General features: G+C 53.2%; 94 protein-coding genes, 2 tRNA genes, 4 pseudogenes and 1 riboswitch (2 of these 101 cut by a window edge). Of the genes and pseudogenes, 51 read left to right on the top strand and 49 right to left on the bottom strand.

The features are described 5' to 3' along the window. The 8 genes and pseudogenes from HP572_RS10435 to HP572_RS10400 all read right to left on the bottom strand — a co-directional run. A protein-coding gene (locus HP572_RS10435; RefSeq protein ID WP_240585563.1) for a DUF2857 domain-containing protein crosses the window boundary here: on the bottom strand, positions 1–208 show its start. The gene continues 353 nt to the left of window position 1, outside the view; the window shows 208 of its 561 coding nt (coding positions 1–208); the start codon lies at positions 206–208; the stop codon falls past the left edge of the window. Positions 209–219: 11 nt separating this feature from the next. Next, a pseudogene (locus HP572_RS10430) lies at positions 220–1934 on the bottom strand (ParB family protein). Further along, a complete protein-coding gene (locus HP572_RS10425) occupies positions 1927–2187 on the bottom strand; it encodes a type II toxin-antitoxin system HicA family toxin (RefSeq protein WP_137739913.1) in 261 nt (86 codons plus the stop codon). Before HP572_RS10425 ends, HP572_RS10430 begins: the two are co-directional and overlap by 8 nt. Then, positions 2171–2347, bottom strand: coding sequence for a hypothetical protein (locus tag HP572_RS10420; protein ID WP_240585562.1), 177 nt, complete (start codon positions 2345–2347; stop codon positions 2171–2173). Before HP572_RS10420 ends, HP572_RS10425 begins: the two co-directional genes overlap by 17 nt. Before the next feature lie 30 nt (positions 2348–2377). Further along, a complete protein-coding gene (locus tag HP572_RS10415; protein WP_039498861.1) occupies positions 2378–2590 on the bottom strand; it encodes an AlpA family transcriptional regulator in 213 nt (70 codons plus the stop codon). A gap of 442 nt (positions 2591–3032) precedes the next feature. After that, positions 3033–3971: a LysR family transcriptional regulator gene (locus HP572_RS10410; RefSeq protein WP_240585561.1), complete on the bottom strand. Its 939-nt coding sequence runs from the start codon at positions 3969–3971 to the stop codon at positions 3033–3035. Between the two features lie 375 nt (positions 3972–4346). After that, entirely contained in the window at positions 4347–6191 is a 1845-nt protein-coding gene (locus HP572_RS10405; protein WP_240585560.1) for an integrase arm-type DNA-binding domain-containing protein, read from the bottom strand. Positions 6192–6418: 227 nt separating this feature from the next. Next, positions 6419–6495, bottom strand: a tRNA-Val gene (locus HP572_RS10400). 365 nt (positions 6496–6860) lie between these two features. Between HP572_RS10400 and HP572_RS10395 the strand changes: the two genes are divergently transcribed. Both HP572_RS10395 and HP572_RS10390 read left to right on the top strand, forming a co-directional pair. Further along, a complete protein-coding gene (locus HP572_RS10395) occupies positions 6861–7175 on the top strand; it encodes a multidrug efflux SMR transporter (RefSeq protein WP_205555151.1) in 315 nt (104 codons plus the stop codon). 397 nt (positions 7176–7572) lie between these two features. After that, positions 7573–8364, top strand: coding sequence for an HAD-IIB family hydrolase (locus HP572_RS10390; RefSeq protein WP_240585559.1), 792 nt, complete (start codon positions 7573–7575; stop codon positions 8362–8364). A 47-nt stretch (positions 8365–8411) separates the two neighbouring features. Here the strand turns inward: HP572_RS10390 and HP572_RS10385 are convergent, their stop codons facing one another. After that, positions 8412–9185 (bottom strand): DeoR/GlpR family DNA-binding transcription regulator, encoded by a 774-nt coding sequence (locus tag HP572_RS10385; RefSeq protein WP_205555149.1) that lies wholly within the window; start codon positions 9183–9185, stop codon positions 8412–8414. Between the two features lie 79 nt (positions 9186–9264). Here HP572_RS10385 and HP572_RS10380 point away from each other — a divergent pair, with 79 nt between their 5' ends. Then, on the top strand, positions 9265–10530 hold the full coding sequence (locus tag HP572_RS10380) for a metallophosphoesterase (RefSeq protein WP_240585558.1): 1266 nt from the start codon (positions 9265–9267) through the stop codon (positions 10528–10530). Between the two features lie 313 nt (positions 10531–10843). Beyond that, positions 10844–13018, top strand: a complete 2175-nt coding sequence (katG, locus tag HP572_RS10375) for a catalase/peroxidase HPI (RefSeq protein ID WP_240585557.1) — start codon at positions 10844–10846, stop codon at positions 13016–13018. An 85-nt stretch (positions 13019–13103) separates the two neighbouring features. Here katG and HP572_RS10370 read toward each other — a convergent pair whose 3' ends face one another. Further along, the gene (locus HP572_RS10370; RefSeq protein WP_240585556.1) at positions 13104–13367 is read right to left on the bottom strand and encodes a DUF3861 domain-containing protein; all 264 of its coding nucleotides are present in this window, start codon (positions 13365–13367) and stop codon (positions 13104–13106) included. A gap of 81 nt (positions 13368–13448) precedes the next feature. On the opposite strand from HP572_RS10370, the gene HP572_RS10365 reads away from it, so the two are divergent. The 3 genes from HP572_RS10365 to uca all read left to right on the top strand — a co-directional run bounded on the left by HP572_RS10365 (position 13449) and on the right by uca (position 18764). Next, on the top strand, positions 13449–13862 hold the full coding sequence (locus HP572_RS10365; protein WP_205555597.1) for a MarR family winged helix-turn-helix transcriptional regulator: 414 nt from the start codon (positions 13449–13451) through the stop codon (positions 13860–13862). 194 nt (positions 13863–14056) lie between these two features. After that, positions 14057–14158: riboswitch (guanidine-I (ykkC/yxkD leader) on the top strand. An 84-nt stretch (positions 14159–14242) separates the two neighbouring features. Continuing rightward, on the top strand, positions 14243–14896 hold the full coding sequence (locus HP572_RS10360; RefSeq protein ID WP_371745312.1) for an urea amidolyase associated protein UAAP2: 654 nt from the start codon (positions 14243–14245) through the stop codon (positions 14894–14896). Between the two features lie 265 nt (positions 14897–15161). Then, complete coding sequence (gene uca / locus HP572_RS10355) at positions 15162–18764, top strand: urea carboxylase (protein ID WP_240585555.1); 3603 nt, start codon at positions 15162–15164, stop codon at positions 18762–18764. A gap of 613 nt (positions 18765–19377) precedes the next feature. On the opposite strand, the gene HP572_RS10350 is transcribed toward uca, so the two are convergent. After that, positions 19378–19454: transfer RNA gene (locus tag HP572_RS10350), tRNA-Val, on the bottom strand. 285 nt (positions 19455–19739) lie between these two features. After that, positions 19740–21113 (bottom strand): MATE family efflux transporter, encoded by a 1374-nt coding sequence (locus tag HP572_RS10345; RefSeq protein ID WP_240585554.1) that lies wholly within the window; start codon positions 21111–21113, stop codon positions 19740–19742. A 243-nt stretch (positions 21114–21356) separates the two neighbouring features. Here HP572_RS10345 and HP572_RS10340 point away from each other — a divergent pair, with 243 nt between their 5' ends. Beyond that, the gene (locus tag HP572_RS10340) at positions 21357–21992 is read left to right on the top strand and encodes a riboflavin synthase (protein ID WP_010276583.1); all 636 of its coding nucleotides are present in this window, start codon (positions 21357–21359) and stop codon (positions 21990–21992) included. A 96-nt stretch (positions 21993–22088) separates the two neighbouring features. Here the strand turns inward: HP572_RS10340 and cfa are convergent, their stop codons facing one another. Then, positions 22089–23240: a cyclopropane fatty acyl phospholipid synthase gene (cfa, locus tag HP572_RS10335; protein ID WP_240585738.1), complete on the bottom strand. Its 1152-nt coding sequence runs from the start codon at positions 23238–23240 to the stop codon at positions 22089–22091. Positions 23241–23441: 201 nt separating this feature from the next. Beyond that, positions 23442–24467 carry an HTH-type transcriptional repressor PurR gene (purR, locus tag HP572_RS10330; protein WP_010276588.1) on the bottom strand — a complete coding sequence of 342 codons (1026 nt, stop codon included), beginning with the start codon at positions 24465–24467 and terminating at the stop codon, positions 23442–23444. A 387-nt stretch (positions 24468–24854) separates the two neighbouring features. Here purR and HP572_RS10325 point away from each other — a divergent pair, with 387 nt between their 5' ends. After that, positions 24855–24944 (top strand): YnhF family membrane protein, encoded by a 90-nt coding sequence (locus tag HP572_RS10325; RefSeq protein WP_014915740.1) that lies wholly within the window; start codon positions 24855–24857, stop codon positions 24942–24944. A 110-nt stretch (positions 24945–25054) separates the two neighbouring features. On the opposite strand, the gene HP572_RS10320 is transcribed toward HP572_RS10325, so the two are convergent. Then, a complete protein-coding gene (locus tag HP572_RS10320; RefSeq protein ID WP_240585553.1) occupies positions 25055–25906 on the bottom strand; it encodes a C40 family peptidase in 852 nt (283 codons plus the stop codon). 341 nt (positions 25907–26247) lie between these two features. On the opposite strand from HP572_RS10320, the gene HP572_RS10315 reads away from it, so the two are divergent. Next, positions 26248–26598: a Grx4 family monothiol glutaredoxin gene (locus tag HP572_RS10315; RefSeq protein WP_010276591.1), complete on the top strand. Its 351-nt coding sequence runs from the start codon at positions 26248–26250 to the stop codon at positions 26596–26598. A 100-nt stretch (positions 26599–26698) separates the two neighbouring features. Here the strand turns inward: HP572_RS10315 and rnt are convergent, their stop codons facing one another. Both rnt and gloA read right to left on the bottom strand, forming a co-directional pair. Continuing rightward, entirely contained in the window at positions 26699–27370 is a 672-nt protein-coding gene (gene rnt / locus HP572_RS10310) for a ribonuclease T (RefSeq protein WP_039279581.1), read from the bottom strand. Positions 27371–27518: 148 nt separating this feature from the next. Beyond that, positions 27519–27926, bottom strand: coding sequence for a lactoylglutathione lyase (gloA, locus tag HP572_RS10305; protein WP_010276601.1), 408 nt, complete (start codon positions 27924–27926; stop codon positions 27519–27521). Between the two features lie 289 nt (positions 27927–28215). On the opposite strand from gloA, the gene HP572_RS10300 reads away from it, so the two are divergent. Next, positions 28216–28455, top strand: a complete 240-nt coding sequence (locus tag HP572_RS10300) for a DUF1289 domain-containing protein (protein WP_010302285.1) — start codon at positions 28216–28218, stop codon at positions 28453–28455. Between the two features lie 228 nt (positions 28456–28683). Further along, complete coding sequence (gene slyA, locus HP572_RS10295; RefSeq protein WP_010276609.1) at positions 28684–29121, top strand: transcriptional regulator SlyA; 438 nt, start codon at positions 28684–28686, stop codon at positions 29119–29121. 131 nt (positions 29122–29252) lie between these two features. Here the strand turns inward: slyA and HP572_RS10290 are convergent, their stop codons facing one another. Next, on the bottom strand, positions 29253–29720 hold the full coding sequence (locus HP572_RS10290; protein ID WP_205555138.1) for a glycine zipper 2TM domain-containing protein: 468 nt from the start codon (positions 29718–29720) through the stop codon (positions 29253–29255). A 349-nt stretch (positions 29721–30069) separates the two neighbouring features. Here HP572_RS10290 and anmK point away from each other — a divergent pair, with 349 nt between their 5' ends. From anmK to pdxY, 5 genes are all read left to right on the top strand, one after another. After that, positions 30070–31182, top strand: coding sequence for an anhydro-N-acetylmuramic acid kinase (gene anmK, locus HP572_RS10285; protein ID WP_014915735.1), 1113 nt, complete (start codon positions 30070–30072; stop codon positions 31180–31182). Between the two features lie 97 nt (positions 31183–31279). Then, on the top strand, positions 31280–31597 hold the full coding sequence (locus tag HP572_RS10280; RefSeq protein ID WP_205555136.1) for an MliC family protein: 318 nt from the start codon (positions 31280–31282) through the stop codon (positions 31595–31597). Positions 31598–31704: 107 nt separating this feature from the next. Next, positions 31705–32388 carry a pyridoxamine 5'-phosphate oxidase gene (gene pdxH, locus HP572_RS10275; protein WP_240585737.1) on the top strand — a complete coding sequence of 228 codons (684 nt, stop codon included), beginning with the start codon at positions 31705–31707 and terminating at the stop codon, positions 32386–32388. Positions 32389–32623: 235 nt separating this feature from the next. Next, on the top strand, positions 32624–33901 hold the full coding sequence (gene tyrS, locus HP572_RS10270; RefSeq protein ID WP_205555135.1) for a tyrosine--tRNA ligase: 1278 nt from the start codon (positions 32624–32626) through the stop codon (positions 33899–33901). An 84-nt stretch (positions 33902–33985) separates the two neighbouring features. Beyond that, positions 33986–34846, top strand: a complete 861-nt coding sequence (pdxY, locus tag HP572_RS10265) for a pyridoxal kinase PdxY (RefSeq protein WP_109411202.1) — start codon at positions 33986–33988, stop codon at positions 34844–34846. Between the two features lie 86 nt (positions 34847–34932). On the opposite strand, the gene gstA is transcribed toward pdxY, so the two are convergent. Then, complete coding sequence (gene gstA, locus HP572_RS10260; RefSeq protein WP_039525649.1) at positions 34933–35541, bottom strand: glutathione transferase GstA; 609 nt, start codon at positions 35539–35541, stop codon at positions 34933–34935. A gap of 866 nt (positions 35542–36407) precedes the next feature. Here gstA and HP572_RS10255 point away from each other — a divergent pair. Together HP572_RS10255 and acnA are read left to right on the top strand one after the other, a co-directional pair. Then, a complete protein-coding gene (locus tag HP572_RS10255) occupies positions 36408–37712 on the top strand; it encodes a dicarboxylate/amino acid:cation symporter (protein ID WP_240585552.1) in 1305 nt (434 codons plus the stop codon). Positions 37713–38125: 413 nt separating this feature from the next. Next, positions 38126–40798: an aconitate hydratase AcnA gene (gene acnA, locus HP572_RS10250; protein WP_240585551.1), complete on the top strand. Its 2673-nt coding sequence runs from the start codon at positions 38126–38128 to the stop codon at positions 40796–40798. A 70-nt stretch (positions 40799–40868) separates the two neighbouring features. On the opposite strand, the gene HP572_RS10245 is transcribed toward acnA, so the two are convergent. Together HP572_RS10245 and HP572_RS10240 are read right to left on the bottom strand one after the other, a co-directional pair. Further along, entirely contained in the window at positions 40869–41300 is a 432-nt protein-coding gene (locus HP572_RS10245) for a putative T6SS immunity periplasmic lipoprotein (protein ID WP_240585550.1), read from the bottom strand. A gap of 2 nt (positions 41301–41302) precedes the next feature. Then, a complete protein-coding gene (locus tag HP572_RS10240; protein ID WP_240585549.1) occupies positions 41303–41557 on the bottom strand; it encodes a hypothetical protein in 255 nt (84 codons plus the stop codon). A 246-nt stretch (positions 41558–41803) separates the two neighbouring features. Here HP572_RS10240 and HP572_RS10235 point away from each other — a divergent pair, with 246 nt between their 5' ends. Continuing rightward, a complete protein-coding gene (locus HP572_RS10235; protein ID WP_240585548.1) occupies positions 41804–43438 on the top strand; it encodes an ABC transporter substrate-binding protein in 1635 nt (544 codons plus the stop codon). A 72-nt stretch (positions 43439–43510) separates the two neighbouring features. Here the strand turns inward: HP572_RS10235 and ribA are convergent, their stop codons facing one another. After that, positions 43511–44104, bottom strand: coding sequence for a GTP cyclohydrolase II (gene ribA, locus HP572_RS10230; RefSeq protein WP_010276651.1), 594 nt, complete (start codon positions 44102–44104; stop codon positions 43511–43513). Between the two features lie 313 nt (positions 44105–44417). Between ribA and pgpB the strand changes: the two genes are divergently transcribed. The 9 genes from pgpB (at position 44418) to HP572_RS10185 (ending at position 54342) form a co-directional block, all read left to right on the top strand. Further along, complete coding sequence (gene pgpB / locus HP572_RS10225) at positions 44418–45152, top strand: phosphatidylglycerophosphatase B (protein WP_240585547.1); 735 nt, start codon at positions 44418–44420, stop codon at positions 45150–45152. Between the two features lie 367 nt (positions 45153–45519). Then, positions 45520–46461, top strand: a complete 942-nt coding sequence (locus HP572_RS10220; protein ID WP_010276654.1) for a D-ribose ABC transporter substrate-binding protein — start codon at positions 45520–45522, stop codon at positions 46459–46461. A gap of 44 nt (positions 46462–46505) precedes the next feature. After that, positions 46506–47138 carry a DUF2291 family protein gene (locus tag HP572_RS10215; protein WP_240585546.1) on the top strand — a complete coding sequence of 211 codons (633 nt, stop codon included), beginning with the start codon at positions 46506–46508 and terminating at the stop codon, positions 47136–47138. Further along, on the top strand, positions 47138–48691 hold the full coding sequence (locus HP572_RS10210; protein ID WP_240585545.1) for a sugar ABC transporter ATP-binding protein: 1554 nt from the start codon (positions 47138–47140) through the stop codon (positions 48689–48691). The genes HP572_RS10215 and HP572_RS10210 overlap by 1 nt, the downstream gene beginning before the upstream one ends. 1 nt (position 48692) lies before the next feature. After that, positions 48693–49790: an ABC transporter permease gene (locus HP572_RS10205; RefSeq protein ID WP_240585544.1), complete on the top strand. Its 1098-nt coding sequence runs from the start codon at positions 48693–48695 to the stop codon at positions 49788–49790. A 176-nt stretch (positions 49791–49966) separates the two neighbouring features. Next, positions 49967–50797 (top strand): transketolase, encoded by an 831-nt coding sequence (locus tag HP572_RS10200; protein WP_240585543.1) that lies wholly within the window; start codon positions 49967–49969, stop codon positions 50795–50797. Beyond that, positions 50790–51734: a transketolase family protein gene (locus tag HP572_RS10195; protein WP_240585542.1), complete on the top strand. Its 945-nt coding sequence runs from the start codon at positions 50790–50792 to the stop codon at positions 51732–51734. The genes HP572_RS10200 and HP572_RS10195 overlap by 8 nt, the downstream gene beginning before the upstream one ends. A gap of 2 nt (positions 51735–51736) precedes the next feature. After that, positions 51737–53227, top strand: a complete 1491-nt coding sequence (locus HP572_RS10190) for an FGGY family carbohydrate kinase (protein ID WP_240585736.1) — start codon at positions 51737–51739, stop codon at positions 53225–53227. A gap of 116 nt (positions 53228–53343) precedes the next feature. After that, the gene (locus HP572_RS10185) at positions 53344–54342 is read left to right on the top strand and encodes a sugar phosphate isomerase/epimerase (RefSeq protein WP_095699692.1); all 999 of its coding nucleotides are present in this window, start codon (positions 53344–53346) and stop codon (positions 54340–54342) included. 88 nt (positions 54343–54430) lie between these two features. On the opposite strand, the gene HP572_RS10180 is transcribed toward HP572_RS10185, so the two are convergent. Next, on the bottom strand, positions 54431–55375 hold the full coding sequence (locus HP572_RS10180) for a sugar-binding transcriptional regulator (RefSeq protein ID WP_240585541.1): 945 nt from the start codon (positions 55373–55375) through the stop codon (positions 54431–54433). 184 nt (positions 55376–55559) lie between these two features. Between HP572_RS10180 and HP572_RS10175 the strand changes: the two genes are divergently transcribed. The 4 genes from HP572_RS10175 to yciH all read left to right on the top strand — a co-directional run bounded on the left by HP572_RS10175 (position 55560) and on the right by yciH (position 58305). Further along, positions 55560–55865 (top strand): LapA family protein, encoded by a 306-nt coding sequence (locus tag HP572_RS10175; RefSeq protein WP_240585540.1) that lies wholly within the window; start codon positions 55560–55562, stop codon positions 55863–55865. A 12-nt stretch (positions 55866–55877) separates the two neighbouring features. Next, entirely contained in the window at positions 55878–57047 is a 1170-nt protein-coding gene (gene lapB, locus HP572_RS10170) for a lipopolysaccharide assembly protein LapB (RefSeq protein WP_240585539.1), read from the top strand. Between the two features lie 182 nt (positions 57048–57229). Then, on the top strand, positions 57230–57973 hold the full coding sequence (gene pyrF / locus HP572_RS10165) for an orotidine-5'-phosphate decarboxylase (protein ID WP_240585538.1): 744 nt from the start codon (positions 57230–57232) through the stop codon (positions 57971–57973). Further along, positions 57970–58305: a stress response translation initiation inhibitor YciH gene (gene yciH, locus HP572_RS10160; RefSeq protein ID WP_010306267.1), complete on the top strand. Its 336-nt coding sequence runs from the start codon at positions 57970–57972 to the stop codon at positions 58303–58305. The genes pyrF and yciH overlap by 4 nt, the downstream gene beginning before the upstream one ends. Before the next feature lie 57 nt (positions 58306–58362). Here the strand turns inward: yciH and osmB are convergent, their stop codons facing one another. Continuing rightward, positions 58363–58578, bottom strand: coding sequence for an osmotically-inducible lipoprotein OsmB (osmB, locus tag HP572_RS10155; RefSeq protein ID WP_010276685.1), 216 nt, complete (start codon positions 58576–58578; stop codon positions 58363–58365). A 335-nt stretch (positions 58579–58913) separates the two neighbouring features. Between osmB and araD the strand changes: the two genes are divergently transcribed. After that, entirely contained in the window at positions 58914–59609 is a 696-nt protein-coding gene (araD, locus tag HP572_RS10150; protein WP_205555122.1) for an L-ribulose-5-phosphate 4-epimerase, read from the top strand. Positions 59610–59762: 153 nt separating this feature from the next. On the opposite strand, the gene HP572_RS10145 is transcribed toward araD, so the two are convergent. Beyond that, positions 59763–61826 (bottom strand): carbon starvation CstA family protein, encoded by a 2064-nt coding sequence (locus HP572_RS10145; protein ID WP_039496649.1) that lies wholly within the window; start codon positions 61824–61826, stop codon positions 59763–59765. Positions 61827–62032: 206 nt separating this feature from the next. After that, positions 62033–63214 (bottom strand): MFS transporter, encoded by a 1182-nt coding sequence (locus HP572_RS10140; protein WP_240585537.1) that lies wholly within the window; start codon positions 63212–63214, stop codon positions 62033–62035. A gap of 71 nt (positions 63215–63285) precedes the next feature. Here HP572_RS10140 and HP572_RS10135 point away from each other — a divergent pair, with 71 nt between their 5' ends. Further along, positions 63286–63789, top strand: coding sequence for an Lrp/AsnC family transcriptional regulator (locus tag HP572_RS10135; RefSeq protein WP_240585536.1), 504 nt, complete (start codon positions 63286–63288; stop codon positions 63787–63789). A gap of 48 nt (positions 63790–63837) precedes the next feature. Here the strand turns inward: HP572_RS10135 and HP572_RS10130 are convergent, their stop codons facing one another. From HP572_RS10130 to HP572_RS10120, 3 genes are all read right to left on the bottom strand, one after another. Continuing rightward, complete coding sequence (locus HP572_RS10130) at positions 63838–64755, bottom strand: aldo/keto reductase family oxidoreductase (RefSeq protein WP_240585535.1); 918 nt, start codon at positions 64753–64755, stop codon at positions 63838–63840. Between the two features lie 59 nt (positions 64756–64814). Continuing rightward, positions 64815–66749 (bottom strand): exoribonuclease II, encoded by a 1935-nt coding sequence (locus HP572_RS10125; RefSeq protein ID WP_240585534.1) that lies wholly within the window; start codon positions 66747–66749, stop codon positions 64815–64817. A 347-nt stretch (positions 66750–67096) separates the two neighbouring features. Beyond that, positions 67097–69409: an FdhF/YdeP family oxidoreductase gene (locus HP572_RS10120; protein WP_240585533.1), complete on the bottom strand. Its 2313-nt coding sequence runs from the start codon at positions 69407–69409 to the stop codon at positions 67097–67099. Between the two features lie 184 nt (positions 69410–69593). Here HP572_RS10120 and HP572_RS10115 point away from each other — a divergent pair, with 184 nt between their 5' ends. After that, positions 69594–70496: a LysR family transcriptional regulator gene (locus HP572_RS10115; RefSeq protein WP_240585532.1), complete on the top strand. Its 903-nt coding sequence runs from the start codon at positions 69594–69596 to the stop codon at positions 70494–70496. Here the strand turns inward: HP572_RS10115 and HP572_RS10110 are convergent. Beyond that, positions 70487–71557, bottom strand: coding sequence for a LacI family DNA-binding transcriptional regulator (locus HP572_RS10110; protein ID WP_240585531.1), 1071 nt, complete (start codon positions 71555–71557; stop codon positions 70487–70489). The genes HP572_RS10115 and HP572_RS10110 overlap by 10 nt on opposite strands. Before the next feature lie 320 nt (positions 71558–71877). Here HP572_RS10110 and HP572_RS10105 point away from each other — a divergent pair, with 320 nt between their 5' ends. The 4 genes from HP572_RS10105 to HP572_RS10090 all read left to right on the top strand — a co-directional run bounded on the left by HP572_RS10105 (position 71878) and on the right by HP572_RS10090 (position 80011). Next, positions 71878–73188, top strand: a complete 1311-nt coding sequence (locus HP572_RS10105; RefSeq protein WP_240585530.1) for an MFS transporter — start codon at positions 71878–71880, stop codon at positions 73186–73188. A gap of 34 nt (positions 73189–73222) precedes the next feature. Further along, on the top strand, positions 73223–75589 hold the full coding sequence (locus HP572_RS10100; RefSeq protein ID WP_240585529.1) for a glycoside hydrolase family 31 protein: 2367 nt from the start codon (positions 73223–73225) through the stop codon (positions 75587–75589). Positions 75590–76050: 461 nt separating this feature from the next. Continuing rightward, the gene (locus tag HP572_RS10095) at positions 76051–78939 is read left to right on the top strand and encodes a flavocytochrome c (protein ID WP_240585528.1); all 2889 of its coding nucleotides are present in this window, start codon (positions 76051–76053) and stop codon (positions 78937–78939) included. Between the two features lie 100 nt (positions 78940–79039). Then, positions 79040–80011, top strand: a complete 972-nt coding sequence (locus HP572_RS10090) for an FAD:protein FMN transferase (RefSeq protein WP_240585527.1) — start codon at positions 79040–79042, stop codon at positions 80009–80011. A gap of 85 nt (positions 80012–80096) precedes the next feature. Here the strand turns inward: HP572_RS10090 and HP572_RS10085 are convergent, their stop codons facing one another. From HP572_RS10085 to sapA, 7 genes are all read right to left on the bottom strand, one after another. Beyond that, positions 80097–80654 carry an inclusion body family protein gene (locus HP572_RS10085; RefSeq protein WP_240585526.1) on the bottom strand — a complete coding sequence of 186 codons (558 nt, stop codon included), beginning with the start codon at positions 80652–80654 and terminating at the stop codon, positions 80097–80099. 382 nt (positions 80655–81036) lie between these two features. Then, the gene (gene fabI, locus HP572_RS10080; RefSeq protein WP_039509647.1) at positions 81037–81825 is read right to left on the bottom strand and encodes an enoyl-ACP reductase FabI; all 789 of its coding nucleotides are present in this window, start codon (positions 81823–81825) and stop codon (positions 81037–81039) included. Positions 81826–82018: 193 nt separating this feature from the next. Further along, positions 82019–82834: a putrescine export ABC transporter ATP-binding protein SapF gene (gene sapF, locus HP572_RS10075; RefSeq protein WP_010276730.1), complete on the bottom strand. Its 816-nt coding sequence runs from the start codon at positions 82832–82834 to the stop codon at positions 82019–82021. After that, positions 82834–83826 (bottom strand): putrescine export ABC transporter ATP-binding protein SapD, encoded by a 993-nt coding sequence (sapD, locus tag HP572_RS10070; RefSeq protein WP_095994748.1) that lies wholly within the window; start codon positions 83824–83826, stop codon positions 82834–82836. Before sapD ends, sapF begins: the two co-directional genes overlap by 1 nt. A 16-nt stretch (positions 83827–83842) precedes the next feature. Then, positions 83843–84733, bottom strand: coding sequence for a putrescine export ABC transporter permease SapC (gene sapC, locus HP572_RS10065; RefSeq protein WP_240585525.1), 891 nt, complete (start codon positions 84731–84733; stop codon positions 83843–83845). Further along, complete coding sequence (gene sapB / locus HP572_RS10060; protein ID WP_014915699.1) at positions 84720–85685, bottom strand: putrescine export ABC transporter permease SapB; 966 nt, start codon at positions 85683–85685, stop codon at positions 84720–84722. Before sapB ends, sapC begins: the two co-directional genes overlap by 14 nt. Continuing rightward, entirely contained in the window at positions 85682–87370 is a 1689-nt protein-coding gene (gene sapA / locus HP572_RS10055; RefSeq protein ID WP_240585524.1) for an ABC transporter substrate-binding protein SapA, read from the bottom strand. The genes sapB and sapA overlap by 4 nt, the downstream gene beginning before the upstream one ends. Before the next feature lie 171 nt (positions 87371–87541). Between sapA and HP572_RS10050 the strand changes: the two genes are divergently transcribed. Both HP572_RS10050 and HP572_RS10045 read left to right on the top strand, forming a co-directional pair. Beyond that, positions 87542–87982: an antitoxin Xre/MbcA/ParS toxin-binding domain-containing protein gene (locus HP572_RS10050; RefSeq protein WP_010276743.1), complete on the top strand. Its 441-nt coding sequence runs from the start codon at positions 87542–87544 to the stop codon at positions 87980–87982. Continuing rightward, positions 87979–88467, top strand: coding sequence for an RES family NAD+ phosphorylase (locus tag HP572_RS10045; RefSeq protein ID WP_240585523.1), 489 nt, complete (start codon positions 87979–87981; stop codon positions 88465–88467). Before HP572_RS10050 ends, HP572_RS10045 begins: the two co-directional genes overlap by 4 nt. A gap of 240 nt (positions 88468–88707) precedes the next feature. Here the strand turns inward: HP572_RS10045 and HP572_RS10040 are convergent, their stop codons facing one another. Then, complete coding sequence (locus tag HP572_RS10040; protein WP_240585522.1) at positions 88708–89517, bottom strand: helix-turn-helix transcriptional regulator; 810 nt, start codon at positions 89515–89517, stop codon at positions 88708–88710. Between the two features lie 276 nt (positions 89518–89793). Between HP572_RS10040 and HP572_RS10035 the strand changes: the two are divergent. Together HP572_RS10035 and HP572_RS10030 are read left to right on the top strand one after the other, a co-directional pair. Then, positions 89794–91474 (top strand): annotated as a pseudogene (locus HP572_RS10035) (2-isopropylmalate synthase). A 294-nt stretch (positions 91475–91768) separates the two neighbouring features. Then, complete coding sequence (locus HP572_RS10030) at positions 91769–93298, top strand: cellulase family glycosylhydrolase (protein ID WP_240585521.1); 1530 nt, start codon at positions 91769–91771, stop codon at positions 93296–93298. Positions 93299–93369: 71 nt separating this feature from the next. Here the strand turns inward: HP572_RS10030 and pspF are convergent, their stop codons facing one another. After that, complete coding sequence (gene pspF, locus HP572_RS10025) at positions 93370–94359, bottom strand: phage shock protein operon transcriptional activator (RefSeq protein WP_240585520.1); 990 nt, start codon at positions 94357–94359, stop codon at positions 93370–93372. A gap of 225 nt (positions 94360–94584) precedes the next feature. Between pspF and pspA the strand changes: the two genes are divergently transcribed. The 3 genes from pspA to pspC all read left to right on the top strand — a co-directional run bounded on the left by pspA (position 94585) and on the right by pspC (position 95920). Then, a complete protein-coding gene (gene pspA / locus HP572_RS10020; RefSeq protein ID WP_010295838.1) occupies positions 94585–95250 on the top strand; it encodes a phage shock protein PspA in 666 nt (221 codons plus the stop codon). Between the two features lie 80 nt (positions 95251–95330). After that, positions 95331–95555 (top strand): envelope stress response membrane protein PspB, encoded by a 225-nt coding sequence (gene pspB / locus HP572_RS10015; protein WP_010276759.1) that lies wholly within the window; start codon positions 95331–95333, stop codon positions 95553–95555. Next, on the top strand, positions 95555–95920 hold the full coding sequence (gene pspC / locus HP572_RS10010; protein WP_015840550.1) for an envelope stress response membrane protein PspC: 366 nt from the start codon (positions 95555–95557) through the stop codon (positions 95918–95920). Before pspB ends, pspC begins: the two co-directional genes overlap by 1 nt. A gap of 92 nt (positions 95921–96012) precedes the next feature. Here pspC and HP572_RS10005 read toward each other — a convergent pair whose 3' ends face one another. From HP572_RS10005 to HP572_RS09970, 8 genes and pseudogenes are all read right to left on the bottom strand, one after another. After that, complete coding sequence (locus HP572_RS10005; RefSeq protein WP_240585519.1) at positions 96013–96567, bottom strand: hypothetical protein; 555 nt, start codon at positions 96565–96567, stop codon at positions 96013–96015. 243 nt (positions 96568–96810) lie between these two features. Then, complete coding sequence (locus HP572_RS10000) at positions 96811–97416, bottom strand: hypothetical protein (protein WP_240585518.1); 606 nt, start codon at positions 97414–97416, stop codon at positions 96811–96813. Positions 97417–97444: 28 nt separating this feature from the next. Beyond that, a complete protein-coding gene (locus tag HP572_RS09995) occupies positions 97445–97993 on the bottom strand; it encodes a hypothetical protein (protein ID WP_240585517.1) in 549 nt (182 codons plus the stop codon). Beyond that, positions 97990–98247 (bottom strand): hypothetical protein, encoded by a 258-nt coding sequence (locus HP572_RS09990; RefSeq protein ID WP_240585516.1) that lies wholly within the window; start codon positions 98245–98247, stop codon positions 97990–97992. The genes HP572_RS09995 and HP572_RS09990 overlap by 4 nt, the downstream gene beginning before the upstream one ends. A gap of 3 nt (positions 98248–98250) precedes the next feature. Beyond that, positions 98251–100602 (bottom strand): hemagglutinin repeat-containing protein, encoded by a 2352-nt coding sequence (locus HP572_RS09985; RefSeq protein WP_240585735.1) that lies wholly within the window; start codon positions 100600–100602, stop codon positions 98251–98253. A gap of 181 nt (positions 100603–100783) precedes the next feature. Then, a pseudogene (locus tag HP572_RS09980) lies at positions 100784–105604 on the bottom strand (filamentous hemagglutinin N-terminal domain-containing protein); the annotation flags it as partial. 78 nt (positions 105605–105682) lie between these two features. Further along, positions 105683–106198, bottom strand: a complete 516-nt coding sequence (locus HP572_RS09975; RefSeq protein ID WP_039480927.1) for a toxin-activating lysine-acyltransferase — start codon at positions 106196–106198, stop codon at positions 105683–105685. An 11-nt stretch (positions 106199–106209) separates the two neighbouring features. Beyond that, entirely contained in the window at positions 106210–107952 is a 1743-nt protein-coding gene (locus HP572_RS09970; RefSeq protein ID WP_240585515.1) for a ShlB/FhaC/HecB family hemolysin secretion/activation protein, read from the bottom strand. 297 nt (positions 107953–108249) lie between these two features. On the opposite strand from HP572_RS09970, the gene HP572_RS09965 reads away from it, so the two are divergent. The 4 genes from HP572_RS09965 to tyrR all read left to right on the top strand — a co-directional run bounded on the left by HP572_RS09965 (position 108250) and on the right by tyrR (position 114096). Further along, positions 108250–109647 carry a YcjX family protein gene (locus HP572_RS09965; RefSeq protein WP_095994740.1) on the top strand — a complete coding sequence of 466 codons (1398 nt, stop codon included), beginning with the start codon at positions 108250–108252 and terminating at the stop codon, positions 109645–109647. Continuing rightward, positions 109644–110687 carry a YcjF family protein gene (locus tag HP572_RS09960; RefSeq protein WP_240585514.1) on the top strand — a complete coding sequence of 348 codons (1044 nt, stop codon included), beginning with the start codon at positions 109644–109646 and terminating at the stop codon, positions 110685–110687. The genes HP572_RS09965 and HP572_RS09960 overlap by 4 nt, the downstream gene beginning before the upstream one ends. A 159-nt stretch (positions 110688–110846) precedes the next feature. Continuing rightward, positions 110847–112391 carry a M20/M25/M40 family metallo-hydrolase gene (locus HP572_RS09955; protein ID WP_240585513.1) on the top strand — a complete coding sequence of 515 codons (1545 nt, stop codon included), beginning with the start codon at positions 110847–110849 and terminating at the stop codon, positions 112389–112391. A 136-nt stretch (positions 112392–112527) separates the two neighbouring features. Next, a complete protein-coding gene (gene tyrR / locus HP572_RS09950) occupies positions 112528–114096 on the top strand; it encodes a transcriptional regulator TyrR (protein ID WP_240585512.1) in 1569 nt (522 codons plus the stop codon). Between the two features lie 55 nt (positions 114097–114151). Here the strand turns inward: tyrR and tpx are convergent, their stop codons facing one another. Both tpx and mpaA read right to left on the bottom strand, forming a co-directional pair. Beyond that, positions 114152–114655 carry a thiol peroxidase gene (gene tpx, locus HP572_RS09945; protein ID WP_039288920.1) on the bottom strand — a complete coding sequence of 168 codons (504 nt, stop codon included), beginning with the start codon at positions 114653–114655 and terminating at the stop codon, positions 114152–114154. Positions 114656–114734: 79 nt separating this feature from the next. Then, positions 114735–115343: pseudogene (mpaA, locus tag HP572_RS09940) on the bottom strand (murein tripeptide amidase MpaA) (it continues 112 nt past the right edge of the window).

The raw sequence follows: 115343 nt of genomic DNA, 5'->3' as shown, positions 1-115343 counted from the left end.
GTAGCCGACGCAGCACATCGCGGTTGACCACGACGGAGCACCAGGACACGTTGGCGTTGGCCAGCACACTTGCCATGGCAGGATGTTTCAGTGCATCGAGGTCAGTGTCATCAAATCCCATGGACTTGGCTCTGCGCAATTGACCATTGCGCAGATCATGCAGTGCTTGTGCGATGACAGCCTGATTGAGAGGGTGTGGACCGGTCATGGTTGTGCTCCTCATGATCCGGGAATGACGTCGCCGTCATCCTGTGTGCCGTTCTCAATGTCGATCAGCCTGCGGGTCAGCCGTAGCAATCGGAACAGCTTCACCAGTGCGCTGTCATTGAGCCGCTGTGGTGCATCGTTTGCGTTATTGCTTGCGTCCAGTATCCCCTGCAATAAATGCCCGAGTAGCCCAAACCGGATCGAAGATGCGGTATCTGAAAGCGGATGTGTGGCGGGCAGATAGGGGGCGCTCAGGGCGTGCAGCAGCGCCAGCACCATGGAGGCTGACGTCTCTGTGTTGACACGGTCATCGGCGCATTTGCAACTGAATCCGATGCCATTTTCGTAGGGCTCAATAGCATCGTGCGCACCGACTTCATGGGCGATTTCTACGGCAAACTGCGCAATATGGGTGCGTAGTCGAGAAGGTTCATCCAGCGATGCCTCAATGTGCCAGATATCGGTGATCGGATACAGGCTATCGGCCTGGATTGCAAGACATTGCGTTCGAAGTCCGGCAGGGTCTCGCCAGTATGGCCGGCGACCAGCCGCTGAATCGACTGCAGCCGTTCGGTTGTGCCGGCAGGAGAAACAACATGCTGTTGCAGTAGCGCGGCATGCTCATCGTTTCCTGCCGCAGATTTGTCTTGCGAGGTGCGGCCAACAGGTTCAGACGGGGGCGATGTCGGTTGTACAGACGCCTTGCTGGTCGCTGATGGCTCGATGTTCCTGGGCGGCGTGGATTCCGATGTAACTCCGGGCGGCGTTACGGGTAATGGCGTCTTCTCTTGCAGCGTCGATGCCTCAGGTCCAGCCGCTGGTGCTTCATTGCTGAGTAACTGCCAACGCCGATCGGTGTCGGTGATCTCGAATGCCAGCGTGTCGTATTCCATCTCCAGCAGATCGGCCATTTGTCCAATCAACTCATCCTGTACGCGCTGGACACTGAAATTGCCCGGTGTGCTGTCGAACATCACCAACACATCCTGGAACAAGGTGGTGAAGTCGATGTGGCGATGCATGTTGGTGCTGCGAGCGGACCAGGCCCGTTCAGCGGCACGCCGCAGGCTGGTCAACTGCTCGACCTGATGTCTTCCCAGCCCCGCATAAAGAACCGCAGGAATGGCCGGAAGCAAGTATTGAATGGCCTCTTGCATGCGACTGATATGGGGCTGGGGTACAGGGTAGCCATCGGCCTTGAGGCGGCGGGCCAGCTCTGACTGTGACAGTGATTTCCCGGTCTCTTCTTCATAAAGCTCCCGTGCTTTATTGACGCCCAGGGCACGTTCAATAAATGACAGGCCACCGTGCAGCTCGTTCTCAGCCAGATGCCCTGTCAATGCGATGATTTCACCGCGTTCCGGCCATGGGCGGAACAAGCATGGAATGCGGAAAAAGCGTTCGTCCCTGGTCTCAGTCCAGAGCTCGCGCAGAATCGACAGTCTGGTATTGCCCCCGTTGCGAATGATATAGCCCTTTGCCCCTGGTCGCTGAGTGATGGAAGGCGGGGAGTCGAGTCCGCGCTCGCGTATTGAGGCTTTGATATCGTCGTAGAGCGGGTTGCGGGTCAGTCGTGGATCGAGTTCATAGGGTGACAATTCGTCGAGTGTGATAACCATCGCGGTTTCCGCAATAGGTGCGCTTAACACTCCGGTAATCGGTGCTTTGCTCGCGAAGCCTTCGCTCAGTAGCTTGTTGGTCAGGTCTTGTACGGAAATATCAGGCATGGCGGCCTCCCTTGTCAGGAGAGGATTGGTCAGTGGCAAACTGGTTCTGCGTACGTCGGAGCAAGGCGCGTGCATTGCGTCCGGCGCGGTAGTCGCTGGCCGTAGAGCTGGTGAAAATAGGAGGCATGCCCGGTTTGGTGAACTTCAGATGCCCACCAGAGGTACGCACAACCTCCCAGCCTTCTTGCAGTGCGTATTCGATCAGCGGTAGTAGTTGCTTGTGGCCCCGAGCTAATTCATGGAGGTGAGACATGATAGGCCCCTCCATGGTTTTTTCCGGTAATGTAGTAGAATTCGGGATGCCATAAATTACTGGTCATCATCCAGATGAGTCTAAATGCAGGTAGTGCGACCGCTAAACCGGTACAGTGGGCGGTGGCTTTACTGATACCACCTTTTGTTGATGTTTGCATGAGTTGCTCCTTATCGTATGACTAGAGCAGTCAGATGCGTTCTTTGAGACGGTCAGTGATCCACCGATCAATTTCGACCGAATCCCAGCCTACTGCTCGTACACCGAGGCGTATTGGCTTAGGAAAGCGACCTTCTTTCATTAGGTTATAGATATGGGCGCGTTTGAACCCGGTTTTAGCCTCAACTTCGGGGCGACGCAAAATACGGCGCTCTGGTAGTGGTGTCGTGTTCTCAGCGTTCATTACTGTCACTCCTTGGTGTTTGGTAGCGTTCATGAGGTGTGATGACTATTAAAAAGACCTCATCATTCCGTTTCATCAAACAATAGGGATGTGCTGGTTACGGTTTTTTAGCTGACTGAAAGACAGAGACTACTGGGTATATTCGTCAGCGCTTATCCGGCTCTTCGTCCGGCAATGTTTATGAAGAATAAATGGCGGTACAGTGTTTCTGTTGTCGGTGTTTTTACGCATGAAATAGAACCCAGTTCAATGGGCTCTATTATGTCGTTCACCAGACTGAAAATGTCAGGCTCAATGTAAATTATATGATTGCTTATTATTCGCTTGATTGGTTGATAGTGAATGGAGAGCATCAGAAAATTGAGGGGGTAATGGAGGTAACAGACACTAACTGTGCCTGTCATGCGGCAGACAAATAAAGTAAGACATTAACTGGTGCAACTTACCCATCTGAATGTAGTTCTGTAGGGACTGTCGACATGTGAGCAGACTGCAATTCGCCAATTTCAAGCGCACGGTTGATAAAGCGTTCTAACTCTGGTGAATAATATTTTTCCGTCGTGATGATGTTGGTCGATGAGTCTGGGATATCGTAAGACGTTGCCCGTATAATTACATTCGGATGGTTATATAATGAGAGTTGTGACTCAAGACCTATGCCGATACCGTATCCTGCAGCTACCAGCATGAGCATCGATTCGTGGCCGGAAATGTACTCGGCAATATTAGGTTGTGATAATGATGCGTCATTAAACCAGCGTCGGATGATGTTATATCCCCCTGCGCATCGTTCTGGATGGCAGAGGACTAGAGGATAGCGAAATGCTTCGGCGACAGAAATAAACTCTAGAGAAAGGAGAGGATGATTACGTGGAATGGCGACAGCAGGACGTTCACTCCAGACTGGTTGTTTAGTGTAGCCAGAGAGGCTGATATCGTCAATAGTGAACCCGGCATCTATTTGGTCGTGAGCCAGAGCCTGAAGCATTTCGTTGACGGACATCTCGGTGATACGTATTTCTGTACGTGGTTCTTCTTCTCGGCATCGGGCAAGTAATTGTGTCAGTCGGGGTTGAGCCAGGCTGTCGCATAGGCCTATACGGAGCCTGCCTCTGTAACCTTTCGCTGCAGCATGTACACGTGTTTTGGCGTTTTCGATAAAATTAACAATACGCTGAGCTTCCTCGCGGAATACCTCCCCAGGCCATGTCAGCCGAATACGGCCTTTGTTACGGTGCAGCAATTGAACGCCAAGCTGTTGTTCCAGTTCCTTAATCGCACGGGATAGTGGTGATGGTTCTATATGGACTCTGGCGGCGGCTCTTGCGAAGCTTTGTTCTTCTGCAACAACCAAAAAATAATGTAAGTGACGGATCCTCATGTTTTATTGCTCCTTTTTACAAGTAACTTTGGGTTTCTGAAACAACAGAAGGACTAACTTGTTTTGGTTATCTGATGTTAATGATCCATTCCCTGTTCTGTGATGGTTTCACTGATGCAACTCAATGAGATTTCAGGTGAATATTACGCGAAGGAAAAAGTAAAGATACCGTCAATTATAGGGGGTGTGATGTTGATCTTTTTTCTAATAAATTTCCTGCGGAACTGCTGATGTTAATTTCAATAGTGCGAGTGCCGTGCAATATAGATTTATGATAAATCACGCTGATGAATTTCTTCAGAAATATTAAAACCCGCATGCCATTGCGGGTTTTAATGAAATGTTTAACTCAGTTAATTCTATGATACATCACCTCTAAAAGAGGTGAGTGCTTGTAACTTTATTAATTATTGTAACTATCATGTCTAGATTTTTGGAATTAACTACATCAATAGGAGATTGGTTATCTAATATTTTATTTCTATTAGATAAAGCTTGATAAACTGTCCATGAGTCTGCTTTATCTGATGATTTAAGTACCGCCTGAATCAATTTTTTCTTTATAGGATCGAGTTGCCAATCTGGAATTCGTTGCCCACGATTGCCGATGTTTATTGTTAGTAATTTATTCGCTTTTATCTCCCGGTTAATTTGGTCTCGAGATTTACCAGCCAGTTTAGCAAATTGGGATACTGATAGATTATGCGGTTCTTCATATATGTTAAGCATGTCTATGCGTTTTTTTTGTATTTCTGTGATGATTTTTTCGGATGCGTCTTTCCCACTATATTTTGGTGGTAGAGGTGAAAGTCGTTGGAATGTTTGGTCGTTGTTATTTTCATCATTTGTTGCAACTATAGAAGTCGAAGTGGCTGCTGGAGGAGTTGTTGTTACTGGTGGTATAGGTAAATTACTATCTGTATCCAACATTGTGGGAATTCCAGCGATATAGATAGTCAAATGCTTCATTGCTGATTCAACAAATCCTTGCTCTAATAAATCGAGCCTGTCAGCCCAATCTTGCATCATACGTCTACGTGGCTCTACATAGCTAGCATGGTTATATGCAGAGCTAACTTTATTTGGATCAGCGTGAGAAAGTTGGGCATCTACCCAAACTTTAGGGTAACCAATTTCGTTCAGTGCTGTTGAAATTGTGCCACGTATACCATGGCCTGTGAGTTTATCTTTATATCCCATACGTTTCAGGGCATTATTGAGAGTGTTTTCACTTATACGCTCTTGTAAGTTATAGTAATGTGGCAATAAATAGTGCTGGGCTGGTTTAACTTTATCTATCAAGTACCTGATTATTTCAATTGCCTGTGCAGATAAAGGAACAATATAAGGAGGGATATCCTGTGGCCGTTTTCTATTTTTTCGCATGCTTTTTTGTAGTTGCTTCACCTCTTCGGGAGGAATAAGCCAAAGACCACGCTCTAAATCGAACTGTTCTGGTGTAGCGAGACGTAATTCGCCAGTGCGAACCCCGGTAAGAAAAAGTAAGCGAATACCAAGTTGTGTAGTTTCATTACCTGAGTATTTACGCAATTTACTTAAAAATGACGGTAACTCTGACATGTGTAAGAATGGATTGTGAATTTCTGGCGGTTTTGGTAGCGCAACTTCTTTCAGATCCATAGCAGGGTTAACATCAAGACCATCTATTTTTACCACAGCATAGCGAAATAATTGCCCAAGCCAACTGCGCGCTTTTTCTGCTGTTGTAAATGCTCTTCGCTGTTCAATCTTGGATAAGATTTTTAATAAATCTATACGACGGATGTCATAAATAGGCATCTTGCCAATTTGGGGTAAGATGTCATTATTAAATGTGCGCTGAATTTGGGAAAGGGTTCCTTTTTTATCCTCTTTGAGTTCTAAAGATCTATATTCAGCCCATTTTTTGAACACGGATTCAAAATCATTTTCGACAGCTAGCTGGATAGCATAGCGTTTTTGCTTACGAGCTGCCTGAGGGTTTATTCCCGCATCTAACAAAGCTTTCGTTTCATCTCGCAGATTTCTAGCTTCTTGCAGTGACACTTTGGGGTAGGTGCCAAGAGATAGGCGTTTTTGTTTACCTAGCCAGTAATAGCGGAAATGCCACGATTTCCCACCGTTTGGTGAGACGGAAAGAGAAAGGCCATTATCATCTGGGATTGTATAGGCTTTGCCAATTGCTTTTGCATGGCGAACAGCTATAGCAGAAAGTACCATGATCGTCGCTCCTGATTAGCATCAGAGCTGGATTTTGGTTCTCGGCAGTGTTGTTTAACAGTAACAATCTGGAAGTGAGATTACCCGTATTCAAATGGACTTAAAAATGTACTTAAAACCATTGGATATGAGTAGATTTCGATAGATTTTACTGGAACAAGAGAAGATAAAAATTTTCTTCTTTTCAAGATGTTATAGACATTAGCATACGTCTATAGAACATGAATTGGTACGACCGAGTGGACTCGAACCACCGACCCCCACCATGTCAAGGTGGTGCTCTAACCAACTGAGCTACGGTCGTACAGTAGATAACATCTTAATCAGTAACGTTTTGATTAGAATGCTTTTCTTCATTCCAGCGTTTGGAATGGGCGCTATTATGGACGGCTCCGACGTCGGTGGCAAGCGCTTTGTTTATCATCCTCTTTCAAGTGTTGAATGTTTAGCCGAATTCGTCGGGTAAAGCCGTTGCTGACGCAACGTTAAAGATTACTCCCGGAAGTTTTTTATGCGATTTCGCCGCTTGGTAGATCGTTTGCGCAAAGACTTTACTCCCTGATAGCGCAACGTTATCGTATCGCAGCATAGCATCCTGACAGGGGACGACCCCTGACGCGAAAAGGATTCACGGGACGACCCCTATTCGATGTTTAAGGAGAACAGGGTATGGCCTGGTTTCTGTTAGCGCTCGCCGGTTTGTTTGAAATTGTCTGGTCTTACAGCATGAAACTGTCTGATGGCTTCACGAAAATAGGCGCATCGGCTGTCACGATTGTCGCCATGATTATCAGCTTTGCGCTGTTATCCATGGCGATGAAATCTCTTCCTCTGGGCACGGCTTACACCATCTGGACGGGAATTGGCGCGGTAGGGGCGTTCGTGGTGGGATTGGTCTTCCTCAATGAACCTGCCAGTGCGATGAGGATTATCGCTGCACTGTTGATCGTCAGCGGCTTGGTCCTGATGAAGCTGTCCTCATAACGTCTACTTTCTGAGTAACGCATTGCCTCTAAACGTCAGGTTTATCTTTATATGAACATCTGGCGTGTGGCAGGGCCATTTTCATGCGGTTCTGCCACTTTTTTCACTCCTTCTTATGCTCACTATTGATTGGTTTTGCTTCTTGTTGCTTGTTATCAATAAGTGCTATGCTGATTCCTGCGTAATATCTCAATGAATTTGGCGTAAAGTGATTGTAGTTGCGCGTTGTATGCTCTTTTTAGTGTGTTTATTGCTTTTTCGAGCTAAATCGAGCATTGGCGATTAATCATCACATCAGTCATCTAACACACCGCACAAAAGCGATATCTCTTGGTTCAGGCAGATTGCGGCCTGACTCGCGGCTATCTGTGTACGTACAATCTGCAAGGGGAGTGGAATGATCAAGTTGGTAATTACCGATCTGGACGGCACGTTTCTTCACAGCGATGGCGATTACAACAGAGCCTTGTTTGCCGACGTTTATGCATTAATGAAAGAGAAGGACGTGCGCTTTGCTGTCTGCACAGGTAAGCAGTGCGAGCGGGTCGAAGCGCTTTTTGGTGATGATGCGAAAGACATCTGGATTCTGGGAGACAGCGCGACGCGTATCAAGTATCAGGGAGAATACGTTTACCAGTCACTCATCAAAAACCGCCTTGCCTTGAGCCTGATTGGTGTGCTGGAAAGCGTAGACGATCGGCACGTCGTCATTGGTTGTACCCCGCACGGTGCGATGGTGAAGGAAACGATCGATCCTGCTTTACTGGAAAAGGTGAAAAAGTCGTACACCAATGTGACGTTGATCTCCAGCTTTGCTGCCGTGACCGATGACTTTGTGAAAATCACGGTTTATGACCCAGAAGGACACTGCCACGAGACGGCGAAGTACCTTGATGCGTTTCACGATCATGTCTATATCGTGGTCTCTGAAGCATCCTGGATCGACATTGCGGATGTCGGCGTACACAAAGGGCACACCGTAGACATCCTCCAAGAGAAATTGGCGATTACGCCAGAGGAAACGATGGTGTTTGGCGACGGCTACAATGATATTGAGCTAATGAGCCGCGGGGCTTACAGCTTTGCGATGCGCAATGCGTTTGAAGAAACCAAAGCTGCGGCGAATTTTATTGCCCGTAGCAATGATGACGATGGGGTACTGAAAACGATAAGGCTGCTGCTTTCATGAAGTGAACCGTATGAAGCAAACCGGCAGCCGTTGGGGCTACCGTCGCATTATCGGGCAATAATCAGCTCCAGATTTTTTTCGCTTAATGCGCTCTGGCAGGAAGGTGAGATTTCATCATCAGTCACCAGCGTGGTGATTTCATCACATGTCGCCACGCGATAGCGCGTGAGGGCGGTGATCTTATTGGCGGTCAGGGCCACGATCACTTCGCTGCTGCGGGTCACCAGACACTTTTTGAATTCGGCATCGTCATATTCAAAAACGGTCAGGCCTTCATTGGCATCAAAAGCACAGCCTCCTAGCAGACATTGATCGAAATACATCTTCTCTAGCTGCCTGAGCGTATCGATACCAATCGCGCCGCCGACCTCTTTCTGGATCCTTCCGCCAAGAAAAATCACTTCCACATCCGGATATTGCATCAGTTCTGCCGCGATGATGGGCGAATTACACACGGCTGTAAATTTCAGGCCTGCCGGGATCTGTTTCGCCACGGCCAGATTGGTGGTACCGGTGTCAAAGAATACGCAGCTGTTGGGCTTTATCAGCGGGATGACGGCCTGAGCGATGCGATCTTTCTGGGCGGCATCGATGGTGGCTCGGCTGGCAAAATCAATCACCTCTGGCGGCATACTGACCGCACCGCCGTAGACGCGTTTGCAGGCACCGGATTGCGCCAGTTCTTTCAAGTCGCGCCGTATGGTGTGCTCGGATACGTTCAATTCACGTGAGAGCTGGGCGCAGACAACTTTGCCTTCCTCGCTGAGGATCTGCCTGATTTTGGATTGCCGTTGCTCGGGAAAGTCGGTGTAATCGAACATACATGTCCTTGGTTAATCAAAATGATGCACAACCTGCCGCCAACGAGCAGGCTTCATTCGGGTCAATGATGTGTACAGCATGGAATTGCGCCATGTTAATCTGCACCTTCTGGCAACACAACACCTCTACCGCGTTGATCTGCAATGCGTGAGTCATAGTGTAAAATTTACGCGTCAATATACCGACATCACCGATAAAGAGAGAAAAACAGCCGTGTTTCATGTCATTACCGGGCTTATCGCCCTCTATGTTATCTGGCGTCTGGTCTGGCGCTTGCGTGTCGGTGTGCCTGTAAAGCGCATGCTGGCGGTGTTAGTGCTGCTGGCTTCGCAGCATCATCTGATTACGCGCACCTTTTTTGGCACGATGGCGTCGCCGGAAGTGCCCGCGTTTGTCCTGATGTTTCTGGGATGGGCGTTTGGCGCGCTGCTGATATCCGCATTCCTGCTATTGGCCGTCGATCTGTTCGGCGTTGTGGGGCGTTTGTTATCCCGCTCGGTTGGGCAGGTTTTGCTGAACAATATGACGCTGCGTGGCGGAATTGCCGTGGTAGCGATGGGGCTGGCGGCGATTGGCGTTTGGGAAGCGGTGCGCGTTCCTGAAGTGCGTACGGTAGAAGTCGAGTTGAAGCAGCTACCGCCTGCGCTGGATGGTTTCCGGCTGGTGCAGCTCACCGATTTACATGCCAGCCGTCTGTTACAGCGCCCCTGGATGGAAGCCGTAGTAGCAAAAACCAACGCGCTTAAACCCGATCTGACGGTGATTACCGGCGATCTGGCCGACGGCACTGTGAATGCCCGTCATGATGATATGGAACCGCTGCGTAACCTGACCGCGCCACACGGCGTGTTTGCCATCGTGGGCAACCATGAATATTACGTGGAATATACGCAATGGGTGCAGCGACTGAATGCGCTGGGCTTACGCATGTTACTCAATGAAAATGTATCGATTGGTCGCGATAATGCTGCGTTTGTGCTGGCAGGGATCACCGATCGCACCGCCGCTGATTTCCAACAACAGCTGCCGGATACGGGCGCGGCGCTCAACGGAATAGCGCCGGATACCGCCGTCGTTCTGCTTAGCCATCGGCCAACGGGAGCGAAAGAGAATGCGCGTGCCGGAGCGGACTTACAGCTCTCCGGCCATACGCACGGCGGTCAGGTGCTGGGTATGCATTGGATGACGCAATTGGCGAATGAAGGCTATGTGTCCGGTAGCTATGACGTGGATGGCATGCATCTGTACGTGAGCAATGGCGCGGGCCTGTGGAACGGCTTTCCGATCCGCTTAGGGAAACGTGCCGAGATTACTCAGTTCATACTCCGTTCGCCGTCGCTGTAGTTTTGGGGTAGCAGAAGAATTCGCGGCCTCTTAAAAGAGGCCGCGATGACAAGCGGGCTCATTATCACAAGCGGTTCTATCGGCGAGATTATTGATGCAGATAGGAAAAATGTGCGATTGAGCTGCTTTTCATCAGGTTAAGCTATCGCAGAAGTTAGCATATACAATTATAAATTATAGGGAGACTCTGGCACTGTCTTGTATCAAGAAGAAGGAATCGGTGAAGCGCTCTGTTGCCATAAGGCAAGGCTATCGGAGAACGACCCACCTTCTGCGCAGCGATTAAGGCAATGCAACATACTGGGAGATAACGATGGACGAGAATAAAACGAAAACAGCCGGCAAATGTCCGGTTATGCACGGCGGAAACACATCTACTGGCTCATCAAACACCGACTGGTGGCCAAATGCCCTCAATCTCGACATTCTTCATCAGCACGATACCAAGACCAACCCGTTAGGCAGCGATTTCAGCTACCGCGATGCCCTCAAAACCCTCGATGTCGATGCCCTCAAAAAAGATCTGCATGCACTGATGACCGACAGCCAGGAGTGGTGGCCAGCGGACTGGGGTCACTACGGCGGCCTGATGATTCGCATGGCCTGGCACTCGGCGGGCTCCTACCGTACGACCGATGGTCGCGGCGGCGGCGGAACCGGCAACCAGCGCTTTGCACCGCTTAACTCCTGGCCAGATAACGTCAGTCTCGATAAAGCGCGCCGCTTACTGTGGCCCATCAAAAGAAAATACGGCAATAAACTCAGCTGGGCGGATCTGATTATTCTGGCGGGCAATATCGCGTATGAATCCATGGGGCTGAAAACATTTGGCTTCGCCTTTGGTCGTGAAGACATCTGGCACCCGGAAAAAGACACCTACTGGGGTTCGGAAAAAGAGTGGCTGGCGAAGAGTACCGGGCGCTATGGCAGCGAGGATCGTACCTCGCTGGAAAACCCGCTGGCGGCCGTACAAATGGGGCTGATTTACGTTAACCCAGAAGGCGTTGATGGCAATCCCGATCCGCTGCGTACCGCACAGGATATGCGCGTGACGTTCTCCCGTATGGCGATGAATGATGAAGAAACCGTTGCCCTGACGGCGGGTGGGCACACGGTGGGGAAAACTCACGGCAATGGCGATGCCAGCCTGCTGGGTGCGGCACCAGAAAGTGCAGATGTTGAAGAACAAGGTCTCGGCTGGCATAACCCGACGGGATCGGGCAAAGGGCGCTATACCGTCACCAGCGGGCTGGAAGGGGCGTGGACAACGCATCCGACGCAATGGGATAACGGCTTCTTCCACATGCTGTTGAACCACGAATGGGAACTGAGAAAGAGCCCGGCCGGTGCATCGCAGTGGGAGCCTGTCAGTATTAAAGAAGAAGACAAACCGGTTGATGTTGAAGATCCGTCTATCCGCTACAACCCGATGATGACCGATGCTGATATGGCGCTGAAAGTTGACCCGGAATATCGCAAGATTTCCGAGCGCTTCTATCAGGATCAGGCTTACTTCTCCGAAGTGTTTGCCCGAGCATGGTTCAAACTGACGCACCGCGATATGGGGCCGAAAGCGCGCTACGTGGGTCCAGATGTGCCGCAGGAAGATCTGCTGTGGCAGGATCCGGTTCCGGCTGGCCGTACCGACTATGATGTTGATGTGGTCAAAGCACGCATTGCAGAAAGTAGCCTTTCCATCAGTGAGCTGGTCGCAACCGCTTGGGACAGCGCCCGTACATTCCGTGGTTCCGATATGCGCGGCGGAGCTAACGGCGCGCGTATTCGCCTCGCTCCGCAGAAAGACTGGGTAGGGAACGAACCTGAACGTCTGGCGCGTGTGTTAGTCGTTCTGGAAAGTATTGCCGCCGCAACGGGGGCCAGCGTGGCCGATACCATTGTGCTGGCGGGTAATGTAGGGATTGAGAAAGCGGCGAAAGCGGCGGGCGTGAATATCACCGTGCCTTTTGCACCGGGACGTGGCGACACCACCGATGCCCTGACCGACGCAGAATCTTTTGACGTCCTTGAACCTATCCACGATGGCTACCGTAACTGGCTGAAGAAAGACTATGCCGTGAGCGTGGAAGAGCTGATGCTCGATCGCACCCAACTGATGGGGCTGACGGCGAAAGAGATGACGGTGCTGGTTGGCGGCCTGCGTGTACTGGGGACCAACTACGGCGGCACCAAACACGGCGTATTTACGAATCGTGAAGGGGCGCTGACGAATGATTTCTTCGTCAACCTGACCGATATGAAATACACGTGGAAGCCATACCGTAAAGACCTGTATGAAATCCGCGATCGTAAAACGGGTGAAGTCAAATGGACCGCGACGCGTCTGGATCTGGTCTTTGGCTCCAATTCTATTCTGCGCGCCTACGCTGAGGTTTATGCTCAGGACGACAGCAAAGAGAAGTTTGTGAATGACTTTGTTGCTGCCTGGGTGAAAGTGATGAATGCGGATCGCTTCGATCTGGCAGAGTAAGACGTTACGCTCCCCACGCTGGTGTTTTCACTGTGTGGGGAGCCTCATTTTTTGCTGTGCGATCTTGTATCTCACTGCTTCTTAATCACTGTTTCTTAAGATTAAGCATGAATTCTCTGAATGGAGCGGCGAATTCCTTAAACAGCGGGTGCTTTCTATTCTGCATCATCACTTCGCTAAATAGCTTCAAACCCACAATAAAGGCCTGAGTCTGTTCCGGCGTCATGTCCATCTTGCCATCGACTTTTTCCAGAATCTTGAACACATCATCGTGAATTGCGCATTCAAACGACAGCGTGCGCTGCTGCTCGGTTTTTTCTTCCACCGTAATTTGATAGACGTTTCCCATTGTGACCTCGGTAAATTGAACTCGTGATGGATAGTTGATAAAATCAACTATATGATCATTGGTTGACTGAGTCAATAAAGTATGATGAAACCCCTTTTTGCCTTATTAGAAAGCTATAAGGCACAGATGCAGGAACAGATGAAGGCGCATGACATTAGCCTGGATGTGGTGCATGTCCGCTTATGTAAGATCATCGCGATGGAAGGGCGCATTACGCCTCAGTCGCTGGCGAAAAGGGTCTGTCGGGATAAGGCGCAGATCACCCGCATGGTAGCGGAGCTGGTCAAACGCGATTATGTCCGCAAGATCGATAACCCGGATGACGGCCGCAGCGTGTGGCTCAGTTTGTCCGATAAGGGTGTCGCGTTTACACAGGTTTTTCTGCATCAGGAAAAGCAGATTGAGGCGCAGATGCTTCAGGCGCTGTCCCCTGACGAACAAGCTACGTTTAGTGCGCTGTTGGAAAAGATAGCGGCCAGCCGTTCTGCACACTAGGCCTCGAATCTGCTAACCCTATCTGCACTGCCGTGAAGCGTCCTCGTTGTGCTACTGCACCGCGATAGCGCGATAGCGGCGTGCTTCCCCGCATCATTCCCCTTATAAACCACCGCCGTACCGGCACTTTCTGTGCTGGCACGCATTTTGCTTTTCTCTATTCGGGACAGCACCACGCATGGCGCTGAACAACCTGAATAGCTGGCTAGGGTTCCGATCCATATCATATGGATGTCTGGTCCGAGAGCTGGCGACCTCCAGTTGAGGTTACACGGCGGGACAAAAGCCCGGGAGACAGCAACACCCATGGTGTCGCGCTGTTCCCGCTTTTTCCTACTCAACCGGAGGTCTGGCATGAACCTATCTCGTTTACTGGGCGTTTGCGTCCTCAGTCTTTCAGCGCTGCTATTGCCAGCAATAAAACGGCCGAGGACGCGGTATTCCGCCATGTGATTCCTGCCGGAGAACCCTATCTGTTTGAGGTCAAGCAAGGGCAGACGCTGCGGCTGCTGGATCTGGAAGGCAATCAGGCGGTAGATACGCTGTTCTATCGTGTCGATGACCCGCGTGAACGCTACGATCCGCAACGTACGCTGCGCCGTCAGAATAACGTCTACCTGACAACGGGCAGCGTGCTGTATTCCAACCTTGGCAACCCGCTGCTGACGATTGTCGCCGACACCTGCGGGCGCCATGACACGCTGGGCGGCGCCTGTGCGCAGGAGAGCAACACCGTGCGTTATGCGCTCGACCGACGCTACATGCATAGCTGCCGCGATAATTTTCTCTGCGCCTGCCTGCACGATGGTCGCCTGAACAAAAAGGATATCGGCGCGAACATCAACTTCTTCATGAACGTGCCGGTGACGGCGGAAGGCGGGCTGACCTTTGAGGATGGCATTTCTGCACCAGGAAAATACGTGGAGCTGCGCGCCGAAACGGACGTCATCGTGCTGATTTCCAACTGTCCGCAGTTGAATAACCCGTGCAACGGCTGGAACCCAACGCCTGCGGAGGTGCTGATATGGAAATGACACCGGATCGATGTGGTGAAAACGTACGCGCTGGCAGCGGGTGAAAACGTGGCTGGTGAGCGCGCTGGAGGCAAGGGCGAACCGGTATTATCTGCCGCCAGCTAATACGCGAACGGACAACGCTCCGTAATTGCGGCGCGATAGCCTGTTTCAATACGACCAGTTTAAGCACTATTTGTTTCAGTACCTGACCGTTACCGCGATGGACGACCATCATGCGGATCGCATTTTGGCGGGACGACCCGCCCTTGCATGAGTCTAGCGTATGTTCGACAAACTTCTGATTGCCAACCGTGGCGCGATTGCGTGCCGTATTCTGCGTTCGCTGCGCGAGATGAACGTCCGTGGCGTCGCGGTTTATTCCGATGCCGATATCAGTAGCCTGCATATTCAGGACGCCGATGAAGCCATTAGCCTGGGCGAAGGCGCGGCGGCTCACACCTATCTGGATGTAGACAACATTCTCTCTGCTGCGCAGCGCAGCGGCGCGCAGGCCATTCATCCCGGCTATGGTTTTCTGTCTGAGAATGCGGCGTTTGCCGAAGCCTGCGAAGCGGCGCAGATTGCCTTTGTCGGGCCGACGCCGCAGCAGCTACGGGTATTTGGTTTAAAGCATACGGCGCGATCGCTGGCGAAGCAGCATAGCGTGCCGCTGCTGGAAGGCACCGAGCTGCTGGAAAATATTGATGCGGCCCTCGGTGCAGCGGCGGCAATCGGCTATCCGGTCATGCTTAAAAGCACGGCCGGAGGCGGCGGTATCGGAATGCGCGTCTGCTACAGCGCCACGGAACTGTCCGAGGCGTTTGAAACGGTAAAGCGTCTGGGGCAGAACAACTTCAGCGATGCGGGCGTGTTCATCGAAAAGTATATCGAACGCGCCCGACATCTGGAGGTGCAGATTTTTGGCGACGGGCAGGGTGACGTGCTGGCGTTGGGGGTACGGGACTGCTCGGTGCAGCGTCGCAACCAGAAAGTGATTGAAGAAACGCCCGCGCCCAATCTACCGGACGGGGTCGCCGATGCACTGTGCGCGGCGGCCATCAGTCTGGCGCAGGCGGTAAATTATCGCAGCGCCGGAACAGTGGAATTCGTTTATGACAGCGCGACGGACCGTTTTTACTTTCTGGAAGTCAATACGCGCTTACAGGTCGAGCACGGCGTAACGGAACAGGTTTGGGGCGTGGATCTGGTGCGCTGGATGATCGAACTGGCCGCAGGGGATTTACCACCGCTGCGTGAGCTGGCCGCCGGACTGAATCCGCAGGGGCATGCGATTCAGGCGCGTCTGTACGCGGAAGATCCGGGTAAACAGTTCCAGCCCTCACCGGGATTGTTGACGGAGGTTGCGTTTCCCGCCGCAGAAGGACAGAGCCTGCGCATCGATACCTGGGTGACGGCGGGGTGCGAGATTCCGCCATTTTTCGACCCGATGCTGGCTAAGATCATCGCCAGTGCGCCCACCCGCGAGCAGGCGATGGCCAGGCTGGATCGGGCGCTGGCGGACACGCGACTCTACGGCGTGGAACACAACCGTGACTATCTGCGTCAGATTCTGGCGGCAGATCCATTTGCCAGCGGCCAGCCGTGGACGCGCTGTCTGGATACATTGATCTATCAGGCGACAACCTGTGAGGTGGTGAGCGCTGGCACGCAGACCACCGTACAGGATTATCCTGGTCGTCTCGGCTACTGGGCGGTCGGCGTGCCGCCGTCGGGGCCGATGGACGATCGCGCGCTGCGTTTAGGTAACCGTCTGGTGGGGAATCCGGCGGGGATGGCGGCGCTGGAAGTTACGATGAACGGGCCGACTCTGCGTTTTAATACGGACGCTGTGGCGGCAGTCACCGGTGCGGCTCTCGTTATCGAACTGGACGGTCAACCGGTGCCGATGGATAGCGTATTTGCGATACCGGCGGGTGGCACGCTGCGGTTAGGCGCGACGAATGCGCAGGGGGTACGCAGCTATCTCTGCCTCCGTGGCGGGTTCGATGTACCGGATTATCTCGGCAGTAAAAGCACTTTCACGCTGGGGCAATTTGGCGGCCACGCGGGCAGGGCGCTGCGGGCGGGGGACGTCTTGCATCTTACGCCGCTGACGGACCGACGCACCGGCGATTGCCTGCCGGACACCTTGCGCACCACGTTGTCTACGGTACGTGAACTGCGCGTGATTTACGGCCCGCATGCGGCACCGGACTATTTCACGCCTGCCTATATGGAAACGTTCCTCACCACCGAGTGGGAAGTGCATTTTAACTCCAGCCGCACGGGCGTCCGCTTGATTGGGCCAAAACCGGAGTGGGTGCGCGACAGCGGCGGAGAGGCCGGGCTGCATCCTTCGAATATTCATGACAACCCGTATGCCATTGGCGCGGTGGATTTCACTGGCGATATGCCGGTTATTCTGGGGCCGGATGGTCCGAGCTTGGGCGGATTTGTCTGTCCGGTGACGATAATCGAAGCCGACCTGTGGGCGCTAGGGCAGCTTAATGCGGGTGACCGTGTACGCTTTATTCCGGTCGATCTCCCGACGGCGCGCGCGCTGGCGCAGGCACGTCATGATGAGGTGGAACAGCTTGCTCCGATCGCTGTCGACTGGTCGCCTGCTGCGCTCATTTCTCCGGTGGTGTTGGATACGGGTGAAGCGGATAAACGACTGGTTGCGCGGCTGTCCGGCGATACCCATTTGCTGCTGGAAGTGGGCGCGGCGGAGCTGGATGTGGCGCTGCGTTTCCGCGTCCATGCGCTGATGCTGGCGCTGGAGCAACAGGCACTCGATGGCATCATTGACGTGACGCCGGGCATTCGCTCGTTGCAGGTGCACTATCGCCCCGAAGTGCTTTCGTTACAGCACCTGTTGGATGTGCTTTCTACGCTGTGGCAGGACGTTTGCACCCAGCAGAATCTGACCGTGCCATCACGGGTGGTTTATCTGCCGTTGTCCTGGGACGATCCCGCTTGCCAACTGGCGATTCAAAAATACATGACCACGGTACGTAGCGATGCGCCCTGGTGCCCGAGTAACCTTGAATTTATCCGTCGCATTAACGAGCTGGATAATATTGATGAGGTTTACCGTACGGTCTTTGAGGCCAGGTATCTGGTGATGGGACTGGGTGACGTTTACCTCGGTGCACCGGTGGCAACGCCGCTGGATCCCCGCCACCGTTTAGTCACCACCAAATATAATCCGGCGCGCACCTGGACGGCGGAAAACTCGGTAGGCATCGGCGGCGCGTACCTGTGCGTTTACGGCATGGAAGGGCCGGGCGGCTACCAGTTTGTCGGACGCACGCTGCAAATGTGGGATCGCTATCGTGGCGTTGGCGCATTTGACGGTAAACCGTGGCTGCTGCGCTTCTTTGATCAAATTCGCTTCTATCCGGTGTCGGCCGACGAGTTGTTATCTATTCGACGGGATTTCCCGCTGGGGCGCTACCCGCTGCGAATCGAGCAAAGCGAACTGGCGTTAAACGCCTATCAGGATTTCCTGTCGCGGGAAGCTGAAGAGATCGAAGCATTCCGCGTGCGTCAGCGAGCCGCGTTTGAGGCAGAGCGCGAGCGCTGGCGTATTGCCGGTCAATCGGTGACGGATAGCGTGGACGTGGTGATTGAAGAAGCGAGCGAAACCCCGATCCTGCCGGGACAGGTCGGCGTAGAAAGCCCGATTTCCGGCAATCTCTGGCAGGTGACGACGGAGATTGGCAAAACGGTAGCTGAAGGGGAAACGCTGATGATTCTCGAATCCATGAAAATGGAAATCCCGATTGTGTCGCCGCAGCGCGGCACGGTGCGGGAGATCCGCTGTCAGCCCGGCGCATCCGTGCGCGCCGGGCAGTGCGTGGTGGTGATCGAGTCGCAGGAATAACGGCGGCGCGCATGCTTTTACGCCAGAGTAACGCTCTGGCGTGACATGACCTATGGCAAGTTTGAACACCATGCAACGTCACATGGCGATGTTGTTGACGCTAATGATTGTCAGAGTGAATAAAAGTGAGATAAATACACGTGTAGCCAGTCAGGGAGGAGCAAATATTTTTTGATGAGGAAAACGCTAACGACGAACGTTCCTATTGAAAAAATAATATGAAAACCGATCCAAAAACTAAACCAAAATTCGCCACGATGAAACGTCACGTCTTTTCTATTAATTCTCTCGACTAACACGCCAGATTTGAGTCCGTTATAGACGTGAAAAATTTCCCATATCCCACCGCCAATGAGGAGTAGCGGTATGTAATCTTTTAACCAATCCATTGCAATTAACTCTTTCGATATTATTTTCGCGGAAGAATTCTATCATAACCGCCGAGGTGCCTATACAAACCTGTGGAAGTTCAGTGTGTTGCTTTGAGTCAGATCAAATAGACGGAGTGAAATTGATATTACGGGAAGATAATCAATGCAGATTCAACAAGGGATTGAGTCGATTATTTTTCAGTAGAAAAGAGTGCGGAATAAAGTATTTTGAAAACAAGGAATGGTGCGTTCAATTGGACTCGAACCAACGACCCCCACCATGTCAAGGTGGTGCTCTAACCAACTGAGCTATGAACGCATTAAGATACCGTGCTGCCTGCCTGACAGCGAGGCGAATAGTAGCGAGCGAGGGGAAAACTGGCAAGAGGAAAAATGCAATTTTGTGCTCTTGCCAGTGCGATTGCTGGGGTTGTATCCATTGTGTCGTTTTTTTCGACGATACCCGTCATACTTCAAGCCGCTTGTGCGTTGGCTGCCCTTGCTCACCCCAGTCACTTACTTGAGTAAGCTCCTGGGGATTCGCTCGGTTGCTGCCTTCACGCAACTCGAATTATTTAGGGTATAAAACTGGATGAAACGTTATCTAGCGGGCGGCGCGCGCTAAAATCCGTGCGGCGGGTTGGCGCTGAAGAAAACGAATTCGCGTGACCATCATCACTGCCGCTGCCGTCAGGCCAATGATGAAACCACACCAGAAGCCCGCAGGTCCCATACGCGGCACGATGCTATCCGTCAACGCCAGCAGGTAACCGCTCGGTAATCCCAATACCCAATAGGCGACAAAGGTAATATAGAAAATTGAACGGGTATCTTTATAGCCGCGCAAAACGCCAGTGCCGATCACCTGAACGGCATCGGAAATTTGATAAACAGCGGCCAGCAGCATGAGCTGAGAAGCCATCGCCACAACCAGCGGATCCTGATTGTAGAGCAGGGCGATAGGCTCACGCAGCAGCGTGGTGAAAATGGCCGTGCAGCAGGCTAATGCCACGCCCGCCATGATACCCGTGTGCGCGGCAATGCGAGCGTTCTCAACCGAGCCTTCTCCTAAGCGATGCCCGACACGAATGGTCGTGGCGACACCAACCGAGAGCGGAAGAACGAACATCAGCGAGCTGAAGTTCAGGGCAATCTGGTGACCCGCCACATCGACGACGCCCAGCGGCAACACTAACAGCGCCACCACGGCAAACAGTGTCACTTCAAAAAGTAATGCCAGCGCGATAGGTAAACCGAGGCCAAAGAGGCGCTTCAGCACGGCAACGTCCGGGCGGAACGCGGGACGGTGCAGACGGATATCGCGTAGCCAGGAGGCGCGTCGGGTATAAAGCATCATCAGTAGCATCATGATCCAGTAAACCGAGGCGGTAGCCACGCCGCAGCCGACGCCGCCCAGTTCGGGCATGCCAAATTTACCGTGGATAAAGATGTAGTTGATCGGGATGTTGATTAACAGCCCGATGAATCCAATCATCATGCCGGGGTAGGTTTTGGACAGCCCTTCACACTGGCAGCGTAAAACCTGATAGAACAGATAGCCGGGAACGCCCCACAGCAGCGCATGCAGATAGCCGATGGCTTTCGCAGCCAGCTCAGGCGAACCGTCGCTCATCAGGTTAATGGCGTATTCCCCCTGATACAGCACCAGCATCGTAAGCACAGAAATAATGGCAGCAAGGAAAAAGGACTGTCGTACCTGATGAGAAATACGATCACGTCGACCGGAACCGTTGAGCTGTGCGACAACGGGCGTCAGTGCCAACAGCAGGCCATGACCAAAAAGAATGGAGGGTAGCCAGATAGAGGTTCCCACGGCGACGGCGGCCATATCGGTGGCGCTATAAGCACCGGCCATGATGGTGTCAACCACACCCATCGACGTTTGAGACACTTGCGCAATAATGACAGGAACAGCAAGCGCCGATAATTTACGCGCTTCTGTCAGATACTGTTGCACGGATACCTTCCTTGAATGACTTGACTGCGGAATGAATAATTCAGATATGAAAAAACAGATCGGGGTAAAGCGAGCTTTATTGTAACGACTTAACGCAAGTAAACCAGCATGGAAAAGAATATATTCTTTTTGTTACGCTACGGTTTCGATAGCTATGCGGTGTACGGCATTCCAGTTTGGTTTTCCGCGAAATATCGGGCACACTGCACAGCGTCATTTCTTTGTTTTTAAGAGGCAAACCGCATGTTTACCGGTATTGTTCAGGGCACCGCGCCGGTGGTGTCGATTGAAGAAAAATCCAACTTTCGCACGCACATTGTCCAGCTCCCGCCCGAGTTGCTGCCAGGGCTCGTGCCCGGTGCATCGGTGGCACACAATGGCTGCTGCCTGACGGTAACCGCCATTGACGGCGATCGTGTTAGTTTTGATCTCATGAAGGAAACGCTGCGGTTAACAAATCTGGGCGATATTCATGAAGGCGATGTCGTCAATATTGAGCGAGCTGCCAAATTCGGTGATGAGATCGGTGGGCACGTTATGTCGGGCCACATCATGTGTACGGCGGAAGTAGTTAAGATTCAGGTTTCAGAGAATAACCATCAGATTTGGTTCCGTCTGGCAGATGAAGCACTGATGAAATACGTGCTGCATAAAGGTTTCGTGGGGATTGACGGTATCAGCCTGACGGTGGGCGAAGTGACCCGTGGACGTTTCTGCGTGCATTTAATTCCAGAAACGCTGAACCGCACCACACTGGGACAGAAACGTCTGGGAAATCGCATTAATATCGAAATCGACCCGCAGACACAGGCCGTGGTTGATACAGTCGAACGCGTGTTGGCAAGCAAGCAGGCGAGCGAGCTCGGCAAGGAAGAGTAATTCCTACGTTACACATTCTGGTGAACCGGACGGCGTTTCTACCGTCCGGCTTCTCTTTTCTGTCAGCACACAATTTTCTGTCAACACACAAGGCTGTCAGCGCGCAACACGCAATCCACCTTCGATCCCATCCGTACTGAACAAGATCTGCCAGAGCTGAAGGTCTCTTGCTCTGAAAGCCCCTGCACAAGAATTAAGATAGTAGCTGAACATCCGGCGGAAGCGGGCCGTGTAGCGTGTGGAAAGCGGTGGCCAGTTCTGCTGAAAGCGAGCGTGCCAGGCCATTAATGTACGATCGTAATCAGCTCCGAAATTGTGCCAGTCCTCCATCACCATGTAAGGTTCACTCGCCTGCGCAATATGCTGTATGGAGGGAATACAGCCGTTGGGGAATATATATTTATGAATCCAGGGATCGATGTGCGGGTCGGTCTTATTGGCCCCGATGGTATGTAGCAGAAACAGTCCATCGGGTTTTAGATTACGCCGTACGACGCGGAAGTAGTTGTCATAGTTGCGTGGCCCGACGTGTTCAAACATGCCTACCGACACCACGCGATCGAATTGCCGATCGAGATCGCGATAATCCTGTAATTCAATGGTGACGTTCAGATCCTGACAACGTCGCTGTGCCAGCACCTGCTGCTCTCTGGAAATGGTGATGCCGTAAACTGAAACGCCGTAGTGGCGTGCCGCGAACTCGGCAAGTCCGCCCCAGCCGCAGCCGATATCCAGCAGCGTCATCCCTGATGTTAGCTGGAGTTTTTCGCAGATCATGGCGAGTTTGTCTTCCTGCGCCTGTTCCAGCGTCTGTGCCTGTTTCCAATAGGCGCAGGAATATTGCATGTAGGGATCCAGCATCAGGGTAAAGAGGTCGTTACCTAAATCGTAATGCGCTTTACCGACAACCTGAGCGCGTCGACGGGATTGTAAATTCGTGACGCGGGAGAGCGCGATCCGCGTGAGATCGTGCAGGCGACGGGGTAACTTAGCCTCCAGCCCAGCCCGCAGGACGCGATGGGAAAACATGTCCAGCCGTTCACACTCCCACCATTCATCCATGTAGCTTTCTCCCAGCCCCAGCGATCCCTCACACAGGATACGCTTAAAGAAATTAGGGTTGGTCACGCGGATGTCAAAAGGGCGGGTGCCGTTGATGGTGATATCCGCGGTGGCCAGCATGTCCTGCACGATGTGGAACCAGGGCGCGGTATTAGGATCCCATTCTTCTGTATAAGGTAAACCCATCATGTCTCCTTAACTTTATGTAAAAGTATCGTAAAACACACCAGGACAACACTTATCGCAGCCGAGGTATCGGCTGTCACCAGAGAAAATGAAACACGGTATTAAATTTTTAACTGCTTCAGCCAGCATACAAGAGAATTGGCTGAAGCAGAGAAGGGAAGCAGCAGGAATAAGAAAATCGTCTGTACAGAATGGCTGCGGCTAGCGGCGATAGTCGAGGTAGGGGCCGTCTGCAACCGAGCGGCGTTCAATCAACGTTGGGTGCACTTCAATGACGTGCGCATCTTCCCGTTTACTGGTAATACGATCCAGCAGCATCGCGAAAGCGGACTGTCCCAGACGCTCTTTTGGCTGGTGGATGGTGGTCAGCGCAGGCGTAAAGAAACGCGCGTGGCGCACGTTGTCATAACCGATCACCGAAATGTCCTGCGGCACGCGCAGACCCAGCTCGTCAGCCGCACAGATAGCCCCCATTGCCATGATATCACCGCCGCAGAATACGGCCGTTGGACGCTGTTTCTGTGCGAGGATCTGATGCATGGCTTTATAGCCGGATTCCGGTTCGAAATCGCCCCGAACCACCCATTCGTCGCGTACGGTGATGTCGGCTTCCTTCAACGCTTTCAAAAAGCCGAGGTAGCGTCCGCTGCCGGTGTTGCGTTCTTGAGTGCCGGGGATGGCACCGATATCCCGATGGCCGCGTTCAATCAGGTAGCGACCTGCCATATAACCGCCTTCAAAGGCGTTATCGATAATCGTATCGGTAAAATCGCTGTGCATCTGTCCCCAGTCCATCACGACCATCGGAATGCTGCGATAATCTTCCAACATCGACAGCAGCTCTGGTGGGTATTCAGCGCACATCACCAACAGGCCGTCGACGCGTTTTTGCGCCAGCATGGAAAGATAGGCGCGCTGTTTACCGATGTCGTTATGTGAATTACACAGCACCAGCGTGTAGCCTTTGGCATAGCAGCTGTTTTCAACGGCTTCAATGATCTCGGCGAAATAGGGGGCTTCGCTGGATGTGGCCAGCAAACCGATAGATTTAGTGTGATTAACTTTGAGGCTGCGCGCGACGGCGCTGGGCGAATAGTGCAATTCTTTGATTGCCGCCCTGACGGCTGCCTTAGTCTCTTCGGCGACGAAACGTGTTTTATTGATCACGTGCGATACGGTTGTGGTGGAAACGCCAGCACGTTTTGCCACATCTTTAATCGTTGCCATCTAAAAATGACTCCTGAACTTACCTGTTACAGACGTAAGTATATTGTTAATCGTTTGCCTACGTTTAATGTTCTTCTTCTAAGCTAAAAAACAGGATTTCAGAAGGAGAATGCCGAATGTTATACCGAAGGGATCTGGGTTGACGTTTTTCGACTGATACGCAGCGCTTTCATAAACAGCGGATTGTGTCCGATTTATCATGAAAGTGAAAGGGCTAATTTATACTATTAGTGATGCATTCGTCCGAGATTTTTCGCTACAATTATGAAAGAATCGTAATAACCCTATTATTTGTGGCTTTAACTACCTAAACGGGTTCGGCTGTGAAGGGGGGGCTTTTCAGATGAAGCTTTCAGATAAAATTTGTTCGTTAATAAGGAGTAATTTATGGATACAGATCTGAAGATGTCTTTGCTGACAACGGTGGGCTCGTTGGCTGTGATCATCGCATTTAGTTTTATTGCGGTGCTGAACTAACCAAACGGTGCCTCTGGGCGGGTTAGGTATTCAGACACGTTGATGCTACATAAAACGTGTCTGAATCGCTTGTCTTCACATCGCTTTTTTTACTACGTACAACTTTTCTCTTAACGAATCGTCTGCGGCGTCACCACGCGACGTGCGCCAACATAGTGCTCCTGCCAATAATCTTCACTCAGCTTGCTGATACGAATATCTGAGCCTGTACGCGGCGACTGGATAAATTTCCCTTCACCCAGATAAACCCCGACGTGATCGGCTGCGCCACGATTATTGATGCGGAAGAAGACCAGATCGCCACTTTCCAGCTCGCTCTTTTTAATCGGAGCGGCGTCACGCAGGTGATACATTTCGTTTGCGGTGCGTGGAATTTGGATCTTAACGACATCTTTGTAGGCGTAATAGACCAGCCCGCTACAGTCGAATCCGGTAAAGGGAGAGGAGCCGCCCCAGTGGTAAGGTTTACCAATCTGGCTCATCAACTTATTCATTGCGGTCGTTTTGGCATGCTGATAGCGTTTTTTATGCGCTGCGCTTAGCGCCATTCCTTTTTCTGTCGGCGCTGGATTTTTATCCGCTTTTCCCTTGAGTGCAGTCTTCTTCAGCCCGGTTTTGACTCTGGCTTGTGCGGTTGTTTGTTTCTCTTCTTCAGGCTTCAGCTTTTTAAGATTTTTTTTCACTAGCGCGGGCGTGCTGCTTTGCGTCCGTGACGGCTTTTTTTCTGTCACTTTGCTCGCGGTGCGGGATTTGGTTTTATTGCTGACGGCGGTAGGTTCTGGTTTTTTGCTTTTGATCGGCGTCGGTGATTTAGCATTACCCTTTGTTTGGCGGCTTTTCTTATTCGTTTCTACCACGGCGCTTTTCTTTGGCGCAGAATTCGGGGTATGCGGCGCAGCCTGAACGATGTTCAGGGATAGATTACTGAAAAATAATATAAAAAGAGTAATAAATAAGCGCATAATAACAGTGACCGAACATAATCCTTAACTCGCTCAATCCTCACAGTATTCCTGAAAACGGCGTCATAAAAAAGTGGGCACGGTCGCTTTATTCATACAGAATAGTGAAAAAACGTTAATAGTTATTTTTTCGATTGATTTATCAGCGTTTTCTGGCGTTGATTTCATCAATGATGAATGCCTTCAGGAAAAAATAACCCTACAAAAAATGGCGTTTTTTTGTGGCTAGTGGCATCGGTACAATATCACTGAGTCAATGTCGCTGTCGTAGCATCTCTGACGGCGGCTCATGGCTAGCGTTTTGGACGTTAGCCATCCTATAGAATTAAGGAAGCAAGAAGATGACGACACCGACAATTGAAAAAATTCAGCGCCAAATTGCTGAAAACCCGATTCTGCTGTACATGAAAGGCTCCCCGAAATTGCCAAGCTGCGGCTTTTCCGCACAGACGGTTCAGGCGTTGTCTGCCTGTGGCGAACGTTTTGCGTATGTTGATATTTTGCAGAACCCAGACATTCGTGCTGAGCTGCCGAAATACGCGAACTGGCCGACATTCCCACAGCTGTGGGTTGATGGTGAGCTGATTGGCGGCTGTGATATCGTGGTTGAAATGTTTCAGCGCGGTGAACTGCAACCGCTGATCAAAGAGACTGCAGACAAATACAAAGCGCAGCAGGCCGATCAAGAATAATGCTTTCGCCTGACGTAATGACGAGATCAAATGTTGTTACGATGCGAGTAAATCCTTCCAACGGGTGCCTTACGACACCCGTTTTTTGATCTCAGCCTTTTCAGTCTTCGGCTGACGCGTCTTCCAGCGAATTCTCTTCCAGTGCAATCGGCCATCCGCCCAGACGTTTCCAGCGGTTAACCAACTCACAGAACAGCAATGCCGTCTGGTTGGTGTCATACAGCGCGGAGTGCGCCTGGCTGGAATCAAACGCAATACCGGCGGTAATACAGGCTTTAGCAAGAACCGTTTGGCCTAACACCAGCCCGCTAAGTGCTGCAGTATCGAAAGTGGCAAAAGGGTGGAAGGGATTACGTTTTAGGCTACAGCGCTCGGCTGCCGCGGCCATAAAGCTATGATCGAAGGTGGCATTATGCGCCACGATAATCGCGCGGTTGCAGCCCTGATCTTTAATGCCTTTACGCACGACTTTAAAAATTTCATGCAGCGCATCATATTCGCTCACCGCGCCACGCAGCGGATTGGTGGGGTCAATACCGTTAAACGCCAGTGCGGCGGGCTCCAGAATCGCGCCCTCAAAAGGCTCGACGTGAAAATGTAGCGTTTCATCTGGCTGTAACCAACCGTCTTGATCCATTTTTAATGTTACCGCCGCAACTTCCAGCAAGGCATCGGTTTTCGCATTAAATCCGGCGGTTTCAACATCTATCACTACCGGGTAAAACCCACGAAAACGGCCGCTCAGGGCGTTCAGATCACTTTTATCAGCCATTTTTCTCTTAATTGTTAGCAAAACGCAGCGCGCATTATTGCAAATTTTGACCGGAGATGCAGCATGCCCGTTGCGGTTTCAAACGGCGGAGATAGCAGAAGAAGGGGGGAGAACAGGTGCCGGTGCAGCACCTGTGGAATGCGGGGGATTAGTGACCGATGCCGTTGCCAGCGTGGGCGTTCTCGATCAATTCGATTTTATAACCGTCTGGATCTTCGATGAACGCGATCACGGTTGTGCCGCCTTTGACCGGGCCCGCTTCGCGCGTTACATTGCCACCCGCTTTGCGGATACGCTCACAGGTTGCGGCAACATCGTCAACGCCCAGCGCGATATGACCATAGGCGTTGCCCAAATCATAGCTGTCGACGCCCCAGTTGTAAGTCAGTTCGATAACCGCACCTTCGCTCTCTTCGGTATAGCCGACGAAAGCCAATGTATATTTGTATTCGGTATTCTCGCTGGTGCGCAGCACGCGCATGCCCAGGATTTGGGTATAGAAATCGATAGAACGTTGTAAATCGCCAACACGCAGCATGGTGTGAAGTAAACGCATAGTGTCCTCGTTAAAAAGTGCAACAAAGAGGGAAGTATAGCGTTGTGGCTCTACCGAGTCCAAGCTGTTGGGATGATGCTAAAAATGCGACACTATAGTGAGGTTTGTGTTAAAACGTACTCTCAGGAGGGGTAAATAGCGCGTTGGGGCAATTTTAGTCTGCCTGACGTGTAAAAAAATCGTCAGTTATTACAATGGTTACCTAATTATTTTCATTGTGACTGTCCGTTTGGGCTTGCCAGCGGTAAAGAACAGGGCTTCAATAAATAGAGTTGTAGCAGGAGGTGTTGTGCCAGAGCAACTTGAACTCTTTGTTGTCCCTAATCCATGCCGTGGTATTTGTCAGACGGATGAAGGCGGATATTGTCGCGGTTGCTTTCGCAGTCGTAATGAGCGCTTTAGTTGGGGCCAAATGAGTGATGCGCAGAAACAGGATGTGCTGCGTTTGTGTCGGCAGAGAATGAAACGCTCACAGCGTTCAGAGAAATCCGATACACCAGCAGAGTCCCGTCAGCCATCGTTGTTCTAAGTTATCTTGCTTTAGATGATCTATTTACGTGAAATTTTGTTTAAGCAACGCAGGAGCGTTCGATTGAATAAAATAAGCCTGAGATCATTTTTAAAAGACTTTTATTTGATAGAATCCATTTCATGATGGAGCTATTTTTACAACAATAAAGTCATTTTTTATTCTTATAAATCAGAGTTGATTGCAATCCAGGGATATAACTTAGCGTGCTAACAATAAGGAGAGGTGATGGAATTGCCATTAGGATCTGATTTAGCCCGTCTGGTGCGCGTATGGCGTGCGCTGGTCGATCATCGATTAAAACCACTTGAACTGACTCAGACGCATTGGGTCACGTTGCATAACATATACCATCTACCCCCTGGGCAGTCGCAGATTCAACTCGCCAAAGCGATAGGTATTGAGCAACCCTCATTAGTCCGAACACTGGATCAGCTTGAGGAAAAAGGGTTAATCACTCGCCACGTCTGTGCGCACGATCGTCGGGCAAAACGTATTATGCTGACCGAATCAGCAGAGCCAATCATACAGGCAGTCAATGGTGTAATTAGCCATACACGTAGTGAAGTCTTATTTGGTATTACGCCGGAGCAGGTTGATGAATTAGCGCTGTTGGTTTCGCGTCTTGAGAAAAATATATTGGCATTACATGAGAATCAAGCGTAGCTAAATTTGGGTTACGCAGAGGGAGAATTAAATCCCGGCAATATTACCAGTATCGATTATTGGTTATTTATTCCGGGAGTTGATTATTCGTTGTGACGATCGCCGCAGAAAGTGGCGATCGTCACACAGCATTATCGTGGGGAAACGGTAATACTGCGGCCATTGTTAGCCATGGCAACGCGTTGACCTGCGCTGAATTTCGTATCGCCTTGTTTCTGTACCACCATGATGGTACTGCCATCATCACGACGAATTTCCAATTCTACGCCCTGTGTGCGGTTCAGCGCACCCGTAGCGCTTTGACCCGCAACACCACCGGCTACTGCGCCAGCTGCTGTCGCCAGGCTACGACCGGAACCGCCACCGATCGTGTTGCCCAGGAAACCACCCAGCACAGCACCGCCGAGCGCACCGATCACGTTAGAATCTTCTCCCGCCTGAATTTGAACCGGACGCATAGAAACAATCGTACCGTAGGTCACGGTCTGCACTTGTTTCGCTTCGGATGCGCTGTAGACATCACCTGAAAGCGTACTGGTATTAGCACAACCAGCCAGCGTGATACCAGCAAGGGTAACCACAAGCAAACGCTTCATCATAATACAAACTCCTTAATAGCGAATATGTCGGGCTGGCTCAGCCTCGGCCGACGCAGTGTTATACCAATAAATTATGGTCTGGCTCAGTGTAGCATGCCACTCTTTTTACTCTTTTTTTCAGAATATGATAGTGCGCTTAAATTGCGTATAAACAGAGAAGTAAATAGTACGAGAAAGGGCTTTTTTTGTAGCAAATATTATCAAAAATCGATAATTGGTTAAAACCTAACCCGTGTGGCAAAAACGTAAAAAATTTAATAATTCAGCGTGTTAACGTGCTACTTTTATTCTCAACGTAACGGTTGTTATCGATGTTCTCTTTTTATCCCACAGGGGCAAAGGCTATATAATGAGATCAGGCAGATATATTGGCGTAATGTCCGGCACCAGCCTTGATGGTGTGGATGTTGTGCTAGCCGCGATTGACGAACATACGGTTGCTCAGCAGGCCAGCTACTGTCACCCGATACCGCAGGATATCAAGATGGCCATCCTGGGGATGTGTCAGGGGCAGGCGGTGACGCTGTCGGCGCTGGGACAGCTGGATACCCGTCTGGGCATCTTGTTTGCCGAAGCGGTGCTGACGCTGCTTAAAGAGACGGAGCTGGGAGCGCAGGATATCACAGCGATTGGCTGCCACGGGCAGACGGTCTGGCATGAGCCTACGGGCGATGCGCCTTGTACGTTGCAGATCGGCGATAATAACCGCGTTGCCGCCTTGACGGGCATCACGACCGTAGGGGATTTTCGCCGCCGTGATTTGGCTTATGGCGGGCAGGGCGCTCCGCTGGTGCCATCGTTCCACCATGCGTTGCTGTTGCATCCTGTCGAACGACGTATTGTGCTCAACATCGGGGGCATCGCTAATTTGTCGCTGTTGGTGCCGGGTGCGCCCGTGCGTGGCTACGACACCGGTCCCGGAAATATGCTGTTGGATGCCTGGATCTGGCGGCACTGCGCGCAGCCGTATGATAAAGACGCCGCGTGGGCGATGAGTGGTCAGGTGAATCCGCTATTGCTACGCCGAATGTTGACCGATCCTTATTTTGCGTTGCGAGCGCCCAAAAGCACCGGGCGTGAGTATTTCAATCTGGGCTGGCTGGAAAGAATGCTGGCGGGCCTGCCGCCGATAGCGCCGCAGGATGTTCAGGCTACGCTGGTTGAGTTAACGGCTGTGAGCATCGCTGAACAGGTGCTGTTGGTCGGTGGGTGCGAACGCTTGCTGGTTTGTGGCGGTGGCGCACGTAATCCGCTCATTATGGCGCGTCTCTCGGCACTGCTGCCGGGTATCGAAGTCAGCACGACGGATGAGTGTGGCGTGAGCGGCGATGATATGGAAGCGCTGGCATTTGCCTGGCTGGCGTCACGCACGCTATCAGGGCTGCCGGGCAATCTGCCGTCCGTCACGGGAGCGAGTCAGGAAACGGTGTTAGGCGCGATTTATCCGGTCAACGCGGATTAATCAGATTTTGCCGAGAGGTTCATCGTTATCCTCTTGTTAAACTTAAGTGAGCGGCAGCGTCAGTTGCCGCCATCGACAAGAATGACAGGAGAAAAGAATGAAACGATTGCTGACAGGGACAGCGCTGATTCTGCTGAGCGGATGCAGCTATTTTGGTCATAAACAGACGGTGGAAACGCTGCATTATCAATGTGGGACAATGCCGCTAACTGTGACGCTACAGCAGGGCGGTGAAGCGACTCCGCAGGTGAGTTTCCTGCTGGACGGTGAACGTCTCACACTCCCTCAAGTGGTGTCCGCGTCTGGCGTCAGATACAGCAATGACACCTACACATTCTGGAGCAAAGGCGATCGTGCATTTATCCAACGGGGTGAACGGGTTATCGTAGACGATTGCGTATTGGCACCGACGTAACTGACGCCGCACGCTAGTGATGTCGCTGCTGATTGCGATTTTTCGGGTACGGGAGCAAAATGGGATTTTCGCCCGCTTCTGGCCCGACATTGCGACAGCAGGATATTATGACTCAGGAACGCTCCCCTTCTGACAGTTCTCCTCTTATTCAACCCGCCGATATTGCTGACATCCGCCGTGAATACACGCGTGGCGGGCTTCGCCGTAGCGATCTTCCCGCGAACCCGCTGGATTTATTTGAACGCTGGCTCAAGCAGGCCTGTGACGCACAGCTGGCCGATCCCACCGCGATGTCCGTTGCGACCGTGGATGAGCACGGGCAGCCTTACCAGCGTATCGTTCTGCTGAAACACTATGATGAGAAAGGCATGGTGTTTTATACCAATATGGGCAGCCGCAAAGCCCATCATCTGGAAAACAATCCACGTATCAGCCTGCTGTTCCCTTGGCATATGCTGGAGCGGCAGGTCATGGTGCTGGGACGCGTAGAGAAGCTGCCGGCGCTTGAGGTGCTGAAATATTTCCACAGCCGCCCGAAAGACAGCCAGATTGGCGCGTGGGTATCAAAGCAGTCCAGCCGGATTTCAGCGCGCGGCGTGCTGGAAAGCAAATTTTTGGAATTGAAGCAAAAATTCCAGAATGGCGAGGTGCCTTTGCCAAGCTTCTGGGGTGGCTTCCGCGTCGTGATCGATTCTGTCGAGTTTTGGCAGGGCGGCGAACACCGTCTGCATGACCGATTTTTCTACCAGCGGCAGGACGAGGGCTGGCAGATCGATCGTTTAGCGCCTTAATCGCGAAATATCCGTGTTAAACGCTGGCGCTCCTATCATCAGCACTTTATCCTATGAAGTTTCGCGTTGACTGGGCATTGCGCGGCGATATGACGTTCATAGCCTGTTGCGTAAAAGTCATGCAGCAGCGAAATCATCATGCGACAGCAGACAGGTATGCTGCGCATCTCTCACGGCGTTGTGCGTAAACCCAACGGGAACGTAACGGCCTATTTTTATAAAAATGGAGTTATCGATGGCGAGTAGTAACCTGATTAAACAATTGCAAGAGCGGGGCTTGATTGCCCAGGTGACGGATGAGGAAGCGTTAGCAGAGCGGCTGGCGCAAGGGCCAATTGCACTGTATTGCGGCTTTGATCCCACCGCCGACAGCTTGCATTTGGGGCATCTGGTGCCGCTGCTCTGCCTGAAACGCTTCCAACTGTCTGGCCACAAGCCCGTTGCGCTGGTTGGTGGTGCCACGGGGCTGATCGGTGACCCAAGCTTTAAAGCCACAGAACGTAAGCTGAACACGGCTGAAACCGTGGGTGAGTGGGTAGAGAAAATTCGCCGTCAGGTGTCTCCATTCCTGGATTTTGACTGCGGTAACAACAGCGCGATCGCAGCCAATAACTACGATTGGTTCGGCAGTATGAACGTGCTGGATTTCCTGCGTGATATCGGCAAACACTTCTCCGTTAATCAGATGATTAGCAAAGAAGCCGTCAAACAGCGTTTAAACCGTGATGACGTCGGCATTTCGTTCACCGAATTTTCCTACAACCTGTTGCAGGGATACGACTTTGCCTCGCTGAACAAGCAGCATGATGTCGAGCTGCAAATCGGTGGTTCCGACCAATGGGGTAACATCACGTCCGGTATCGACTTGACGCGCCGCATGAACCAGAAACAGGTTTACGGTTTGACTGTGCCGCTGATCACCAAATCTGATGGGACGAAATTCGGCAAAACGGAAGGCGGCGCAATCTGGCTGGATGCTAGCAAGACCAGCCCTTACAAATTCTACCAGTTCTGGATCAACACGGCGGATGCCGATGTGTACCGCTTCCTGAAATTCTTTACGTTCATGAGCCTCGAAGATATCGATGCGCTGGAAGAAGAAGATAAAAATAGCGGCAAGGCTCCACGCGCGCAGTACGTGCTGGCGGAAGAAGTGACCCGTATGGTTCACGGCGAAGCAGGTCTGGAAGCAGCTCGCCGCATTACACAAAGCCTGTTCTCTGGCGCATTGCAGGATATGACGCAGGACGACTTTGCGCAGCTGGCGCAAGATGGTATGCCGATTATCGAACTGGAAAACGGTGCGGATTTGCAACAGGCGTTGGTCAGCGCTGAGTTAGTGCCGTCACGCGGTCAGGCCCGTACGATGATCTCTTCGAATGCGGTCACCATTAACGGCGAAAAACAGGCTGACCCTGAATACACTTTCAGCGATGCCGACCGTCTTTTTGATCGCTACACCTTGCTGCGTCGCGGCAAAAAGCACTACTGCCTGATCTGCTGGAAAGCATAAGCATTACCGATAAGGGAGCGTTAGCTCCCTTTCTTCTTGTAAGTTGAGGCGCACAGGCGCTGGCAAGGATCTGAGTCATAGCTAATGAAAAATATACTTTCCATCCAATCACATGTCGTTTTTGGTCATGCCGGTAACAGCGCGGCAGAGTTTCCGATGCGTCGGATGGGCGCAAACGTTTGGCCGTTGAATACGGTGCAGTTCTCTAATCATACCCAATACGGTCACTGGACGGGATGTGTGATGCCCGCCAGCCACCTGACCGAGGTAGTGCAGGGAATTGCGAACATCGACAAACTGAAGACCTGTAATGCGGTGTTGAGCGGCTATATCGGCTCCGCCGAGCAAGGGGAACATATTCTGGGTATTGTTCGTCAGGTGAAAGCGGCTAATCCTGATGCGCTGTACTTCTGCGATCCGGTGATGGGTACGCCGGAGAAAGGCTGTATCGTCGCGCCCGGTGTGTCTGATTTCCACTGCCAGCAGTCTCTGCTCGCGGCCGACATTATCGCGCCGAATCTGCCTGAACTGGAGCTGCTGGGTGGCCGTACCGTACATAACGTGGCGGAAGCCGTAGAGACCGCGCGCGCTCTGTGTGAAAAAGGGCCAAAAATCGTTCTGGTAAAACACCTGAGTCGCGCCGCCACGCGTGAAGACAGCTTTGAAATGCTGCTGGTGACGCCGACGGATGCCTGGCACATCAGCCGCCCGCTGGTAGAATTTGAACGTCAACCTGTCGGCGTGGGCGATTTGACCAGTGGATTACTGCTGGTGAACTTGCTGAAGGGCGTGGCGTTGGATAAAGCGCTGGAGCACACGACGGCGGCGGTCTATGAAGTCATGCTGGTGACGAAAGAGATGAATGAGTATGAGCTACAGTTGGTTGCGGCTCAGGATGGGATTGCCAATCCGCGTCATCACTTCCAGGCGATTCGCCTGTCGTAAAACGTATAACGCCCCGACTACCGGGGCGTTATTGCATGTTAACCTTTCAACCTTTCAACCTTTCAACCTTTCAACCTTTCAACCTTTCAACCTTTCAACCTTTCAACCTTAAGCGCGGTAACGACGGAAGGGCGCTCGGCAATATGGTCGAGGTAAGCCGCCAGCGCAGGGTAGCGGAACATATCCAGTTTTAGCGACTGCGCCCAGCGCATCACAGTAAACAGATACGCATCGGCGATACTAAAGCGGTTGGCGACCAGATAGTTCTGTTCACTCAACACCAGATTGATATAGCGGAATTTGACCTGCAAATACTCCATCAGCAGCTCTTTATACGTTTCCGGCGTGCCAGGACGGAAGAGCGGCGTAAACGTTTTGTGCAGCTCAGCAGAGATGTAGTTCAGCCATTCGAGCGTATGGTAGCGCGCCATGCTGCCAGTCGGAGCGATAAGGTTACAGTGCGGAACCAGATCGGCAATGTACTCGGCAATAGCGACACCTTCAGTCAGGATAGACCCATCATCCAGCTCTAACGCTGGCACCATCCCTTTCGGGTTGATGAACGTATAGTCGGTTCCACGCTCTGTCTTTTTCGTGCGCAGATTGACCTTCTCCAACTTGAATTCCAATTTGGATTCGATCAAAACAATGTGTGTAAAAAGAGAACTGCTTTCAGCTTTGTAAAACAGTTTCATGGAAACCCCTTCCTATTATTATTTTTCCATCAACACATGCGCTGATGATTGTTGAATAATTACATGTCGTTTTTTTACAACAAAACGTAACGGGAGAGTGTGAGGCCTCTTGCAAAATACTCCTTATGTAGGATTTTTGCGTGAAATTTGGGCGATTTTGGCGGCACACAATCAAATTTTCATACGTTATTCCTGGGCGATCTTCTGGGTTCTAACAGCGGCGATCGGTAAAGCCATATAGCGTATGACAGATGCTGCTTTTGGCTGGGGCAGAAACCGCAGCAGTACGGATTGTGAAGGCGATTTCTGGGGCGGCAAGATCGCGAGAGGCAGAGGGGAGAAAGGATAGGTCTGGGAAGCGTTTTTCGACGCATGACTTATAGCGGTTAATTAATCATTGCTAAATCTGTTGATAAGAAAAATTTCATTAGTGACAGGTTTCGTATTTTTCATGATACCGTCGATTTAAGTTATTTCCCCATGGTGAGCGTCTAATGGATATTTAAAAATAACAATAGGAAAAGGTATGAAGGGGAACTATTGCAAAGTGAAGTTAGTTACATTACCCCTTTATTTATCGCATGTAATAAGTGAGGGGTAGTTATGTTCAACGGTTTTCGTAACGCGCGTGCAATATTAATGTGTAGCGACGTTTCCAATTATACGTTACATCTTGTCGACATTTTTTCTATCAGTGATGGAAAAATAAATACGCTTCCCGAGTAACTATTATCACCACATCAAGACACAGAGAATACGCCGATAAAAATCGGATAAGCCGTAGGCTGCTTACGCCTAGGCGTTAGGCGGCTCATGTTGGCTAATAGTGCGTATTGTCTGATTCGATTCATTATCATGAGGTTACTATGAAAAAGAACAGGTTATTATTTTTTATAGCCTTGGCTATTCTTCTCGGGATTGTTGTCGGCGGTGCCTGTCATTCTTTATTAACGGAGCAGGAGGCCAAAGAGGTCGTATCCTACTTTAATTTAGTGACCGATGTTTTTCTGCGCCTGATAAAAATGATTATTGCGCCATTGGTATTCGCCACCTTGGTTTCTGGTCTTGCTAGCATGGGGAATTCTTCTTCCGTTGGCCGAATAGGGCTGAAGGCGATGGTGTGGTTTATTTGTTCTTCCGTGGTTTCTCTTTTTATTGGCATGATGTTAGCAAACATCTTCGAGCCAGGCGTTGGAATGAATCTCGCTATTCCAAGTACGCCAATAGCGGTAGATACCGGCGTGAATACCGGTGGATTTACACTGAAAAGCTTCATTGCCCATATATTTCCACGCAGCATCGTCGAAGCGATGGCGAATAATGAAATATTGCAGATTCTAGTGTTCTCCATGTTTTTCGGTTCCGCGCTGGCTTTTGTGAAAGGCCAGAATAAACATGCTGTCACGATGGAATCGATGATAGAAGAACTGGCGAAAGTGATGTTCCGGGTGACGGACTATGTCATGCGGTTAGCGCCTCTGGCCGTGTTTTCCTCACTGGCGTCGTCTATTACGACCGAAGGGCTGGGGCTTCTCCTCGACTTTGGCAAAGTCATTGGTGAGTTCTACCTGGGTCTTGCGCTGCTATGGGGGCTCATGTTCGGTGCTGGTGCGTTGTTCCTCGGTAAGAAAGCAACCTGGGGTCTGATCAAACTGCTGCGTGAACCCAGTATGCTGGCGTTTGCCACGGCCAGTAGCGAAGCGGCTTATCCGAAAACGATGGAAGCGCTGAGCGAATTCGGCGTTCCTAAAAAAATCACCAGCTTTGTACTCCCGCTGGGGTATTCCTTTAACCTTGTCGGTTCCATGATCTATCAGGCTTTTGCCATTCTGTTTATCGCACAGGCTTACAATATCCACTTAAGCTTGACGGAGCAGACCCTGATTCTGCTGACGCTGATGATCACCAGTAAAGGTATGGCTGGCGTGGCACGTGCTGCGGTCGTGGTAGTCGCTGCCACCTTGCCGATGTTCAGCTTACCGGAAGCGGGCATTTTGCTGATTATTGGTATCGATCAGTTCCTGGATATGGGCCGTACGGCGACCAATGTGATTGGTAACGGCATGGCGACCGCGGTTGTTGCCAAACTGGAGCGAAATCATGACCTAGAAGAGCAAGACCATGAGCATTCCGACGAAGAGGCGCCCGTGATGGCTACCGGGAATGTCTAAATTAGCGTCAGGTTAATACACTGAGATAGGCGGCCTTCGGGCCGTTTTTCTCTTTTCTCTCCTCCGTACGCGGCCGTGACTGTTTTTCATCCCTTCACGTTCCCATTGGCGTTTATTCTGATTTGCTTCTTTTCAATAGTTAACGGCTATCGCTGCGTTCATATCGCATTGTTGCAAAAACGTTATTTTTTGTTTGTGTTATCTTTAAATAAGACCGCAAGCTCAGGCTGGTTATTGATTAATCGCCCGATGCAGAATAACGAATATACCCTAAATAATTCGAGTTTCAGGCAGACGGCAAGCGAGGGAATCCCGATGAGCTTACTCAAGTAAGTGATTCGGGTGACCGAATGAAGCCAACGCACATGCAACTTGAAGTATGACGGGTATAGCAAGTTCACTTGGGAGGAAGCATGTCATCACACCTTCGCGACACTTGTCTGGACACACTGACGGTACAGAAGCAGACTTACCATTACTACAGCCTGCCGACGGCGGCGAAAGCGCTCGGTAACATCGATAAATTACCGAAGTCGCTCAAAGTGCTGCTGGAGAATTTATTGCGCCATCAGGACGGCGACACGGTAGAGCAGGCCGACCTTCAGGCGGTCGTAGACTGGCTGAAAACGGGCCACGTTGATCGGGAAATTGCCTATCGTCCCGCGCGCGTTCTGATGCAGGATTTTACCGGCGTGCCCGCCGTGGTCGATTTGGCGGCAATGCGAGCGGCGGTGAAACGGCTAGGCGGTGATGTAAATAAAGTTAACCCGCTGTCGCCGGTCGATCTGGTTATCGACCACTCGGTGACGGTTGACCACTTCGGCGATCGTCAGGCTCTCGTGGATAACACGCAGTTGGAAATGACGCGTAACCGTGAGCGCTATGAGTTTTTGCGCTGGGGGCAAAATGCCTTTAGTTACTTCAGCGTCGTGCCGCCGGGAACCGGAATTTGCCACCAGGTGAATCTGGAGTATCTCGCCAAGGCCATCTGGTACGAAAAGCAGGGCGACAAACAGTTTGCCTATCCCGATACGCTGGTGGGAACCGATTCGCATACCACGATGATTAACGGTTTAGGTGTGCTCGGCTGGGGCGTTGGCGGGATAGAGGCCGAGGCAGCGATGCTGGGGCAGCCGGTTTCGATGCTGATCCCTGACGTGGTCGGCGTCAAGCTAAGCGGCAAGATGCGCGAAGGGATCACGGCAACCGATCTGGTCCTGACGGTCACGCAGATGCTGCGTAAACACGGCGTGGTCGGTAAGTTTGTGGAATTTTACGGTGATGGACTGGATTCGCTGCCATTGGCGGATCGCGCGACCATCGCCAACATGGCACCGGAGTATGGTGCGACCTGTGGCTTTTTCCCCATCGACCAAATTACGCTCGATTACATGCGGTTGACCAACCGTGCGGAAGAGCAGATCGCGCTGGTGGAAGCCTACAGTAAGCAGCAGGGGCTGTGGCGTAATGCGGGTGATGAACCGGTCTTTACCAGCCAGCTTGCACTGGATTTGTCGACGGTAGAAACCAGTCTGGCAGGGCCGAAACGCCCGCAGGATCGTGTACCGTTAGCGGGCGTGCCGGAAGCCTTTCAAGCCAGCCGGGAGCTGGAAGTCAGCACGGTGAAGAACCGTTCTGACTATGAAGAATTCACGCTGGAAGGCGAAACGCACCGTTTACAGCAGGGGGCTGTCGTGATCGCCGCGATTACTTCCTGCACCAACACCTCTAACCCGAGCGTGCTGATGACGGCCGGGCTGCTGGCAAAAAATGCCGTAGAGCGCGGTCTGAAAACCAAGCCGTGGGTCAAGACCTCGCTGGCACCCGGTTCGCGGGTTGTAACGGATTACTATGCTAAAGCGGGACTGACACCGTTCCTCGACGAACTGGGATTCAATCTGGTGGGCTACGGCTGTACCACCTGTATCGGTAACTCCGGCCCGCTGCCGGATGCGATTGAAGCGGCGATAAAAGCAGGCGATCTGACGGTTGGCGCAGTGCTGTCAGGTAACCGTAACTTTGAAGGCCGTATTCATCCGCTAGTGAAGACGAACTGGCTGGCATCGCCGCCGCTGGTTGTCGCGTATGCGTTGGCGGGGAATATGAACGTCGATCTAACGAAAGAACCGCTAGGTGAAGATCGTGACGGAAAAGCCGTTTATCTGAAAGACATCTGGCCGTCGACGCAAGCGGTGGCGGATGCGGTATTGAACGTCAGCGCAGGCATGTTCCACAAGCAATATGCTGCCGTGTTTGAAGGCACGCAGGAGTGGCAAGATATCGAGGTTGACAACAATCCTACCTATCAATGGCCGGAAGAATCGACCTATATTCGCCAGACGCCTTTCTTCCTGGATATGGGGAAAGAGCCTGAGCCGGTTCAGGATATCCACAACGCGCGCATTCTGGCGATGCTGGGTGATTCGGTGACAACTGACCATATTTCACCGGCAGGTAACATCAAGCGCGATAGCCCGGCAGGGAAATATTTGCTGGAGCGCGGCGTCGAAACTGCGGAGTTCAACTCTTACGGTTCACGACGCGGTAACCACGAAGTGATGATGCGCGGGACGTTTGCCAACATTCGTATCCGTAATGAAATGGTGCCCGGTAAAGAGGGTGGCTATACCCGCCACATCCCGTCGCAGAATGAGATGACGATCTATGATGCGGCGATGCGCTACAAGGACGAAAGTGTCCCACTGGCGCTGTTTGCTGGTAAAGAGTATGGATCCGGCTCCAGCCGTGACTGGGCCGCGAAAGGCCCGCGCTTGCTGGGTGTCCGCGTGGTGATTGCCGAATCATTCGAGCGCATTCACCGTTCTAACCTGATCGGGATGGGGATTTTGCCGCTGGAGTTTCCTGACGGTGTGACGCGTAAAACGCTGCAATTAACCGGCGATGAGCAAATTTCGATTACGGGTCTAAATCAGCTGACGCCGGGGGCGACGGTTGAGGTCAACATCACGGATGCCAGCGGCAACACGCAGACAATTAGCACTCGCTGCCGCATCGACACCCGTAACGAACTGACCTACTACCAGAACGACGGCATCCTGCACTACGTTATCCGCAATATGCTGTAATTTTATGTCTCGCCACCGAGGGCTGAAATCCGGCTCTCGGTGGATTCGCTCAACTCGAAGAACGAGTACATTAATAGTACGCTGCTTCATCCTTCCTCAACGGTACGTTTCGGACGTTACCGTGCGTAAATGCTATCGCAGAGACGACGCTTCTTCGTGAATCGCTGTGCTTTTTCGATTTTAAGATATACCTGACGACGTATGTCCTGTCGTCTGAAAAGCGGTAAAAAGAAGGGGGAATACACAGTTCGCCTTGCGTAACGACGATGCTGGGATTTTCATACAGCGTCCATTCCTGTGGCTGAGCGGTTCTTGTGCTGATAGCGATCAGTGTAGGTTGATAATCCTGCGCATCGCTAACTAAAAAACAGAGATCGTTTTCCGCTTGTCTGACTGACGTCAATTCGTCTGGCTGTAATCGATCGCCTGAACCGGGACAACCGACAAGAAGAAAACTTGCCGCTATAAGCAGAAATGCCGGCAATTTTGCGGTAAATGTCATCGTTAATTCCAGGGAAAGAACTGCATGGTTTTTTGATATTGTTGCTGTATTTCTGTCTCAGAAATATTGCCATCAAGGGTCACATCTCCCCGCGCCCTCAGCATTTTCCACGCTTGATAGCCGTATGTCTTTAAAACGAAATAATCAGCGATTATTTGCGCCTGCTGCTCCATTGGGTAGCATCTTAATGCGTGACGACCAAGCTTGTAGCGATAGCTGACAGCCCAGCTTACTAAGCCTCTAAATATGACATTCATACCTCGCTCACGCTGCCAGACATGGCTCACTGTATAACGTTCATTCTTGGCGGTTAAGAAAGATATATTAACCCTAACGCACCAGCACACGTTTCTTCACATTAAATACTCGAATCCTCAGATGAATTGTGGTTATGTTGTCATGATGCTAACTACATGGGGAATAAGTAAAAACTATTGCCCAGCCACGCCCCGAATACATCGTCAATGTCGCTTGAGAATGACGGGGATATAACAGGAGGTTATATGAATGAGTTGATCAAAAAACGCTTTAAACACTCACTGCTGTTTCTCACGCTGTGTGCAACAGGCGCGATGACATCAGCCTTTGCTGCTCAGGTTCCCGCGGGTGTGGAACTGGCGGATAAACAAGAGCTGGTGCGAGGTAATGGTTCAGAGCCTGCGTCGTTGGATCCGCATAAGGTGGAAAGCGATGTGGAAGGCCACATTATTAACGACTTCTTTGATAATCTGGTTCGCGTGGGCGATGACGGCACCATTCAGCCGCGACTGGCCGAACGCTGGGATAATAAAGACAACACGGTGTGGACGTTCCACCTGCGGCCTGATGCCAAATGGTCCGATGGTTCACCGATTACTGCGGATGATGTGGTATACAGCTGGCGACGCCTTAGCGACCCTAAAACGCTGTCACCTTACGGCACCTACGTCGCCAGCATGTATGTGAAGAACGCGGCGGATATTCTGGCGGGCAAGAAAGCGCCGGATTCGCTAGGCGTGAAAGCGCTGGATAGCCACACGGTTGAAGTCACGCTGGAACACCCGCTGTCGTATTTCCTGGAAATGTCGGCGTATCATGTTCTGGTACCGCTGCCGAAAGCGGTTCTCGAAAAACACCCTGATAACTGGACGCAGGTCGGGAATTTCGTCAGCAGCGGCCCCTATACGCTGAGCGAATGGGTGGTTAACGAACGTATCGTCGGCAAGCGCAATAGCCAGTATTGGGATAATGCGCATACCGTCATTAACAAAGTGACGTACCTGCCGATCAGCTCGCAGGCGGCGGAGCTGAATCGCTATAAATCCGGCGAAATTGATGTCACGGGCATTTTGTCGCCCGTTCAATTTGCATCGCTGAAAAAAGAGTATCCGCAGGAGGTGAAGGTATCACCACAGATCGGAACCTATTTTTATCGCTTCAATACGCAAAAAGCGCCTTTTGACGATCCCCGCGTCCGTCGCGCACTGGATCTCAGTTTGGATAAAAATATCATCGCAAACAATGTGCTAGGTATGGGGCAGACGCCTGCTTACAGCTTGATTCCCAAAAATATAGGGGGATTCCAGCGCAAGGATCCCGAGTGGGCAAACTGGACGCAGCAGCAGCGTAATGACGAGGCGAAGAAACTGTTGAAAGAGGCTGGGTTTGATGACAAGCATCCACTGAAATTCAACCTGCTTTACAACACCTCTGAGTCGCATTTACGCGTGGCAATTGCAGCCAGTTCAATGTGGAAGAAAAATCTTGGGTCAGAAGTGACGTTGCAAAATCAGGAATGGAAAACGATGCTGGATACCGTACGTACCGGTAACTTTGAGGTGGTCAGACAGTCCTGGACCGGGGATTACAACGAAGCCAGTACGTTCTTGAATACTCTGGAAACGAATGACAGCAACAACAACGGTAAATTCAGTAATGCACAATATGACGCGTTGTTGAAAAAGGCGCTGACGGCGAAGGATAAGCAGGAGAAAGAGGCGATTTATCAACAAGCCTCGGATATTTTAGATAGCAACATCCCTTTGTTGCCCATCTACTACTATGTCCAGCCGCAGATGGTTAAGACCTACATCGGTGGTTTTTCTCCCAACGTGCGTGGTGATTATTACACGCAAGACATGTACATCCTCAAGCACTGATCCCAATAAAACAGCCGGTTAAAAAACCGGCTGTTAGCATTGAAAGAAACGATCCTGACGCGAACGGGATCGTTACTTCATATCGAGCAGGTGCCCCATTTTGGCAGCCTTGGTCGCCAGATAGTTCTCATTCTTCGGGTTGCGCCCGACGATTAATGGCACGCGCTCAACGATATTGATGCCTGCTTCGTTGAGTATTTTCACTTTCTGCGGGTTGTTGGTCAGCAAGCGAACTTCATCAACGTCGAGCAGCTTGAACATATCGGCGCACAACGTGAAATCGCGCTCGTCGGCGGCGAACCCAAGCTGATGATTGGCTTCCACCGTATCAGCCCCCAGATCCTGTAACGCATACGCGCGGATTTTATTGAGCAGCCCAATATTACGGCCTTCCTGACGGTGGTATAGCAGCACGCCGCGACCTTCTTCGGCGATGTGGCTCAGTGCCGCTTCAAGCTGGAAACCGCAGTCGCAGCGCAGGCTAAACAGGGCATCCCCCGTCAGACACTCGGAGTGCACGCGGGCGAGTACGGGAACTGAACCGGAAATATCACCATAAACCAGAGCGAGGTGATCGTGGCCTGTGGCGATCTCTTCGAAACCGACCATCAGGAAATCGCCCCACGGGGTGGGCAACTTGGCTTCCGCCACCCGTTTTAGCTGCATACTTTTCTCCAAAAAATCTGTATCCAAAAAGCCGTGTCCAAAAACGCTGTGTCCACAAACAAGAATGCTGAGGCGAATCCTACTGCGACCCATCGCGCTTGACCAGCAAAAAAGCCTGTTTAAGAACATCACAAAAATTGAATTACAACTTGGCCTGACCATCGTCTGGTTTCAGGTTCGTTGACAGAACTGAGCGCTATTTTACGCCATACTGACAGTTCGTGTCGGATTTTCTGATAGAATTGTGAAAGTTTTGTTGCAAGGCATCATGCTGAATTATTGGAAGAAACTATCTGCATTACGGGAAGAGACTATGTACGAAATTGCCAAACGAACAACCATTGGTGCAGCGCTATTACTGATTATGCCAATGATGATCTGGATGAGCGGTTGGCAGTGGCAACCGGAGTATGACGGACTCTGGTTACGCGTACTCTTCTGGATTACCGAAACGGTGACCTCGCCGTGGGGCATTCTGACCAGCATTGTGCTAAGCATCTGGTTTCTCTGGTGTCTGCGTTTTCGCCTGAAACCTGCGCTCGGCCTGTTGGTCATCATGGCAATTACTGTGCTGATTGGGCAGGGAATCAAATCGGCGATTAAAGAGTGGGTGCAGGAATCACGGCCCTATGTGGTCTGGCTGGAAAAAAATCATCAGGTGGACGACAGCTATTTCTATTCGCTGCCGCGCAGTGAGCGTTCGGAACTGGTGAAAACGCAGTTGCAGGACCAAGCGCAGATTCCACAGTGGCTGCGCAGCCACTGGCAGTTTGAAACCGGCTTTGCTTTCCCCTCCGGACACACCATGTTTGCTGCAACCTGGGCGCTGCTGGGCGTCGGGCTGCTGTGGGCACGTCGCCATTATAAAACGGTGGTGATCCTGATGCTGTGGGCTAGCGGCGTGATGGGCAGTCGTTTGGTACTCGGCATGCATTGGCCGCAGGATCTCGTGGTGGCGACGTTAATTAGCTGGCTGCTGGTGGTGGTCGCCAGTTGGCTGGCGCAGCGTTGGTGCGGCCCGCTCTCGCTCCAGTATGAAGAAAGTTAAAGAGCAGGCGGAGGAGGATGCCGCCGAAAATAAATCCTCGTAGCCCTTGAGTTGTCGTTCCTGTTTTAGGTTGTACTCCATAGATAATCCCCAGTAGCACGTAATCTGCGGATGGCATTCGTCATCCGCATTTTTTATGACGCCGCCTTGTCGTCACCCTGCGGGCCGTTGCTGACGTAACGTTAAAAATCGCTCCCGTCTCTGTTTCTTCCCGACTCTTGCCGCTATCGCCTCGCGCAAAATGTAAACAATTTGTGAGCTGCTTCGCTATTCCTGTTTTTGCAGTTGGACAATTTTTCGGTTGGTTGTAAAACTTCATTTGAATGTTAATTCAATATTGAATATATATTCAAACAGGAGAATAACAATGAAACCTTACCGTCTGAAATCCTCCCTGCTGGCCGTCATGTTTTCCTTCTCTGCCGGTGCGTTCGCCGCAGATAACGGGTTGATCGCCATAATTACCCCTTCACACGACAACCCATTCTTTAAAGCCGAAGCCGAAGGTGCCAGAACCAAAGCCATCGAACTGGGCTACACCACGCTGGTGGCGTCGCATGACGATGACGTCAGCAAACAAAACCAGCTGATTGAAACTGCCATTGCCCGTAAGGCGAAAGCCATCATTCTGGATAATGCCGGGGCTGATGCGACCATTGGCCCGTTGAAAAAAGCGAAAGCCGCCGGTATCCCAGCCTTCCTGATCGACCGTGAAATCAATGAAACCGGCGTGGCCGTGGCGCAGATCGTTTCCAATAACTATCAGGGCGCGCAGCTCGGTGCGGAGAAATTCGTCGAACTGATGGGGCAGAAAGGCAAGTACGTCGAGCTGATTGGCCGCGAGTCAGACACCAATGCGCACGTTCGTTCGCAGGGCTACCACGATGTAATCGATCAATATAGCGACATGAAGCGAGTCGCCAGACAAACGGCGAACTGGAGCCAGACGGAAGCCTTTACCCGTATGGAAGCTATCTTGCAGGCAAATCCAGATATCACTGGCGTGATTTCCGGCAATGACACCATGGCGTTAGGTGCCGAAGCCGCGCTGAAAGCGGCGGGGCGTCACGACGTGATTGTGGTGGGTTTTGACGGAAGCGACTACGTGCGCGATTCCATCATCAATAAAGGCAACATCAAGGCCACGGTGCTGCAACCCGGTTGGCAACAGGCACAGATGGCGGTCGAACAGGCGGATTATTACCTGAAGAACGGCAAGGCACAGCACGAAGAAAAACAGCTGATGGACTGCATTCTGATCGATGAATCTAACGCGACCAAACTCAACACCTTTGCGTTGAAACCGTAATTAAGGCGACAGGAGCGTCAGCTCCTGCTGATAAAGGAGTCGTTATGCTGTTCGATGAACGATACCGCGCCAGTTGGATTGGGCTCTGCGCCTTGCTGCTGTCGGCCTGTACGGTGGTCGATCTGGATGAAAACGGTAAGCCGATCATTCCGGTCGATCCGGCTTCTGTGCCGGGCTATAGCACCATGACGCCAGAGAACATTGCGACAGCGCTGTGGCAGCCGAAGTTGCTCCCAACTGCGCAGCAGCAGGCATTGTCCTGGGATGACGTGAAGAAAACGCAGGCCGCGCTGGAGGATTCAGGACGTAAACCGGTCTACGCACGGCTTCAGGGCACGGTCAGCGGGATTGACCGGGAAAGTCGCGAAGGAAAATTGACGCTTGATGTGCAAGGTGACGCGGTCACGCTTCAACTTGGGCCGATCGTCAAAGGTAATGCCATTCGCGATGCGGCTGGGTTTATTCGCTTTGATGACTTCAAAAATCAGGTCCAGTTTGCCCAACTGGCCCGCGCGCTGAATAACAAAGCGCTCGCGTCGTTGCCTGAGCTGGATGCAGGTGTGCAGGGTAAACCTGTCAACGTACTGGCGGCGCTGGTGATAACCAAGCAGGGCATCAGCGAAGCGGTGCCGATGACGTTAAACCTGACTGAAACGAGCGGAGGAGGGACGCAGTGATGGAAAAACCAGACGCTTCTCTGCAATCAAACGCGGTGAGCCGACCCGATATCGTCATGGCGACCCGCGGTATCACCATGCTGTTTCCCGGCACCAAGGCGCTGGATAACGTCGACTACAACGTTTATCGCGGCAAGGTCAACGTGATTATCGGTGAAAACGGGGCGGGCAAATCGACGCTGATGAAGATTCTGGCCGGCGTGCAGCAGCCGACGTCCGGCCAGATTCTGCTGAATGGCGAAGCGGTGCGCATCGCGGATACGCGTGATGCGGCGGCAAAAGGCATTGGCATGGTGCATCAGGAACTCAACCTGTCCGAGAACCTGAGCGTGGCGGAGAACATCTTCCTGGGCCGGGAACTGCAAAAAGGTGTTGCGCCTATCGATTATCTGACACAGGAGCGGATTGCGGCGGAGCTGATGGCGCGTCTCGATCAGGATATTTCGCCACGTACCGAGGTCGCCAGCCTGAAAGTTGGCCAACAGCAGCTGGTGGAAATCGCCAAAGCGCTGGCGGATCAGGCCGACATTCTGATTCTGGACGAGCCCACTTCCGCGCTGAGCAAAACCGAAGTGGAGATTCTGTTCCGCGTGATCCGCGAGCTGACCCGCCAGAATGTGTCGATTATCTACATTTCACACCGGCTGGAAGAGCTGATGGCGATTGGTGACTACATCACCATCCTGCGCGACGGGTGTTTTCAGGCAGAAGCGGCCGTCAGCGACATCGACGTGCCGTGGATCGTGCGGGAAATGCTCGGCGGTGACCCTGTCACCAGCTTCCTGCATCCAGGCAGAACGTTTGGCGCGCCGATATTGGAAGCGGAACACCTTACCTGCCTCAATGATGCTGGGCATCAGGTGGTTAATGATGTGTCGCTGATGGTGCGTGAAGGGGAAATCGTCGGTATTTACGGGCTGATGGGCGCGGGCCGCACCGAACTCTTCGAGTGTCTGCTGGGTATTCAGAATGACTATCTGGGCAAGATTTATCTCGATAGCAAACCGGTGAATCCGCGGCTTGCTACCGCGCAGCGCATTCGTATGGGCATGAGTCTGGTGCCGGAAGATCGCAAGAAAACTGGCATTTTTCCGCTGTCTTCGGTGGCCTCCAATCTCACTATCGCCAGCCTGTGGCGGCGGCTGAAATACGGTATGGCGATCTTCCAGCGGCAGGAGCAGGAGGTGGTTGCCAGCACGATTGGGCAACTGGCGATCAAAGTTTCTTCGCCCGAGGTGGAAATTCAGGCGCTCAGCGGCGGCAACCAGCAAAAAGTGGTGATTGGTCGCTCGTTGCTGACCAGCCCCAAGGTGCTGCTGCTGGACGAGCCAACGCGGGGCATCGATGTGGGTGCCAAAGCCGACGTATTTGAAATGATGGTCGGGCTGTCCGAACAGGGCATCGGCGTGCTGTTCTCCACTTCGGATCTGAAAGAAATTATGGCGGTATCGGACCGTATTTTGGTGATGTCGAACGGCAAGCTGACGGCGAATATCGTGCGTCAGTCGGCCAGCGAGTCGGCATTGGTTTCGGCAAGTGCACAAGGGTTCTGACATGAAAACGACTCACCTTCCGGCGGCGTCAGGCGCGCTATCACCGGGTAAGTTTGTACGCTCACGAGAGAGCATCCTGCTGTTGATTCTCAGGCTGCGCACGTTTATAGCGCTGTTCCTGATTCTGGGGTTCTTTGCTTTCACTGTGCCCGGATTTTTGGCCACAGGCAGCCTGATCATCATGGTGAAGCACATTGCCATCAATGCGTTTCTGGCGCTGGGGATCACGTTTGTCATCATCACCGCCGGGATTGACCTGTCAATCGGTGCCACGTTAGGGCTGTGCGGCATGGTGGCGGGCTACATGATTACTCAGGGAATTGTGCTGCCCATGTTCGGCGTCGCGATTTTCCCCAGCGTGTGGGTCATCGTGCCTGTCGTGCTGCTGATTGGTGCGCTCATTGGTGCCATCAACGGCTGGATCATCACGCGGTATAACGTTGCGCCCTTTATCTGCACGCTCGGAACGATGTACATCGTGCGTGGAGCATCGATGCTGATTTCCGGCGGGGAAACGTTCCCCGGCTTGGGCGGTAACCCGCAGTTGGGCAACACCGGTTTTGAGCTAATTGGCTCCGCCACGATCCTGGGGCTACCGCTGGCTATCTGGTTGATGCTGGTGCTGGCCGTGGTGATTGCCTACGTGGCGCGCCGCCTGCCGTTTGGCCGTCATGTCTATGCGATTGGTGACAACGAACGTGCTGCTGAACTTTCCGGCGTCAAAGTGCGTCAGGTCAAAGTCTGGGTCTATACCATTTCCGGCTTCTGCGCGGCTATCGCGGGCATCGTGGTGTCGTCTCAATTGGTCGCCAGCCATCCGGCAACTGGTACTGCCTTTGAAATGAACGCGATTGCTGCCGTGGTGCTTGGCGGAACGTCGCTGGCAGGCGGACGCGGTACGATTTTGGGCACGCTGATTGGCGCGTTTGCTATCGGGATCCTTGCCGACGGGCTGGTGATGATGGGCGTAAGTGAATTCTGGCAGATGGTGATTAAAGGCATTGTCATCATTGTGGCGGTGATTATCGACCAGATGCAAAACCGTATGCAGCACAAAGCCGCAATTGTGTCACAGAAGGCCGCGGCGGAAGGGACATAGTTAAGCGTAGAGACGCATTAAGCATAAATCGTACGTTAAGCGTAACTAGCACGGGGCGTTGAGTTGTGGCGAGAACGATGTCGGTAGGCATACCGAGGCCCGATTTGAGCGCAATTTTTTTTGATTCGATATGAATAAATATTCGTTTTTGAGTAAAAATTCAAGCGAGGTGAAGTATGAATCCGTACGCATTGTCGGTGGAGGCGCTGACGAAAAAAGCCCGCGCCATTCGTCGCCGCATTATTCATCTGAATGCCAATAGCCCAGCTGGCGGGCACACGGGCGCCGACCTGTCACAGGTCGAGATTCTGACGGCGCTGTATTTTCGCATTCTGAACTGTGCACCAGATCGCCTTCAGGATCCACAGCGGGATATTTACATCCAGTCAAAAGGTCATGCGGTCGGCGGCTATTACTGCTGTCTGGCGGAAGCAGGCTATTTCCCAGAAGCGTGGCTGGCAACTTACCAGCACCCTGACTCGCATTTGCCGGGGCATCCGGTCAAGCACAAAACGCCGGGGATTGAACTGAACACCGGCGCGCTCGGGCACGGGCTGCCGGTTGCCGTCGGCATTGCGCTGGCGGCGAAACGCGATAACAGCACGCGTCGAGTATTTGTCCTGACGGGGGATGGTGAGCTGGCGGAAGGCAGCAACTGGGAGGCGGCGCTGGCGGCGGCGCATTACCAACTGGATAACCTGATCATCATCAACGACAAGAACAAGCTGCAACTGGCGGGAACGACCTGTTCCATTATGAACACCGATCCGCTGGCGGAAAAGTGGCAGGCTTTTGGCCTTCAGGTCACGGAATGCGCGGGGAATGACATGCGCTCGGTGGTGGAAACGCTGGAGAACCTGCCGCGCAACGGTAAGCCGAATGTGGTGATTGCGAATACGGAAAAAGGCGCGGGTGTGTCGTTTATTCAGGGGCGGGCTGAGTGGCATCACCGCGTGCCGAAAGGCGAGGAAATTGCACTGGCGTTGGAGGAATTAAAAGATGAGTAACGCAGAGCATCTGGCAACCGTCATGGTCGAGCAGTTCATCAAGGCCGTCGAACAGGGGATTGATGTCGTTCCGGTGTTGGCGGATTCGACCTCTACGGCGAAGATTTCACCGTTCATACAGCGTTTCCCCGAGCGCATCGTCAACGTGGGGATCGCAGAGCAAACCATGGTGGGGACGGCGGTAGGGCTGTCCATCGGCGGTAAGGTTGCGGTGACCTGTAACGCGGCCCCGTTTTTGATCTCCCGTGCGAATGAGCAGCTCAAAGTCGACGTCTGCTACAACAACAGCAACGTCAAGCTGTTCGGGCTGAATGCGGGCTGTAGCTATGGCCCGCTCGCCAGCACGCACCACAGTATTGACGACATCGCGGTGCTGAGAGGGTTTGGCAATATTGAGATCTACGCGCCGTCCAGCCCGGAAGAGTGCCGTCAGATTATCGATTATGCGTTTGAACATCAGGGGCCAGTCTATATTCGCCTCGATGGGAAACCGCTGCCTGCCTTGCACGATGAGCAGTATCGCTTTGTGCCAGGGCAGATCGATGTGCTGCGCAAAGGTCGCGATATCACGCTGGTCGGGTTGGGGTCGACCGTGCATGAAATTGTGACGGCGGCTGAATTATTAGCAGAAAAAGGACTCTCTGCCACAGTGGTTAATCTTTCCTCTATCCGCCCGTGCAATACTCAGCAATTGCTTGAAATTCTGAGTGAAACACCTCGAGTCATCACAGTCGAGGAACATAACGTCAACGGCGGTGCAGGCAGTCTGGTAGCGGAAGTGCTGGCGGAAGCGGGCAGCGGAATTCCTCTTGTGCGGTTAGGAATTCCCGATGGTCAATACGCGATTGCCGCCGATCGGAGCGCGATGCGGGCGCATCACGGGCTGGACGCGACGGGCATTGTCAACGCAGCACTGCGTCTTTGCCCGGGAGGCTGATGATGTTTACGCCGGTTATTTTGGCCATCGATGAAGGGACGACGAACGCCAAGGCGATTGCCGTCGATGAGCGGGGGCGCATTCTGGCTAAAGCGGCCGTCGCTTTGCAGGTAACGCACCCGCAGCCAGGCAGAGCCGAGCAAGACGCGATGGCGATCTGGCGAGCGGTTTGTCAGGCGGCAGAAGCCTGCCTGTCGTCATTACATCGGGCTCAGGTGGTGGGCGTGGCGATCAGCAATCAGCGTGAGTCGGTGCTGATTTGGGACAGGCGAACCGGAAAGCCGCTGACGCCGCTGGTCAGTTGGCAGGATCGCCGCGCCGAGAAATTCTGTCAGGCCTTGCAGGGCAGTGCGGAAGCACGTCTGATCGAATCCCGTACCGGGCTACAGGTTGATCCGCTTTTCCCTGCCGCTAAACTGCACGCCATGCTGGCGGAACTGCCGGACGGTGTCGCCCGGGCGATGCAGGGGGAGCTGTGTATCGGAACGGTGGATTGCTGGCTTAACTGGCAGTTTAGCGGCGGACGCGCGTATTCCACCGACTATTCCAACGCGGCGAGAACCCAACTGTTCAATATCCACCGCGGCTGCTGGGATGAGGACCTGCTGGCGCTGTTCGGTATTCCCAGCGTGTGTTTGCCGGCCGTCACGCCGTCCTCGGCGTTACACGGTCACACCGGTGTGACAGGCATCAGCGGGCTGGCCGCTGGTGTACCGATTGTAGCGCTGATTGGCGATTCTCATGCAGCGCTGTACGGTCAGGGCATCACTCAAAGCGGTGAAATTAAGGCGACATACGGCACCGGATCGTCGCTGATGACGACCATCAACACGCCGCATCAACAGGCCGCAGGGCTTAGCACCACGATTGCCTGGCACGATGGCGAACTGCGCTACGCGCTCGAAGGCAATATTACCCACACCGGTTCAGGATTTGCCTGGATTGGTCAGATGCTGGGCATTCCTTCTGTTACGCAACTTACCGAACTGGCGCTTAGCGCCGACGCTAATCAGGGCGTCTTCTTTGTTCCAGCCTTATCCGGGCTGGGCGCGCCCTATTGGGATGTGCAAGCGCGTGGGTTGCTGTGCGGTTTATGCGATGCCACCACGCCCGCCATCATCGCCCGCGCGGGACTTGAAGCCATTGCTTATCAAATCGCCGACGTCTTTTTCGCGATGGAGCAGGCATCGCAGGCGGCATTGCCCGCACTGCGCGTCGACGGCGGCGCAACACAAAACCGCTGGCTGATGCAGTTTCAGGCCGATCTCTTGCAGCGTCCGTTGATTCGTAACCATAACGCGGAAGTATCGGCGCTGGGAGCGGCTTATCTGGGCGGAAAAATGCTGGGGTGGTGGGAACATCGCGAACAGATTGCCGCACTACCAAGAGAAGTGGAGATCATTGAACCGTCGACGACTGATCACAGGGCTTTGGAGAGCTATCAACAGTGGCGCACGGCGGTAGCGCGTGCGCGTCTGCGGCCCGAGCCATAACCATTTTTAACCGTAAGACATTTTTAGCAGTAAGAAATGTTAGCAGTAAGACCCTATCCGATACGAAAGAAAAGATAAGCAGCTCAATACCATCAGAAATCAATGAGGTGACTTTTATGGCAACGTACAACTACCCTGAATTTGGTGCCGGTTTGTGGCATTTTGCGAATTATATCGACCGCTATGCCGTAGACGGCTATGGCCCGGCATTGAGTACGATCGATCAGATCAAAGCGGCGAAAGAAGTCGGCGAACTTTCCTATGTCGACTTGCCTTATCCCTTCACGCCGGGCGTGACGCTCAGCGAAGTGAAAGATGCGCTGAAAGATGCAGGACTGAAGGCGATTGGCATCACGCCGGAAATTTATCTGCAAAAGTGGTCGCGCGGTGCCTTTACCAACCCCGATCCGGCGGCCCGAGCGGCGGCGTTTGAATTAATGCACGAATCTGCGGGTATTGTGCGTGAACTCGGTGCGAATTACGTCAAAGTCTGGCCGGGTCAGGATGGCTGGGATTATCCGTTCCAGGTCAGCCATAAAAACCTGTGGAAGCTGGCGGTTGACGGCATGCGCGATCTGGCGGGGGCTAACCCCGATGTGAAATTTGCTATCGAATACAAACCGCGTGAGCCGCGCGTGAAAATGACCTGGGATTCTGCCGCGCGAACGCTGCTGGGCATCGAAGATATCGGGCTGGATAACGTGGGCGTGCTGCTGGACTTCGGGCATGCGCTGTATGGTGGCGAATCACCGGCCGATTCTGCCCAGTTGATTATCGATCGCGGTCGGTTGTTCGGTATGGATGTGAACGATAACCTGCGCGGCTGGGATGACGATCTGGTGGTCGGCACGGTGCATATGACCGAGATCTTCGAATTCTTCTACGTGCTGAAAATCAACAACTGGCAGGGCGTCTGGCAGCTCGATCAGTTCCCGTTCCGTGAGAACCATGTTGAGGCGGCGCAGCTGTCTATCCGTTTCCTGAAACACATCTATCGCGCGCTGGATAAGCTGGACATCCCGGCGCTGCAGGCGGCGCAGGAAGCGCAAAATCCGTTACAGGCGCAGCGTATTGTGCAGGATGCGCTGCTGTCATCTATTAACGTTGACGAGTAATCACGTCACACTACGTCAGGCACAGAGCAGGGGAAGCATTCTGCGCCTGACGTGACTATTATTTGCTAACCGCTGGGTGATGAGCGATTTAGATCAACGTCTCAGCGGTTAATCGATCGGTAATCAACACATCAACGTAGTGACCGGTCAACGCGCCACGAATTGCGGCACTTTTCTCGACACCGCCCGCTAACGCCACCACGCGCGGACATTGACGCAGCTGCGGCAGCGCCATACCAATCACTGGGTCTTCATCATCCTGCAACACCGGTTCGCCTTCCGCATTGTAGTAATGCAGGCACAAATCGCCCACGGCACCGCGTTCGGCCAGCTGTTGCAACATCGCTTCGTGATAGTAGTTACCGGAATTTTTCAGCAGTTGCGATGGCTCCAGCACGCCGATACCGACAAGCGCCAGACTCACTTCGCTGAATTTATCAACTACGCTGGAAACCTCATCGCTGGTCACCAAACGGGCACGATCTTCCACCGAGCGTTCGATGCTCTGCGCGGGCAAAAGGTAAGCGGGACAGTTAAGCTGATTGGCTAAGGTTTGCGTCAGGATCGTCGCCTGCACGTTGCCGTTCGGCCCGACGCCGCCTAAGAGCTGGATGACCCCCTGAGCCTTGACGCTTTGTGGATGCAGGCTGTCCACCATCGCCCGCAGCGTGCTGCTCCAGGACGAGATACCGACCAGATCGTCAGGGCGGATACTGGTTTGGACATAGTGTGCAGCGGCAGAACCAATCGCCTGCTTGATTTGCGCCAGCGTGGCGTTATCGGCGACATCTACCACGATAGCCTGATCGATGCCGTAGCGCTTCTGAATCGCCGCTTCCAGCCCCATGAACATGTTCGGGGGTTGAATTACGCTGATTTTGACCACACCTTCTTTAACACAGCGCGTGATAGCGCGGGAGACAAAAGACTGTGACAGATGGAGTGAGGCAGCAATTTCTGCTTGTTTCATCCCTTCGCTATAATAGAGCGTAGCGATCTTGACCAATAATCGCTGTTCGTCCTGCTTTGACATGACTTTTCCCCTTGCTGGCTTGCTGCTGTCATTTTTATTCAGCACAGAATAAATAACAAGCGCAGACGGCAGCGGAGCACGACTCTTGATTTCCCTGTCCGCGCCGGACATGGTAATTTAATGGGGTTTGTCGCCAAAATTTGGCATAATTCATCCGGTTAATGGATATCACAGGAAGGACAATGTGAAATATTTGCTGATTTTTTTACTCGTGCTGGCGATATTCATCATTTCTGTCACACTGGGTGCGCACAACGATCAGGTTGTGACATTTAACTACCTGCTGGCACAGGGGGGGTATCGTATCTCCACACTGCTTGCCACGCTGTTTGCCCTGGGTTTTTCCCTTGGCTGGGTTATCTGTGGTCTGTTTTATCTGCGTCAGCGCATTGCGCTTGGCCGTGCACAACGTAAAATCAAGCGTCTGGAACAACAGCTTTCTACCTCCACCGAGGAGAACGTGGCGCCAGTGCAGACGGTCACCCACTAAGGAATTCTCTCTATGTTAGAACTGCTGTTTCTGTTGCTGCCCGTGGCCGCCGCGTACGGCTGGTACATGGGTCGCAGAAGTGCGCAGCAGGACAAAGAGCAGGAATCCAACCGCCTGTCCCGTGAGTATGTCACTGGGGTTAACTTCCTGTTGTCCAATCAGCAGGATAAGGCGGTTGAGCTGTTCCTCGACATGCTCAAGGATGACAGCAACACTTTTGAAGCCCACCTCACGCTCGGTAACCTGTTCCGTTCGCGCGGCGAAGTTGACCGTGCGATTCGCATCCATCAGGCGCTGACCGAAAGCGCATCGCTAACCTTTGAACAACGCCTGCTGGCGGTGCAACAGCTGGGTCGTGACTACATGGCCGCCGGGCTGTATGACCGCGCCGAAGAAAGTTTCAACCAGTTGGTGGATGAAGAAGATTTTCGCCGCAGCGCCTTACAGCAACTTTTGCAGATCCATCAGGCGACCAGCGATTGGCCGACGGCAATCGATGTGGCGGAAAAACTGGTCAAGATGGGAAAAGACCAGCTTCGCGTGGACATCGCGCATTTTTACTGTGAATTGGCGCTGTTAGCGATGGGCAGCGACGATCTGGATAAGGCGCTCACGCTCCTGAAGAAAGGGGCGACGGCGGACAGTCAATGCGCCCGTGCGTCTATCATGATGGGACGCATCTACATGGCGCAGCAGGATTATTCACGCGCCGTGGAAGCCTTACGACAGGTTCTCGATCAGGATAAAGAGCTGGTTAGCGAAACGCTGCCGATGCTGCAAGAGTGCTATCAGCATTTAGATAAGCCTTTGGATTGGATGAATTTCATCAAACGCTGCGTAGAAGAAAATACCGGTGCGACGGCGGAATTGATGCTGGCCGACATTCTCGAAAGAGAAGAGGGGGCCGAGGTTGCACAGGCTTATATTAACCGGCAGCTTCAACGTCACCCTACGATGCGCGTGTTCCATCGCCTGATGGATTTTCACCTGCATGAAGCGGAAGACGGACGAACAAAAGAAAATCTCCAGGGATTGCGCGACATGGTCGGCGAACAAATTCGCACCAAACCCCGCTATAGCTGCCGCAAATGTGGCTTCACGTCGCAATCGCTCTATTGGCAATGTCCTTCCTGCCGCACCTGGGCTAGCATCAAGCCGATCCGTGGGCTCGACGGCCAGTAACATTTCACGATATCGAGCTGGTGTTGTTTACCGCAATTTAGTTACAACATACTAATAACTGCATGTAATTTCGGTTCCAGCCAGCTTCTTTAATCGCATTGGTCTTCAGGCGGCTGGGATTTCAGGGGCGGGGCATGTAGAATGCGGCGGGAATTTTGGCTTCGCAAGAGACTGGGTGACGAATGAAAAACGAGAATCTACAGCAAAAGAATCAAACGGTATCATCCCCGATTGTGGTCGCGCTGGACTATGCCAATCAGCAGGCAGCGCTGTCGTTTGTTGACCGTATCGATCCGCAGGATTGCCGTTTGAAGGTAGGCAAAGAGATGTTTACCTTATTCGGCCCACAGTTCGTGCAGACGCTACAACAGCGCGGCTTTGATGTGTTTCTCGATCTGAAATTCCACGATATTCCAAACACCGTCGCCCACGCCGTTGCGGCCGCCGCCGATCTTGGCGTCTGGATGGTGAATGTCCACGCCAGCGGTGGGTCGCGCATGATGGCGGCGGCGAAAGAAGCGCTGGTGCCGTTTGGTAACGATGCGCCGCTGCTGATTGCAGTGACCGTGTTAACCAGCATGGACGAAGACGATCTGCGCGGGCTCGGCATTACCGTCAGCCCGGCGGAGCAGGCCGAAAGGCTGGCAGTGTTAACGCATAACAGCGGGCTGGATGGCGTGGTGTGTTCCGCGCATGAAGCGCAGCGGTTGAAGCAGGTATGCGGACAGGCATTTAAGCTGGTCACACCGGGAATTCGTCCCGCTGGCAGCGATGTTGGCGATCAGCGCCGCATCATGACGCCGGTTCAGGCGCAGCAGGCTGGCGTCGATTATATGGTGATTGGACGTCCGATCACCCAATCAGCGGATCCGGCACAGACGCTGCGTGAGATTCGCGCTTCATTGTTAAACGGTGCGGCATCATGAACATGCGCCGTGACGAAAATAGCCAACTGGTTTACTCCACGGAAACCGGACGTATTAAGCCGGAAGAAGAACAAGTCGCTCGGCCAAAAGGCGACGGCATCGTGCGTATCCAGCGTCAGACCAGCGGCCGCAAAGGGAAGGGCGTATGCCTGATTAGCGGTCTCGATCTTGATGATGCTGCGCTGGATAAGCTGGCGGCTGAATTGAAGAAGAAATGCGGCTGCGGCGGGTCAGTGAAAGACGGCGTGATCGAAATCCAGGGAGATAAACGCGATCTGCTAAAACAGCTTCTGGAAGCAAAAGGTATGAAGGTTAAGCTGGCTGGTGGCTAAAGCATATAAATATAAAAGCAGCAGGTTTACTCCCGTGAACCTGCTGCCTAAAATTCGTTATTTATCGACCTGACGGCCAATCAGCCCGCCGATAGCTGCACCGCCCAGCGTTCCTAATGTTCCACCATCCGTTAAGATAGCCCCACCGACTGCACCCGCACCGGCACCAATCGCGGTATTACGGTCACGTTTGGACATGTTTGAACAGCCCGCGAGCGTTACAGCAAGCGTAATTGCCAGCGCGGCTGTCGCAAAACGTTTGTTTAATTTCATTTTATTCCCCTTTCTGCTCTTGGCCTCACGTTTCTTGTGAGGAAAATATCGAACAACGTACTTTTTGCGGTATTAAATAAAGAAACAGGCCTTTTACTGCTTGATGACAAGTATAATCATCGGAAAAAACTGCAACAGGTAAAAAATCTTAATTCCCCTGCGTTATGTTAACGATAGCAACAATTGATAAAATTGGCTGTTTTTTGCCCAATTCTGTGGGGTGTCTCTTTCTTTTTCCCATAGCAGAACACCGCTAGGTCTTTAGCGATTTAGCCCATAGCGACGATCTCGTCAGGCCGCGAGAATGGTGTCATCGCGCCGAGGGGAGGCTGATTATGTTAGAAACGCTAAAAAAACAGGTGTTGGAAGCCAATCTGGCCTTGCCGCAGCACAATCTGGTGACGTTCACCTGGGGAAATGTCAGCGCAGTCGATCGACAGCGCGGCCTGATGGTGATCAAACCTTCCGGCGTGGAGTATTCGGCCATGACGCTGGAGGATATGGTTGTCGTTGAGCTGGAAAGCGGCAAGGTGGTGGAGGGGACGAAGAAACCGTCGTCGGATACCGATACCCACCGCGTGCTGTATCTGGAATTTGCCGATATCGGCGGTATTGTCCATACCCATTCCCGCCATGCCACGATCTGGGCGCAAGCCGGTAAAGATATCCCCGCCTGGGGAACGACGCACGCGGACTACTTTTATGGTCCGATCCCCTGCACACGTCTGATGTCAGATACGGAAATCAACGGGCGCTATGAGTGGGAAACGGGAAGGGTGATCGTCGAAACTTTCCGTCAGCGTGGCATTTCTCCGGTAGATGTTCCTGCCGTCTTGGTTAACTCGCACGGCCCCTTTGCGTGGGGGAAAGATGCCGACAACGCGGTGCACAACGCCGTTGTTCTGGAAGAGCTTGCCTACATGGGGATTTTCTCACGCCAGTTAACGCCTCAATTGGGCGAGATGCAGCAAACGCTGTTGGATAAACACTACTTACGCAAGCACGGCAAGAACGCGTATTACGGACAATAAACCGCAGCGATTCCTTCCTCATGCCCTTTAGACCACATAGCGCCGCAAATATGGCGCTATTGTTATTTTTGGGGCTTGCGTGGCGGCCAAGAATGGCACGCCATAAAAAATCCCTCCGCGAGGGAGGGATTGAAGGGTATATGCCGGTGGCGTTTAAGGCTGAGCGCCGTCTCGTAAGACAATCGGGCTCTCTTTTGCCGTTGGGACATCGCTATTCATCGCACGACGAATGACGAAGAAGGCGGAGATCAGCATTGTCACCGCCACCAGCATGAAGAACCCGCACAGCGCGGCGTTGATCTGATTACTGAAGACGATAGTTTCCATGTCTTTAATCGACTTGGCTGGTGCGATCAGCGTGTTCTGTTCAATACCCGCGGCGAAGCGTTTTGCCTGAGCCAGAAAGCCGATGCTCGGTTTTTCATGGAAAATTTTCTGCCAACCCGCCGTCATCGACGTAATAAACAGCCAAACGGTAGGCACGATAGTCACCCACGCATAGCGCTGTTTCTTCATCTTAAACAACACCACGGTGCCGAGAATCAACGCCATCGAGGCCAGCATCTGGTTACCGATACCGAACAGCGGCCAGAGCGTGTTGATGCCACCCAGCGGATCGATCACGCCCTGATAGACGAAGAATCCCCAACCGGAAACGGCAACGGTGGTACCGGCCAGATTCCCCAGCCAGGAGTGGCTGTTAGCCAGTCTTGGAATCGCAATACCGACCAGATCCTGCACCATGAAACGACAGGCGCGCGTTCCGGCGTCAACCGCGGTCAGGATGAACAGGGCTTCAAACAGAATCGCGAAGTGATACCAGAATGCCATCATCGCCCGGCTGTTAAAGATCTCGGTGATGATGTAGGCCATACCCACTGCGAAGGTCGGCGCACCGCCAGCGCGGGAAAGGATAGAGGCTTCGCCAACGTCATTGGCAATCGCGCTCAATTCCTGCGGGGTAATCACAAATCCCCAGTTATTGATGGCTAACGAGGCGCTCTCAACCGTGGTACCGATCAAAGCAGCGGGTGAGTTCATAGCGAAGTAGATGCCCGGTTCGATAACCGAGGCACAAATCAGCGCCATAATCGCCACGAAGGATTCCATCAACATTGCGCCATAACCAATGAAGCGGATATGGCTTTCACGTTCAACCAGCTTCGGCGTGGTGCCGCTGGAAACCAGCGCATGGAAGCCGGAAATTGCGCCACAGGCGATGGTAATAAACAAGAAGGGGAACAGCGTACCGGAGAAGACTGGGCCGGTGCCGTCAATAAAACGAGAAACGGCAGGCATTTTCATTTCCGGCATGGCGAACACAATACCGAAGGCCAACCCGACAATGACCCCGATTTTCAGGAACGTAGAGAGATAATCACGCGGTGCCAGCAGCAGCCAGACGGGCAGGACTGAGGCCACGAAGCCGTAAATGACCAGAATCCAGGTGAGCGACGTCCCTTTCAATGTGAAGAACGGCCCCCAGTAAGGATGTGCCGCGATGTTACCGCCGTAGACAATCGCCAGCATCATCAGCACAAAGCCGATGATAGAGACTTCAGCGATTTTGCCCGGACGTAAAAAGCGCATGTAAACGCCCATGAAGAGCGCGATAGGGATGGTGGCGGCAATGGTGAACAATCCCCACGGACTTTCTGCCAGCGCTTTAACGACGACCAGCGCCAGCGCCGAGAGAATGATGATCATCACGCCCAGTGCGCCGAGCATCGTGATAATACCCGCGAACGTGCCCAGCTCCTGTTTTGCCATCTCACCCAGAGAACGACCGTCCCGGCGGGTTGAGATAAACAGCACCAGAAAATCCTGCACCGCGCCCGCCAGCATGACGCCGACCAAGATCCAGATCGTACCGGGGAGGAAGCCCATCTGTGCGGCGAGAATCGGCCCGACCAGCGGCCCGGCCCCGGCGATGGCGGCGAAGTGGTGGCCGAACAGAACCCATTTATTGGTGGGAACGTAATCCAGACCGTCGTTATGACGCTCCGCCGGTGTCAGTCGGCGATCGTCGAGCTCAAACACTTTTTTGGCGATAAACAGGCTGTAAAACCGATAGGCGATGCTGTAACACGATACTGCCGCGATAACCAACCACACGGCATTGACGTGTTCACCGCGGCTTAGCGCCAGCGTGGCGAACGAAAAGGCGCCCGCCAGGCCGACTAGCAGCCAGATCACAATGCTCTTTACGTTACTCATAACAACGGCTCCTTCGTTATTCAGAAAAGGTATAGCGCGGGTGTTAATGCAATTTAACAATAGTGGGTTTAATGGCGAAGAGAAGGGAATGGATGAGAAAATGTGAGCGAAGGTGAATTTTTGTAAAGAAACTTAAAGGGTAAACAAGGGCTAACGAAATGCGCGGCGATGTAACCCGCGCATTTCTGAGTGCTACGTCTATTTCATCAATGGCATTCTAAAGATTCTGTCAACGGGCTGCTGCGTTTATCGACCACACCAACCGCGATAGCAAGAACCAGCGCACTCAGCGACAGAACCCCGCCCGCCCAGTTTGGCGCCGTGAAACCGAAGCCGCTGGCGATAACGCTCCCACCCACCCAGGCACCGAGGGCATTACCAAGATTAAAGAGCCCAATATTGACCGCTGAGGCTAGTGTGGGCGCGCCTGCGGCCCTTGCTTTGTCCATCACCAGTTTCTGAATGGGAGAGACGGTTGCAAAACCAAACGCTGCCATCAGGAAGATGCACAATACCGAGGCAATCTGGCTGCTGGCCGTTAAATGGAAGATGAACAAAATGGCAGCCTGCCCAAACAGCGTGATATACAGCATCGGCATGAGCGCTTTGTCAGCGAAACGCCCGCCCAGCCAGTTGCCAACGAACAAGCCCAAACCAAATACCATCAACAGCCAGGTAATCGATCCTTCTGAGAAGTAGGCTACTTCCGTCATCATGGGCGCGATATACGTAATTGAAGTAAAGAAAGCCGCAGGTCCAAGGATGGTGATGCCCATGGATAGCAATACTTTTGAGTTGCCGAATGCGGCAAACTCATGCCCGATATGCTGTGCTTTGGGTTTGGCGGTGGAAGGAATAAGCACCAGTACACCGATCGCCGTGGCGACCCCAATCACCGTGATGGCGTAGAACGTGGCTTGCCAGGAAAACTGATGGCTAATCCAGGTCCCCACTGGCACGCCGATAAGGTTAGCCACCGTAAGGCCGGAGAACATAAAGGCGATGGCACTGACGTGTTTCTCTTTCGGTACCATTTCAGCGGCGAGTACAGAGCCAATTCCGAAAAAGGCACCGTGTGTCAGCGAGGTGATAATGCGTCCGACGATAGCGACCCCTATAGACGGCGCGAGAGCGGTGACCAGATTCCCCAGCACAAAGAGCCCGGCAAGGAAAACCAACATGGTTTTTTTGGGTAATCGGGAGCCCAGAATAATGAGTACCGGTGCGCCGACAAAAACCCCAAGCGCATAGCTTGTTGCCATATACGCCGCCACGGGAATCGTCACCCCGTAATCCGTCGCGATGGCGGGTAACAAACCTGCGATGATGAATTCTGTCGTTCCAATCCCAAAGGCACCAATAACCAGGGCCCATAAAGCAATAGGCATGATATCCCCTATGTCTAACAATTTTTTCATGTGCTAAATTATGCCTAATACCATTAGGGAAAAAAAACAAAATGACTAATGAAACAGGAAAAACGAATGTGCTTAGGCAAGAAAAGCATATCCCCGCAAAACTGGATGACGTGGACCGAAAAATATTAGCCCTTCTTGCAGCCGACAGCAGCCGGAGCTATGCCGATTTAGGGGAAGCGCTGCATCTTTCCGCGCCGTCCGTGCATGAAAGAGTCAAGCGGCTAAAGAAAGACGGAGTCATCAAGGGCACCGTTGCAAAGATTGATGGCTGTAAGGTCGGCCGAACCTTATTAACCTTTGTGCTGGTAAACACAAAGAATGTCGTGAGCACCAAACGTTTACTGGCACTGAGTAACTTGCCTGAGATTGAGGAATTTCATACCGTTGCCGGAGATTGTGGCGTCATGCTCAAGGTCCGAGCTCGTGACACGGAAGGGCTAGAGGAACTGTTAGGTAAACTACAGGAAGTGGAAGGTGTCGACGGGACGCGCAGCTATATCGTTCTGTCGACCTTCGTTGAACGCGGCCCTGACCCCAGTTTGTAACGCGTCCCTGTTTGTTGTCAGGGACGCAAGGGCTGTGCAACACGGGTCTTAAGGCAGAACGTTCCCGGCGGCGCGGTAAATTTCGTACCATTCTTCGCGGCTGAGCGACAGGGTAGACGCCGCAGCGATGTCGCGGATACGTTCCGGGCTCATAGTGCCGATAACCACCTGCATCGCGGCAGGGTGACGCAAGATCCACGCGGTGGCAATCGCGGTATTGGTAACATTATGCTGCTCGGCTAGGCGATCGAGGGTGGCGTTCAGCTTAGGGAATTTCTCGTTATCGAGGAAAACGCCCTCAAAAAAGCCGTACTGGAAGGGCGACCAGGCCTGAATCGTCATGGTATTCAGACGGCTGTATTCCAGAATTGCGCCATCGTGATTCACCGATGCCGGGTTAGTCATATTCACGTTAAAGCCCGCATCAATCATGCCCGTGTGCATGATGCTGAACTGCAACTGGTTGGCGATCAGCGGCTGGCGTACGGATTTTTTCAGCAGTTCAATCTGTAACGGATTCTGATTGCTGACGCCGAAATGGCGCACTTTTCCGCTGCTTTCCAGCTCATCAAAAGCGGCCGCGACTTCATCGGGTTCGAACAGCGTGTCCGGGCGGTGCAGCAGGAGCGTATCAAGATAGTCCGTTTTTAAACGCTGTAGGCTACCTTCGACGGAGGCGATGATGTGCGCCTTAGAAAAGTCAAAAAAGCCCTGACGAATACCGCATTTGGATTGCAGAAAAATTGACTCCCGGCGGATGGCGGTCTTCTGTAAACCGGCGGCAAAAATCTCTTCCGACAAACCTGAGCCATAGATATCGGCGTGATCGAAGAAATCGATACCCGCCTCGACGGAAGCATTGAGGATATCAGCCGCTTCATTCGTGCTTTTCTTTGCCATTCGCATACAGCCCAACGCAATGTTGGAAGCCTGTATCGCGGATGTACCGATTGTCATTTTCTTCATCGGGAACACTCCTGTGATGAGGGTTGCATGTCCGCCGAGATAGCTCGGCGGCATGGCACTTAGGCGGCAGGTTTTGCCACGATGCTGCGGGTTTCCAGACGAACTTCAGCGATGACGACGTCCAGCGTATCTCCCTGACGATAAACCACGTCGCCTTTCACTGAGAGGGTGCCCATTTCCTGACTGCACACCAGCTCATCGCGCACGGCGTGGATAAAGGAGGACGGGATAAAGGCTATTGCGCCGTTATCCAGCAGGCGAACGCGCAGGCCACCGCGTGTAACGTCAATGATTTCCGCATTGAAGCGACTATCCGTACCGGCTTTATCTTTGAGGTAGCGGGCGTACAGCCAGTCGCCGACATCACGCTCAGCCATACGATTAAGGCGGCGACGTTCGGCCAGTTGCACCGTGACATCGTCCTGCGGTTTTTCCGCGGCCTGTCCGGTGATAACCGCTTTCAGCAAACGGTGGTTCACCATATCGCCGTATTTACGGATCGGCGATGTCCAGGTGGCGTAGGCTTCCAGCCCCAGACCAAAGTGCGGCCCCGGCGTGGTGCTCACTTCCGCGAAGGACTGGAAGCGGCGAATGCGGCTGTCCAGGAACTGCGTCGGCTGGGCATCCAGCTCGCGGCGCAGCGTACAGAAGCCCTCCAGCGTCAACAGCGCTTGCGCGTCAGCTTGAACACCGTGGGTATCCAATACGGCAACCGCTTGTTCGATTGAGGCCGGATCGAAGCCGTTATGCACGTTATAGATGCCGAAGCCCAGCTTATCACGCAGCACAATGGCTGCGCAGACGTTGGCCGTAATCATGGATTCTTCAACGATACGGTTAGCGATGCGGCGATGTTCAACCACGATGTCCAACACGTCGCCTTTCTCACCAAGCAGGAAGCGGTAATCCGGGCGATCTTTAAACACCAGCGCGTGGGTGGTGCGCCATTCGCTGCGAGCCAGACAGAGGCGGTGCAGCAAACGAATTTGTTCGGCAATTGCGTCGTTTTGCGGCTGCCATTCGCCTTGATTTTCCAGCCAGTCAGAGACGTTGTCATACGCTAACTTGGCTTTGGATTCGATCCAGGCGGCAAAGAAGTGAATGTCGTCACCCAGCGCACCGTCGGCGGCAATTGTCACGCGGCAGGCAAGGACAGGGCGACGCTCGTCCGGGCGCAGGGAACAGATATCGTCCGACAGCGGGCGCGGCAGCATCGGGATGTTGAAGCCGGGCAGATAGTTGGTGAAGGCGCGCTGGCGTGCAATGTTGTCCAGCTCACTACCCGCCGCGACATACGCAGTTGGATCGGCAATCGCGATGGTTAATTGCAGGGAACCATCGCCGTTGTCGTGGACGTATAGCGCATCGTCCATATCTTCCGTGCTGGCGCTGTCGATAGTGACAAAGCTCAGCGCGGTGAGATCTTCACGGACGAGTTCGCCATCATGGCGCTCAGTCGCTTCAACCTCTGGGGCGGTGCGCTCCAGATTATGGCGTGACAATGTCACCCACCATGGTACCAGCGGGTCATCGCCTGTGGTGATGTACTGCGTCAGTTCAGCATGAAATCCACGGTCGCCCTTCAACGGGTGGCGGCGCATTTCGGCTACGGCCCAATCGCCTTCCTGAAAATCGTGCGTGACATCGCGCGCGGGGCGACAAGGGATGGCATCTTTCAGCAGCGGGTGGTCAGGCGTAATGGATAAGCGGTCGTCTTTTTTATGGATGCGCCCAACAAATCGGGTCAGGAAGGGTTCGATCAGCGTTTCTGGCTCGACAATTTCCCGCTCTTTTTCCGTATGCAGGGTGGCGGTAATCCGGTCACCGTGCATCACTTTTTTCATGTGCGGAGGGGGAATGAAATAGCTTTTTTGTCCGTCAGCTTCAAGAAAGCCAAATCCTTTATCGGTGCCTTTGACGACACCTTCAACACGCGGTGTCTGAGAGTGAAGTTGCTGTTTTAGCTGTGCAAGCAGCGGATTATCTTGAAACATAGCGTCCAGAAATACGGTTGTGAGTAGCTCAATTAGCAATTCACAGTTTTACTCGAATCGGGTGCTGGCGGCAAGAATAATCGGGGGTAGCGTGGGCGCAGATCGGCAGCAGAAGCGCGGATAAACCTGAGTAAAGTCAACGCTGATCTGAGCGTATCCACCTGCCGTGCACGCCATTGGTTTTGCAATGCGAGTTATGATGTAGAACCTATCTCAGTAGGCGTTATTGGTGCAGCCAGTTTGGACTCGGACAGCGCGGAAAAACCGGAGCGTACACGTAGTACGTGAGGATTTTGAGCACTGCCCAGGTTCAAAATGGCAAATAAAATAGCCTACTGAGCAGGTTCTTAGGCGATACGCAACAGAGATTCCGCTTGCATACTGCGACGAACGACAACCGGCACAGACTTAGAGGTCGGCGTGTGCGTTTCATCCCCAAAGCTGGACAGCGGCACCAGCGGGTTGGTTTCCGGGTAATAGGCCGCCAGATTGCCGCGCGGAATGGCGTAGCTCACCAGCTTGAAGCCGTTGACGATACGGGTAATGCCGTCATTCCACAGCGTTTCGATATCGACCAGATCGCCATCTTCCAGCCCCAGCGCGCTGATGTCATCCGGGTGCATGAAGAGCACTTCCCGCTGCCCGTACACGCCGCGATAGCGGTCATCCAGACCATAAATCGTGGTGTTGTACTGATCGTGTGAGCGCAGGGTTTGCAGCGTAAAGGGCACATCGCTGCCTTGTAGCTGCGGAAACAGCGTATCGGGCAGTTCGGCATGGCTGAATTGCGCTTTCCCGTTGAGGGTATTGAAGTGCAGTTCAGCAGCGGCGTTACCGAGATAGAATCCGCCCGGCAGGTCGCAGTTGGCATTGAAATCGGTAAAGCTGGGAATAGTCGCGGCGATATGGTCACGGATACGTGAGTAATCGTCCGCCAGCGCCAGCCAGTCGAGCTTTTCATGACCGAGCACCGCGTTGGCAATCCCGGCAACAATCGCCGTTTCCGAACGCTGCAACGGAGAAAGCGGTTGTCCGACACCCTGCGACGCGTGCACCATGCTGAAAGAGTCTTCGACGGTAATAAACTGTGCGCCGCTGGCCTGCATATCGAGGTCGGTACGGCCGAGCGTCGGCAGAATCAATGCATCGACCTTGCCGGTCACCAGATGGCTGCGGTTGAGCTTAGTGCTGATGTGCACGGTGAGATCGCAGCGGCTGAGCGCTTCTTCAGTACGGGCTGAATCCGGTGCGGCGGCGGCGAGGTTACCGCCTAGCGCGATCAGCACTTTTATCTCATCGCGCAGCATCGCTTCCAGTGCTTCTACCGTGTTGTGGCCTGCGGCGTAAGGCGGTGTGAAATCATAATGTGCGGCCAGACGATCGAGAAACGCGGCCGTTGGTTTCTCATCGATCCCCATGGTGCGGTTGCCCTGCACATTACTATGGCCGCGTACCGGACACAGCCCCGCCCCCGGTTTCCCCAACTGCCCGAACAGCAGTTGCAGGTTCACTATCTCCCGCACGGTGGCGACGGAATGCTTGTGCTGGGTAATCCCCATCGCCCAGGTGCAAATCACGCGCGGCGACTGCTGATAAATCGCCGCCACATAGCGCAACTGCGCTTCGCTCAGGCCTGATTGCTGTTCGATTTTCTGCCAGCTTGTCGCGTCGACAACGGCCAGATACTCATCTACCTGCTGGGTGTGCGTAGACAAGAAATCCTGATCGAATAAGCCCGCTTGTCCGTCGGACAGACGCTGGCGATGCGTTTCCAGCAGCGCTTTTACCATGCCGCGCACGGCAGCCATATCGCCGCCCAGATTGGGTTGCAGGTAGGTTTCGCTAATGGTACCGGACAGCGGCGTGAGCAGCTCCAGCGGGTTCTGCGGATTGGCAAAACGTTCCAGACCGCGCTCGCGTAGCGTATTAAATGAGACGACGTGCGCACCGCGATCGGCGGCGTGGCGCAGGCTGTGCAGCATGCGTGGATGATTGGTGCCAGGGTTCTGCCCGAAGACGAAAATTGCGTCAGCGTGTTCGAAATCATCCAGCCGGATCGTGCCTTTGCCGACGCCGATACTCTGTTTCAGACCAATACCGCTGGCCTCATGGCACATATTCGAGCAGTCAGGAAAATTGTTGGTGCCCAGCATGCGGCCAAAAAGCTGATACAGATAAGAGGCCTCGTTGCTGGCACGGCCAGACGTATACAGCTCCACCTGATTGGCGTGTGCCATGTTACCGATGTGGTGAGCAATCAGCGCAAACGCCGCGTCCCAACTGATAGGAACATAGCGGTCGCTGGCACGGTCGTAGCGCATCGGGTGGGTTAAACGCCCCTGATACTCAAGGAAATAGTTGCTCTGCTGGCGTAGCGTCGTGACGCTATGGGCGGCGAAAAAATCCAGATCGACCGCTTTGCGCGTTGCTTCCCAACTGACCGCTTTCGCGCCGTTTTCACAGAAACTGAACGTGCTGCTGTTGTCATCACCCCAGGCACAGCCGGGGCAGTCAAATCCTTTCGATTTATTGACCCGCAACAAGTTTCGGATATTTTTCAGCGCTTGCTTGCTGTCGAGAACAAAACGCGTGGTGGCTTCCAACGAGCCCCAGCCGCCAGCCGCATTGCGGTATGGCTTGATGGATGGTTTGAATTTCATGACATGTTCCGCAGGTGATAATGTTTTTTTTATGTGAACAAAATTTTAAATATTTGCTCTTGAGGAAAGTTTAGGTGTCGTCGGCGATCGCGTCTAATCAAATGCGGCTATGGTGGGATAGAGGCGGTTTATCGGTATATACTCCGGGCTTACCCACTACTGTGTCTGACGATCGAGCCTGACGATGGATATTAAGCAACTGCAATACCTGTGCAATCTGGAGAAAGAGCGCCATTTTGGCCGGGCAGCGGAAGCCAGTTTTGTCAGTCAGCCAACGCTCTCCATGCGATTGAAAAATCTGGAGCGAGAGCTGGATCTGGCGCTAATCAATCGGGGTAACAATTTTGAAGGCTTTACCGCTGAAGGTGAACGCGTGCTGGCCTGGGCGCGGGAAATCGTCTCGGTTTATCAGGGGTTAAAGCTGGAAGTCGCGTCGCTGAAACGCGGTGTGAGCGGCGTATTGCGCATTGGTGCGGTGCCGCAAAGCAGTATCGCGCTGTCTAGCCTGCTGGCGGCGGTGAACAAGGTTTACCCGCAGCTGGATTTTCAGATCTCGCTATTCAGTGCGGATCAACTGCTGGAAGCGCTGAATGCGCATTCGGTGGATGTCGGCATCGGCTTTTTTGAGTTTTCGACGCTACAGGAGCTGCACTTTCAGGCGTCGCCGTTGACGGAGCAGGGCATTGATCTCTTGTTCCACCCTCACTATTTCCCGCAGCTGGTGGGGGGGACGCCGCTGCCTCTCGCTGTGCTTTCTGAGGTGCCGCTCTGTCTGGCGGAGGCCAGCCGCTACTTCCGTCGCTATCTGGATAGCCATTTCCGCGAAATGGGCGTTTCGCCGTGGGTTAAGGTGGAAAGCTCTTCCGTCCTGCAACTGATTCAAAGTGCCTATGTCGGGCTCGGGTGCGGCATTGTGCCCCACGGCAGCCTGATCCCTGAAATGACGCCTGCGTTAACGCTGCGGCCACTGCAATTTCCGCCGATGCGCCGCCGCGCGGCAGTTGTGGTCGCCCAGGCTGGCAGAGCGACGCCGCTGGCGCAGAACTTCTTTGACGCAGCGCAGGCGTGGTTGCAGGCTCAGTCGTAGAGGCTTTCGTCCTGTATTGGCGCAACGGATTTGCTGGCGCGCAGCCGTCTGACGGACTGGCGAACCACCAGCGTACCATTGAGTAGCAGATTGCCCAGGGGAGCTTCGGGGCGGATTAGGCGATATTGCAATAGCCTGACGGCCTCTTCGCCCAGCGCCTCACGCGGCACATGCACCGATGTGAGCGGCACGTCGTGAATGGCCGAAAGATTGAATCCATCCATGCTCATCACCGAGACATCTTGCGGCACGCGCAATCCTGCTTTGGTCAATGCATTGACCACCCCAACCGCGATGAAATCACCACCAGCTAAAATCGCCGTAGGTCGCTTATCCTGCGGGCAGCGGGCTAAGAAGGCCGTCATCGCCTGTTCGGCATCCGTCGTGCTGAAATTATCTAATGCCAGCAAATTATCCTCAGAGGAAAACGGCAGATTATGGTGCTGATAGGCATCCCGAATCCCGTCCAGACGCAGCTCCATCGTGTAGCGACGCAGGCACAGCAGCGTCAACACGGTATGGTGTCCTTGCTCAAAGAGATAGTGGGCGGAGAATTCGCCTATCAAGCGATGGGCGGGTGCCACACCCGGCAATCGCATCTTACGGTCAATGCAATTAATCAAGATGCAGGGCTTACTGCTATCCGCCGCCAGCGCGTGAATATAGGGATCGTCGATGCCGATCAGCAGCGCCGCCTCCGTGGCCGGATCGCGTATTTTGTCTAAAAATAGCGCTGCATCGCTGTCATTTTCCTCCAGCCCGCAGTAGCGCACTCGCACATCGTGTGGCTTCAGGGCATCAATGATGCTCTGTACCACCTTGTGATAGAAGATGTCGGACCGAATATCAAAAGCGCGCGGTGGGGCGAAAATAGTGAGTCCGTTCAACAGCAGGCGGCCATTGGCGAGATCGGCCAGTACGCCGCACTGGCGGGCACAGTTGAGAATGTCCGCTTTTGCCTGCTCGCTGGTATTGGACTGACCAGATAGCACGCGTGAGACCGTGCTGATCGAGTAGCCCGTCCGCTGCGCAATTTCGCGTATTTTCAGGTTTCCTTTCATTTTGTGATCCCGTTCACCTTCGAAAATGACAAAGTTTTCATTGCTATCTGTTACCTGTTTTCAGGCGATACAGGCAGAGTTTTGTCTGCATTTTGACCATAGCATGAAAATGTTTTCAAAAAAGTGAGTGTTTCACGATTTTCAATTGTTCTACTCTCGATTTGGTAAACCAATTTCAGTGGTTAGAGGCAGTGAAACAGGATTTAACTCAATAAATACAATGATATGAAAATGGTTTGATTGTTCGATAGGCTATAAATAAAAAAATGCCGTCGAGATATCAGACCAATGTAACCCTACTTTCCTGTAAAGGAGTCACCATGAGTCTCGACATCAATTCGTCCTCCATCGCTACCAAAGGTAAACGGACATTCAGAAACCTGCGTTGGTGGGTGCTGAGCTTGTTCCTGCTCGGCGTTACCGTGAATTACATCACCCGTAATTCGCTGGGTATTCTGGCACCAGAACTGAAAACCAGTATGGGCATCACCACCGAGCAATACTCCTGGATTGTCGGTGCATTCCAGCTGGCGTATACCATTTTCCAGCCGATTTGCGGCTGGCTGATCGATGTCATCGGTCTGAAAATGGGCTTTATGATCTGCGCGGTGATCTGGGCGCTGATGTGCATCTTCCACGCGGGGGCGGGAAGCTGGTTGCATCTGGCGATCTTGCGTTTCTTTATGGGCGCGTCAGAAGCGGCAGCGACACCGGCGAATGCCAAAACGCTGGGCGAGTGGTTCCCTAAAAAGGAACGGCCGATTGCGGCAGGCTGGGCCGGTGTCGGTTTCTCCATCGGGGCGATGCTGGCACCGCCGATTATCGTTGTGGCGCATGCCTATCTGGGCTGGCAGGGTGCGTTTATGTTCACCGGTGGGTTGGCGCTGCTGTGGGTGGCGCTGTGGTGGCTGTTCTACCATAACCCGGAAGATCACCCGAATTTAAGCCGCGAGGAGCTGGATTTCATCCGTCAGGACAATGAGGCACCTCCGGTCAAACTGCCTTTCTTCACCGCACTGAAAACCGTCTCAAAAAACAAACGCTTTTACGGTATCGCCATTCCCGCATTTATGGCGGAGCCCGCGTGGGCAGTGCTCAGCTTTTGGGTGCCGCTCTATCTGGCGAATGAACGCGGTATGGATCTGAAACAAATTGCGATGTTCGCGTGGCTGCCGTTTCTTGCCGCCGATCTCGGCAGCGTCGCCAGCGGCTACCTCACCCAGCTTTACGTTCGCTGGTTCGGCTGCTCGCGCGTTAACTCAATTGTCGCGAGCTCGGTTACGGGCGCGTTTCTCATGCTGTCGCTGGCGCTGGTCGCCGTCAGTAAAGATCCGTGGGTGGCGATCCTGCTGATTTCCATCGGTGGGTTTGGCCATCAGGTGATTTCCTGCATGTTGAGCGCACTGGTGGTGGAATCGTTCGATAAAGGGCAGATGGCAACGGTGAACGGGATGCGCGGTTCATTTGCCTGGATTGCCAGCTTCCTGTTCTCGCTGCTGATTGGCGTCACTGCCGACAAAATCGGGTTTAACCCGCTGTTTGTCGCGATGGGATTCTTCGATCTGATCGGTGCCATCTTCCTGATCGCATTTATTGCTGAACGTCGTGGGAAAACGCGGTCGCAGGCATAACGGCTCATTTATTTTTTCCTGAAAAGGACGCTGTATGAAAACGTTGAAAAATTGGGTGTTCCGTCATCAGAGCGCCGACCATGTTGAACTGCTGGTGGACGACAAACATGTGTTTCGTCTGTACGTGCTGGAACCGATGTTGGCCCGCGTGCTGGTTAAACAACATGGCGAGCTGAAGCTGAACCGCACCTGGAGCATCGCGCCGCAGCAGGATGTTCCCTGGCAGGGGCGCAGTCGTGAGAGCAGCGAAGGTTTCAGCCTGCCGGGATTCTCGCTGGAACAGCTGGACGATGCGCTGCGTATCAGCACCGCACGGATGCGAATTACGATTCATCAGCCGCTGTGGCTGGCGTGGGAATATTGTGATGAACAGGGAGAATGGCAGCCGTTTGCCGCCGATCGACCCACCAGCGCCTATCTGCTCAACTCACACGGTGACGGCGTGGCGCACTATCAGCGCCGTTTCCCGACGGAGCGCTATTATGGGCTGGGTGAGAAGGCGGGCGATCTTGAACGCACCGGACGTCGGTTTGAGTTCCGCAATCTGGACGCGATGGGCTACAACGCGGCGAGCACCGATCCGCTGTATAAGCATGTTCCGTTTACCATTACCCGACGTGACGATGTCAGCTTCGGCCTGTTTTACGATAACCTGAGCACGACCTGGCTCGATCTCGGCAATGAGATCGATAACTATCATCTGGCTTATCGGCGCTATCAGGCGGAGGCGGGCGATCTCGACTATTACCTGTTTATCGGGCCGCGCGTGTTGGATGTCACGAAAGCGTTCGTTCGGCTGACGGGGAAAACGCTCTTTGGGCCAAAGTGGAGCCTCGGCTACAGCGGTTCCACTATGCATTACACCGACGCACCGGATGCACAGCAGCAGCTGATGAAATTTATCGCGCTGTGCCGGGAACATCATATCCCGTGTGATTCGTTCCAACTCTCATCGGGCTACACGTCGATCAACAATAAGCGCTATGTGTTTAACTGGAACTACGACAAAGTCCCCCAGCCGGAGGTGATGTCTCAGGCCTTCCACGATGCGGGCCTCAAGCTGGCTGCCAATATCAAACCCTGTTTACTGCAAGATCACCCGAAATATGACGAGGTGTCGGCGCAGGGGCTGTTTATCTGCGATTCCGAATCCGATGTGCCAGAGCGATCCAGCTTTTGGGACGATGAAGGCTCGCACCTTGATTTCACCAATCCGGCAACGGTGGCGTGGTGGCAGGAGAACGTCACCCGACAGCTGCTGGAGAAAGGGATTGATTCAACGTGGAATGACAATAACGAATATGAAGTCTGGGATGGTGAAGCCCGCTGTCACGGATTCGGCGAAACGATGGCGATCAAAAATATTCGCCCGCTGATGCCGCTGTTGATGATGCGCGCCTCGCTGGAGGCACAGCAGCGATTTGCTCCGACACTGCGTCCTTATCTGATCTCGCGTTCCGGCTGTGCGGGTATGCAACGCTATGTGCAGACCTGGAGCGGCGATAACCGTACCAACTGGCAGACGCTGCGTTACAACACGCGGATGGGAATCGGGATGAGCTTGTCCGGCCTGTTTAATGTCGGGCATGACGTCGGCGGGTTTTCGGGCGATAAGCCGGACGCCGAGCTGTTTGTGCGCTGGGTACAAAACGGCGTGATGCACCCGCGTTTCACCATTCATTCCTGGAATGACGACCATACGGTGAACGAACCGTGGATGTATCCCGCGGTGACGCCTGCGATTCGCAGCGCCATCGCACTGCGCTACCGCCTGCTGCCGTACTTTTATACCTTGCTGTGGCAGGCCAGCGCGGACGATGAGCCGATGCTGCGCCCGATGTTCCTCGACCACGAGCATGACAGCAGAACGCTGGAAGAAACCGACGATTTCATGTTGGGACGAGACATTCTGGTTGCCAGCGTGGTGGAAGCGGGGCAGCGCCAGCGGACAGTCTACCTGCCGGCGAATACGTCAGGCTGGTACGATTTTCATTCCGGCCAATGGTTCAGCGGCGGACAGACGATTGTGCTGGATGCGCCGTTGGAACGCCTCCCGCTGCTGGTCCGCGCGGGCGCGATGATTCCGCTGTCGGGACGAACGGCACACGTCAGCTCGCAGGAAGATAATCAGCGCGAATTCCTGCTCTTCCCGCCTGTCGCTGGCGGCACGGACAGCGGGCTGCTGTTTGAAGACGACGGCGAAACGTGGCAATGGCGTGAAGGTAACGCGCTGTGGTTGCGCTGGGAAATTCGCGCGGATAGCCAACGGATTGACGTGACGTTTACGTCAGAAGGGCGATACCAGCCCGCCTGGCAGAATGCGACGCTATGCCTGCCAGCGGGCGAGCAGCGTCAGCTCTACATTAACGGCGTTCACACGAATACCTATCAACACCAATAATCATCTCCATTTCTCTATACGCTAAATAATTCGAGTTGCAGGAAGGCGGCCAAAAGAGGGAATCCCGATGAGCTTACTCAGGTAAGTGATTCGGGTGAGCGAATGCAGCCAACGCACCTGCGGCTTGAAGTATGACGCGTATATTGCGCCTCGGTATTATTGTTTACCGGGGCGTTTTTTTTGTTATGCAGAATATAAATAATATCTGATTGGTTATCTTCAGGATAAAGAGATGTTAATAAAGTGAATGGAATATTAAATATAAAAAAGAGTTGTGCGAATACCCTTAATAAAAGCGGATCTACAAAATAGTTTAAATAGTAAGAAAACATTTTATAACATCAAAAAAAATAGATACTTGGTAAGTAATAAGTTCGCAAATTATCAGCCAGAAGAATTAACGATTAAAAACAAACATGGCCTTTTCGAACAAGATTTTTATTTTAAGTGGAGTATTCGCTATGAAGAATAATCACCATGATCTATTTGCCGCTTTTACACTCCCCAACGGCGCAACGCTGAAAAACCGGGTACTGATGGCACCCATGACCACCTGTAGTGGGTTTTATGATGGGAGCGTGACCAAAGAGCTGGTGGAATATTATCAGGCCAGGGCAGGCAGCATCGGTACCGTGATTGTGGAATGCTGTTTTATTGATGACAAAGGGTTGGCCTTTCCCGGTGCGATAGGAATCGACAACGACGACAAAATTGCCGGGCTGGCCAAAATTGCGACGGCGATTAAAGAAAAAGGTTCGACGGCGATCCTGCAAATTTATCACGGCGGCCGGATGGTCGAACCGCGTTTTATCGGTGGCGCGACGCCCGTTGCCCCGAGTGCTATTGCCGCGCCGCGCACGGGGGCTATCGTTCCGGTCGCGCTGTCGGGCGACGAAGTTGACGCCATGATCGGCAAGTTTGGCGATGCCGTTCATCGCGCCATTCAGGCGGGTTTCGATGGCGTGGAAATTCATGGCGCGAATACCTACCTGATCCAACAATTCTATTCTCCTCACTCTAATCAACGCTCAGATAAATGGGGCGGCAGCCGTGATAAACGCGCGGCATTTCCGCTGGCGGTGTTGGATATCGTTCATGAGGTCGCAGATAAATACGCCGATCCTTCGTTCATCATCGGCTATCGTTTCTCGCCGGAAGAGATCGAAGAGCCGGGCATTCATTTTGATGATTCTCTCTATCTGCTGGAAAAATTAGCGGCACGCGGGCTGGATTACGTTCATTTCTCTATGGGAAATATTCTGCGCTCGTCCATTATCGAAACAAACGCTCCGACGCCGCTGATTAAAAAATATGTTGCCCGCCGTTCTGCGACATTAGCGGCGATTCCGGTTATTGGCGTAGGGGATATTGTCAATCAGGCAGACGCCGATGCGGCGCTGGAAAATGGTTATGACCTGATTGCCGTCGGTAGAGCCTGTATTGCTTATCCAGACTGGACAGATCGCATTGCCGAGCAGGAAAAACTCGATCTTTATATTGCCAGCGATAAGCGTGAAGCATTAACGATTCCTGAACCGCTGTGGCGCTTTTCATTAGTTGAAGCCATGATCCGGGACGTGAATTTAACCGGTAAAAAATTTAAATCCGGGGTTTATCAGGAACGCGTTCAGGATGAATGTGGCGAGCTGCGAATTCATGTTCATTTTGATCAGAATCGGGTCGCCGATATCGCGCTGGAGAATAGCGAGATTGATGATTCACTGAAAATCAGTTTTGAGATTATCCGCGAGCGCATTCTGGATACCAATAGTCCCCACGTTGATGCCGTAACGGGCGCAACAGCGCAGAGTGAAGCCATTAAAAAAGCCGTTACCAAGGCGATGGTGAAATCGAGCAAAGACGCCATTATTGCCGATGGCGGTAACCCAGACGCGCGTCGCGAAGCGGACGTGGTGGTGATTGGCAGCGGCGGCGCGGGGCTGGCGGCGGCGATTCAGGCCAGCGAAGAGGGCGCGCGCGTTATCGTCATTGAAAAGATGCCAGTCATCGGCGGCAATACCATCAAGGCCTCTGCCGGTATGAACGCGGCGGGAACCGTCTTCCAGCAAAATAAAGGTATCGAAGATAGCCAGGCGCTGTTCTATGACGAAACGCTGAAAAGCGGCAAACAGAAGAACAATCCTGCGCTGGTACAATACTTCGTCGATCATGCGTCTGATGCGATTAACTGGCTGGCGCAGCACGATATTGAACTGAGCGACATCACCACGACGGGCGGCATGAGCGTTGACAGAACGCATCGGCCTGCCAACGGCGCAGCGGTGGGCGGCTATCTGGTCAGCGGGCTGATTAAGAACCTCAATAAATACAATATTGAGGTGCTGCTGGAAACGTCGGTAACTGAAATTGTGCAGGAGAAGGGCAAGGTTAGTGCCGTCAGAGTCGTCAATGATGATCAGGAAGAGAGCCTGATTGCGACAAAAGCGGTGATTGTTGCCACGGGCGGTTTTAGTGCCAATCAGGCGATGGTGGAGTCATACCGCCCAGACCTGAAAGGCTTCGTCACTACCAACCACAAAGGTGCCACGGGTGGCGGTATTCGCCTGCTGGAACAGATCGGCGCGGATACGGTGGACATGGGGGAAATTCAGACCCATCCGACGGTTGAGCAGACAACTTCTTATCTGATCTCCGAATCTATTCGCGGCGGCGGAGCTATTCTGGTGTCGCAGCGTGGAGAACGCTTCTTTAATGAAATGGAGACGCGGGATAACGTCTCGTCCGCCATCGTCAACCTGCCGGAAGAGTACGCGTACATCCTGTTCGACGAGCAGGTCAGAAACCGCAATCGGGCAGTCGAAGAATATGTCGCACAAGGGCTGACCGTCAGTGCGAGCAGCGTCGCGGAACTGGCCGACATGTTGGATATGCCACCAGCTGCGCTGCACGCCACGCTCGAACGTTACAATACCTTTATCGCCAGTAAACACGATGAAGACTTTGGCCGAACCACGGGGATGCGCGATCCGCTGAATCAGGCACCTTACTACGCGATTAAGGTGGCACCGGGCGTGCATCATACGATGGGGGGCGTCACCATCAACGAGAAAGCGGAAGTGCTGAACCGCTATAAAGAGACGATCTCCGGGGCTTATGCCGCCGGGGAGGTGGTTGGCGGGATCCACGGGGCAAACCGCATTGGCGGCAACGCCGTAGCGGATATCATTATCTTCGGGATTCAGGCGGGGATTCAGGCAGCGGCCTATGCGCGGGCACCGCGTCGTTCTGATGCATTTCCGACGAAAGCGCGTAAGCCAAAGTTTGCGAAAACTAGGTCAAAAACCACGGCGAAAACGGCTGAAAATCAACCGATGCTGGTAGCCGAGTAAGTGATAGAACCGTAGTGCTAATGGCGGGCGTCTCAAAGGACGCTCGCTGTTTTCCGACCGTTTCCTCTCTGTACCGCCATTCGATCATGGGAGTCACCGTATGCCTTCTGTCGATAACGCTTACGTCTATTCCGTTCACCTGATGGGCAGCCCCATTCTGCTCAAACTGTTTGTCCATGATGAAATCGCCGTCAGGCAGGTTTTCCAGTGCATCAAGCAGCTCGAAGACCTGCTAACTGTCAATCGGGCACAGTCGGAAGTGATGAGCATCAACCATGCGGCGGGGGAAGAATACGTTTCGGTCAGCCCAGTTGTCTTTGAGCTGATTAAACGCGCTAAAGCGGTGAGCCTGATTGAAAACAGCGGCTTTAACGTCGCGATTGGCCCCGTCGTGAAACTATGGAAAATCGGTTTTAGCGGCAGCACGGTGCCTGACCATGATTCGGTACAACGGGCGCTGGCATTAACGCACCCCGAGCGCATTATTCTCAGAGAGCAGGACTGCGCCGTGATGCTAGAAAGCGCGGGAATGGAGATCGATCTGGGCGCGATTGCGAAAGGCTATATCGCCGATATCGTCCGAGACGTCCTGCATCAACATGCAATTCAGGATGCGCTGATCAATCTGGGGGGAAACGTGCTGGCTATCGGCAGCGCGCTGACGGATGAACAAGGGCTATGGAGCGTCGGGTTGCAGAAGCCTTTCGCGGATCGCGATAGCCTGTTGGGCATTATTAAGGTGAAGAACAAATCCGTGGTGACATCCGGCGTCTATGAACGTTTTTTTACCGTGGACGACCGTATTTATCATCATATTATCGATCCCCGGACGGGGTATCCGCTGGATAATGAATTGCACAGCGTAACGGTTATCTCGAACGACTCTCTCGACGGCGATATCTACACCACGCTGCTCTATGGTATGGGCGTCAGCGCCGGAATTCACTTTCTACAAAACCAGCCGGATATCGAAGCGATATTTGTGACAAAAGCACGAGAGATTATCTTTTCTTCTCAGCGACATTATGTGTTTGAGTTGCTGGATGATAGTTATTTGGCGACGATATTGTAGTCATCATTATTTAAAAAATAAATAAATGGATGACCAATAAAAATCGGTCATCCATTTTTATAATGTTATTACTGGTGATGTGGTTTTAATTTTTTACAGTGATGGTTGGATCCCATTGGAAATAACCGTAGAGTTCTTGATTTCCGCCATGTGGACGATAATACAAGGCGAATTGTACCTGATACTTCTCTGTCCCTAATTGACTGATTGTTACCTGAGCGTACCAGTGTTTTTGTTCAGTGAACGTAACAGGAAGCGGTGAAGCATTATTGGTTTCCCGAGGTTCTGCCTCTAAACGTCCGCTATTAACAAATTCAACGCCAGTAAAAACCGTGTCGCCTCCATATCGCGGTAGCCCATAAATCAAAACACTTGAGTCTGAATTGGCAGATTCTGAAAGGCCTGTCCAGCGAATAACATCATCACGATTTGCTTTAATGTTGAGATCGCCAGTACCTTCGTCTGATACGACATTCTGGTTAGGTGCAACCATATAGGAATACTGATGACCAATTGGCGTTGGGTGAGCTTGGTCCTTGCTGGCAGCACTGAATGAAAAGTCGTTCATAACACGATCTGTGTCGATAATAACAATAACGTTAATGACATTATTGGTTGAATTCAACTCATTACTATTACTCATGGAACGTCCTTATTTTAATAATATACGCAATGGGAATTGCTTATCAGGCGATTTAATTTGGTTGAGGAAGGAAATAAATTCACTCAGTTTTTATAATATTTATTTTACTTTGTTTTTACAAGTGCGAGTTAATTTTATTATTGAAAATAATTAACTAGCAATGAAATAAATTATTAAATGAATAGTTTTAAATTTCTTGATTTATTATTCAATCATTTCAATTGAAATGATTATATTAAATTTAACTGATGAAATTGAGCTTGCCATCAATAACTTGAGTGACAGGAGATTTTTCTTGAACAACAATTCAGGAAGATAAGAGGGGAATTATGCACGTTGTAGGTGAAAATTAGCCTATCCGAGATAGGCTACTTTTGATGACTTATTTCAGTTCCAGCTCGTTCATTGCAGCGATGCTGAAGCCGCCGTCAACGTGCAGGACTTCACCGGAGATACCGGCTGCCAGATCGGAACACAGGAACGCAGCAGAGTTGCCCACGTCTTCAATGGTAACGACACGACGGATTGGCGTAACGGCTTCACAATGCGACAGCATTTTCTTGAAGTCTTTGATGCCGGATGCAGCCAGTGTACGAATCGGGCCCGCAGAGATGGCGTTGACGCGCACGCCCTGAGCACCCATGGCGTTCGCCATGTAACGTACGTTTGCTTCCAGAGATGCTTTTGCCAGACCCATTACGTTGTAGTTAGGGATGGCACGCTCAGCACCCAGGTAGGACAGGGTAACCAGCGCAGAGTTCGGGTTCAGCATCTTACGGCAGGCTTTCGCCATCGCGACGAAGCTGTAAGAGCTGATATCGTGAGAAATGCTGAAACCTTCACGGGTAACGGCATCAACGTAGTCACCGTCCAGTTGGTCGCCCGGTGCGTAAGCAATGGAGTGCACGAAGCCATCAAAGTTCGGCCATACGTTAGCCAGTTCGGTAAACAGTGCTTCGATGCTGGCATCTTCAGCGACATCACACGGCAGAACGATGCTGGAACCCAGTTCGCTGGCAAAGCCTTCAACGCGTGATTTCAATTTGTCGTTCTGATACGTGAAGGCCAGTTCGGCACCTTCGCGCTGCATTGCTTGTGCAATACCGTAGGCAATAGAACGGTTGCTGGCAACACCTGTTACCAGAATGCGCTTACCGGTAAGAAAACCCATAGCAGTAATCCTTGTGATCATTGTTGCTGCGATCGCCACCTCTGTACCCGTAAACATACGTGGCAAGTGACGACCGAGATGAATAAACCGCGCAATTCTACCATGTTGGGGACGGTAGGGGTACTCCGAGCAGTATCCGCCTTTTTCCACAGCCCTGTGGCTGTCGCGCGGATGCCGCCGTGATGCGCGGTGATTAACGTTGTGCGCCGTCGCGTCGCCAGGCGTCGGCGCTGAGCGCTTCGCCGAAGTGGCTGGCAATCAAACGTTTCGTCAGGTCATGGAGCGGGGCGGACAACACATCGGCGGTACTGCCGCGTTCGACCACTTCGCCAGCCTGCATCACCAGAATCTGGTCGCTGATATGTTTCATCATGCCCAGATGCTGCGTCACATAAATATAAGAGATACCGTGCTTTTCCTGTAACTCCAGCATCAGGTTGATAATCTGTGACCGCATAGACATATCCAGTGACGCCAGCGCTTCATCGGCGACAATCACTTTCGGTTGCAGGATTAGCGCACGAGCCAGACCGACGCGCTGTTTTTGCCCCGGCGCGAGCGCATGCGGATAGTAATAGGCGTGATCGGGACGTAGCCCAACCTGATGCAGCGCCTGATTAATCGCTCTTTCACGCGCTTCGGCGCTGAGATCGGTATTCAGCCGCAGCGGGACATCCAGCAGTTGCCCGATGCGCTGACGCGGATTGAGCGCATTGCTCGCATCCTGAAAGATCATGCGGATGCGCTGGCTGCGGTAGCGGTAATCGCCGTAGTGCAGTGGATGATCGTCGATAACCAGCTCGCCGGACGTCGGCGCGATCATGCCCGACAGCATTTTAGCCAGCGTTGATTTCCCCGATCCGTTCTCGCCGATGATGGCGAGCGTTTGCCGTTCACGCAGCGTAAAGCTGACGGATTTCACCGCCTCAACATGCTGACGACGGAACAGCCCGGTCCGATAGCGGAACGTCTTGGTCAGGTTGCGGGCTTCAAGCAGCATCTCAACCATCACGGTTCCTCCATGTTGAGCGGGAAGTGGCAGGCATATAAGTGGTTCTTAACGGAAAGCAGCGGCGGCGTTTGCATACACTGTTTTTGTGAATACGGGCAGCGCGGGCCGAGCCGGCAGCCAATCGGCAGGTGCTCTAACGACGGAATCGCCCCGTTCAGAGTGTTCAGTCGGCTTTTGTGCGGCAGAGAACGACCGAAATCGGGCATTGCGCGAATCAGCGCCTGCGTATAAGGATGGTGCGGCGCGGTGATCAAATCTTCACAGGTGGCGCTTTCCACCGTTTGCCCGCAATAGAGCACGTTGATCCGGTCGGCCCATTTGCTCATGGTTTGCAGGTCATGGCTGATGAGTAGAATCGTGGTGTTATTGTTCTGGTTCAGGCGCGACAGCAGGCGGAAAATCTGCGCCTGCGTGGTGGATTCCATCGCGTTGGTCGGCTCATCGGCAATCAGCAGGCGCGGCTGGTTCGCCAGCGCGATGGCAATCATCACTTTCTGGCACTCACCGTCACTTAGCTCATAGGGATAGCTGCCCATGATGTCTTTATGATCTTTAATCCCGACGCGGTGCAGCAGTTCAATCGCGCGACGTTTGCGCCAGTTAAACCGCTGCCACCAGCGGCCTTTGTACGTCCAGCCGGGAATTGCCTGCACCAGCTGACGACCGACACTTTCGGAGGGATCGAGACAGGATTGCGGCTCTTGGAAAATCATGGAGACGTTATGGCCGACCAGCTTACGCCGCTCGCGCGACGACAGTTGCAGCAGGTCGATGTCATCGAAGCGGAAGCGATCGGCGGTCACGCGCCAGTTCTCTTTGGTGATCCCGCAGATAGCTTTAGCGATCAGGCTTTTACCGGAGCCGGATTCGCCCACCAGCCCGCGAATTTCCCCTTCGCTCAGCGTCATACTGACGCGGTCGACGGCTTTTACCGCGCCGTCGGCGGTCAGAAATTCAATCGTCAGGTTACGGATATCAAGTAATGGCATAGGGAGTCGTCGCCTCTTATTCCGTTTCCGCGACGAGCGCACGGCGGATGCCGTCGCCCAGCAGGTTGACGATTAACACGCTCAATGCGATAGCCGCGCCTGGCAGCATCACGGTCCACGGTGCGGCGTAAACCAGTTCCAGCGAGTTGCCAAGCAGGGCGCCCCATTCGGTCGTCGGCAGCTGCGCGCCCAAATCGAGAAAGCCCAGCGCGGCGATATCCAGAATGGCAATCGACAGCGCGCGGGTAAATTCGGAGACCAGCAGCGCGGCGATGTTTGGCAGCACGACGTACCACACCAGATAAAACGTGGAAGCGCCGTCGAGACGAGCGGCGATCACGTACTCTTTATCCATTTCATCGTGCACGGCGTTGTAGATAGTACGTACCATGCGCGGTAACAGCGCCAGCCAAACGGCGAGCATCGCGTGTTCGAGCTTGGGACCGATAAAGGCGATCACCACAATCGCCAGCAGCAGCGACGGAATGGACAGCAGCGTATCCAGAATATGGTTGAGCATCGCAGAGCGCAGTCCGCGCGTGACGCCCGCAAAGACGCCCAGTACGATGCCGCACAGCGCCGCCGCGTAGGTGACGATGAGCGAGGCACCGACGGTCGGCGCTGCACCGCTCAGCAAGCGGCTTAGCTGGTCGCGACCTAAATCGTCGGTGCCGAGAAAGAACGAGACTTCACCGTAGTGCGACCAGGAAGGGGGCAGCAGTTGGTAGCCCAAAAATTGCTGGTCAACTTCATAAGGTGCGAGAAATTTGCCGAACAGGCACAGGCCGATCAGGATCAGAAAGCCGTATAGCCCGATCATCGCCAGCATGTCCTGATGGAATGCCCGCCAGGTATCGCCTAGTCGGTTAGGCAGCCGCTTTTCGCTATAAACGTTATCGTAGGGCATACCATTCCTTGTGTTTCAACGGATTTGCCATGGCGCCCCAAATATCGGACAGGATGTTGACCGTGATGACCATTGCGCCGACCACCATCACGCCCGCAGAAATGGCAGCGAAGTCCTGCTGACGAATGGCGTTCACCAGCCAGCGACCGATACCCGGCCAGTTAAAGACCACTTCGGTAATCATCGTCAGCGTCAGCATCGTGGAAAATTGTAATCCCAGTTTGGGAATAATCGGCGGCAGCGCGTTGTGAATCAGGTGGCGGCGAATGATCGTAAAACGCGACAGTCCGCGAGTCGCTGCCGCTTTTATGTAGTTTTTGCTGATAATTTCCGTGGTGCTGACGCGCATCAGGCGGATCACTTCGGTGGTCGGCCCGACGGCCAGCACGGTAATCGGTAAAATTAGGTGGCGGATGGCGCTGACGATCATTTCACCGCGATGGGGTGAATCTGACAGCCACGCATCAATCAGCGCAAATCCGGTGACGGTTTTCACCTGATAGAGCAGGTCGAAACGGCCTGAAACCGGCAGCCAGCCGAGATGCAGCGAGAAGAATAGCGTCAGCAGTAGCGCCAGCCAGAATACCGGCAGGGAAAAGCCGATGAGCGCTAGCGTGCTGATCACAATGTCCGCGCCGCGGTTCTGCATCACGCCAGCGGTAATCCCCAGTGGAATACCGACCAGCAGCGAAAGCGCAAATGCCAAGAGACAGAGCTCAATTGTGGCCGGGAACACTTCTTTCAGCAGCTCGCTGATGGCCTGCCCGTTAATGCTGGAGCGCCCGAAATCTCCCTGAAGCAGGCTGGTGAGGTAAAAGTGGTAGGCATCAAACAGCGCTGCGCCGTTGAGTGGAGCGTTGGGCGTGTAGTAACTGAGGCTAAAGCCAACCAGCGTCAGCAGTGACAAGGTCACTATCAATAACACCAGACGTCGCAAGGTAAAGATAATCACGGCTGTGCTTCCTCCACGGTTTCCGGTGCAGAAGGCTTCTGCTGCGCCTGTTGATCCTCGCGGAAGACGCCCGCGAACGAGGCATTGCCGAAGGGACTCAATACCAGCCCTTTCATGTCATAGCGGTAGGCCAGCAGTCGTAATGAAGACGCCAGCGGCAAAACGGGTAACTGTTCCGCCAGAATGCGCTGTGCCTGCTGATAATAGTCAATCCGCTTAGAAAGCTGTTGTGACGAGAGCGCGTTTTGCAGCACTTCATCAAAAGTGGGATCGCACCAATGTGCGTAGTTGCTCTGAGAGCGAATCGCCGCGCAGCTTAACAGCGGTCGGAAAAAGCTGTCCGGGTCGTTACTGTCCGTCGCCCAGCCTGCCAGCGTTAAATCGTGGCTAAGCTCCATCAGCCGCGCTTCCTGAAAACGGCCTTCCACCGGAACGATGGTCACGGTGACGCCAATTTGCGCCAGATCGGCCTGTATCAGCTCTGCCGTTTTCAACGGGCTGGGGTTGTAGGACTGTGACGCGCTGGGCACCCACAGGCGCAGGTTCAGGTTCGTCAGCCCAAGTTCCTGCAAGATTTGTCGCGCTTTCTGCGGGTTATATTCCGTAATCTGCGATTCATTGTCGTACGCCCACGACGCGCGGGGCAGAATAGACGCCGCCGTTTCTGCTGTGCCGTAATAGATCGACTGCATCAGCCTGTCGTTATTGATCGCCAGCGCGATGGCTTCCCGCACGCGGCGGTCGTCCAACGGCGGTTTACGCACGTTGAAGGCCAGATAGGCGACGTTCATACCGGGACGCAGCGAGAGGCGCAGACGCGGATCGTTACGCAGAATCGTCAACTGGCTGGCTGCTGGATAGGCGAGGACATCACATTCACCGGTCAGCAGCTTGGATAAGCGACCCGTCCCGCCGGAGCCGAGATCGACAACCACCTGCCGCATGCGTGGCAGGCCGCGCCAATAATCGCCGTTGCGCGTCAGTCGGATATATTGCCCGTTGCGGTATTCATCGAGCAGATAAGGGCCGGTGCCGACCGGTTCGCGATCCAACAGCTCCTTTTTGTCCTCTTTCGCCAGACGCTGCGCGTATTCCGCGGACAGAATCGGCGCGTAGTGCGTGGCCAGATGCCAGAGAAAAGAGGCGTCCGGGCTGTTTAGCCGGATCTCAATGCTGTATTCGCCTAGCTTGCGGATGCTTTGCACCGAATCGGCGAATTGCAGGCTGTCGAAATAGGGATATTCACCGCCGTTGACATCATGATACGGATGTTTTTCGTCCAGCATGCGCTGGAAGCTGAATATCACGTCGTCGGCGTTCATATTGCGGGTTGGGTTGAACCAGGCGGTGTGCTGAAATGGCACATCGCGGCGCAGGTAGAAACGGTATGTCGAACCGTTGTCCAAGACTTCCCAGCGCTGAGCCAGCTCTGGCATCAGACGATAGGTGTAAGGATCGACATCCAGCAGGCGATCGTAAAGCTGCGCCGCCAGCGTATCAATCGTGACGCCGCTGCGCGCCATCTGCGGGTTAAACGTGTTCAGGACATCATTGACGCAATAGACAAAACCGCTCTGGCGAATATTTTCCAGCGGAGCAGGCGGCGTTAGCACGGACGATGGGGCGGCCAGTGCAGGCAAAGCCAGCCAGGTGAGTGCCAGTGCGAAACAGGTTTTTCCGAACATACGGGATTTTTCAGTCAAGACGGTTATATACAGAGTGTATCGCACTCTTGGCATCCTCCCCACTCTTGTTATGCGCGTCTGGCGACTTTCCAACCGTTTGAGCCACCAGACGAATGATTGAAAACGTCATAATGAATGCTATAGTTAAGTCATAATGACGAGGAAATAACTATGAATGCAGAAATCAGTCTTAAAGTTGAAAACTTTGCTCGTGAAGCCGAGTTGCCTGATGGTGTTTTCCATGACCCGTTGATGTTCGTTAATGTTGTACGCGGTGGGATTTCCGGCGCGATGCTGAAACGCGGTGCGGATGCCAGTGGGCTAAGCCGCAAGCTGATTGGCTCGGCGCTGTCCGTCGACCCGTCTAATATCTCTCGTTTATTCCGCCGTAAGCATTTAACGCTGGAGCAGGGGGAGGCCGCGCTGGAGACGTTCCGCCTGTGGCTGAAAGCCATGACGACGTTTGAAGATGAAGCGAAGGCGCAGCTGTGGATGGAGAGCGGCATTCCGGCCTTTGGCGGGAAAACGCCGGCGGAAATGCTGGATACGCACAAAGGACGCCAACTGGTTGATAACGCGCTGAATCGTATTGAATACGGCGAATTTATATGAGGCTTTACCGCATTACTAAAGCGGTCTGGCTGGAGGCGTTTTCAGGACAAACGGGCGTAAGTTTCCAGCACGGTGCGCGTTTCAATCAGCCCAACACGCCGGTGCTATATTTCAGTGAAACGCCCGCCGTCGCGATGCTGGAAATGGGGAATTATCTTCCTTCACCGCAATTGCTGCCCGCCAGCTATCGTTTGGGCGTGTATGAACTGCCGGACGATGTCCCACAAGAATCCATTACGCTGGACATGCTGCCTGAAGACTGGCATCGCTATCCCTTTATGCCGGACGTGCAGGCACTGGGATCGCGCTGCCTGAATTCCGGGCAATCGCTGGTAATTTGGGTACCGACCAGCGCGGTTAAGCCATTTGGCAGCATGCGTAATGCGTTGATTAATCCGCTACATCCCGCGTTAAGCCAGCTACGCCTGATTGAGGCGATCCCGGATTTCTACAGTCATCGGCTGTTTAACCCGATAGGGCACTAAACCTGTAATCGACGGCGATGAGGCTGGCAGGAACCCTATAGTCAGTATGGTAATGAGAAAAATTCTCAACAAAGTGCTTTACAGATGATACTGATAACTATTATCATCATTTTCGCACTTCGACGGTGGCTTCTCGCAGGCACTGAAGGAGAGCACGACATTGCTCACATTGCTTCCAGTATTATTTTAGCCAGCCGACGTGCTGGCTTTTTTTTGTTCCTAATCCTTCCTGCGACGGCGTTATGTGTTTCGCCGTCTGTCACCCATAAATGCCGAGGGTGACTGCCCGAACTGTTTTCTGAATGCCGTTGTATAGGCACTGTGACTGTCATAACCGCTGCTCAGCGCGACCTGTGTGATGGGGGCGCCTTGCACCAGCAGGGTTAATGATGACATCAGGCGCAGCTGTTGACGCCACTTGCCGAACGTCATCCCTGTGCTTTTCAGAAAGCGGCGATGAAAGGTTTTTCCGCTAATCGCCAACTTTCCAGCCCAGTCATCTGCTGTCGCGATATCACCTGGATCGCGCATGAGTGTCTGGCAAACCGTCTGTATCTGCATGTCCTGCGGCCAGGGCAGATGAAAAGGGAGATGCGGCGTTGTGCGCAGTTCCTCAATTAATAATTCCCCTAGCAGTTGCGTATAGCGCGGCGTGCTGTCGTGGCTGTCGGCATCGGTGAGTCTGGATATCAATTCTCTTGCCAACCCAGACACGCGCACGACACAGTCTGCGGTGGGCAGTTTCGTGCACATATCCTCGCGTACGAAGATGCCATTTGCCTGTGAAGCGACCGGAATAATCAGGCGATGGGGAACGCCTGGACGTAACCATACTGCAGATGTTGGCGGGACCAGCCATTGTCCGGTTGGCGCTTCCACCTGCACAAGTCCACTGTCTGCATAAATAAGATGGCCTCTGCGATGGTGGTGCATAGGAACCACATGCCCCTGCGGGTAATGAATGGCGACACCCGTGACAGGTTGCTCTGAGGCTTCGGCTGCGTTTAAGTCAAGCGCGTGTCCACCGTCTCCAGGGGAAGAAAAACCCATATCGATTCACTTTGTCCAAAACAAACAATTGAATGTCTATTTTCATGTAGATGGACGAATTGTGCAAACCTAATATGGACGCGTAATGACAACCTTGAGCCTCTCGTACATGCTGCCGTCCAGCCATTATTCATGTTCGTTACGACGATTGTCTCTCGGTCGGGGTCGGTATGCATGCGTTTGCATCATGCACCATCCTGCTTCTTCCTGACCCCAACGACTGTCAGCTTTTCTTGAGTCAGGGGATCAGGTTCTATTGATTCCCTGGAGATTGTTATGTTGACCGATCCGTCTCAAAAATATCGCCCCTTTCCCTCTGTTGAGTTAGCCGACCGCCAATGGCCATCGCGGACTTTGACGTGCGCCCCTGTCTGGCTTTCTACGGATCTGCGTGATGGCAATCAGGCGCTTTTCGAACCCATGAACCGTGAACGTAAGCTGCATCTGTTCCAGGAATTGGTTCGCATCGGCTTTAAGGAGATTGAAGTTGGATTTCCCTCTGCATCGCGCACCGATTTTGAAATCGTGCGCCACTTAATTGATGCCGACCTGATTCCCGAGGATGTCACCCCGATGGTCATTACGCAGTTGCGTGATGATCTGGTGAAAGAAACGGTACGCAGTGTGGCTGGCGCGCGACGCGTGATTGTTCATTTTTACAATGCCATCGCTCCTGCCTGGCGTGAGATTGTGTTCGGTATGAGCGTGGCGCAGATCGTCGAGATGGTCGAGCACCATATTGCGTTGCTGAAACAGTTAACGGCAGAGCATCCCCAAACAGAATGGGTTCTCCAGTATTCACCCGAAACGTTTTGCATGGCCGAACTGGATGTTTCCCTTCTGGTCTGCAACGCGGCCATCAGAGCCTGGGATGCGGGACCGCAGCGTCCGATGATCATCAACCTGCCAACAACGGTAGAAGTCTCGACGCCCAATGTTTTCGCGGATCAGATCGAATGGATGCACCAGCGTCTGGAGCGGCGCGAGCACATCGTGCTCTCCGTTCATCCGCACAATGACCGCGGCACCGGCATCGCCTGTGCGGAACTGGCTTTGCTGGCCGGTGCTCAGCGGGTCGAAGGTTGCCTGTTTGCAAATGGCGAGCGCAGCGGAAATCTTGATGTCGTGCACGATGGCGTTAAATTTGTACACTCAGGGCATCTCACCCGGTCTGGATTTCTCTGATATCGCTGCTGTGGCTCGCGTGGCTGAAGATTGTACCGCGCTGCCTATCCATCCGCGTCATCCCTATGTCGGTGACCTTGTTTTCACGGCATTTTCCGGCTCGCATCAGGACGCTATCGCCAAGGGGTTTGCCGCACAGCATTCAGACGCGCCGTGGCGCGTACCCTACTTGCCTATCGATCCTCAGGATCTGGGTCGCACCTATGACAGTATCGTGCGTGTTAACAGCCAGTCTGGTAAGGGCGGTATCGCTTTTCTGCTGCAACGCGATCATGGCATTGTCATGCCACGTCGTATGCAAGTGGAGTTCAGCGCTATCGTTCAGGCACTGGCGGAAACCAGTGAAACCGAACTGAGCAGCGAGAAAATCTGGGACATTTTCCAACAGACTTACCTCTCTCCGGTTCTTGAGCAACCGGGTTTTATCTACCGTGCTCATCATCTGTCAGACCACCCCGAGGGGCAGGCCATTGATTTGGAACTCACTGATGTCAATGGCTTGCCACAAAACTACCGCGGAAAGGGGAATGGCCCGATCTCCGCTGCTGTGGATGCGCTGGGGTTACCGCTGCGTATCGACAGCTATGAGGAGCGCAGTCTGGGCGCTGGGGCGGATGCCGTTGCGTTAGCCATTGTGGAAGCCGCATGGCCCGGTGTCCCGGGATCGCGTTTCGGTGTTGGGCGACATCCGAACATCGTCACGGCTTCGGTACTGGCGGTACTGAGCGCCGCAGCTAGATTTCCGGCGGTCGGGGATATCGCTGGGAGATAAAACGCGCTAAGGCCACGTGACTGAATCAGGATGGTAAGCACGTTATCTTTCTGGACGCGCGAGCTCAAGGCCGCGCGTTCTGCATTCAGGTTCGGATATGAGGCCACGGAGGAGGATGAAAACGGGCTCCGACTCTTTGGCAACGGCAACAACATTACTTGCTTACTATTTCTCTATAAATAATTAATAAAATCAATATGGTTGGGATATTTCCTAAATTGTTTGCGGGAACAAAAATCTCCCTTATCATGCGTGTACCCAAGATCATGGGTGCTCACAATGGAGATAAGGAATATGTGGATGAGAAGGAATAAAATCGTCAGGAAATTGACGTTAGGGGTGGTAACAGCGGCACTGGGGATGTCACTCAGCTTTTCAGCATTATCCGCCACGCCGGTAGAAACACATGGTCAGCTGTCCATCGAAAATGGACGACTGGTGGATGAACAGGGGAAAAGGGTGCAGTTGAGAGGGGTCAGTTCACACGGTTTGCAGTGGTTTGGCGACTATGTCAACAAAGACTCGATGAAGTGGCTGCGTGATGACTGGGGAATTAACGTATTCCGCGTCGCCATGTACACGGCAGCAGATGGCTATATTTCTAATCCCTCACTCGCCAATAAGGTAAAAGAGGCCGTTGCGGCGGCGCAAAGCCTCGGCGTTTACATCATCATCGACTGGCATATCCTGTCGGATAACGATCCTAATATTTATAAAGCACAGGCAAAAACCTTCTTTGCCGAAATGGCTGGGCTGTATGGCAGCTCACCGAACGTGATTTATGAAATCGCCAATGAGCCAAACGGTGGCGTGACATGGAACGGGCAGATTCGACCTTATGCGCTGGAAGTGACTGACACCATCCGTAGCAAAGATCCCGATAATCTGATTATCGTCGGTACGGGTACCTGGAGTCAGGATATCCACGACGCAGCGGATAATCAGCTGCCCGATCCGAATACGATGTACGCGCTGCATTTTTATGCGGGTACGCACGGGCAGTTCCTGCGCGACCGCATTGACTATGCACAAAGCCGTGGCGCGGCGATTTTCGTCAGCGAGTGGGGCACCAGCGATGCGTCCGGCAACGGTGGACCGTTCCTGCCAGAATCGCAGACCTGGATCGATTTCCTGAATAACCGCGGCGTAAGCTGGGTGAACTGGTCGCTTACCGACAAAGCCGAGGCATCCGCCGCGCTGGCACCGGGAGCGAGTAAATCAGGTGGTTGGACGGAGCAGAATCTGTCGACGTCAGGCAAATTTGTCAGAGAGCAGATTCGCGCAGGTGCGGATCTGAGCAATGGCGATAACGGTGGCGATACACCGACTCCGCCAACGGAACCGACCAACCCAGGTAACGGAACAACGGGTGACGTCGTGCTGCAATATCGTAATGTGGATAACAACCCTTCCGATGATGCGATTCGTATGGCCGTCAACATCAAAAATACCGGAAGTACGCCGATCAAACTGAGCGATCTGCAAGTGCGTTACTACTTCCACGATGATGGCAAACCCGGCGCGAACCTCTTTGTTGACTGGGCGAACGTTGGCCCTAACAACATCGTGACCAGCACAGGAACGCCAGCCGCCAGCACCGATAAAGCCAACCGCTACGTTCTGGTGACCTTCAGCAGCGGCGCTGGTACCCTCCAGCCAGGTGCAGAAACCGGTGAAGTGCAGGTGCGTATCCACGCTGGTGACTGGAGCAACGTGAATGAAACGAATGACTATTCATACGGTGCTAATGTCACGAGCTACGCCAACTGGGATAAGATCACCGTGCACGATAAAGGCACGTTGGTATGGGGTGTGGAGCCGTAATCGCGTGCTGTTAACCCACTAATCCATTTACTCTGCGGGCGTTAATTCGCCCGCATTTTCTTTCCAGATCGTCACTCATTTACCGCAATATCGTGTTTCTTCAACAATCCACGCAGTTGGTGATAGGTTAATCCCAGCAGCTCAGCGGCTTTGCGCTGGTTAAACTTTGCCTGATTCAATGCCCGATCGATCAAGCCTTTCTCCTGTTCCAGCAGCCACGGTTTCATCTCCAGCGGTAAATCCGGCTGATTGATTGCTGCACGTAGCGGCGTTTCCTGAACGGCGGGGGTGCGGCGGAAGGGATTCAGAATGATGGCATCAAGAGGCTGTTCGCTGTTGCCGTGGCGGTACACCGAACGTTCAACCACGTTTTTTAGCTCACGAATATTGCCCGGCCAGTCGTAATTCAGCAGCGTCTCGCGCGCGGCGGCCGTAAAACCGGGAAACAGCGGCAGATGCAACTCGCGGCACATCTGAATCGCAAAGTTATCCGCCAGCAGCATGATGTCTTGTTGCCGTTCACGCAGCGGCGGGAGTTGCACAACGTCAAAGGCCAGGCGGTCGAGCAGATCCGCACGGAATTTACCGCTAGCGGCAAGCGCTGGCAGATCGTCGTTAGTCGCACACACCAGACGTACATCAACCTGTAGCTGATCTCTGCCGCCGACGCGCTCCAGCATGCCGTATTCGATCACCCGCAGTAATTTCTCTTGCACCAGCATCGGCGCGGTAGCCAGCTCATCCAAAAACAGCGTTCCGCCGTCGGCGCGTTCGAAGCGTCCCAGATGGCGTTTTTGCGCCCCGGTAAAAGCACCGGCTTCATGACCAAATAGCTCGGAGTCGAGCAGATTCTCGTTGAGCGCCGCACAGTTGAGAGAAACGAACGGCCCTTGCCAACGCGGGGAAAGGTAATGCAGGCGGCTGGCGATCAGCTCTTTACCGGTACCGCGTTCGCCAATCACCAGCACGGGTTTATTCAACTGTGCCAACTGCGACACCTGTTCCAGTACCTCCAGAAAGCTGTTGGCTTCGCCCAGCAGGTTCTCTTTTTCCTGAAGCATGATGTTTCACCGTGTTATTTTTACTAACTGTTAGTGTATTTGACTAATCTAACGGAATAGGGAAAATAGTCAAAATTATCTATTCTTTATTTTTCAGTTAGTTAAATTGAATTAAAAGTTGGCATGCTTATTGATATACCTATAGGGAGATCGCGACTGGCTCGGCTGGTCACGGTGATAAATCAGGCGTAATCAGACGCTGGAAATCATGAAGAGGATGTAATTATGGGTATTTTTTCTCGTTTTGCCGACATCGTGAACGCCAATATCAATTCATTGCTGGATAAAGCTGAAGATCCGCAGAAATTGGTGCGGCTGATGATTCAGGAAATGGAAGATACGCTGGTTGAAGTACGTTCAACCTCGGCGCGGGCGCTGGCAGAAAAGAAACAGATTGCCCGTCGTATTGAACAAGCGCACGGTCAGCAGGAGCAGTGGCAGGAAAAAGCCGAGCTGGCGCTGCGTAAAGATAAAGACGATCTGGCCCGTGCGGCGCTGATTGAAAAGCAGAAGCTGACCGACCTGATCGCGGTATTACAGCATGAAGCCGAAAGCGTGGATGAAACGCTGGAGCGCATGAAGCGTGAAATCGGCGAGCTGGAAAATAAATTGAGCGAAACCCGCGCTCGCCAGCAGGCGCTGACGTTACGCCACCAGGCTGCAGCATCGTCGCGTGACGTGCGTCGCCAGTTGGACAGCGGTAAGCTGGATGAAGCGATGGCGCGTTTTGATCAGTTCGAACGCCGTATTGATACGATGGAAGCGGAAGCTGAAAGCCACGGATTGGGCAAACAAAAATCGCTGGATCAGCAGTTTGCCGAACTGAAAGCGGACGATGAAATCAGCGCGCAGCTGGCGGCACTTAAGGCTAAAGTTAAGCCAGCAGAGTAATAAGAGCGTAAACGCCATCGGATGGGCTGTCGTTAGAAAACGGCAGCCACCGGCGTGTGAATAATAACTAAGGAGACACAATGAGTGCGTTGTTTCTTGCCATTCCGCTGACCATTTTCATGTTGTTTGTGGCACCGATATGGCTTTGGCTACATTACAGTCAGCGTAAAAACAGTGCTCAACTGGGACAAAACGATATGCAACGTCTGACACGTTTAACGGAAGAGTCCAACCGTATGCGTGAGCGTATCAGGGCACTGGAAGATATTCTGGATGCAGAACACCCGGACTGGAGAAAATCGTAATGAAAAATACGTGGTCAGGTAAAACGTTATATCGCATACCGGAAGAAGGCATGCTGAAAGGGGTTTGTGCTGGTTTAGCGCGTTATTTTGACGTGCCGGTGAAGCTCCTGCGGATAATCGTGGTGCTGTCGATGTTTTTCGGCCTGTTCTTTTTCACTATCGTGGCGTACATCATTCTGACCTTTATGCTCGATCCGGCTCCGGCGGGAATGGGATTTGAGGATGAAAAGACGGCTCGGACACCCAGCCAACTGCTGAATGAGGCGGATGCGACCTTGCAGGCCAGCGAACAGCGCCTGCGTAGCATTGAACGCTATGTCACCTCGGATACGTTTGGCGTTCAGAACCGCTTTCGTCACCTGTAATTTGTCATCGGTTATACTCTTTCGCTGACATTATCCACCGTACGACTTGAGTCGAGAGTGGATAATGTCGCGCTGCTTTTTCGCTGCAATCTCTATGATCCGGCCCCACTGTGCATCGGATGCCAGCCATTTCCTTCTTTCGCGCTGTAGCGAACATTCTGTAGCGGGACAAGTTTCCACTGACCATGATTGTCCTTCACCATCTCGCTAGCCTGTACGCGGCACTGGTAGTGCAATGTATCGGCTTCCAACTGGAACTGATATTTTTTGCCTTTTTCCGGAACAAAGCGAGTGGTAATAAGGCATGAGTATTTGCTTTCAACATAAACGTTGATAATCGCTGTTTCAACATCAGGCACTAATGGTGTTTCGTAGTAGTCAATATTGTATTTCTCTCCATATACTTTTGGCATTCCGCGATCCTGGGTGTTCTGTAGAACCCATTCACTGGAACGAATAAGACCGCCAGTGCGTTTGCCGTTTAACGTCTGGTAAATACTCGTCTGTTCTGTGTTATCTACGATACGTACCCACGGGGAGTCATTGGTTTCAGTTGGTGGGGTAAAAAAGGAATTATTCGGCATGATGGAGCAGCCTGAAGCTAAAGTCGCTATCGCAGCAAGGTTGGTTAGCCGTAAAAATTTCACGTTCATTTCCTCGATTACTGGACTATTCAAATCATCTAGTGAAAGGGGGGGAGTAATGTCTAAATGTTTTATTCAACCAGAGTAAAAATAAGCCTCAGCATTACGCTGAGGCTATACCCGTCATACTCAAGTTGCATGTGCGTTGGCTACGTTCGGTCACCCGAATCACTTACCTGAGTAAGCTCATCGGGATTCCTTCACTTGCCGCCTTCCTGAAACTCGAATTATTTAGGGTATATACGATTATTCACTATACATTCTGGGGAAATAGTCGTTGATTTTTGCGTTATCAAATAGTCGATCCGTTGTGAAATCGACTACATCTGATACTGCAATGCCATGATGTAGCTCGCTGGGAAAATCGGCTATCGAACCATAAACCGTAGGTGTTAAGAAGCGGAAGTAATCACCCATTTTCGTGTTACCTTCATAGCCAACAAGATAATCTTCGCCTTCAAAACTTCCCTCAATCCCATGATAGACAAAAAATCCCTTTACTGAGGGGACATTATATTCCCCGATTTTTTGCTCATGACCAGATCGTTCTTTTAGCCATTGATCAAATTCTGCTCTGCTAGCCATATGGCTAAATCTTAAGCCGGAATAGAGATCTGACACAGTCTGACCGCACTTATTCTCAGGATAGACGTTAAATTGTTCCGATTCTTCCCATAAAAATTCGTTCAACTGGTCGAGTAATGATTCTGCATCAGCGATTGCGAGAAGGGCATCAGGTAAATTGCCAAAGCAGTTATTTACCATAACGGCGATTCTGCTGTGTTTGTCCATCGCAAACCAAGTGAACATGGTGCCAAATTCAGGCACCCAGTTTTTATCCAGTACAACCATGCTGATTTATCTGTTTGATATTTAAAAATTAAATGCCACTGTGCATCGGGTGCCAGCCACTGCCTGCTTTAGCTGTGTAGCGTACCGTATTTAATGGTTTCAACTGCCACATACCATTACTGTCTTTCACGATTTCACTGGCATGAACGCGACAGCGGAACCGCAATGTATCGGCTTCCAGTTGGAACTGATAAAACTTCCCTTCTTCCGGCGTGAAATAGGTATCCACAAGGCAGGTATGCTTACCTTCAACGTAAACATTGACTACTTCGGTTTCTGCACCTGCAATGAGTTGCGTTTCGTAGTAGTCAATATTGTATTTCTCTCCGGCAACTTTTGGCATCCCCCGATCCACTGTATTCTGTAATACCCACTCACTGGATCGTATCAGGCCACCTTTGCTCTCACCATTGACCATTTGATAAAGGCTGGTTTGTTCAGTGTTATCGACAATTCTCAGCCATGGAGCATGAGCACTTTGAGGTGGGGGAACGAAAAAAGTATGGTCTGGAATAAAGGCACAGCCTGCAGCGATCAGAATGACCGCTGCGTTCGCAGAACGCAGCAACCGTTTCACCGTTTATCTCCTTTACTGTATTCCATGCGCATATGTATCCAGACACCCAGACCAATCACTGGCCCTGAAGCGATGCCAATTCGCAGAGCCTGAGCCAGTAATGGCTGCCACTGCATACCTGATGGCATTTGCAGGATAAACTGGTAGTAGAGCCATACCCCAAAATAGACAAGTGCCACCGTGCAGGAGAGCGCCAGGAAGCAGCCTCCCATCAAAAATAAAAGCGTACTAAAGCCAGGTTTTTTTGTACTCACGGCTCATTTTCCTTGTTGATCCTGTGGTTTCTTATCAATTGCTTTCTGGATTACCGTCCCGGTCCCCTCAGAAACAGCGGCTCCAAAAGTACTTCCCAGCATATCCGCTGCAGGTTTCGGCAATTTCGTACCCGCTGCGCCACTGATAATGGTCGACGTAGTGGCACCGGCAACGTTACCGACACCCGCGCCAGTAACTGCCCCAGTAGAATCTTGATCACCCTTAATTTTACTGCCAACATAGGCTCCGCTCATCCCCCAAACCTGGGTTGCCAAGAAGCTCTTCCCAGTGGTGACGGCGCTGACGCCTGTAGCAATTAAAGCATCGGTGTAACTTATTTTTTCACCCGGTTTCATCGTTATTACCTGGTTATTAATATTGGCTGCACCACCGATGATTCCATTGACTGTGATTGCTCCACCCGTCACTGTACTACCTCCACCGAGTGTCAGGGCATTAACCATAAAGAAGCCCCAGGCTTGCAATAATCCTCTTACCGGATCCTGATTCTCGGAAAGGGTGCCTCTGTTGTAGATGCGTAATGATTCACTGACCTGCTCAGGTGTTTTACCCTGCTCAATTTCATATTTGGCGAGTGACACCGCACCAGAACCCCAGGACATCATACCAGGGCTTAACAAATCATTGTTGTCCACTGCATTTTTACTGGAATCATGTGCAGTGATAACACCAGAAGAAGTATCCGTGCTGAGCCCGCCAGCAAGGGCTCCTGCCAGTGATGCCAGATTGCTAATCTTAGTGCGCTCTTCTGGTTTGAGATCTTCCGTTTTAATACCAGGGTATAAATATTCACGAATAGCACGTGCAGCGAGTTCTCCACTCGCCGCGCCTATGGCGCCTGCTGCAGCATTTGTTCCTGACAATTCCGCAACCACACCACCTAATACAGCATGTCCAATGGCATTTGCCGCAATTTGACCAGCAGTAGGGTCTTCATCAAAACCTACTGTCATGCCTTTTACTACTCCAGCCATATAAGGCGCAGCTCCGGCGGCCAGCGCTTTCGCTGGGTCTCCACCAGCCAGAGCAGTAATTGCAGCCGCAGCAGCTCGAACTCCACGGTCAAGATCACCCCCTGCCTTATACTGGTCACTCACGCTTTTATAAGCTTCTGTGTTTTTGACTCGATTCCAGTAAACATCACGCTTTTCTTTACCATCCCACTCCCCAGCTTCTTTAATTCCCGCATTGTTCGCCTGAATCTGGCCTTGAGTCAGGGTAATATCGACAGCCTGGTTCGCTATATCACCAATCAATCGCAATCGGCTCAGACGCTGCTGTTCCTTCGCTTTATCGAAGATTGGGCTGATACTTTGGTTAGCGTGCTCGACATCGCGGCTCAGCTCGCTGACATCCTGCTGCTGGTTCGCCTGATCACGGATAATCAGCGATCCTGGAGAAACGGCAGCATAAGTCGTACCGGAAGCATTCCCATCGCTGCCACCCGCTCCCAGGCCATTGGCCGCCAGATTTTGTACGGCGTTTTTCAGCAGATCCTGTGCGCCCAGCCCGCCAGTGCTGATGCCGACGCTGCTGTGTGACACCTCAAACTCTGCACTGTTGTTGATATTGCTGAAGCCCAGCGTGCCAGTACTGAGACGGTTTTTATCTTCGCCGGCGGTGCTGCCAATCACGGCACCATCCAACTGCGTGTGGTTACCGACAGTGATATCGAAGCCGCCGTCACCCGCGAAGATGCCGGTTTGTTCCTGCACACTGTTATAGGTGCTGTGGATTTTGTCCTTCGCCACGCTGGCGCTGACGCTGCCAGTCATGCTGCCAAAGGTAAAGCTGGCACCTGCTGAGCTGTTCTTTTGCTTCGAGTCGTAGTTATTAACGTCCTGCTCACTCTGCAGCGTCAGGTTACGGCCGACATTGGCGACGACCTGATCGGCACTCAGCTGTGCGCCGCGCAGGGTAGTGTCACGCCCGCTGTTGACCGTCAGCTTATTACCGGCGTCGACGGTGGTTTCTGTATGTGTCAGGCCATCACCATTCTCATTACCGGAACCTTTACTGGCATTGGCAAACACACTGATTCCTGCACCGCCTTGGCCCGCACCGATGCTGACGCCGATGCCGCCACCGCTGTTGCTGTTTTTGCCGGTCTGCAGCTGAGTATTCTGCGCTGACAGCAGGTTGATATCGCGGTTTGCCGACAGCAACACATCGTTGCCCGCTTTCAGCTGACTGCCGCCGATGGTCAGATCGCCATCGTTGCCATTCTCTGAACCGGTCGCCACCAGGTTGATATTGTTGCCCGCCTGCACGGTGCTGCCGGAGGCGTTGACCGCTTCGCTGTGGCTCTCGCTCTTCGACTTCGAAGTACTCAGCGACAGGCTGACACCAATGGCGTTCTGGTCGGTGGTGTTCTGGCGACGCCAGTACCGCCGCCTGAGCAGCCTGCACGCCTGCCAGACCGGATTTCAGCTTCTGCAGCGATGCCATACGGCCATCCTGCTGCTCATCGGCGGCTTTCGCGCTGGTGTAGGCAGTGTTGATCGCGCTGCCAATCGCACCGGACAGCGCCAACGTCAGCCCCGTCTGTTTGCGTTCGTAAGTGGTGTCGGTGGTGCTCTGGTTATTCGCGGCATCAATGGTGATGTTGTTCGCCACCATATTGATGTCGTTACCTGCGATCACATCAGAACCCTGCACGGCGATATTATTACCCGCCACCAGGCTAGTATCGCCATCGACGCTGCCCAGCGTGCTGTTGTTGTGGGTCAGCGCCGCGGTATCGGAGGTCGAACTCTCTTTGATCGAGCCGACAAAGAAGCCAATGCCGCCGCTGCTCATCAGACCCGACTTGGTGGTTTTCTTCATCGACCAGCTGTCGCGGCTCTCTTCCGCTGCCGTGACGTTGAGGTCATTCCCGGCACGTAATGCCAGACCCTGATCCGCCGCCACATCGCTGCCGGTGATATTCAGGTTGTTACCCGCGCTGACGGCGATATTTTCCCCGCCCAGGCTGCTGCCGTTTGCCAGCGTGGCATCATAGCCGGCGCGGGTGGTCGTGGTGCGTTTCGACAGGAAGCCGGAACCTTTCACCTTCGAATTCATATCCAGATATTCCTGACTGCTGGCGCTGCCGAGGTTGATATCATTGGTGGCGGTCAGCGCAAGCTGCCGATCGGCATTCAGTTTCGCCGCCTGAGCGTTGATATTATTGCCGGCATTCAGCGAGATATTGCCGTCGCTGGTGACTTCACTGCCTTGTACCTGAGTCAGCGTCTGCGTGACGTGGTTATCTTTATCCCACACCACCTTGTCGCTGCTGCCGGTGGTGACGGTGGTCATAGTGATATCGCGATTAGCCGCGATCTGCGTCTGGCTGTTTTCACCGGAGCTGACCACCTGTGCGGCCTGCAGATTGACATCACGGCCTGCCTGCAGCAGCAGTTTGCCATCGTCACCCTGCACATACATGCCTGCCACGCGGTCGATATTGTCGCGGCTGAAGCGGTTACTGCCGTTCTGACTTTCCGCGTGGTTGGTCTCGCTGGCAACGGTGATGTCGCGTCCGGCCTGTGCCAGCAGGGTATCGGTGGCACGCACCGTGCCGCCGATGTTAGTGAGATCGTTGGTCGCCTGCAGCGACACGGATTTACCTGCAATGATGCCGCCGACGTTAACGATATCGTCGCCAGAAACGCTGACCAGCTGTGTGGCGCTGATGCGTCCGCTGTTCAGCATGCCGCCGCTGACGCCAATGCTGACGTTCTTACCCGCCAGCAGCGCACCGCTGCCGTCCATATCGCCTTGCTGCACCTGTGCATACACCTGAGGTACCAGCACGTTCTGGGTGGTGCCATCCGGCATCTTCACATCCTGCGCCACCAGCCACACCATGTCCTGAGTGATCTGCTTCATCTGTTCGGCGGTGAGCGCCACGCCCGGCACCAGATTGAATTGCTTCGCGAAGCTGACACCCGCTTCCATCAGGCCCTTATACTGCTCTTCATCGCTGGTGTAATCCGCCAGGTAACGCTGACCGACCAGCTCAACGATCTGCTCGCGCACTAGGCGCTGTTCATAGAAACCGTCGCCGAGGCGTTTTTGCGTGATCGACGGATCGGTCCGCAACTGGCTCAGCATATAGTCGGAACTCAGCCAGGTTCTCTGATTGGTGAAACGCGGATCGGTTTCGATCAGATAGCTGCTGGTGGCATCCGGCAGGGTGGTGAACAGGCTGCCGGTTGGCAGAGAAGCGTCCGGTGTCATCGAGCGAATGACGTCAGTGTTCTGTCCGGCCACTTCCACGCGCTGCGCGGCATAATCCGCCAGCGATGGCGCGTTGCTGGCCGCCAGGGTATTCTCCTTCATCACGCTCGGACTGAGGCTGATGGACTGAATTTCCGTTGGCGGGGTATAGGCCGAAGCGCGTGCTTTCTGGCTGTCTTTGCCTTTTTTATGGATACGATCCCATTCGATGACCTGACCGACTTTTTCCGTCAGTGTCTGGCCAGTGACTTCGGTATTCACCAGTTCCTTCACTGCCGTCAGCAGGGTGCCACCGGCAATAATCTGGCTCTTGTCGTTCAGCAGCTTATCGCCGGAGAGCGAAATCTGACCGCCCGCGATGATTTTCGCCGGGTCGCTCTGGGCGATCTGCTCTTCGCTAATGGTCTCGGTATAGCTGTACTGATAGTAATGGTCGCGACCACACACCACGCCTTCGATACAGATATGACGCACTTCATTTTTGTAGAAACTGATGTTGTAGTCGTCAGGGCTATAGTGAACGCCATTATTCAGGTCGACTACCATATACTCATTTTTCTGCTTCTCTGACAGCTGTACGAAGCGGGTTACAAAATTGTCGTTGATATTGTTCAGCGCGGTGAAGCTGAGCGCCATATTGCCGACAGACTCTATTGTGGCACTGTGGTTGTTAAGGCTGCTCGCTTTGCCGCTGGCCACACCGTTTTCATCGAGATTGCCACCAATGGCCAGATAGCCACCGCTGTAGATCAGTGAATGAGTATGGTTATTCAGCGTGCCGACGCCCAGATCGAGACGCTGACGCGCCGCAATGGTGGCGCTGCTGTTATTTTCCGCCAGGTTATTCAGTGTCGCTGTGCTGATCGCCAGACCGTCACCATAAATACGACCGGTACCGATATTGTTGACGGTGCTGGCATTGATGCGGGTCAGTACGCCATCGATCAGGCCACGGTTGCTCAGCGTATCGCTGGCGTTCAGCGTGGTCTGCTGCGCGCTCAGTTCGCCTGTGACTTGGTTGTCGATGTTGCTGGCCTGCACATTCAGCTTACCGCCTGCGCCAAGCAGCGCATTGTTAATCAAGCTGTTATTGACGTTCAGCGTCAGATCGCCATTTGCCAGCGTTTTATTATTGTTACTGAAGCCGTCCGCGAAGCTGAGATCCATATCGCCAAGCGACAGAATTTCACCGCTGCCGTTAATCTCTCGACCGCGGAAGGTCAGCTGCTGACCCGCCACCAGACGACCCCCTTCATTGCTGATACGCAGATCGCTGCTGGTGGCCGCGGTGCGGGAGAGGGCGCTGGTATTTTGCTGATCGAGCGTCAGCTGTTTATTGGCGGAGATCTGCCCCAGGTTGTTGTTCAGCAGCGGCGTGGCGATGGTCAGATCGCTGGCGGCGGCAAGCGTACCGTTCTGGTTATTCAGTTCACTGCTGGCCGCAACATCCAGCGAGCCGGAACCGGCCGCCATGATGGTGCCGCTCTGGTTGTTCAGGCTGACGCTCTGCACGCTGAATTTTTTGGCGTTGGCGGCGATGCGGCCATTCTGGTTATCAATGCTGTCGCTGCTGAGTTGCAGATCGCGGTCGCCGCTTTGCAGTAACTGGCCGCCACGGTTGCTGATAACTGGTGTACTGACCTGTAGCGCATTGGCGTTAATCACGCCGCGATCGTTGCTGAGTTTACCGGCCGCTGAGAGTTTCAAATCGCCACTTGCCAGCAGCTGTGCGTCGTCGGTGATGATATCGCTGCTGCTGGTCAGCGTGGCGTGATGCGCGGCGGTATCGCTGCCGCTGAGATCAATCTGGCTGGCGCTGGCGTTCAGATCTCCACCAGACAGCACCTGACCCCGGCTGGTCAGTTTGCCGTCGCTGGCGAGTGTCAGATTGCCGCTGTCGGCCAGCGTGCCATCGGTTTTCATCCCGGCGGCAATGGCCGCGCCTTTGCTGTTGCGGATGGTGGCGCCGCGCACGCTGGTGTTGCCTTTGGCGGCGATCAGGCCGCTGTTGGTCACCCCGTCACTGGCGGTGGTGCTGTGGTCGCGCTGGGCAAACAGGGTGCCGCTGTTATCGACTTTTTTACCGCCTAGCAGCAGATCCTGTCCGGCATTGACGGTGCCGCTGTTAACGATATCGCCATTAGCGTTTATGGTGATATCACCCGCCTGCGTGCCGAGTGTGCCTTTGTTGCTGACGCCGACCCCTTGCTCGGTCGCCACCAGACGGATTTTACCGGCATACATGCCGCCCAGTTGGGCTACGTCGATCGCCAGTGTCGGCTTGACGTCGCTGCTGTCGCTCTCCGCTGCACTGCTGGCGCTGTTGTTATCGACAACCTTACTGTTATCGACAATCCTATTATTATCGGCGGCCACTTCGTTTTTACCGGTGGTGACGGTCACATCTTTCGCCCAGATACCGGCATTCACTTTCACGGTGCGGGCAATCAGATCGGTGTAGTCCTGCCGGCTGCTGTCCATGCCAGCGCCTTCAACCACGATCTCACCGCTGCCCACGCGGTAGCCGCGCAGTTCACCGTTGGTGACTTGCGGTGTGCCGGTGGTCAGGGTGGCGCGATTGGCATTAATAAAGCCACAGCCGTCACAGCTGATGCCCGCCGGGTTAGCAATCACCACCTGCGCCTTACGGCCTGCAACTTCGATGTAGCCATTCAGCTTGCTTGGGTCACGCGAATTGACTTCGTTAAGAATAATTTTGGCTTCGCCTTTCGCCAGCCATGGGTTACTCGCCACCCAGCCGCCCAGCTGGGTCTGTACCTGCTTGTGGGAGTTATTCAGAATCGCGCCTTTGTTATCGACGTCGAACTGGGTGTATTTGTTGTGCGATACGCCACCGGCGCTTGGCGTCTGGATATTGACCTGCGGCGTGCCGTTGGCGCTCTGCATCACATTCGGCTGCTGCCCGCCCGGGGCGCTCTTGTCGGCGACAATCCCGGCCGCCAGCGCTTGTGGCGCGAGCGTGACCAGACCAAGTGCGGTCATGGTCAGGAAGGCGGTGGGCTTCATCCGGCCAATCAGCTGGCTCAGCGTATGGCCGACGCCGTTTGCGCCATTTTTGCCCTGGCCACGGTTGATTTCGGAAACCACCATTAACAGGCCGCGAGCCTTGTTGAAAATGATGCGATAGAGGTTCTTATTCACGAAAAGTTATCCCTGCTAAAAGTGATGTTAAGCAACCAGCGGCGTGTTCTGCTGCCAGAGTCTGAATTGTTGTTGGGTGACGTCATCGCCACGGAACTGCAGTACCCGTTGTCCGCGTTCCGCCCCTTTGTGGTACAGCGCACGGCCACATAAGTGGGGAAACAGCGTGCCGCCGACGATGCGGCGAAACGCCTGCTGGTCGCCGAAGGGCGCGACCCAGTCGCGGAACCACAGACGGTCGCCGCTGGTCCAGTCCTGTGGCTGCACGAGGATGCCGGGGCCGGTGAGGTAGCGCTGTTCCGCTTCTTCATCCATCCACGCCCAACTGAGGAAAAACATCGGCTTGTCATCGCGGCTGGCGATAACAAACTGTTGATGTTTGATGGCGGGCAACAGCAGCGTCGGCAGAACACTGAGCGGAATATCGCGGTGCTGTGCCGAATGCATCCACAGCCAGACTGCCGCGCCAAGCGCTTCTGCTTCGCTGAACTGGCCGCCGAGCAGCGGGGCGGTTAACTGATAGCCATTAACAGGTATTTTCATCACGCGCCTCCTTAATACTGCCAGCTGAGGTTAAAGCCGAGGGTGACCGGACTGGTGTGGAAGCCTTCCGGTTTGGAGAACGGCACACCGACAAACAGGTCGTAGCCCGTGTTAAAGGCGTTGCCGCGCAGACCAAGGACGCCGCCCGCCAGATGTTTTCCGACGAGGTAATCACGCGTGCCGTCAACTTCACCGTAGTCAGCGCCGAGATACAGTTCCTGGTTGGGCAGCGGCGTGCGCCAGGCCAGATCGTTGCGTATGAACCAGCCGTGGTCGGCCGTCAGGGTGCGTTCACCGTCGAAGCCGCGCACGGTCCAACGGTTACCAATCGACAGTTGATCTTGAGGCGTTAGTTTGGAGTGGTTGATCTGGCGCAGATACTGGACGTTATACCGGAAGGTCTGGTTTCCTATTGTAAACGGCATATCCAACTGGGCATTGAGTTGGATAATTTTCGCCAGTGCTGTGCCTTCATCGAAATACTCTTCCTGCGCCGGAATCGCGCCGAACCAGCGAGTGCCGCGCTGGTAGCTCACTGCGGCATCAAGCGTGGTGGCGCCGAAGTAGTGGCGGTGCTGCAGGCCCAGACGCCAGGCGCTGGTTTTACGCCGCTGCACATCCACTTCGGTATCGTTGACGAAGTTCTGTGATTCGCGCGTCAGAATTTCATAGCTCATCGAGGTTTTCTGACTGCCGCTGCGGTACAGCACCCGGCTCAGCTGGAAGTTAAGGTTTTTGCTGTTGCCGCTGTAGTTGTAGTCTTCATACGCGCCCGCCACATTCTGGTTGTAGTCGTAGCCGCTGGCGGTGACGCCCGCCATCCAGTAACCGAACGGTACGGAATAGTGCAGCATGTAGTTCTTGCTGCCTTTTTCGCTGCCGGATTCAAGGTCATGGTTGCCGGAAATGTAGAACAGGTCGCTGAGTGAGAAGGGATTATCGATATACAGCGTCAGGCCGCCCTGATAACGACCGGTGGTTTCGGTGCCGGAGTCATCGAGCGTCGCGCCGAGACGCCACATTTTTTCCTGTTGCCAGGTGACGTCAATGTCGCTCTCGCCGGGCTGCTCGCCCGGGACAATCGCCATCTCTGCCTGAACGGTGGGCACGCGCTGCAGGTTTTCCAGTCCCTGCTCAATGTCACGCAAATCCAGCAATTCGCCTTCACGCGCCGGCAGGGCGCTCCAGAGGCTCACGTAGCGATCGCTCTCTTTGGTCAGTTTGACCTCGCGCGTTTTGCCCGGAATCAGGGTGATATGCAGGGTGCCGGTTTTCAGGTTTTGCGGCGGCGCCATTACGCGCGCGGTGACGTAGCCATGGTCGATCAAACGGTTTTGCAGTGCGCTCATCAGCAGGTTGACACCCTGAGCGCCCAGGCACTGACCTTTACCCTGATCGGCCAGCTGTTGCAGCGGGATACGCAGCCAGGAGGGGAAATCGTCTTTGCCGGTCAGTATGATGTGATACAGCGTAAAGCACTGTTGCTCCTGCGGAAATTGCAACTTAGTAAAGAATGAGGAAGGTGGCTGCAAACGCACATCAGGCGTTTGCGGCGCTAATTGCTGCTGCATCGCACGCTGGCGATCCTGCTGGTTGATATTTAGCTGTTCATCCACCCGTTCCGGTGCGGCAAGAGGCGTCAGATTATTATCTGCCGCCCAGCTGCTTGCTGAGGTGGTCAATAAAATAAATAGCGCAAGCGGGCTGAGACGCGCAGATTGATACCCGTCAGTGAATGACGCATTCCGTAGCATAATTAATTAACCTGAATTATTAGTTGTTATTGGGATACCATTCGTTTCCAGAAATAATTGGTTACTTGGTACAATTTCAGGTTATATACGTTAACAATTTGTTTGCTAAGAGTTGTCTTATTGCTTGCTAAGAGTTGTCTTAAAAATATCGTTTCTTTACATTTTGGCGGTAAAAATACGGTATGAGATAGGTGAGGGGGGGGGAACTTATATCGGCGTGAGCGTGAGGCGTTTGTCTGATTTTATTATTATATTGATACGATATATCTCTCAACCAAAGGAGTGATGGTTCATTCGATGAGTCGACTACAGAACGAAATTAACTCTCTGGTCAATCGCGGCGTGGATCGCCACCTGCGGATTGCCGTCACCGGGTTGAGCCGCAGTGGCAAAACCGCGTTTATCACCGCGTTCGTCAATCAATTATTGAATACCCACAGTGGCGCACACTTGCCGATGTTTTCCCCCGTGCGCGAAGAGCGTTTGCTGGGGGTGAAACGTGTGCCGCAGCGCGATTTGGGCGTGCCGCGTTTTGCTTATGATGAAGGCATGGCCGCGCTGTATGGTTCGCCGCCGGCTTGGCCAACGCCGACGCGCGGCGTAAGTGAGATTCGTCTGGCGCTGCGCTATCGCTCTAAGGATTCGTTGCTGCGTCATTTCAAAGACACCTCGACGCTCTATCTGGAAATTGTTGATTACCCCGGCGAATGGCTGCTGGATCTGCCGCTGCTGGAGCAAACCTATTTGAGCTGGTCGCAGCAGATGAGTGGTTTGCTGCAAGGGGGACGCACCGAGTGGGCGAAACCCTGGCTGGCGCTGTGTGAGAAAGTCGATCCGTTGGCCCCGGCGGATGAAAATCAACTCGCCGAGGTGGCGCAGGCTTACACCGACTATCTGCATCGCTGCAAACAGGAAGGGCTGCACTTTATTCAACCGGGTCGATTTGTATTGCCGGGCGATCTGGCGGGCGCGCCGGTGCTGCAATTCTTCCCGTGGCCGCAGGTGAATCAGATCGGTGAAGCTAAGCTGGCGCAGGCGGATGAGAAAACCAACATCGGCATGCTGCGCAAGCGTTTTGATTATTACTGTCAGTCGGTCGTCAAAGGATTTTATAAGGATCACTTCGTACGCTTCGACCGGCAGATTGTTCTGGTCGATTGCCTGCAACCGCTCAATAGCGGCATCCATGCGTTTAACGATATGCGGCTGGCGCTCACCCAACTGATGCAAAGTTTTCATTACGGGAAGCGCACGCTGTTCCGGCGTTTGTTCTCGCCCTGCATCGACAAACTGATGTTTGCGGCGAGTAAAGCGGATCACATTACCGCCGACCAGCACGCCAATCTGGTGTCGTTGCTTCAGCAACTGGTGCAGGAAGCGTGGCAGAACGCGGCGTTTGAAGGCATCGATATGCGCTGTGAAGGCATTGCGTCGATCCAGTCAACGCAGAGCGGTGTCGTCGATCATCAGGGCCAGAAAATTCCGGCGCTGAAAGGGCATCGGCTCAGCGACGGCCAGCCGTTAACGGTCTACCCCGGTGAGGTGCCCGCGCGTTTACCGGGTGCGGCATTCTGGCAAACGCAGGGCTTCCATTTCGATCAATTTCGTCCGCGAGAAATGACGGTAGACACGCCGTTGCCGCATATCCGGTTGGATACGGTCATGGACTTTCTGTTAAAGGATAAATTGCGATGAGCGAACGACTGAAACCTCGCGTCACGTTCGATGACGTTTCACCGCAAGAGCCACAGCCGCAGCTGCGTGCCGGGTTGGCGTTTGACGAGCAGAGCGGCACGCCGTTTTCCCCGATCAGCCGCGAAGAAGAAGTGCCGGAAGAAGGTGCTGCGGAAGAGGCGATCAGCGCGGCGCTGCGACCAAAGCGCAGCCTGTGGCGGCGTATGGTGATGGCGGGAATCGGGCTGTTTGGTGTTAGCGCGCTGGCGCAGGGCGTGCAGTCGCTGCATAACGCCTGGGTGCAGCAGGACTGGATCGCGCTGGGCGGCATTACCGCAGGCAGCCTGATTGTGGCGGCGGGCGTCGGCTCGCTGGCTGTCGAGTGGCGACGGCTCTACCGCTTGCGGGAACGTGCGGAAGAGCGTGACGTGGCCCGCGATCTGTTACACAGCCACGGCGTGGGGCGCGGGCGTGAATTCTGCGAAAAGCTGGCACGGCAGGCAGGGCTGGATAGCGGCCATCCGGCGATACAGCGTTGGCAGGCTTCGCTCCATGAAACCCACAACGACCGCGAAGTGCTGGAACTTTATGCGCGTCTGGTTCAGCCCGTACTGGACACGCAGGCGCGGCGTGAAATCAGCCGCTCGGCGGCGGAATCTACCTTGATGATCGCCGTCAGCCCGCTGGCGCTGGTGGATATGGCCTTTATCGCCTGGCGTAACCTGCGCCTGATTAACCGTATTGCCGCGCTGTACGGCATTGAACTCGGCTATTTCAGCCGCATCCGCCTGTTCCGGCTGGTGCTGGTCAATATCGCGTTTGCCGGCGCATCGGAGCTGGTGCGGGAAATTGGCATGGACTGGATGTCGCAAGATCTTGCCGCTCGGCTATCAACTCGCGCTGCACAGGGCATTGGCGCAGGGCTGCTGACCGCGCGCTTGGGTATCAAAGCGATGGAACTGTGCCGCCCGCTGCCGTGGCTGGATGACAAACCGCGTCTCGGTGATTTCCGCCGCGAACTGATTGGTCAGGTGAAAGAAACGCTGCAAAAAGGGCGTTAGAGGTGAAAACGATGGTACAGGCAATGTGCCATCGTTGTTTTATCGTGGCTTAACAATGAAATGCAGTACAAGCCGCGTGCTATTTTGGCAGGCAGTACCGTTGTTACAAAATCGTGTGTAGGATAAAAACTCCTCATTTCTGTATAACAGGACGTTTTTATGATTCCCGGTAAAAAATTGACGCTGGCGGCACTGTCGCTGTCGGCAGCCATGCTCTGCTTACCTGCCAGCGCGCAGCTGGTACTGGCACCCGCCGATGCGGAACGTTACTCGCAAAATAGCTTCCCTGAATATCTCGAATTACTCACGTTGCCAAATGATGCTGCCGTGCCTGCGGATATCCAGCGTAATGCCGACTGGCTGGAAAAGGCTTTTCAGAAGCGTGGCTTCACCACGCAACAGCTGGCAAATGGTGATAAGCCGCTGGTTTATGCTGAGCTGGGCACGCCAAAAGCCGATCGTAAAACTATCTTGTTCTACATGCATTTTGACGGACAGCCCGTGAATCCGTCCGAGTGGCAAACGCCGCCGTGGCAGCCTGTACTGAAAGAAAAAGACGCTGCGGGCAAATGGCAGACGCTGTCTGAGTCACGCCTTCTGAAAGGGGATATCAATCCAGAATGGCGCCTCTTTGCTCGTGCATCGGCCGATGATAAAGGGCCGATCGTGATGTTTCTCGCCGCCATGGACGCAATGAAAGATAAAGGCGTTGAGCCTGCGGTCAACATCAAAGTGCTGCTGGATTCTGAAGAGGAAAAAGGTTCGCCCGGTCTGACGACGGTCATGGCTGACAATCTGACGCTGCTGAAAAGTGACGGTATGGTGATTTACGACGGCGCGATGCCGTCCAGCAATCGTCCTGGCATCAACTTTGGTAATCGTGGGTCAATCCAGATCGATATGACGGTTTTCGGTGCGAACGCGGCTGCGCACAGCGGCGGTTATGGCAATGTCATTCCCAATCCGGTGCAAAATTTGGCCACGCTGTTAGCTAGCATGAAAGATGCGGACGGTAAGGTCACGATCCCCGGTTACTATGACCGTGTCACGCTTAGCGAGAACGATAAAAAACAAGTCGCAGAGACCGCGCCGCCCGCGGGTTCGCTGGAGAAACGCTTTGGTGTTGCTCAGTTAGAGAAGGTCGCCAGTAATGCAGCAGAGGCAGTGCAATATCCTTCGCTGGATATTCTCGGTATTAAAGCGGGCGATACAGGTAAAAAAGCGGCTAATGCCATTCCGTCAACCGCGACGGCCAGCGTGAATATTCGCACCGTGCCGGAGACGCCGCCGGATGATATGTATGCGTTGTTACGCCAGTATATCGCCAGCAAAGGCTTTCATATCATTGCTGGTGAAGCGCCTACGCAGGCCGAACGTGAGCAGTATCCGCATCTGATTTCCCTTAGCCTGACGGCCTATCCGAGCAGCGCCTATGCGGCCAGAACCGAGATCGATTCCCCGCTGGGGCACTGGGCGGTTGCGACTACAACCGCACCGCGCGGCATCGCACCGGAGAAGAATCGTATGATGGGCGGGACGCTGCCGATGAGCGGCGCGGTCAGCGTATTGAAAGTGCCTTACGTCATCGTTCCTCTGGTGAATGCCGATAATAATCAGCATAGTTTTGATGAGAATTTACGCCTCGGTAACTATCTGGAAGGCATTCGAACCATTGTGGCGATGGCAACGACGCCGCTGTCTTAACCCCGTTTCGTCATTGACGTGGAAAAAACGTACAGATGTGTCAACTTTTGCTGCCACCTTACTTCATCCGGTGCAAACGAAAGGGTATTATCAGTAGCAATAGCCATATCGTGTCTCTTGAAGAAGGTAGCCGTTGATGCATCTGGAAGTGATTTGTGAAGACCGCATTGGTATGGTCCGTGAACTGTTAGATCTACTTGCGTCACGCAATATTGATTTACGCGGCATTGAAATTGCGTCTATTGGTCGTATCTACCTCAATTTTGCCACCCTCGATTTTGATGATTTCCGTCTGCTGATGACGGAAATCCGCCGTATTGAAAGCGTCAGCGATGTGCGTACCGTGGCGTTCATGCCGTCTGAGCGTGAACATCGGGCGTTGAATGCGCTGCTGGAATCCATGCCTGAACCGGTATTCTCGCTGGATATGAAGGGAAAACTGGAGCTGTTTAACCCCGCGGCTCTGGCTCTGTTTGAACAATCGGCAGAGACCATCAGCGATTTGACGATTGGCAGCATGATTCCTGGTTTCAATTTCGCCAGTTGGCTGGAGAAGAGCAGCGCTGTCGTGGCGGAGCGTGTGGTGATTCGCGGTCAGGATTTCCTGCTGGAAATGACGCCCGTCCGTCTGGAAGATGATGCCGGGAAAGTGGCAACGGCGGGCGCATTGGTGATGCTGAAATCGGCTGCTCGCATGGGCCGCCAGTTGCAGAATCTCGCCGTGAATGATGAACATGAGTTCGATCATATCGTGGCCGTTAGCCCGAAAATGCGTCAGGTAGTCGAACAGGCGCGCAAGCTGGCGATGCTGGATGCGCCGCTGCTGATCGTCGGTGATACGGGAACGGGCAAAGATATGCTGGCGCGAGCCTGCCATCTGCGCGGACCACGCGGCAAGAACCCTTTCCTGGCGCTGAACTGCGCGTCGTTACCCGATGATGTGATGGAGAGTGAGCTATTCGGCCATGCGCCCGGCGCGTATCTCAATGCGCAGGAAGGCAAAAAAGGCTTCTTCGAACAGGCTAACGGCGGTTCGGTTCTGCTGGATGAAGTCGGTGAAATGTCGGCACAGATGCAGATTAAATTGCTGCGTTTCCTGAATGACGGGACATTCCGTCGCGTCGGTGAAGATCACGAAGTCCATGTCGATGTGCGGGTGATTTGCGCGACCAAGAAAAACTTGTTGGAGCTGGTGCAGCGTGGTGAATTCCGGGAGGATCTTTATTATCGCCTCAATGTACTCACGCTGATGTTACCGCCGCTGCGCGAGCGTCCGGCGGACATTATGCCGCTGGCCGAGCTGTTCGTGGCGCGCTTTGCCGACGAGCAGGGGATTCCTCGCCCCAAACTGGCCGCAGATGTGGAGCATTTCCTGCCGCAGTACGGCTGGCCGGGCAACGTTAGGCAGCTACGAAATACCATTTATCGCGCACTGACGCAGTTGGAAGGTAACGAACTGCATATGCAGGATATCGATCTCCCGGCGTTTTCGATTGATGCCCCGCAAGATGAAACCCTGCTTGATGGCTCGCTGGACGACATCAACAAACGTTTCGAGCGTTCCGTGCTGACCCGTCTTTATCAATCTTATCCAAGCACACGTAAACTGGCGAAGCGGTTAGGTGTATCGCACACGGCGATAGCCAACAAACTGCGGGAATATGGACTCAGCCAACGCAAATCGGCAGGGGACGACGAAGAGTAAATAACAAAACGGCTGCTTGCGCAGCCGTTTTTCATGTAATTCAGCGTAGCTTATCTTATTTCAGAACAGCCAGTGCTGCATCGTAGTCTGGTTCAGTGGTGATTTCATTCACCAGCTCGCTGTGCAGCACGTTGTCGTTTTCATCCAGTACGACAACCGCACGAGCAGTCAGACCTTTCAGCGCGCCATCGGCGATAGCAACGCCATAGTTCTCTTTGAACTCACCGCCACGCAGGGTAGACAGCACAACAACGTTGTTCAAACCTTCCGCGCCGCAAAAACGGGACTGCGCGAACGGCAGATCGGAAGAGATACACAGAACAACGGTGTTATCCAGTTCAGAACCCAGTTGGTTGAATTTGCGCACGGACGCGGCACAAACACCGGTATCGATGCTTGGGAAAATGTTCAGGATTTTGCGCTTGCCAGCATAGTTGCTCAGCGGGGTATCAGACAGATCTTTAGCCACCAGAGTAAATGCTGGGGCTTTGCTTCCTTTGGCTGGGAATGACCCTGCTACTGGCACAGGATTGCCTTGAAAATGTACGTTCTGTGACATGTTTGCGTCCTTAATTACAGGTGATTAACACGCTGCTCAGTTTAGGGCAACATTAGCAACATTGGTATAAAAATTACGATTAAAATTGCTGGCTTAGCAGCGTGACCATCGCTTTCAGATAGCACTCGCTGGCGGCATCTGCCGAGATTGGCGGAAGCTCAGCGGTAATGCAATGAAGCGAACGATCGGCGCACCAACTTCCGAAAGAGCCAGGCGTGTCGTAACCGATACTCGATACTAACGGCAGTTCGCACCGCTGCGCCAACCATCGCCCCAGTTCGGAACGATGTGGGTCCTCAATACAGGCGAGTGGCTCATGAAAAGAGACAACCCAGTGAGGATTAAGTTTCTCAATCAGCGTGCAAAGGGCTTTTGTTTCCGGTTCTGAACCTGCCGTTTCGCCCGTGGATAGCTCGACATCGCGTTCATCTGCGGCGCTATTCCAGCGGTAGACCGTCTTCCCCGGCTGCCAGTTACTGGCCGGAAAATTTGCGATTGAGATCGACACCGTTAGCGTTGGCACGCAGGCCCAACTGACAGCCATCTGGGTTCACTGCAAGAATCACGTGATGGCGGCGCTGGCCTGAAAAGAGGGTACGTAGCGCGCAAGACAGCGCCACGACTGCGGCGGTTTCATCGCCGTGTGTTCCGGCAATAATCAGCCCACTCTCTGAGGGAGCTAATTCGG

The organism is Pectobacterium sp. PL64, from assembly GCF_022477975.1.
In the GTDB taxonomy this organism is placed as follows: domain Bacteria; phylum Pseudomonadota; class Gammaproteobacteria; order Enterobacterales; family Enterobacteriaceae; genus Pectobacterium; species Pectobacterium jejuense.
This window is presented reverse-complemented; position numbering and strand designations above follow the sequence as displayed.

What these genes read in the sequence shown, in the direction of transcription:
- HP572_RS10385 (WP_205555149.1), bottom strand. Translation starts at nt 9,185, where the DNA reads ATGTTCGATTACACCGACTTTCCCGAGCAACGGCAATCCAAAATCAGG.
- anmK (WP_014915735.1), top strand. Translation starts at nt 30,070, where the DNA reads ATGAGATCAGGCAGATATATTGGCGTAATGTCCGGCACCAGCCTTGAT.
- HP572_RS09965 (WP_095994740.1), top strand. Translation starts at nt 108,250, where the DNA reads ATGAGTCGACTACAGAACGAAATTAACTCTCTGGTCAATCGCGGCGTG.
- pdxY (WP_109411202.1), top strand. Translation starts at nt 33,986, where the DNA reads ATGAAAAATATACTTTCCATCCAATCACATGTCGTTTTTGGTCATGCC.
- HP572_RS10140 (WP_240585537.1), bottom strand. Translation starts at nt 63,214, where the DNA reads ATGCCTATTGCTTTATGGGCCCTGGTTATTGGTGCCTTTGGGATTGGA.
- HP572_RS10195 (WP_240585542.1), top strand. Translation starts at nt 50,790, where the DNA reads ATGAGTAACGCAGAGCATCTGGCAACCGTCATGGTCGAGCAGTTCATC.
- HP572_RS10240 (WP_240585549.1), bottom strand. Translation starts at nt 41,557, where the DNA reads ATGAATGTCATATTTAGAGGCTTAGTAAGCTGGGCTGTCAGCTATCGC.
- gstA (WP_039525649.1), bottom strand. Translation starts at nt 35,541, where the DNA reads ATGAAACTGTTTTACAAAGCTGAAAGCAGTTCTCTTTTTACACACATT.
- HP572_RS10390 (WP_240585559.1), top strand. Translation starts at nt 7,573, where the DNA reads ATGATCAAGTTGGTAATTACCGATCTGGACGGCACGTTTCTTCACAGC.
- fabI (WP_039509647.1), bottom strand. Translation starts at nt 81,825, where the DNA reads ATGGGTTTTCTTACCGGTAAGCGCATTCTGGTAACAGGTGTTGCCAGC.
- gloA (WP_010276601.1), bottom strand. Translation starts at nt 27,926, where the DNA reads ATGCGTTTACTTCACACCATGCTGCGTGTTGGCGATTTACAACGTTCT.
- HP572_RS10050 (WP_010276743.1), top strand. Translation starts at nt 87,542, where the DNA reads ATGAATGCAGAAATCAGTCTTAAAGTTGAAAACTTTGCTCGTGAAGCC.
- pspF (WP_240585520.1), bottom strand. Translation starts at nt 94,359, where the DNA reads ATGCTTCAGGAAAAAGAGAACCTGCTGGGCGAAGCCAACAGCTTTCTG.
- uca (WP_240585555.1), top strand. Translation starts at nt 15,162, where the DNA reads ATGTTCGACAAACTTCTGATTGCCAACCGTGGCGCGATTGCGTGCCGT.
- pspA (WP_010295838.1), top strand. Translation starts at nt 94,585, where the DNA reads ATGGGTATTTTTTCTCGTTTTGCCGACATCGTGAACGCCAATATCAAT.
- HP572_RS10405 (WP_240585560.1), bottom strand. Translation starts at nt 6,191, where the DNA reads ATGGTACTTTCTGCTATAGCTGTTCGCCATGCAAAAGCAATTGGCAAA.
- HP572_RS10045 (WP_240585523.1), top strand. Translation starts at nt 87,979, where the DNA reads ATGAGGCTTTACCGCATTACTAAAGCGGTCTGGCTGGAGGCGTTTTCA.
- pgpB (WP_240585547.1), top strand. Translation starts at nt 44,418, where the DNA reads ATGTACGAAATTGCCAAACGAACAACCATTGGTGCAGCGCTATTACTG.
- HP572_RS10340 (WP_010276583.1), top strand. Translation starts at nt 21,357, where the DNA reads ATGTTTACCGGTATTGTTCAGGGCACCGCGCCGGTGGTGTCGATTGAA.
- ribA (WP_010276651.1), bottom strand. Translation starts at nt 44,104, where the DNA reads ATGCAGCTAAAACGGGTGGCGGAAGCCAAGTTGCCCACCCCGTGGGGC.
- slyA (WP_010276609.1), top strand. Translation starts at nt 28,684, where the DNA reads ATGGAATTGCCATTAGGATCTGATTTAGCCCGTCTGGTGCGCGTATGG.
- pdxH (WP_240585737.1), top strand. Translation starts at nt 31,705, where the DNA reads ATGACTCAGGAACGCTCCCCTTCTGACAGTTCTCCTCTTATTCAACCC.
- HP572_RS10115 (WP_240585532.1), top strand. Translation starts at nt 69,594, where the DNA reads ATGGATATTAAGCAACTGCAATACCTGTGCAATCTGGAGAAAGAGCGC.
- HP572_RS10135 (WP_240585536.1), top strand. Translation starts at nt 63,286, where the DNA reads ATGACTAATGAAACAGGAAAAACGAATGTGCTTAGGCAAGAAAAGCAT.
- HP572_RS10000 (WP_240585518.1), bottom strand. Translation starts at nt 97,416, where the DNA reads ATGGTTGTACTGGATAAAAACTGGGTGCCTGAATTTGGCACCATGTTC.
- HP572_RS10095 (WP_240585528.1), top strand. Translation starts at nt 76,051, where the DNA reads ATGAAGAATAATCACCATGATCTATTTGCCGCTTTTACACTCCCCAAC.
- cfa (WP_240585738.1), bottom strand. Translation starts at nt 23,240, where the DNA reads ATGGGTTTACCTTATACAGAAGAATGGGATCCTAATACCGCGCCCTGG.
- HP572_RS10290 (WP_205555138.1), bottom strand. Translation starts at nt 29,720, where the DNA reads ATGATGAAGCGTTTGCTTGTGGTTACCCTTGCTGGTATCACGCTGGCT.
- HP572_RS10370 (WP_240585556.1), bottom strand. Translation starts at nt 13,367, where the DNA reads ATGGGAAACGTCTATCAAATTACGGTGGAAGAAAAAACCGAGCAGCAG.
- HP572_RS10030 (WP_240585521.1), top strand. Translation starts at nt 91,769, where the DNA reads ATGTGGATGAGAAGGAATAAAATCGTCAGGAAATTGACGTTAGGGGTG.
- rnt (WP_039279581.1), bottom strand. Translation starts at nt 27,370, where the DNA reads ATGGCTGATAAAAGTGATCTGAACGCCCTGAGCGGCCGTTTTCGTGGG.
- HP572_RS10235 (WP_240585548.1), top strand. Translation starts at nt 41,804, where the DNA reads ATGAATGAGTTGATCAAAAAACGCTTTAAACACTCACTGCTGTTTCTC.
- sapA (WP_240585524.1), bottom strand. Translation starts at nt 87,370, where the DNA reads ATGTTCGGAAAAACCTGTTTCGCACTGGCACTCACCTGGCTGGCTTTG.
- HP572_RS10210 (WP_240585545.1), top strand. Translation starts at nt 47,138, where the DNA reads ATGGAAAAACCAGACGCTTCTCTGCAATCAAACGCGGTGAGCCGACCC.
- sapF (WP_010276730.1), bottom strand. Translation starts at nt 82,834, where the DNA reads ATGGTTGAGATGCTGCTTGAAGCCCGCAACCTGACCAAGACGTTCCGC.
- katG (WP_240585557.1), top strand. Translation starts at nt 10,844, where the DNA reads ATGGACGAGAATAAAACGAAAACAGCCGGCAAATGTCCGGTTATGCAC.
- HP572_RS10130 (WP_240585535.1), bottom strand. Translation starts at nt 64,755, where the DNA reads ATGAAGAAAATGACAATCGGTACATCCGCGATACAGGCTTCCAACATT.
- HP572_RS10190 (WP_240585736.1), top strand. Translation starts at nt 51,737, where the DNA reads ATGTTTACGCCGGTTATTTTGGCCATCGATGAAGGGACGACGAACGCC.
- pyrF (WP_240585538.1), top strand. Translation starts at nt 57,230, where the DNA reads ATGAAAAACGAGAATCTACAGCAAAAGAATCAAACGGTATCATCCCCG.
- HP572_RS10280 (WP_205555136.1), top strand. Translation starts at nt 31,280, where the DNA reads ATGAAACGATTGCTGACAGGGACAGCGCTGATTCTGCTGAGCGGATGC.
- HP572_RS10090 (WP_240585527.1), top strand. Translation starts at nt 79,040, where the DNA reads ATGCCTTCTGTCGATAACGCTTACGTCTATTCCGTTCACCTGATGGGC.
- sapD (WP_095994748.1), bottom strand. Translation starts at nt 83,826, where the DNA reads ATGCCATTACTTGATATCCGTAACCTGACGATTGAATTTCTGACCGCC.
- HP572_RS10425 (WP_137739913.1), bottom strand. Translation starts at nt 2,187, where the DNA reads ATGTCTCACCTCCATGAATTAGCTCGGGGCCACAAGCAACTACTACCG.
- HP572_RS10410 (WP_240585561.1), bottom strand. Translation starts at nt 3,971, where the DNA reads ATGAGGATCCGTCACTTACATTATTTTTTGGTTGTTGCAGAAGAACAA.
- HP572_RS09955 (WP_240585513.1), top strand. Translation starts at nt 110,847, where the DNA reads ATGATTCCCGGTAAAAAATTGACGCTGGCGGCACTGTCGCTGTCGGCA.
- HP572_RS10220 (WP_010276654.1), top strand. Translation starts at nt 45,520, where the DNA reads ATGAAACCTTACCGTCTGAAATCCTCCCTGCTGGCCGTCATGTTTTCC.
- HP572_RS09970 (WP_240585515.1), bottom strand. Translation starts at nt 107,952, where the DNA reads ATGCTACGGAATGCGTCATTCACTGACGGGTATCAATCTGCGCGTCTC.
- HP572_RS10315 (WP_010276591.1), top strand. Translation starts at nt 26,248, where the DNA reads ATGACGACACCGACAATTGAAAAAATTCAGCGCCAAATTGCTGAAAAC.
- HP572_RS10245 (WP_240585550.1), bottom strand. Translation starts at nt 41,300, where the DNA reads ATGACATTTACCGCAAAATTGCCGGCATTTCTGCTTATAGCGGCAAGT.
- sapC (WP_240585525.1), bottom strand. Translation starts at nt 84,733, where the DNA reads ATGCCCTACGATAACGTTTATAGCGAAAAGCGGCTGCCTAACCGACTA.
- HP572_RS10125 (WP_240585534.1), bottom strand. Translation starts at nt 66,749, where the DNA reads ATGTTTCAAGATAATCCGCTGCTTGCACAGCTAAAACAGCAACTTCAC.
- HP572_RS10110 (WP_240585531.1), bottom strand. Translation starts at nt 71,557, where the DNA reads ATGAAAGGAAACCTGAAAATACGCGAAATTGCGCAGCGGACGGGCTAC.
- HP572_RS10255 (WP_240585552.1), top strand. Translation starts at nt 36,408, where the DNA reads ATGAAAAAGAACAGGTTATTATTTTTTATAGCCTTGGCTATTCTTCTC.
- HP572_RS10365 (WP_205555597.1), top strand. Translation starts at nt 13,449, where the DNA reads ATGATGAAACCCCTTTTTGCCTTATTAGAAAGCTATAAGGCACAGATG.
- HP572_RS10040 (WP_240585522.1), bottom strand. Translation starts at nt 89,517, where the DNA reads ATGGGTTTTTCTTCCCCTGGAGACGGTGGACACGCGCTTGACTTAAAC.
- HP572_RS10420 (WP_240585562.1), bottom strand. Translation starts at nt 2,347, where the DNA reads ATGCAAACATCAACAAAAGGTGGTATCAGTAAAGCCACCGCCCACTGT.
- HP572_RS10145 (WP_039496649.1), bottom strand. Translation starts at nt 61,826, where the DNA reads ATGAGTAACGTAAAGAGCATTGTGATCTGGCTGCTAGTCGGCCTGGCG.
- pspB (WP_010276759.1), top strand. Translation starts at nt 95,331, where the DNA reads ATGAGTGCGTTGTTTCTTGCCATTCCGCTGACCATTTTCATGTTGTTT.
- HP572_RS09960 (WP_240585514.1), top strand. Translation starts at nt 109,644, where the DNA reads ATGAGCGAACGACTGAAACCTCGCGTCACGTTCGATGACGTTTCACCG.
- HP572_RS10380 (WP_240585558.1), top strand. Translation starts at nt 9,265, where the DNA reads ATGGAATTGCGCCATGTTAATCTGCACCTTCTGGCAACACAACACCTC.
- HP572_RS10325 (WP_014915740.1), top strand. Translation starts at nt 24,855, where the DNA reads ATGGATACAGATCTGAAGATGTCTTTGCTGACAACGGTGGGCTCGTTG.
- HP572_RS10085 (WP_240585526.1), bottom strand. Translation starts at nt 80,654, where the DNA reads ATGAGTAATAGTAATGAGTTGAATTCAACCAATAATGTCATTAACGTT.
- HP572_RS10320 (WP_240585553.1), bottom strand. Translation starts at nt 25,906, where the DNA reads ATGCGCTTATTTATTACTCTTTTTATATTATTTTTCAGTAATCTATCC.
- HP572_RS10415 (WP_039498861.1), bottom strand. Translation starts at nt 2,590, where the DNA reads ATGAACGCTGAGAACACGACACCACTACCAGAGCGCCGTATTTTGCGT.
- HP572_RS09975 (WP_039480927.1), bottom strand. Translation starts at nt 106,198, where the DNA reads ATGAAAATACCTGTTAATGGCTATCAGTTAACCGCCCCGCTGCTCGGC.
- yciH (WP_010306267.1), top strand. Translation starts at nt 57,970, where the DNA reads ATGAACATGCGCCGTGACGAAAATAGCCAACTGGTTTACTCCACGGAA.
- osmB (WP_010276685.1), bottom strand. Translation starts at nt 58,578, where the DNA reads ATGAAATTAAACAAACGTTTTGCGACAGCCGCGCTGGCAATTACGCTT.
- HP572_RS10185 (WP_095699692.1), top strand. Translation starts at nt 53,344, where the DNA reads ATGGCAACGTACAACTACCCTGAATTTGGTGCCGGTTTGTGGCATTTT.
- tyrR (WP_240585512.1), top strand. Translation starts at nt 112,528, where the DNA reads ATGCATCTGGAAGTGATTTGTGAAGACCGCATTGGTATGGTCCGTGAA.
- araD (WP_205555122.1), top strand. Translation starts at nt 58,914, where the DNA reads ATGTTAGAAACGCTAAAAAAACAGGTGTTGGAAGCCAATCTGGCCTTG.
- tyrS (WP_205555135.1), top strand. Translation starts at nt 32,624, where the DNA reads ATGGCGAGTAGTAACCTGATTAAACAATTGCAAGAGCGGGGCTTGATT.
- tpx (WP_039288920.1), bottom strand. Translation starts at nt 114,655, where the DNA reads ATGTCACAGAACGTACATTTTCAAGGCAATCCTGTGCCAGTAGCAGGG.
- lapB (WP_240585539.1), top strand. Translation starts at nt 55,878, where the DNA reads ATGTTAGAACTGCTGTTTCTGTTGCTGCCCGTGGCCGCCGCGTACGGC.
- HP572_RS10105 (WP_240585530.1), top strand. Translation starts at nt 71,878, where the DNA reads ATGAGTCTCGACATCAATTCGTCCTCCATCGCTACCAAAGGTAAACGG.
- acnA (WP_240585551.1), top strand. Translation starts at nt 38,126, where the DNA reads ATGTCATCACACCTTCGCGACACTTGTCTGGACACACTGACGGTACAG.
- HP572_RS10180 (WP_240585541.1), bottom strand. Translation starts at nt 55,375, where the DNA reads ATGTCAAAGCAGGACGAACAGCGATTATTGGTCAAGATCGCTACGCTC.
- HP572_RS10215 (WP_240585546.1), top strand. Translation starts at nt 46,506, where the DNA reads ATGCTGTTCGATGAACGATACCGCGCCAGTTGGATTGGGCTCTGCGCC.
- HP572_RS10205 (WP_240585544.1), top strand. Translation starts at nt 48,693, where the DNA reads ATGAAAACGACTCACCTTCCGGCGGCGTCAGGCGCGCTATCACCGGGT.
- HP572_RS10200 (WP_240585543.1), top strand. Translation starts at nt 49,967, where the DNA reads ATGAATCCGTACGCATTGTCGGTGGAGGCGCTGACGAAAAAAGCCCGC.
- purR (WP_010276588.1), bottom strand. Translation starts at nt 24,467, where the DNA reads ATGGCAACGATTAAAGATGTGGCAAAACGTGCTGGCGTTTCCACCACA.
- HP572_RS10100 (WP_240585529.1), top strand. Translation starts at nt 73,223, where the DNA reads ATGAAAACGTTGAAAAATTGGGTGTTCCGTCATCAGAGCGCCGACCAT.
- HP572_RS10120 (WP_240585533.1), bottom strand. Translation starts at nt 69,409, where the DNA reads ATGAAATTCAAACCATCCATCAAGCCATACCGCAATGCGGCTGGCGGC.
- HP572_RS10395 (WP_205555151.1), top strand. Translation starts at nt 6,861, where the DNA reads ATGGCCTGGTTTCTGTTAGCGCTCGCCGGTTTGTTTGAAATTGTCTGG.
- pspC (WP_015840550.1), top strand. Translation starts at nt 95,555, where the DNA reads ATGAAAAATACGTGGTCAGGTAAAACGTTATATCGCATACCGGAAGAA.